At 40.2% G+C, this 115343-nt stretch carries 115 protein-coding genes, 1 tRNA gene and 1 riboswitch (1 of these 117 only partly in view); of the genes, 19 read left to right on the forward strand and 97 right to left on the reverse strand.

Features of this window, described 5'->3' with window-relative positions:
• Positions 1–209: 209 nt before the first annotated feature.
• A complete protein-coding gene (locus VIHSUH07_RS02015; RefSeq protein ID WP_005378137.1) occupies positions 210–884 on the forward strand; it encodes a response regulator transcription factor in 675 nt (224 codons plus the stop codon).
• Complete coding sequence (locus VIHSUH07_RS02020) at positions 862–2265, forward strand: sensor histidine kinase (protein WP_105083699.1); 1404 nt, start codon at positions 862–864, stop codon at positions 2263–2265. Before VIHSUH07_RS02015 ends, VIHSUH07_RS02020 begins: the two co-directional genes overlap by 23 nt.
• Positions 2266–2393: 128 nt before the next feature.
• Here VIHSUH07_RS02020 and VIHSUH07_RS02025 read toward each other — a convergent pair whose 3' ends face one another.
• The 4 genes from VIHSUH07_RS02025 to VIHSUH07_RS02040 form a co-directional block, all read right to left on the reverse strand.
• Positions 2394–3704 carry a DUF445 domain-containing protein gene (locus VIHSUH07_RS02025; protein ID WP_105083700.1) on the reverse strand — a complete coding sequence of 437 codons (1311 nt, stop codon included), beginning with the start codon at positions 3702–3704 and terminating at the stop codon, positions 2394–2396.
• Complete coding sequence (locus VIHSUH07_RS02030; RefSeq protein WP_105083701.1) at positions 3701–4936, reverse strand: DUF445 domain-containing protein; 1236 nt, start codon at positions 4934–4936, stop codon at positions 3701–3703. The genes VIHSUH07_RS02025 and VIHSUH07_RS02030 overlap by 4 nt, the downstream gene beginning before the upstream one ends.
• Positions 4937–5006: 70 nt before the next feature.
• Positions 5007–5708, reverse strand: coding sequence for an MBL fold metallo-hydrolase (locus tag VIHSUH07_RS02035; protein ID WP_105083702.1), 702 nt, complete (start codon positions 5706–5708; stop codon positions 5007–5009).
• A 258-nt stretch (positions 5709–5966) separates the two neighbouring features.
• The gene (locus tag VIHSUH07_RS02040) at positions 5967–6323 is read right to left on the reverse strand and encodes a winged helix-turn-helix transcriptional regulator (protein ID WP_105083703.1); all 357 of its coding nucleotides are present in this window, start codon (positions 6321–6323) and stop codon (positions 5967–5969) included.
• Positions 6324–6662: 339 nt separating this feature from the next.
• Between VIHSUH07_RS02040 and VIHSUH07_RS02045 the strand changes: the two genes are divergently transcribed.
• Positions 6663–7280 (forward strand): NAD(P)-dependent oxidoreductase, encoded by a 618-nt coding sequence (locus tag VIHSUH07_RS02045; protein WP_105083704.1) that lies wholly within the window; start codon positions 6663–6665, stop codon positions 7278–7280.
• A 106-nt stretch (positions 7281–7386) separates the two neighbouring features.
• Here VIHSUH07_RS02045 and VIHSUH07_RS02050 read toward each other — a convergent pair whose 3' ends face one another.
• From VIHSUH07_RS02050 to VIHSUH07_RS02065, 4 genes are all read right to left on the reverse strand, one after another.
• Positions 7387–8178, reverse strand: coding sequence for a hypothetical protein (locus VIHSUH07_RS02050; protein ID WP_105083705.1), 792 nt, complete (start codon positions 8176–8178; stop codon positions 7387–7389).
• 117 nt (positions 8179–8295) lie between these two features.
• Entirely contained in the window at positions 8296–8955 is a 660-nt protein-coding gene (locus tag VIHSUH07_RS02055; RefSeq protein WP_105083706.1) for a DUF542 domain-containing protein, read from the reverse strand.
• 240 nt (positions 8956–9195) lie between these two features.
• Positions 9196–10194: a phosphate acetyltransferase gene (pta, locus tag VIHSUH07_RS02060; RefSeq protein ID WP_105083707.1), complete on the reverse strand. Its 999-nt coding sequence runs from the start codon at positions 10192–10194 to the stop codon at positions 9196–9198.
• Between the two features lie 56 nt (positions 10195–10250).
• On the reverse strand, positions 10251–11465 hold the full coding sequence (locus tag VIHSUH07_RS02065) for an ATP-binding protein (protein WP_105083708.1): 1215 nt from the start codon (positions 11463–11465) through the stop codon (positions 10251–10253).
• 386 nt (positions 11466–11851) lie between these two features.
• Here VIHSUH07_RS02065 and VIHSUH07_RS02070 point away from each other — a divergent pair, with 386 nt between their 5' ends.
• Positions 11852–12529, forward strand: a complete 678-nt coding sequence (locus VIHSUH07_RS02070; RefSeq protein ID WP_105083709.1) for a lactate utilization protein — start codon at positions 11852–11854, stop codon at positions 12527–12529.
• Here VIHSUH07_RS02070 and VIHSUH07_RS02075 read toward each other — a convergent pair.
• Together VIHSUH07_RS02075 and VIHSUH07_RS02080 are read right to left on the reverse strand one after the other, a co-directional pair.
• Entirely contained in the window at positions 12526–12981 is a 456-nt protein-coding gene (locus VIHSUH07_RS02075) for a helix-turn-helix domain-containing protein (protein ID WP_369819922.1), read from the reverse strand. The genes VIHSUH07_RS02070 and VIHSUH07_RS02075 overlap by 4 nt on opposite strands.
• Before the next feature lie 59 nt (positions 12982–13040).
• On the reverse strand, positions 13041–14399 hold the full coding sequence (locus VIHSUH07_RS02080; RefSeq protein ID WP_105083710.1) for an NAD(P)-dependent oxidoreductase: 1359 nt from the start codon (positions 14397–14399) through the stop codon (positions 13041–13043).
• Between the two features lie 293 nt (positions 14400–14692).
• Between VIHSUH07_RS02080 and VIHSUH07_RS02085 the strand changes: the two genes are divergently transcribed.
• The gene (locus VIHSUH07_RS02085) at positions 14693–15886 is read left to right on the forward strand and encodes a MalY/PatB family protein (RefSeq protein ID WP_105083711.1); all 1194 of its coding nucleotides are present in this window, start codon (positions 14693–14695) and stop codon (positions 15884–15886) included.
• A 100-nt stretch (positions 15887–15986) separates the two neighbouring features.
• On the opposite strand, the gene VIHSUH07_RS02090 is transcribed toward VIHSUH07_RS02085, so the two are convergent.
• The 19 genes from VIHSUH07_RS02090 to VIHSUH07_RS02180 form a co-directional block, all read right to left on the reverse strand.
• Positions 15987–17543: a DUF438 domain-containing protein gene (locus VIHSUH07_RS02090; protein ID WP_105083712.1), complete on the reverse strand. Its 1557-nt coding sequence runs from the start codon at positions 17541–17543 to the stop codon at positions 15987–15989.
• A 305-nt stretch (positions 17544–17848) separates the two neighbouring features.
• The gene (locus VIHSUH07_RS02095; RefSeq protein ID WP_105083713.1) at positions 17849–18478 is read right to left on the reverse strand and encodes a superoxide dismutase; all 630 of its coding nucleotides are present in this window, start codon (positions 18476–18478) and stop codon (positions 17849–17851) included.
• A 321-nt stretch (positions 18479–18799) separates the two neighbouring features.
• Complete coding sequence (locus tag VIHSUH07_RS02100) at positions 18800–19336, reverse strand: cysteine hydrolase family protein (protein WP_105083714.1); 537 nt, start codon at positions 19334–19336, stop codon at positions 18800–18802.
• Between the two features lie 3 nt (positions 19337–19339).
• Positions 19340–19852, reverse strand: a complete 513-nt coding sequence (locus VIHSUH07_RS02105; protein ID WP_005378081.1) for a phosphatidylglycerophosphatase A family protein — start codon at positions 19850–19852, stop codon at positions 19340–19342.
• Between the two features lie 99 nt (positions 19853–19951).
• Positions 19952–20296: a zinc ribbon domain-containing protein YjdM gene (locus VIHSUH07_RS02110; protein ID WP_105083715.1), complete on the reverse strand. Its 345-nt coding sequence runs from the start codon at positions 20294–20296 to the stop codon at positions 19952–19954.
• A gap of 109 nt (positions 20297–20405) precedes the next feature.
• On the reverse strand, positions 20406–20708 hold the full coding sequence (locus VIHSUH07_RS02115) for a type VI secretion system contractile sheath small subunit (RefSeq protein WP_146104934.1): 303 nt from the start codon (positions 20706–20708) through the stop codon (positions 20406–20408).
• Between the two features lie 660 nt (positions 20709–21368).
• Complete coding sequence (locus VIHSUH07_RS02120) at positions 21369–21866, reverse strand: ECF transporter S component (protein ID WP_105083717.1); 498 nt, start codon at positions 21864–21866, stop codon at positions 21369–21371.
• 113 nt (positions 21867–21979) lie between these two features.
• The gene (locus VIHSUH07_RS02125) at positions 21980–22273 is read right to left on the reverse strand and encodes a DUF2695 domain-containing protein (RefSeq protein WP_105083718.1); all 294 of its coding nucleotides are present in this window, start codon (positions 22271–22273) and stop codon (positions 21980–21982) included.
• Between the two features lie 57 nt (positions 22274–22330).
• On the reverse strand, positions 22331–23095 hold the full coding sequence (locus VIHSUH07_RS02130; protein ID WP_105083719.1) for a hypothetical protein: 765 nt from the start codon (positions 23093–23095) through the stop codon (positions 22331–22333).
• 78 nt (positions 23096–23173) lie between these two features.
• On the reverse strand, positions 23174–23680 hold the full coding sequence (locus tag VIHSUH07_RS02135) for a YfbM family protein (protein WP_105083720.1): 507 nt from the start codon (positions 23678–23680) through the stop codon (positions 23174–23176).
• A gap of 31 nt (positions 23681–23711) precedes the next feature.
• Entirely contained in the window at positions 23712–24254 is a 543-nt protein-coding gene (locus VIHSUH07_RS02140) for a hypothetical protein (protein ID WP_105083721.1), read from the reverse strand.
• A gap of 1 nt (position 24255) precedes the next feature.
• Complete coding sequence (locus VIHSUH07_RS02145; RefSeq protein WP_105083722.1) at positions 24256–24852, reverse strand: hypothetical protein; 597 nt, start codon at positions 24850–24852, stop codon at positions 24256–24258.
• Between the two features lie 30 nt (positions 24853–24882).
• Complete coding sequence (locus tag VIHSUH07_RS02150) at positions 24883–25689, reverse strand: hypothetical protein (protein WP_105083723.1); 807 nt, start codon at positions 25687–25689, stop codon at positions 24883–24885.
• Positions 25690–25715: 26 nt separating this feature from the next.
• On the reverse strand, positions 25716–26396 hold the full coding sequence (locus VIHSUH07_RS02155; RefSeq protein WP_105083724.1) for a hypothetical protein: 681 nt from the start codon (positions 26394–26396) through the stop codon (positions 25716–25718).
• Positions 26397–26465: 69 nt separating this feature from the next.
• A complete protein-coding gene (locus tag VIHSUH07_RS02160; RefSeq protein WP_105083725.1) occupies positions 26466–26897 on the reverse strand; it encodes a hypothetical protein in 432 nt (143 codons plus the stop codon).
• Positions 26898–26935: 38 nt separating this feature from the next.
• Positions 26936–27751, reverse strand: coding sequence for a DUF2262 domain-containing protein (locus tag VIHSUH07_RS02165; RefSeq protein ID WP_105083726.1), 816 nt, complete (start codon positions 27749–27751; stop codon positions 26936–26938).
• A 51-nt stretch (positions 27752–27802) separates the two neighbouring features.
• Positions 27803–28633, reverse strand: coding sequence for a DUF6630 family protein (locus tag VIHSUH07_RS02170; RefSeq protein ID WP_105083727.1), 831 nt, complete (start codon positions 28631–28633; stop codon positions 27803–27805).
• 232 nt (positions 28634–28865) lie between these two features.
• Entirely contained in the window at positions 28866–31010 is a 2145-nt protein-coding gene (locus VIHSUH07_RS02175) for a YadA-like family protein (RefSeq protein ID WP_105083728.1), read from the reverse strand.
• 228 nt (positions 31011–31238) lie between these two features.
• A tRNA-Arg gene (locus VIHSUH07_RS02180) sits at positions 31239–31315 on the reverse strand.
• Between the two features lie 104 nt (positions 31316–31419).
• Between VIHSUH07_RS02180 and VIHSUH07_RS02185 the strand changes: the two genes are divergently transcribed.
• Positions 31420–32301 carry a hypothetical protein gene (locus tag VIHSUH07_RS02185; RefSeq protein ID WP_105083729.1) on the forward strand — a complete coding sequence of 294 codons (882 nt, stop codon included), beginning with the start codon at positions 31420–31422 and terminating at the stop codon, positions 32299–32301.
• 87 nt (positions 32302–32388) lie between these two features.
• Here the strand turns inward: VIHSUH07_RS02185 and VIHSUH07_RS02190 are convergent, their stop codons facing one another.
• The 7 genes from VIHSUH07_RS02190 to purB form a co-directional block, all read right to left on the reverse strand.
• Positions 32389–33657 (reverse strand): pectate lyase family protein, encoded by a 1269-nt coding sequence (locus VIHSUH07_RS02190; protein WP_233187793.1) that lies wholly within the window; start codon positions 33655–33657, stop codon positions 32389–32391.
• A gap of 124 nt (positions 33658–33781) precedes the next feature.
• Positions 33782–34066, reverse strand: a complete 285-nt coding sequence (locus VIHSUH07_RS02195; protein WP_105083730.1) for a hypothetical protein — start codon at positions 34064–34066, stop codon at positions 33782–33784.
• 90 nt (positions 34067–34156) lie between these two features.
• Positions 34157–35557 (reverse strand): DNA polymerase IV, encoded by a 1401-nt coding sequence (gene dinB, locus VIHSUH07_RS02200; protein ID WP_233187794.1) that lies wholly within the window; start codon positions 35555–35557, stop codon positions 34157–34159.
• 2 nt (positions 35558–35559) lie between these two features.
• On the reverse strand, positions 35560–35904 hold the full coding sequence (locus VIHSUH07_RS02205) for an ArsR/SmtB family transcription factor (protein ID WP_005377990.1): 345 nt from the start codon (positions 35902–35904) through the stop codon (positions 35560–35562).
• A 217-nt stretch (positions 35905–36121) separates the two neighbouring features.
• Positions 36122–37405, reverse strand: coding sequence for an adenylosuccinate synthase (locus tag VIHSUH07_RS02210; protein WP_009660681.1), 1284 nt, complete (start codon positions 37403–37405; stop codon positions 36122–36124).
• 207 nt (positions 37406–37612) lie between these two features.
• The gene (locus tag VIHSUH07_RS02215; RefSeq protein ID WP_105083732.1) at positions 37613–38764 is read right to left on the reverse strand and encodes an MFS transporter; all 1152 of its coding nucleotides are present in this window, start codon (positions 38762–38764) and stop codon (positions 37613–37615) included.
• 603 nt (positions 38765–39367) lie between these two features.
• Entirely contained in the window at positions 39368–40663 is a 1296-nt protein-coding gene (gene purB / locus VIHSUH07_RS02220) for an adenylosuccinate lyase (RefSeq protein ID WP_005377976.1), read from the reverse strand.
• 256 nt (positions 40664–40919) lie between these two features.
• Here purB and VIHSUH07_RS02225 point away from each other — a divergent pair, with 256 nt between their 5' ends.
• A complete protein-coding gene (locus tag VIHSUH07_RS02225; RefSeq protein ID WP_105083733.1) occupies positions 40920–41324 on the forward strand; it encodes a CAAX protease in 405 nt (134 codons plus the stop codon).
• Between the two features lie 123 nt (positions 41325–41447).
• Here the strand turns inward: VIHSUH07_RS02225 and VIHSUH07_RS02230 are convergent, their stop codons facing one another.
• From VIHSUH07_RS02230 to VIHSUH07_RS02260, 7 genes are all read right to left on the reverse strand, one after another.
• A complete protein-coding gene (locus tag VIHSUH07_RS02230; RefSeq protein WP_105083734.1) occupies positions 41448–42203 on the reverse strand; it encodes a hypothetical protein in 756 nt (251 codons plus the stop codon).
• A gap of 61 nt (positions 42204–42264) precedes the next feature.
• Entirely contained in the window at positions 42265–42669 is a 405-nt protein-coding gene (locus VIHSUH07_RS02235; protein WP_005378118.1) for an ExbD/TolR family protein, read from the reverse strand.
• Complete coding sequence (locus VIHSUH07_RS02240) at positions 42666–43271, reverse strand: MotA/TolQ/ExbB proton channel family protein (RefSeq protein ID WP_105083735.1); 606 nt, start codon at positions 43269–43271, stop codon at positions 42666–42668. Before VIHSUH07_RS02240 ends, VIHSUH07_RS02235 begins: the two co-directional genes overlap by 4 nt.
• 316 nt (positions 43272–43587) lie before the next feature.
• Complete coding sequence (locus VIHSUH07_RS02245) at positions 43588–44478, reverse strand: DUF3829 domain-containing protein (protein ID WP_105083736.1); 891 nt, start codon at positions 44476–44478, stop codon at positions 43588–43590.
• 183 nt (positions 44479–44661) lie between these two features.
• The gene (gene meaB / locus VIHSUH07_RS02250) at positions 44662–45906 is read right to left on the reverse strand and encodes a methylmalonyl Co-A mutase-associated GTPase MeaB (protein WP_105083737.1); all 1245 of its coding nucleotides are present in this window, start codon (positions 45904–45906) and stop codon (positions 44662–44664) included.
• Positions 45899–48088: a methylmalonyl-CoA mutase gene (gene scpA, locus VIHSUH07_RS02255; RefSeq protein ID WP_105083738.1), complete on the reverse strand. Its 2190-nt coding sequence runs from the start codon at positions 48086–48088 to the stop codon at positions 45899–45901. The genes meaB and scpA overlap by 8 nt, the downstream gene beginning before the upstream one ends.
• Positions 48089–48092: 4 nt before the next feature.
• Positions 48093–50255 carry a methylmalonyl-CoA mutase family protein gene (locus tag VIHSUH07_RS02260; RefSeq protein WP_105083739.1) on the reverse strand — a complete coding sequence of 721 codons (2163 nt, stop codon included), beginning with the start codon at positions 50253–50255 and terminating at the stop codon, positions 48093–48095.
• Positions 50256–50538: 283 nt separating this feature from the next.
• Positions 50539–50714, reverse strand: a riboswitch (cobalamin riboswitch).
• Between the two features lie 202 nt (positions 50715–50916).
• Here VIHSUH07_RS02260 and rarD point away from each other — a divergent pair.
• Positions 50917–51813: an EamA family transporter RarD gene (gene rarD / locus VIHSUH07_RS02265; RefSeq protein WP_105083740.1), complete on the forward strand. Its 897-nt coding sequence runs from the start codon at positions 50917–50919 to the stop codon at positions 51811–51813.
• A gap of 101 nt (positions 51814–51914) precedes the next feature.
• On the opposite strand, the gene VIHSUH07_RS02270 is transcribed toward rarD, so the two are convergent.
• Positions 51915–52814 (reverse strand): DUF3829 domain-containing protein, encoded by a 900-nt coding sequence (locus tag VIHSUH07_RS02270; RefSeq protein ID WP_105083741.1) that lies wholly within the window; start codon positions 52812–52814, stop codon positions 51915–51917.
• 249 nt (positions 52815–53063) lie between these two features.
• Between VIHSUH07_RS02270 and VIHSUH07_RS02275 the strand changes: the two genes are divergently transcribed.
• Both VIHSUH07_RS02275 and VIHSUH07_RS02280 read left to right on the forward strand, forming a co-directional pair.
• Positions 53064–53240 carry a type II toxin-antitoxin system HicA family toxin gene (locus VIHSUH07_RS02275; protein WP_105083742.1) on the forward strand — a complete coding sequence of 59 codons (177 nt, stop codon included), beginning with the start codon at positions 53064–53066 and terminating at the stop codon, positions 53238–53240.
• An 11-nt stretch (positions 53241–53251) separates the two neighbouring features.
• A complete protein-coding gene (locus VIHSUH07_RS02280; RefSeq protein ID WP_105083743.1) occupies positions 53252–53629 on the forward strand; it encodes a type II toxin-antitoxin system HicB family antitoxin in 378 nt (125 codons plus the stop codon).
• Here the strand turns inward: VIHSUH07_RS02280 and VIHSUH07_RS02285 are convergent.
• On the reverse strand, positions 53624–54250 hold the full coding sequence (locus tag VIHSUH07_RS02285; protein WP_105083744.1) for a tetratricopeptide repeat protein: 627 nt from the start codon (positions 54248–54250) through the stop codon (positions 53624–53626). The genes VIHSUH07_RS02280 and VIHSUH07_RS02285 overlap by 6 nt on opposite strands.
• A 116-nt stretch (positions 54251–54366) precedes the next feature.
• Between VIHSUH07_RS02285 and VIHSUH07_RS09620 the strand changes: the two genes are divergently transcribed.
• Positions 54367–54441: a type I toxin-antitoxin system Fst family toxin gene (locus VIHSUH07_RS09620; protein ID WP_229025288.1), complete on the forward strand. Its 75-nt coding sequence runs from the start codon at positions 54367–54369 to the stop codon at positions 54439–54441.
• 211 nt (positions 54442–54652) lie between these two features.
• Here the strand turns inward: VIHSUH07_RS09620 and VIHSUH07_RS02290 are convergent, their stop codons facing one another.
• The 7 genes from VIHSUH07_RS02290 to VIHSUH07_RS02320 all read right to left on the reverse strand — a co-directional run bounded on the left by VIHSUH07_RS02290 (position 54653) and on the right by VIHSUH07_RS02320 (position 66528).
• The gene (locus tag VIHSUH07_RS02290) at positions 54653–57475 is read right to left on the reverse strand and encodes an FAD-binding and (Fe-S)-binding domain-containing protein (protein WP_105083745.1); all 2823 of its coding nucleotides are present in this window, start codon (positions 57473–57475) and stop codon (positions 54653–54655) included.
• A gap of 670 nt (positions 57476–58145) precedes the next feature.
• Entirely contained in the window at positions 58146–58943 is a 798-nt protein-coding gene (locus VIHSUH07_RS02295) for a sulfite exporter TauE/SafE family protein (RefSeq protein ID WP_105083746.1), read from the reverse strand.
• A 60-nt stretch (positions 58944–59003) separates the two neighbouring features.
• Complete coding sequence (gene larA / locus VIHSUH07_RS02300; protein ID WP_105083747.1) at positions 59004–60278, reverse strand: nickel-dependent lactate racemase; 1275 nt, start codon at positions 60276–60278, stop codon at positions 59004–59006.
• 307 nt (positions 60279–60585) lie between these two features.
• The gene (locus VIHSUH07_RS02305; protein WP_105083748.1) at positions 60586–62130 is read right to left on the reverse strand and encodes a ClC family H(+)/Cl(-) exchange transporter; all 1545 of its coding nucleotides are present in this window, start codon (positions 62128–62130) and stop codon (positions 60586–60588) included.
• Positions 62131–62187: 57 nt separating this feature from the next.
• Positions 62188–63930 carry an RNA-binding domain-containing protein gene (locus VIHSUH07_RS02310; protein ID WP_105083749.1) on the reverse strand — a complete coding sequence of 581 codons (1743 nt, stop codon included), beginning with the start codon at positions 63928–63930 and terminating at the stop codon, positions 62188–62190.
• A 156-nt stretch (positions 63931–64086) separates the two neighbouring features.
• Positions 64087–65238 carry a lactaldehyde reductase gene (fucO, locus tag VIHSUH07_RS02315; RefSeq protein ID WP_105083750.1) on the reverse strand — a complete coding sequence of 384 codons (1152 nt, stop codon included), beginning with the start codon at positions 65236–65238 and terminating at the stop codon, positions 64087–64089.
• Between the two features lie 141 nt (positions 65239–65379).
• Positions 65380–66528: a glycoside hydrolase family 3 N-terminal domain-containing protein gene (locus VIHSUH07_RS02320; protein ID WP_105083751.1), complete on the reverse strand. Its 1149-nt coding sequence runs from the start codon at positions 66526–66528 to the stop codon at positions 65380–65382.
• 159 nt (positions 66529–66687) lie between these two features.
• Here VIHSUH07_RS02320 and VIHSUH07_RS02325 point away from each other — a divergent pair, with 159 nt between their 5' ends.
• A complete protein-coding gene (locus tag VIHSUH07_RS02325; RefSeq protein WP_005378014.1) occupies positions 66688–66921 on the forward strand; it encodes a (2Fe-2S)-binding protein in 234 nt (77 codons plus the stop codon).
• 300 nt (positions 66922–67221) lie between these two features.
• Here VIHSUH07_RS02325 and VIHSUH07_RS02330 read toward each other — a convergent pair whose 3' ends face one another.
• From VIHSUH07_RS02330 to VIHSUH07_RS02395, 14 genes are all read right to left on the reverse strand, one after another.
• Complete coding sequence (locus tag VIHSUH07_RS02330) at positions 67222–67854, reverse strand: site-2 protease family protein (RefSeq protein ID WP_005378174.1); 633 nt, start codon at positions 67852–67854, stop codon at positions 67222–67224.
• 59 nt (positions 67855–67913) lie between these two features.
• Positions 67914–68684, reverse strand: a complete 771-nt coding sequence (locus VIHSUH07_RS02335; protein WP_105083752.1) for a carboxymuconolactone decarboxylase family protein — start codon at positions 68682–68684, stop codon at positions 67914–67916.
• 206 nt (positions 68685–68890) lie between these two features.
• Positions 68891–69322 (reverse strand): hypothetical protein, encoded by a 432-nt coding sequence (locus VIHSUH07_RS02340; protein ID WP_005378140.1) that lies wholly within the window; start codon positions 69320–69322, stop codon positions 68891–68893.
• Positions 69323–69407: 85 nt separating this feature from the next.
• Complete coding sequence (locus VIHSUH07_RS02345) at positions 69408–69929, reverse strand: MarR family winged helix-turn-helix transcriptional regulator (RefSeq protein WP_005378161.1); 522 nt, start codon at positions 69927–69929, stop codon at positions 69408–69410.
• Positions 69930–70249: 320 nt separating this feature from the next.
• Positions 70250–70465, reverse strand: a complete 216-nt coding sequence (locus VIHSUH07_RS02350; RefSeq protein WP_009660714.1) for a hypothetical protein — start codon at positions 70463–70465, stop codon at positions 70250–70252.
• 177 nt (positions 70466–70642) lie between these two features.
• Positions 70643–71233, reverse strand: coding sequence for a nitroreductase (locus VIHSUH07_RS02355; RefSeq protein ID WP_105083753.1), 591 nt, complete (start codon positions 71231–71233; stop codon positions 70643–70645).
• Between the two features lie 68 nt (positions 71234–71301).
• Positions 71302–71529 carry a hypothetical protein gene (locus tag VIHSUH07_RS02360; protein WP_016476298.1) on the reverse strand — a complete coding sequence of 76 codons (228 nt, stop codon included), beginning with the start codon at positions 71527–71529 and terminating at the stop codon, positions 71302–71304.
• Between the two features lie 521 nt (positions 71530–72050).
• On the reverse strand, positions 72051–72476 hold the full coding sequence (locus tag VIHSUH07_RS02365) for a hypothetical protein (protein WP_105083754.1): 426 nt from the start codon (positions 72474–72476) through the stop codon (positions 72051–72053).
• A 159-nt stretch (positions 72477–72635) separates the two neighbouring features.
• Positions 72636–73619, reverse strand: coding sequence for an inverse autotransporter beta domain-containing protein (locus VIHSUH07_RS02370; protein ID WP_105083755.1), 984 nt, complete (start codon positions 73617–73619; stop codon positions 72636–72638).
• A 183-nt stretch (positions 73620–73802) separates the two neighbouring features.
• Entirely contained in the window at positions 73803–74156 is a 354-nt protein-coding gene (locus VIHSUH07_RS02375) for a Spx/MgsR family RNA polymerase-binding regulatory protein (RefSeq protein WP_016476295.1), read from the reverse strand.
• 80 nt (positions 74157–74236) lie between these two features.
• Positions 74237–74560, reverse strand: coding sequence for a HigA family addiction module antitoxin (locus VIHSUH07_RS02380; RefSeq protein ID WP_105083756.1), 324 nt, complete (start codon positions 74558–74560; stop codon positions 74237–74239).
• Positions 74561–74789: 229 nt separating this feature from the next.
• A complete protein-coding gene (locus VIHSUH07_RS02385; protein ID WP_105083757.1) occupies positions 74790–75368 on the reverse strand; it encodes a TonB-dependent receptor in 579 nt (192 codons plus the stop codon).
• A 41-nt stretch (positions 75369–75409) separates the two neighbouring features.
• Positions 75410–76663: a hypothetical protein gene (locus VIHSUH07_RS02390; RefSeq protein ID WP_105083758.1), complete on the reverse strand. Its 1254-nt coding sequence runs from the start codon at positions 76661–76663 to the stop codon at positions 75410–75412.
• Between the two features lie 123 nt (positions 76664–76786).
• The gene (locus VIHSUH07_RS02395) at positions 76787–77911 is read right to left on the reverse strand and encodes a hypothetical protein (RefSeq protein ID WP_105083759.1); all 1125 of its coding nucleotides are present in this window, start codon (positions 77909–77911) and stop codon (positions 76787–76789) included.
• 215 nt (positions 77912–78126) lie between these two features.
• Between VIHSUH07_RS02395 and VIHSUH07_RS02400 the strand changes: the two genes are divergently transcribed.
• Positions 78127–79458, forward strand: a complete 1332-nt coding sequence (locus tag VIHSUH07_RS02400) for a hypothetical protein (protein WP_105083760.1) — start codon at positions 78127–78129, stop codon at positions 79456–79458.
• Positions 79459–79596: 138 nt separating this feature from the next.
• Here the strand turns inward: VIHSUH07_RS02400 and VIHSUH07_RS02405 are convergent, their stop codons facing one another.
• The 12 genes from VIHSUH07_RS02405 to VIHSUH07_RS02460 all read right to left on the reverse strand — a co-directional run bounded on the left by VIHSUH07_RS02405 (position 79597) and on the right by VIHSUH07_RS02460 (position 87909).
• Positions 79597–80217, reverse strand: coding sequence for a hypothetical protein (locus VIHSUH07_RS02405; RefSeq protein WP_105083761.1), 621 nt, complete (start codon positions 80215–80217; stop codon positions 79597–79599).
• A gap of 134 nt (positions 80218–80351) precedes the next feature.
• The gene (locus VIHSUH07_RS02410; protein WP_105083762.1) at positions 80352–80918 is read right to left on the reverse strand and encodes a hypothetical protein; all 567 of its coding nucleotides are present in this window, start codon (positions 80916–80918) and stop codon (positions 80352–80354) included.
• Between the two features lie 8 nt (positions 80919–80926).
• Positions 80927–81103 carry a hypothetical protein gene (locus tag VIHSUH07_RS02415; protein WP_199176825.1) on the reverse strand — a complete coding sequence of 59 codons (177 nt, stop codon included), beginning with the start codon at positions 81101–81103 and terminating at the stop codon, positions 80927–80929.
• A complete protein-coding gene (locus VIHSUH07_RS02420; RefSeq protein ID WP_233187796.1) occupies positions 81096–81239 on the reverse strand; it encodes a hypothetical protein in 144 nt (47 codons plus the stop codon). Before VIHSUH07_RS02420 ends, VIHSUH07_RS02415 begins: the two co-directional genes overlap by 8 nt.
• A 42-nt stretch (positions 81240–81281) precedes the next feature.
• Positions 81282–82502, reverse strand: coding sequence for a hypothetical protein (locus tag VIHSUH07_RS02425; protein ID WP_105083763.1), 1221 nt, complete (start codon positions 82500–82502; stop codon positions 81282–81284).
• Between the two features lie 124 nt (positions 82503–82626).
• Positions 82627–83742: a class-II fumarase/aspartase family protein gene (locus VIHSUH07_RS02430; RefSeq protein WP_233187797.1), complete on the reverse strand. Its 1116-nt coding sequence runs from the start codon at positions 83740–83742 to the stop codon at positions 82627–82629.
• A gap of 76 nt (positions 83743–83818) precedes the next feature.
• Positions 83819–84376: a hypothetical protein gene (locus VIHSUH07_RS02435; RefSeq protein WP_233187798.1), complete on the reverse strand. Its 558-nt coding sequence runs from the start codon at positions 84374–84376 to the stop codon at positions 83819–83821.
• A gap of 5 nt (positions 84377–84381) precedes the next feature.
• On the reverse strand, positions 84382–84948 hold the full coding sequence (locus VIHSUH07_RS02440; RefSeq protein ID WP_105083765.1) for a hypothetical protein: 567 nt from the start codon (positions 84946–84948) through the stop codon (positions 84382–84384).
• A gap of 24 nt (positions 84949–84972) precedes the next feature.
• Complete coding sequence (locus VIHSUH07_RS02445; RefSeq protein ID WP_233187799.1) at positions 84973–85536, reverse strand: hypothetical protein; 564 nt, start codon at positions 85534–85536, stop codon at positions 84973–84975.
• Between the two features lie 67 nt (positions 85537–85603).
• Positions 85604–86266 (reverse strand): hypothetical protein, encoded by a 663-nt coding sequence (locus VIHSUH07_RS02450; protein ID WP_233187800.1) that lies wholly within the window; start codon positions 86264–86266, stop codon positions 85604–85606.
• A gap of 100 nt (positions 86267–86366) precedes the next feature.
• Entirely contained in the window at positions 86367–87074 is a 708-nt protein-coding gene (locus VIHSUH07_RS02455; protein WP_105083768.1) for a nicotinamide mononucleotide transporter family protein, read from the reverse strand.
• A 157-nt stretch (positions 87075–87231) separates the two neighbouring features.
• Complete coding sequence (locus VIHSUH07_RS02460; protein WP_233187801.1) at positions 87232–87909, reverse strand: hypothetical protein; 678 nt, start codon at positions 87907–87909, stop codon at positions 87232–87234.
• An 899-nt stretch (positions 87910–88808) separates the two neighbouring features.
• On the opposite strand from VIHSUH07_RS02460, the gene VIHSUH07_RS02465 reads away from it, so the two are divergent.
• A complete protein-coding gene (locus VIHSUH07_RS02465; RefSeq protein WP_105083769.1) occupies positions 88809–90677 on the forward strand; it encodes a hypothetical protein in 1869 nt (622 codons plus the stop codon).
• Positions 90678–90757: 80 nt separating this feature from the next.
• Positions 90758–91996, forward strand: coding sequence for a zinc-ribbon domain-containing protein (locus tag VIHSUH07_RS02470; protein ID WP_105083770.1), 1239 nt, complete (start codon positions 90758–90760; stop codon positions 91994–91996).
• A 108-nt stretch (positions 91997–92104) separates the two neighbouring features.
• Here the strand turns inward: VIHSUH07_RS02470 and VIHSUH07_RS02475 are convergent, their stop codons facing one another.
• From VIHSUH07_RS02475 to VIHSUH07_RS02525, 11 genes are all read right to left on the reverse strand, one after another.
• Positions 92105–92308, reverse strand: coding sequence for a hypothetical protein (locus VIHSUH07_RS02475; RefSeq protein ID WP_105083771.1), 204 nt, complete (start codon positions 92306–92308; stop codon positions 92105–92107).
• 10 nt (positions 92309–92318) lie between these two features.
• On the reverse strand, positions 92319–93797 hold the full coding sequence (locus VIHSUH07_RS02480) for a PD-(D/E)XK nuclease family protein (protein ID WP_105083772.1): 1479 nt from the start codon (positions 93795–93797) through the stop codon (positions 92319–92321).
• Positions 93798–94325: 528 nt separating this feature from the next.
• Positions 94326–95756, reverse strand: coding sequence for a [FeFe] hydrogenase, group A (locus VIHSUH07_RS02485; RefSeq protein WP_105083773.1), 1431 nt, complete (start codon positions 95754–95756; stop codon positions 94326–94328).
• A 326-nt stretch (positions 95757–96082) separates the two neighbouring features.
• A complete protein-coding gene (locus VIHSUH07_RS02490; protein ID WP_005375898.1) occupies positions 96083–96475 on the reverse strand; it encodes a hypothetical protein in 393 nt (130 codons plus the stop codon).
• A 46-nt stretch (positions 96476–96521) separates the two neighbouring features.
• Positions 96522–97598 carry a Fic family protein gene (locus tag VIHSUH07_RS02495; protein WP_105083774.1) on the reverse strand — a complete coding sequence of 359 codons (1077 nt, stop codon included), beginning with the start codon at positions 97596–97598 and terminating at the stop codon, positions 96522–96524.
• A gap of 323 nt (positions 97599–97921) precedes the next feature.
• A complete protein-coding gene (locus VIHSUH07_RS02500; RefSeq protein WP_038125125.1) occupies positions 97922–98293 on the reverse strand; it encodes a hypothetical protein in 372 nt (123 codons plus the stop codon).
• Between the two features lie 222 nt (positions 98294–98515).
• Positions 98516–100981 carry a DNA gyrase subunit A gene (gyrA, locus tag VIHSUH07_RS02505; protein ID WP_105083775.1) on the reverse strand — a complete coding sequence of 822 codons (2466 nt, stop codon included), beginning with the start codon at positions 100979–100981 and terminating at the stop codon, positions 98516–98518.
• Between the two features lie 106 nt (positions 100982–101087).
• A complete protein-coding gene (locus VIHSUH07_RS02510; protein WP_105083776.1) occupies positions 101088–102290 on the reverse strand; it encodes an ATP-binding protein in 1203 nt (400 codons plus the stop codon).
• Positions 102291–102637: 347 nt separating this feature from the next.
• On the reverse strand, positions 102638–103879 hold the full coding sequence (gene sfsA / locus VIHSUH07_RS02515; protein ID WP_105083777.1) for a DNA/RNA nuclease SfsA: 1242 nt from the start codon (positions 103877–103879) through the stop codon (positions 102638–102640).
• 247 nt (positions 103880–104126) lie between these two features.
• On the reverse strand, positions 104127–104348 hold the full coding sequence (locus VIHSUH07_RS02520; protein ID WP_016476269.1) for a DUF2922 domain-containing protein: 222 nt from the start codon (positions 104346–104348) through the stop codon (positions 104127–104129).
• Positions 104349–104472: 124 nt separating this feature from the next.
• Positions 104473–104679, reverse strand: coding sequence for a DUF1659 domain-containing protein (locus VIHSUH07_RS02525; RefSeq protein ID WP_005375915.1), 207 nt, complete (start codon positions 104677–104679; stop codon positions 104473–104475).
• 407 nt (positions 104680–105086) lie between these two features.
• Between VIHSUH07_RS02525 and VIHSUH07_RS02530 the strand changes: the two genes are divergently transcribed.
• The 4 genes from VIHSUH07_RS02530 to VIHSUH07_RS02545 all read left to right on the forward strand — a co-directional run bounded on the left by VIHSUH07_RS02530 (position 105087) and on the right by VIHSUH07_RS02545 (position 108159).
• Positions 105087–106043 carry a DUF1858 domain-containing protein gene (locus VIHSUH07_RS02530; protein ID WP_105083778.1) on the forward strand — a complete coding sequence of 319 codons (957 nt, stop codon included), beginning with the start codon at positions 105087–105089 and terminating at the stop codon, positions 106041–106043.
• A 78-nt stretch (positions 106044–106121) separates the two neighbouring features.
• Positions 106122–106787 (forward strand): hypothetical protein, encoded by a 666-nt coding sequence (locus VIHSUH07_RS02535; protein ID WP_105083779.1) that lies wholly within the window; start codon positions 106122–106124, stop codon positions 106785–106787.
• A gap of 499 nt (positions 106788–107286) precedes the next feature.
• Complete coding sequence (locus tag VIHSUH07_RS02540; RefSeq protein WP_105083780.1) at positions 107287–107574, forward strand: cupin domain-containing protein; 288 nt, start codon at positions 107287–107289, stop codon at positions 107572–107574.
• Positions 107575–107802: 228 nt separating this feature from the next.
• Positions 107803–108159, forward strand: coding sequence for an MmcQ/YjbR family DNA-binding protein (locus VIHSUH07_RS02545; protein WP_105083781.1), 357 nt, complete (start codon positions 107803–107805; stop codon positions 108157–108159).
• 119 nt (positions 108160–108278) lie between these two features.
• Here the strand turns inward: VIHSUH07_RS02545 and VIHSUH07_RS02550 are convergent, their stop codons facing one another.
• From VIHSUH07_RS02550 to hydF, 8 genes are all read right to left on the reverse strand, one after another.
• Positions 108279–108872 carry a hypothetical protein gene (locus VIHSUH07_RS02550; RefSeq protein WP_105083782.1) on the reverse strand — a complete coding sequence of 198 codons (594 nt, stop codon included), beginning with the start codon at positions 108870–108872 and terminating at the stop codon, positions 108279–108281.
• A gap of 403 nt (positions 108873–109275) precedes the next feature.
• Positions 109276–109734, reverse strand: a complete 459-nt coding sequence (locus tag VIHSUH07_RS02555; RefSeq protein WP_005375856.1) for an OmpH family outer membrane protein — start codon at positions 109732–109734, stop codon at positions 109276–109278.
• Between the two features lie 205 nt (positions 109735–109939).
• Complete coding sequence (locus VIHSUH07_RS02560) at positions 109940–110317, reverse strand: GerW family sporulation protein (RefSeq protein ID WP_038123670.1); 378 nt, start codon at positions 110315–110317, stop codon at positions 109940–109942.
• Between the two features lie 23 nt (positions 110318–110340).
• Positions 110341–111471 (reverse strand): hypothetical protein, encoded by a 1131-nt coding sequence (locus VIHSUH07_RS02565; RefSeq protein ID WP_105083836.1) that lies wholly within the window; start codon positions 111469–111471, stop codon positions 110341–110343.
• Between the two features lie 42 nt (positions 111472–111513).
• Entirely contained in the window at positions 111514–112092 is a 579-nt protein-coding gene (locus VIHSUH07_RS02570) for a cob(I)yrinic acid a,c-diamide adenosyltransferase (RefSeq protein WP_105083783.1), read from the reverse strand.
• 792 nt (positions 112093–112884) lie between these two features.
• Complete coding sequence (locus tag VIHSUH07_RS02575; protein ID WP_105083784.1) at positions 112885–113862, reverse strand: M23 family metallopeptidase; 978 nt, start codon at positions 113860–113862, stop codon at positions 112885–112887.
• Positions 113863–113915: 53 nt separating this feature from the next.
• On the reverse strand, positions 113916–114437 hold the full coding sequence (locus tag VIHSUH07_RS02580; RefSeq protein ID WP_016476263.1) for a DUF4446 family protein: 522 nt from the start codon (positions 114435–114437) through the stop codon (positions 113916–113918).
• A protein-coding gene (gene hydF, locus VIHSUH07_RS02585) for a [FeFe] hydrogenase H-cluster maturation GTPase HydF (RefSeq protein WP_105083785.1) crosses the window boundary here: on the reverse strand, positions 114431–115343 show its 3' portion. The gene runs 374 nt beyond the window's last position; 913 of the gene's 1287 nt are visible here — the last part of the coding sequence; its start codon lies off the right edge, out of view — the gene reads right to left on this strand; it ends in the stop codon at positions 114431–114433. Before hydF ends, VIHSUH07_RS02580 begins: the two co-directional genes overlap by 7 nt.

The raw sequence follows: 115343 nt of genomic DNA on the forward strand, positions 1-115343 counted from the left end.
TTTTTATCATTTATTACGTTCATTTTTCACTCATTCCATTTGTATAAGGTATGATAATAGATAAATTAGTTATATAATATAACTTAAATATGTTAATATTAATTTAATTACTAATGTGTTGCAGCTTTCACAAAATGAGATCTGATTAGTAGTTAAATTGTATTAAGAGAGAGTTATATAATTTAATCATACATAAGGAGAACAAACATATGAAGATTTTACTTGTAGAAGACGAAGAAATGCTGAATGGTATTACGGCCAAATATTTACGTGCTGAAAATATGACTGTCGATACATGTTTCAACGGTCAACAAGCTATCGATTATGTGAACACATCTAGCTATGACGTAATTGTTATGGATATCATGATGCCTGTATTGGATGGCATTAGCGCATTGGCCCAAATGCGTAACGAAGGTAATACAACACCTGTTTTATTATTAACGGCAAAGGATTCCTTACAAGATAAGGTTACTGGTCTCAATACAGGAGCGGATGATTACCTTGTAAAACCATTCGATCTTGAAGAATTGACAGCTCGTATCTATGCGTTAGCACGCCGTAACGCACGTCATGCACAAAACGACATCAAGGTTGGCCCATTGACAATCAACGTTCCTCAACGTACGGTCAAACGCGACGGCGAAGCGATTACATTGACGGCTAAAGAATTTGATTTATTGTATTATTTAGCAAGCAACGAAAACATCGTTTTATCCCGTCAACAAATTTTAGATCATGTTTGGGAATACGATTATGAAAGCTACTCTAATCTAATTGATGTATATATTAAGGATTTACGTAAAAAGATTGACACGGATGAAAATGTGAAATTAATTCAAACCGTTCGTGGAGTAGGATATGTCCTCAAAACAGAAAACTAAGGAACAAGGTCACGACCTTAATTCTATGTCGGGTGCATTTAAGCACCTGTGGAATCGCATTCCACTAACCTTTAAAATCATGTTGTGGTACACCTTATTCTTGGCTACCCTTCTGATTTCTATGTCCATTTTCTACTATAACTACATTGGAACGGCGCACAGCGCAGAGGTCCGGGACCGATTGCAGCAACAAACACTCATGATGTCTACGGATATTCGCAAGTTCAAGCCTTATGAAGATGGCACATTCTATTTAGTCTACACACAAGATGGTCTCATCACAAAGGGATATTTACCAGATGGATTCCCAAATCAGTCCAGTCTATCACTGGGTCAAATCGGTGAAGTAGAGGCTAATGGTACAACATTCTATTATTACGATGTACCAATTAATGCACCTAACTACCGCGGATTCTTACGGGCTATTACGAGTCAAAAGATTACCGATAGAAATAGCAATACCATTTATGCACTGTTGCTTGTTACTATCGTAGCCTTACTCGTTTCATCCATCGGCGGCTATCTATTCATAAAACAAGGCCTAAAGCCATTGCGTAAACTTACCCACACTGCAAAGGTTATCGGTAAAAACAACGACTTGAGTCGCCGTATTGAATTGCCGGAAATCGCGAAGGATGAGGTCTATGAGTTGACGACCACATTCAACCGCATGTTATCCGGCCTCGAAGATTCATCCAATCGAGAAAAGCAATTCAGTTCTGATGTATCTCATGAATTGCGTACGCCGATTGCCGTTATCCAAGCTGAAAGTGAGTATGCCATCAAATATGCGCGAACACCTGAAGAAATGCAAGAAGGCTTAACCCACATCTTAGAGCAAGCTAAATTTATGTCTTCCCTTGTATCACAATTATTAGACGTAGCACGATTAGAAAACAACTACGAAATGAATGTGGCACCAGTCGACGTAAGCACGATGTTAAAGAATATGGTTCATGATTACACTCGATTATGTACTGAAAAAGACATTATAATCAACGCAGATATTGATAACGATTTAGTTATTACAGGTCATGAAGTATCTTTACGTCGTGCTGTCACTAATCTTATTGATAACGCCATTAAATTTACAAAATCAACAATTAATATTACAGCGAAACGCAACAATTTATACTTAATTATTGAAGTCACAGACAACGGAATTGGTATTGAGCCAGATAATCTTTCACAGATTTTTAACCGTATGTATCAAACAGAGCAATCAAGAAACAAAAAATCTAATCACGGTATTGGCTTAGGCCTTTATTTTGTAGATAAGGTTGTTCATTTGCATCACGGCACAATTACGGCAAAAAGCGAGTTAGGAGTATTTACCACCTTCGCCATTACCCTTCCTCTATCAGAGGCATTAATAGAATAATGTAACACGATGTACATAAAAAACACCCTTCTACATGACAGGTCTCAACTATGAGAACCACTCGTCATGTAGAAGGGTGTTTTCGTATATATAAATACTGTAATTTACTTGTAACCTATACAAGGCATTTAACCGAGTAAAGCTAATAATGGTACATAGACGTACTCAAGGAAGCTCCATACCACAAGGCCTGCTACGGCGCCTACAATGGCACCATTGATACGAATCCAGCTGAGGTCATCCTCTACCTTGGACTCAATAAAGTAGATAAATTTATCTGTGCTAAGGCCTCCCAATACTTGGCGTATAATGGTTTCAATGAGATCATACCCTTGTTCTAGCACATACCGTGCAATATCGTGGAGAGTTGTTTCAATGCGATTTCGAAGATCTTCGGATTGACCATATACATGCCATAATTCAAGGGCGATATTCACAAGCACTTGGGCTGGTGTTTCACCATTTTCATCACCTTCAACAAGTAACTCTTCAACGTATGGGCATAGATGATTCTCGATGATAGATTCCCAATCTTGTTCTCGTATCCAACGCTCCCATGCCTCATCTAGAGCATCACAGACCACATGGTTTTCCTCAATGTGTCGAATCGGATCTACCCACTGACGGAGCCATGCTGTCCGCTCAGGGCTATTCGGACGTTTCCAGTTTTCCAACATGGCATACGCCTCTGTCACAATAGCCTCTGCCATTTCGCGATAATTGACAACATCGGTAGCCTCGGATAAGGAAATCAAGAAATCTGAAAGGAAGCCCTTTCGTTTTTTCTTATGTGCTTCCTCTGCAACAACAGCCGTTAGCCACGTAACCATAGCCGGATGGTTAATACGTTCTTGAATGACATTCAAAACCTGTACCACCATACCTTCATAGCGATTATGTTCACATAAATCGAGTAAGACATGCTTTAACACCGGTACTAGGGAATGTTTTTCTAGCAACGTACGAATGCGTTTAGCACCCCATCGTGACCATTCTTCGGTTGTTTGAGATTTCCATAACAAATGTAATCCCTGATGAATGACAAGGCGTGCGGCCCGTTGCCCCTCTGGAGATAGTAGGAATTTTTCAAATAAAGGTACGAATTGCACCTTTCCTAATAGCACTTGGCAACGATCTCGCGTTAGCATCTTCGTTTCTACAAGCTTAATTACACCATTGATGAGGCGTTCCTTATTGCGAGGAATCAAGGCCGTATGATACGGAAACCCTAAAGGCTTACGGAATAATGCAGTCACGGCAAACCAGTCTGCCACACTGCCGATAAGAGCCGATTGCACCGCCCAATAAAGCGGCTGGTACCAGCTTTCATCATCATAGAAAAACTGTCCGACAAAGACAAAACCATAGAGCACGACCATTAAGCCGAAGATACCATTGGCCCGCTGTTTCAAGGTAAGAGATTTAATATATCGTATCATCCAATCACCCCCTTAATGAGGAGGGTAACGCCATAAAATAGCCCGCCGAGGACAGCCCCTACGAGCGAGCCATTGATACGAACCATTTGTAAATCATAATACATTTTACCGCGTATAATGTGCGTAATCTCATCCGGTGAATAACGAGATAGTTCTTCGCCTACCACACGATCGATAAGGGGATTCAATTTTTGAAGCCACGGAATGCTGCGCAACAAGAAGAATCGTTCAAACGGCGCTTGTTTCTCAGGATTTAAAAGTACTTCACTGCCGAGCACATTAAATCGTTCGAGCACAATATCCATGAGGCGCACCCAATCGAGCGTATCCCCATCGATGAGCTTGCCTTCCCATTCTTCGAGGACCATTTTAACCCATTGGTCCTTATGTTCTTCGATGAAAGCCTGCCATTCCTCATTTGTTTCCAAATTGTTGAAAAATCTGATGGCCTGGCCCCATATATAGCGGCCCAACGGCGAGTCGATATCTTCGTTATCTTGCAAGAATTGAACTGCTTTTTTCTGTACCGTATCAACTAATCGTTCAGGTGAAAGCCCATCGCCGCCAAAGGCGATGGCTAATTCACGCATAAATGAATCCTTAGTATAGGTTTTCATAATATCTAGCATGACGCGATACAAATATGGATACACCTGATTTGACGCGATAACACGCTGACAAGTTCGATTAAAATAAAGCCAAAATACGCTAGCTGTATGGCGTTCTAACATGCAACGACCGAATAAAATAACGAGAGGTGTGGCCTTCCAATTAGATACACCTTTATAAACAGCCTTATTAATCTCCTTACGCATCGGCTCAATATCCATATGGGATAGTACCTGATTGCCAACGCCATATAAGAGTTCTTGTATCTGTTTTTGCCCTACGTCACTCATGCCATATTCGATAATACGCACCATAACGCGTTCCCGTTTGATGGCATAATACATTTGTGGCACCCGAAGCAATTCTTCGCTGAGCATGGTCCTGCCAATCTGTATTAACCGTTCTTTACTACGTGGCAAGATAGCCGTTTTGAACGGAATACCTAAGGGCTTTGTAAAAAGCGCTGTTACTGCATACCAATCCGCCAGGCCACCAATCATAGCGGCCCCCGAAACGTGCATGATAAACGCCCAAAGTGCATCGTGCCTATGTGGGTATGAAATTAAAAATATGATAGCCATGACAATCAACAGTGTGGTTGCCACTGGTTTAGTTTTCATCATCACTTGATCCTAACTTACTCAATTACGTATATAGACTCTCCCCATATAACGTAGTGACCGCGTGGGTCACTTAAAATATGCATTCATCGCCTTCTTTTTGAGGCTCCCACACAGGAACATCGCCAAAGAGAGCTTTAAAATACACAGATGGCGTCCATAGTGGACCATTTAGATGCATAGGAATAAATGCCTTTTTCACCTGTACGCGGCGTAAGAATTCAATAGCACCCCATTCCATGGCATCTTCTAAGCGATTATCTACAGGGAACATCGCCACATCTGCGGACAGGCCTTCTAATTCCTTAAATTCACGCCAAGCCATGCGCTTTGCGTCTGCATTATTCTCCGGCGTATCGCCAAGCCAATGCCACCAATTAAGGTCACCCGCATGGAAAATGGAATCAGAATCGATATTTGCAGTATCTGTCTTTACATAGAAGGAACCGCCTTCATCGGTGCTGCCATACATATGAATCCCTACATCGTCAAGGTTCGCATCTTGTCCAGGTCTCATGGTAATACACTTTCTTACCTTACCCTCTAAGGGTACATCTTGATGGCAAATATAACGCGTTTGAGGACCATCAAATTCCGTAATAGACGGATTAAAATGATCTGCATGACTGTGACTAATAAAAAACCACAATTCACGACCACGCTTTGCCAACTGCCAAACAATATTGTTTGGATCCTTATAATAATCAAACACATAGCAGCGCTTGCCATCATCTACGAGGAAGCCACTGTGTGCGAGAAATGTTACATCTAACATCGTTATCAATACCTCTACACTACTGAGAATTTATATCATTCGTATTCTTTATTATACCATATTTCGGCTTAGTCCGTTTAAGATGACGAACCTACTCCCTAAAAATCTCCACCGGCCGGGTCTGTCCCTCTGGGACAGGGCCAAAGTCGATTTTTAGGAAGTAGGTTCGTCTACATAAAGCTCTATCCGAATTTAGGTATAATAAAGAATCCGAATCAATTTTGGTGAAACAGGGATAAGAAATGCCGCTGGCATTTCTTAGATGCGACCAGCGGCTTTCATGTAGTCAATGTATTGGTTCCCCCATTGTTCGAGGGATGCTAAAACGGTTTTAAATCCTGCACCTACTTCGGTAAGGCTATATTCTACCTTAGGCGGAATAGTACCGTATACCTCACGATGAACTAAACCGTCATCCTCCATTTGGCGAAGCGCTCTAGTAAGAGTGGCTTGCGTAATTGGATATAAACGGCGTTCTAATTCACGGAAGCGCACCGGCCCTTCAGATAATTCGTGCATGATTAATAAAGACCATTTGCCGGCTAATAACTTTTGGCTCGTTGCATACGGACAGCGGCCCACTAAATCATGAACATTTACAAGTTGCTCTGCCATGGTGATTCTCCTTTTCGTTCTAATATAATTCAAATATTATCACATATTTTTACCATTTCAAGTATTTTATAGTATCTTTTTTTAGGGTACAAAACTTTTTGAAAATTTTTAGCCCAGTAAATATCACAATTCTATCACTTTTGATAGTACCTATCCTGAATCATTCTACTGTTCAAAATAATGGCACCTCTATATAATGATGTCATCAGATGAACATATATTCACCAATCATATGTTAGAGTAGACGCAAATGATTAGTTCTAAACAACTTTGCCTAGGCCATAGGCCACCAAGCTTAGAATTAATTGTTTGGCACTTTACATAAAAAGGAGAAACAACATGAACATTTTAGTAATCGGTGCAAATGGCAAGGCCGGTCGTCGCATTGTAGAAAAATCCCTCAAAGCAGGTCATCAGGTAACAGGCGTTGTGCGCCGTGAAGGTGCGATTGAAGGAATTCCAACCATCGTAAAAGACGCATTGCAATTAACAAAACAAGAACTAAGTCAATTTGATGTAGTAGTAAACGCTACAAGTGCTTTCACACCAGATATGTATCATTTACCAGCAGATTTGACATTATTACTTGTAAAAGCATTGTCTAACACAAACACACGCCTCATCGCTATAGGTGGTGCAGGTAGCCTCTATGTAGACGAAGATCACACAGTTCAACTAAATGATACACCAGAGTTCCTAGTTCGTTCCAAAACTCATGGTAAATCTGACGATATCTTGCGTAAATTCAGCAATATAGACTGGACAATGTTTACCCCACCACCAATCTTAGATGCAGAAGGTCCTGAATCTAATGACTATATATTAGGTAATGAAAATATTATCGTAAACAAAGAAGGCAAGCCTTATATCTCTTATGATACATTCGCACAAATTCTAGTAGACGAAATCAGCAACCACAAATTTGGTCGTCAACGCTTTACAGCGGTACAAAACTAACGTAACTCTCTCTACAGTAGATTTAAAGCTATAAAATAGCCTCTATGGACATGCCTTCACCAGCAAGGAATCCATAGAGGCTATTGTTTATATATTAAGTTTATGCCTAAATGAGTTGATTTACATCGTAATTAAATTTAGCTGTTGTTTCAGCCGCAGTTTTTTGCCATTCTGTAGGTACTGTACCGTCTTTTTCAAGGAAGAACCCAGAGTCAAGGTAGCGAATAATAATATAGTTGGAATCTTTTTGATCAAAGCCGTTACCACGGGAGAAGTCGATACCATGACCTGTATTGCGTGTTACGATGGCTTCTAATAATGGCAATGTAATAGCGTTCAAGGTGATTTTCATATCACAAGAATCGAAAATCTTTTTGAAGAAGGAGCTAGGTTTTTCTTCTTTATATACTAACAGTTTACTAATCGTACCATTGGATGCACATACTACGCGGCGAATTTCATTAATAGGAATATCAACCTTACCATTTGAGATAACACCATTTTTAATGGTGATTTCTCGTTTACCCATGTAGGAGTAGTCAAGTGGCAATTGAAGGGTGTCTAAATTTGCAGGGAAGTCCGCAGTCAATTTATGGCGAGCAAATGCTGCAATAATCGCTTTTGTTTCGCGGATATTGTGACCAGCACTAGATTCCTTACGGTCTGTATCTAAATCTTGACCTTCTATATTTTTCCAATTATGGTCTCTGAACGTAATCGTATAATTACTGTTTGAATTCAAATATCTTGTAAGATATAGCTCATTTACGTCTTCAAAATCAATATCAGTCGTAACAGTACCATTTGCATCTTTACAGAGCACACCATTATAACTAATCGTTAATGTACGATCTTTGTCTTCAAATGTAACTGGGTTTGTGTCGAATACAGAAATCATGGTTCTCTCCTTTTTATGGTCTCGAATATAACTACATTTGTATGTTGATTAAATCAAATGTTCTTAATGTAATGATACACCTTTCCTATCTATTTATACAAATTCCATATTTACATCTTACGGCATTTCAAACAAAACCGAGTTTTCTAAAAAGATATGTTCATGAAGTCCCTCTTCTAAAGTTTTCATTGTTTTAAACACATACACATAGGTAGCACAACCATCTGCTGGTGCAGTGTAATGATTAGTCAATTCACTTAAGGATTCTAAGAGCACACCTGCGGCTTCGTGTTCAGCACGAAGTTCATCAAAATCTACAGGTTTACCTGCTATAAATTCTGGAAAGTCTACATGTTCTTCATGACGAAAATGAGGCACGAGGGCCGATTTCAATTGAAGGAAGGTTTGATAGATTTCTGTCAACTCTGCCCCATGATGGTCATAGTGTACATTGAGGAGCTTTTCCAAGCCTTGATCAATTTCATCAATCATATCCAATTGTTCTCGATGATAGTTGTGAACGATGTAATCAATTAATTGCTCTTTGGAATAGCTAAGTACCTCTGCGCGAGAGGACTTTTGTGCTCGTTGAACAGTATTCAACATAGCGATGTATTCATCTACATCTTTACCTTTAGCCTCGATGGCCTCTACTAATGGATATCCACCACCACAGCAAAAGTCGATACCATCCTTCGCCAACACGTCCATCAATTCTGGATTTACCTTAACTGCATCAGCGACCGTCATAGATTTATTGATAGTATTTACACTCATAAGATACACCTCCAATGATGTAACTACAATACGTTCAAATTATATCTATACTATAAGCCAAATTGTAAATCCTGTCTGTCGCAGTAGCTACAAATTTGAGAATACCCATCAACTAATATAAAGACTACGGGATAAAGACTATACAAACCTATTAATACACAAAAAAGCTGGCTCATAGAGCCAGCTTTCAGCATATCAAAACATATACGACATATGTTTATATATGAAATTATGCAACTATTAGATGCTTTCAACAGCAGCGATAGCAGCAACGTCTACAACGTCTTGAGCGGAGCAGCCACGGGAAAGATCATGAACTGGTTTAGCCAAACCTTGAATCAATGGGCCAAGAGCGTCAGCGCCGGAGAAGCGTTGTACCAATTTGTAACCAATGTTAGCAGCTTGAAGATCAGGGAAGATCAAGATGTTAGCTTTACCAGCTACGTTGGAGCCAGGAGCTTTCTTTTCTGCTACGGAAGGAACGATGGAAGCGTCCAATTGTAATTCGCCGTCGAATTTGAAGTCAACGTTGCGTTCTTTCAAGATATTAACAGCTTCAACCACTTTGTCTACTTCTGGAGTGGAAGCGGAACCTTTTGTGGAGAAGGATAACATGGATACGCGAGGGTCAGCCATGCCAACAACTTTGCGAGCTTTTTCTACAGTGGATTCTGCGATATCAGCCAATTGTTCGCTAGTTGGGTTAGGCAATACGCCGCAGTCGGAGAATACGAGCATACCGTCATCGCCATATTCTTTTTTGCTTGTGAACATGAACATGGAAGAAGATACAGTTTTAAGGCCTGGTTTTGTACCAACAACTTGTAATGCAGCGCGCAATACGTTTGCAGTTGGGCAACCGGAACCAGCAACCATACCATCTACTGCGCCAAGACGAACGAGCATAGCGCCGAAGAATAAGCAGTCACCTTTCATAGTTGCGTCAGCTTTTTCAGGAGTCATACCTTTTTTAGCGCGCAATTCTACGAATGTATCAACCATTTCTTGGTAACGATCGTAGTTAGCTGGATCGATGATTTCAGCACCTTCTACGGATACGCCAGCAGCTTTAGCAGCTTCTGCGATTTCAGCTGGGTTACCAACGAGTACAGGTGTTACGAAACCTTCTTTCAAAATGATTTCAGTTGCTTTCAATACGCGTTCATCTTTGTATTCTGGCAACACGATTTTTTTACCTAATGGTTTTACTTGGTCTTTTAATTTTTGAATTAAATCCACGATTTTTGCCTCCTTAACATTGGCTTATGCCATATCAATACTATTATTATAGCAATTTAATAGCTCTCTAACAACCATTCTAAAACATTTCGTTGTTGAATTCCGTCATAATTTGCATTTTTATTTAATTCATCTAAGGTGAGCAAAAACTTTGGATATTGGTCTTGTATAGCCTTAAGCGGTGCGAGCTCACGATGTAGTGTATTAGGATCTAACACAGTTTCGCTGACTTGATAATATTCCGTAACACCTGCTTTTTGTGCAACAAAATCGATTTCGCCCTTAGCTAATTGTCCTACATATACTGTGTAACCACGACGAATAAGTTCAAGAAAAACGATATTCTCTAAAATATGTCCTGTGTCACGACTCGCGTTGCCAACTAATAGATTACGTAATGTTACATCCACACTGTAGTACTTTGCATTAATACGCAATAATTCTTTGCCACGCACATCATAACGATTTACCTTATATAGCAATAGGCTATCTTGCAATCCTTGTAAATATCGTTCTACCGTTTTATTATCAATTTTTCGACCGGCACTAACGAGAGAATTGGCAATTTTATTTGGTGAAAGCAAGCTACCTATATTTGACATGATATATCGTACAATGTCTTGTAAGATGGTAACATCATTAATCTTTAAGCGAGCCACTACATCATGTAATAACAAGGTATTGTATAGGCCTCGTAGATATTCCTGTATATCAAAATCTTCGCCCCCCAATTGTTGAGTATAAGGGAATGAGCTTTCACGAAGATAGAACTCATAGGCAGGAATTAAAGAATACTGATTCCCATCGTATTTACTATGGTAGAACTCACTAAAGGACAACGGTAACATCTGAATTTCCACATATCGACCAGTCAAAAGTGTAGCAATATCAGAGGACATAAAGTATGCGTTGGATCCCGTAATATATAAATCTGTATGCTCTTTTACAAACAAACTATCTACAACGCGATGAAACTGATCAACATGTTGAATTTCATCAAGAAAAATATAGTTCATTTGATCAGGCTGCATGCGTTCTAAAATATATTGATACAGCGCATGGTAATCGCGTAAATGCTCATATTCTAATTCTTCAAAATTAATAGATATAATCTGTTCAGGCTTAACACCTGTCGATAACAGCTCATCTTTAAATAGCCTAAACAATGTAGACTTACCACACCGACGTATACCAGAGACAACCTTAACAATAGGCCGATTTCGATTACGCCTTAAAAAATCTAAATATCCTTGACGCTGAATTAATTTCATAAGAGCCTCCTCATCTATGTACGTTCTCATAGATGGAACCCTCTTATTAGTATTGTCAGATATCATATCGACTACCCAATAACTTTGGATTCCATTCCAACTTTATGTTAATTTTATCACAAAGTTGGATTTCATTCCAAAGTTTTATTATTTAGTACTTAAATATGGATTCTATTCCAATATTTTACATAAAAAACGATCTATACTACAGTATCATTCTTTTACCTAAAAACATGATTTCCTTATGTTGAATAACAACCACATAAAACAGTACAATACTAGTAATAGAAATACCGTATTACTTAGAAAATACTCTTTACCTTACAGCACTTCGAAAACACTATTTAGTTTACCTCACTAGTTTATATGTACTATTAGGAGGACTCATGGCCAATACAGAAACAACAATCAATGCAGTTATCAATCCTCAAATCAATGATGCTCCCATCGATATAGAGAAAACCATCAAAGCCTTAGAGCGTAATAAATTTGTAGTCCATTATTTTGAAACAGGCTCTGAGGCTGTTGATTATTTACAGTCTCGTATCCAACATAAACAAGTAGCCATCGGCGATTCTCGCACCTTATTAGAGCTCAAGGTTCATGATGCCTTATCCGAGTTCAACGATGACATAACAGATATTCAGCGTCCTCTTCCTGGTGAAAGCTTCCGCGATACCGCATTACGCACCATGGGCCGCGATGTATTTTTAACCTCTGTTAACGCCTTGGCGCAAACAGGTGAAATGGTCAATATCGATGGCACTGGCAACCGTGTAGCGGCGTCCCTATTCGGATCGCAAGAGGTATTCTTTGTACTAGGTCGCAATAAAATTACACCAGACTTAGCCTCGGCCATCTATCGAGCACGCAATGTAGCAGCCCCACTAAATAGCAAAAAGAATAAGAAAAGCTCTCTCAACCCTTGTGCCAAATTAGAAGAAAAATGTTACGACTGTGGTTCTCCGGACAGAATTTGCAATGCCTTAACCATTTACTACAAGAAAATGCGCAACATGCAAACTATGGAGATCATTATCATCAACGAGGATTTAGGGTTTTAATGAAATTCTATATGTCGATGTTCTATGCCATGCAAGTCGATAAAGCCTAAGTCAGGGCCTCCAAAAAATGTATCTAAAGGCATATTATCAAAGCCATTGACTATCCTACACAGTGTAGATATACGGGGGTCTATATTCCCCTTTTCCAGTCCACTAATATAGGACTGTAACAATCCGGTCCGTTTGGCTAACTCTTGTTGAGTTATGTGATAGTGGCGGCGCCATAAGAGAATGAGAACGCCTAAGTGTTGGATAGCCTTTTCTGACTGTGTTTCACTACATACGATATCATACGTCATAGAAACCTCACTTTCTATACTATCCCTTAATAGCAACTCTTTGCCTCCACAATACGACAACCAACTAAGAGGGGCCATACTAACTTGATTTATGATGACATATAATAGAAAATCCCTTGCGGTATATTCATATCGCAAGGGATTTTTATTCATATTATGTTATAAAATTATGCTTAAATACACATACATGTATATTCTTGTACATAAAATTCTTATTTATGCTCTTCTGCAATGGCCATAGCACGTTTGATTTCCATGTATTTAACCATGCCATCAACAGCTTTTTTAGCTTCGCGCATAGCGAGTACTACAGTAGCTGGTTTATGCACTACGTCACCGCCGGCGAATACGCCTTCACGGCTTGTCATGCCGTATGGTTCTTCGGATGTAAGAATATAACCTTTTTCATCAACACGGAGGTTATTGCCTTCACCAACGAGGCGTGCATTAGGTTTATGACCAGCAGCGATGATGATTTTATCTACAGGCATAACTTGGTATTTACCTGTACCATGGATACCAGCACCATCGTCGTTAAGGGCCATCACTTCGTATTTGAAGCCTTCTACCTTGTCTGTACCTTCTACGCCAACTGGAGAAGCGAACCATTGGAATTGAACTCCTTCAGCACGGGCTTCTTCGTATTCGGATAATAATGCAGGCATTTGCTCTTGGCTACGGCGATAGGCTACGGTAACGGATTCACAGCCTAAACGTACACATGTACGAGCCGCATCCATCGCTACGTTACCACCGCCGATGATAACAACGCGGTCTCCTTTTTTCACAGGAATCGCTTTTTCTTCAAGCTCACCATTCTCTACAAGTTGTACATTAGTTAAGAGGTACATCGCTTGGAATACGCCTGTAATTTGATCGTTTTCCATGCGCACTTCTTGAGGAATATGCGTACCAGTACCGATGAAGATAGTATCAAATCCTTCGGCGAATAAATCATCTAGGGATTTGTCTTGACCGATAAATGTATTACATACGAATTTAACACCTAAACCTTCAAGGCGAGCGATTTCACGGCGTACAACGGATTTGGACAAACGGAATTCTGGGATACCGAATAATAATACGCCACCTGGTTCGGATTGACCTTCAAATACAGTTACATCATAACCTAGTTTCGCTACGTCACCTGCAACGGATAAGCCCGCAGGGCCAGAACCAACAACGGCTACTTTGCCAAGATCTTGTTTAATTTTCTTAGGTTTGCGCAATTCATTGATGCTTTCAAAATCGGCAGCAAAACGTTCCAATTTGCCGATGTTGATAGGCGGTTTCTTAGCCTTATTCATGATGCAGTTACCTTCGCATTGATTTTCACGAGGGCACACGCGACCACAGATAGCTGGCAAGTTTGTACGTTCCGCCAAGATATCGTTGGCTAAACCAAAGTTACCGTGCGCGATAGCTTGGATAAAACGAGGAATTTCGTTTTCAATAGGACAACCCATACGGCACAAAGGTTTCGGACAGTTTAGACAGCGTTTCGCCTCAGCGAGCGCCTCCTCCATCGTGTAATCCGCATCAAAATGAAGGGGTTTCAATTCATTACTCATGGCACATGCCTCCTTAACAGGATCCAGTACTATACTTATATTAGCCTTCCCATATAGCGGCACAGTTCGATGAAGCAAACTCACATATGAACATCGCCCACTATATACGGCCAAGAATTTATCATTTGTAACCATTCGATACGAGTGTGGTCACTGGTGAGACACACACTATTCTATAGTACATTTTAAATTGTGAAAGCGAACTCCGTCAAGAAGCTGAGCTACAATATGCTTATTTTATATACGTTTATTGCTATAATACATACATACAATACAACAAATGAGGTATTACCATGAACACAAGAGAATTTACCGAAACCTATTATATCCATCGCCGCGGTTCTCATTCCCGCAAATGGGACGGTGAACATTTAAAATTCAGCCGCACCGATCTATTACCACTATGGGTGGCCGATATGGACTTTATGACACCTCAGTGCATTCAAGAGGCTATTTGTAACTATGTGAAAGCTAACCCTTTAGGCTATACCATGACAAATCCCAAGTATCTTGAAGCAGTCATAGATTGGTATAAGCGGCGCCACAACTGTATACTTTCTAAAGACTGGCTCACCAGCGCTCCCAATGTTATTACTGGTATTATGTGGTGTATTGGGGCTTTCACCAAAGCAAACGATGCCATTGCAGTCCTTACGCCCGTGTACGGAGCCTTCGATGCCCGCGCCAATGATGCATACAGACGCATCGTTGCAGTGCCACTACATCGCACTTTGAGCAATAAATATACTATCGATTATGATGCATTCGAGTCCGCCATTAGTCAAAACGGTGTGAAGGTGTTCATCCACTGCAATCCGCATAACCCCGTGGGCCACGTATGGACCGAAGAAGAAATGGACCGATTATTTAGTATCTGTAAGCAACACAATGTGCTCATCATAAGTGATGAAATTCATCAAGACCTTATTACCGGTTCCACACCGTTTACGTCCGCACTATCCGTATCCAACGGTCATTATGCAGACCATATGATAACCATGTCATCTGTGTCAAAATCATTTAACATGGCCAGTCTACACCAAGCCGAAGTGATAATTCCAAATGAGGCTTTACAAAATCAATACACCGCCTACAAAGCGCAAGTGTACCACACGGATGCAGATGTTATCGCAGAAACGGCTATCACTGCGGCATATACCCACCCAGAGGCGGAAGCATGGCTAACAGATGTACTAGCTGTCATTCGTGAAAACTATGAATACCTATGCCGAGAGCTTGGTACGGCATTACCACAAATTCGCATCAGCCCTATGAATGGCACCTATTTAGCATGGATTGACTTTAGCGCTTATGTAAAAGCCGAAGATATGCATGACCTATTCGAAAACCAATGCCGCATCGCACCTAGCTTTGGCGAATGGTTTGGAGGCGAAAACTACGCCACCTTTGTGCGCCTAAACTTAGCAACAAGTTTAACCAATATTAAGGTAGCTACACATAGCATTATTGAGCATATACAACCTTAGCCCTATGCAATCTATAAAAAATCTACTCCCCATATAAAAAGCAGCTCTAGTATCAGTTCTAGAGCAGCTTTTTTGTATATGGTCAGATTATATAATTTTCTTATTTAGATCTAGCGAAATGATCCTTTGCAAATTGCATGTCTTGTACGAGTTCTAATGTACCAATATAGTTATTATTTTGGTCGCGTACAGCCATGTAGTTTACATAGAATGGACGGCCTTGTTTTTCAAGCCATACTGCCACATTATCGCGGTCACCTTTGCGGAAAGAATCAATGATACCGCGTACAATTGGTTCTACCTTTGGCGGATGACAGGAATACACGTCCCGGCCAATTGCTGTAGTAGGACGTTTGAATACCTTTTCACCATCGTTGAAGTAACGGTTAATATCTTCATGGTCAACGAAGGTTACCTCCATTGGCATTGTATTGAGCATAGCATCTAGTTGGTCTACAGTTAAAGTACCACCAATTAAACCGATAGCATTATTATCATCACTTGGTTTTGTAGTTTGCGCAGCTAATGCGGCATCAGCTTCTGGCCAAGCAATGCGTGTTACCCCAAAGATGTCTTCATACTGCGCTGTATCTTTGTAAATTTGATACCAATCTTCTTTGCTGAAGTTTTCTGCACAGATTGGGAACAAGATATTTTGTTCTTTGTAGATCATTTCTTGAGCACGTGTAAGAAGCTCATCAAAACGTCTATACCAATCATCTACACTTTGGCTAGATTTTGCTAAATCACCTAATTGGTCGCGAATATCGCCATCAACAGTCCACATAACCATGGACGGACCACCAATCGCATAATCCACCTTTAATTTTGGATATAATAAATCGCCTTTTTTAGCATAGTGAACAGATAGTTGACGCACTCTATTTACATCATCAATGGTTGCCGTTTTATCGGCTACCTTAGGACGAAGTTCTTCAATTAAATCGTTAAGCGCTTTATTTTCTTCTGTTAATTGGTTTAATGGATGACCTACAGTCTCTACCAAAGCCACAACGCTCTTGCTCTTTTCTTGTGCTTCTAGAACCGCTTCTACCTTAGCATGTTCTGCATCCATTTGTTCATGAATGGTGGAACCATGGAACAACGCAGAGTGAAGGTCACATAATTGTTGTACCTCTTCTAGAGGTGTACCTTCACGCATAAGACCTTGTTCAGCTTTCATGATTTCACTAGCCTCAACATGTTTGAATTGGCTCGCAAAGTCTTCACGAACAGCACCAAGTGATTCACCTGTTCCTAAACGTTTTAAGAATCCCTTTAATTGCTCTACCCGTTCACTATCTGGTACAGTATCCTCTACGGTAGCTTCTGCATTTTGGGTGGTATTAGATGCCTCTACTTGAGTCGTAGCAGCTTCTACAGGAGCATTCTCAGCAGATGTTGCTTCATCACCATGTAGGTTTGGCATTTCACCTTCTAAGGTAAAACCAGCTTTCATAAAAGCACCTACGATATCAATCATAGATACGCCTTTCATCTTAGCCCCTTTAGGAATGGTCATGATTTTACCAACAGAGTTTAACATCACTTTGTTAGTGATTTCACTGAACCCTAAGCTTTTCATAATCTCAGTTACTTCAGGATATTCTTTTACCAAATCATATACAGATTTGGACAAATCTAATTTCTTTTCCATTTTGATCCCCTCGTGTCAAAAATTTCTATCATATACTAATTATAACCCTATACGATGCGTATATAAGGCTGTTGTACTATTATTTAACAGGTCTATATTCATAACCTATGACACTATGATAAACGATATCGATTAGAAAATCTGTATCCATGGCTATACTTTTGAAAGTTCTTTCTAAAAATATCAAAATTTTTATATATAAATAACGGATAGATAATACATCCCCAGTCAAATATGGAGGAGAATATATCAACTATCCGTTATCTATTAACATATATCTAGTTTTGAGAGGATTTAAAGCTATCTTATTGATGATGAGGTTTCAATGCTTTTTCGTAGTTTTCAGATACTTTATCCCAGTTAATAACGCGGAAGAATTCCTTGATATAGTCTGGGCGACGGTTTTGGTAGTGCAAATAATATGCATGTTCCCACACGTCTAAGCAAAGAATAGCCGTTTTACCTTCCAAAAGAGGGTTATCTTGGTTAGCCGTAGATGTTACTTCTAGTTTGCCGTCCTTATTAACTACTAGCCAAGCCCAACCGGAACCAAAACGTGTTGCCGCCGCTTGGGAGAAACTTTCAACAAAGGCATCATAGCCACCTAAATCAGCATCGATAGCGTCCTTCAAAGGGCCTTCCAATTTAGACGTATCTGGTTTCGTCATGATATCCCAAAACATAATGTGGTTTTTATGACCGCCACCGTTGTTGATAACCGCTTGGCGGATGTCCTCTGGCACATTAGCGATGTCGCCGAGGATGCAGTCTACACAGCCATAAGCTAAATCAGGGTATTTCGCGATAGCAGCATTCAAATTATTAACATACGCTTGATGATGCTTGTCATGATGCAATTTCATTGTTTCTGCGTCGATAACAGGTTCAAGATAATCGTAAGCATACGGTAATGGTGCGAGTTCGAAAGGTTTCATAATAGTCCTCCTTAAATTTAGGGCATGGAACGATATGTATCAGTACGTATCGTTCTAGTGAAAGCGATTCGATGCACCTGCATCGGTATTATAGAATCAATTAATTACATCCAAATACATGCTCATCAACAAGCAACATATTCATGTTATGGTTTTAATTGATACGAATTATCATTCTCTATATATTGTACTATCTATATAGAGAATCGTCAATATATTCCCCGCCTATTGAATAAAACCATTTTGCTTTGTACACAAGAAAAAGGGTATCGATAGTATATGATCGACACCCTTTAATGGCAATGGAAAGGAAATTTTTTATTAATCAATAATGCACTGACACATTTTCATCGTAGCCAATGCTGCTTCATGAGACTCTGGTGTAACTCCAGCACAGCACTTTGAATCTACATGAATTGGAACCTCTGGTAATCCAGTTTTTAATAGCAACGCATTAGCTACAACGCAAATATCTGTACAAAGGCCTACTACGGTTATGGATTCAATTGGTTCTACTGTATGCATACCTTGTAGTCGCGTTACCAATTCAAAGGAACCAAAATTCGGTTTATCTATAATCATATGAGGATAGATGGTATTACGTTCTTCTGCTGCTTCAACTAAATCATCCATAATTTGCCAACCAATCGTATCTTTCACACAATGCACAACTGGCAAATGCTGACCTTCTTGGCTTTCAAGATAATTAGTATCGTGAGTATCTCGTGTAAAAATAACTGGTCCATCAAAGGATGCAATTTTTTGACGTACATTATCCACGATGGCCTGAGCCTCTGGAGAACCAAGAGAGCCATCCACAAAATCATGTTGCATATCAATTACGACTAAAACGTTCATGTTCTATCCCTCCACAACGACATGGTGTACCCGATTCGGCGTATTATGGGCAATGCGACCTGCTGCAGCGGCCGCCACGGCACCAACTAAATCATCAAGAAACGTATTGCAGTGACTATCAACTTGACTATCTAAATTTTTAACAATGCCCGGTTTTACCTTATCAATATAACCATAGTTCGTAAATCCAATAGATCCGTATAAATTCACAATGGATAAAGCGAGGATTTCATCAATACCAAACAACGCTTCATCACGAGTCATGATACTTTGTAGTGGCTCAGATAATTTCTTCTGCTCCGCCAATCTATCCAATTCTATGCCCGTAATAATGGCATTTTGTGTTTCTCGTTTTTCAAGGACTGCCTGTACACTCTCTACGCACTCGTCCATCGTCAAATCAGGAATATATGGTTGTTGAATCATCATCACAATATCTGCAATGTCCTGAACGGTAACGCCTCGTTCCTTTAATAAATTATACGTACACGCCTTTAATTCCTCCTGAGATATCATAATTGCTCCTCAAAATTATACAAATTTACGTAACACATTATACCTTGATTATACCACGAAAAAATCCCTACCGACGTTCTATCGGTAGGGATTCCATGATTAGATTTTCTTAACCATTTCAGATTTCAATGCCATCGCACCAAAACCATCGATTTTGCAATCGATATCATGGCCATCACTAGCACCAATGATGAGGCGAATGTTTTTAACACGCGTACCTTGTTTCAATACGCCAGCGCCTTTTACTTTGAGGTCTTTTACAACAACAACGGTATCGCCATCAGCTAGTTCATTGCCGTTAGCATCGCGAATGATACCTGCTTCAGCTGCAGCTTGTGCGTCAGCCGCTGTCCATTCATTGCCACACATAGGGCAGATAAACATATGACCGTCTTCGTATGTGTATTCATCGCCGCACTTAGGGCAGTTAGGTAAATTTGCCATTTAGATCTCCTTTTTTCACTACATAATGAAAGTATTATACCATATTATACGTATGACTATGAAAGCCTTATAGATGAGGCTTCGATGATTCATTTAATTATTCACAACACTATTGTAAACTGAATTCAAAAGATACCAATACAGTTGTCGCTTTCTCGACACCAATATTACCTACATTCCATACTATATTTTTAGCAACCTGAACTAATTCCAAATAAACCGTGTCATCAGATAGGTCCTGATTAGGCGTTAATTCAACAGAAATAACATTTCCTTGAGCATCTGTAGTAATAGTCAATGGAACCCTATACGGTCCACTAACACCCATCTTTTTCATTACCTCAACTGGAATGAATTTCTGTTCTTCTATTTTACCCAAAAATGAAAAAAGCTCATTGTTATCTGGTTCCATATCATCTGCAAAAACATGTAAAGGACTTAAAACAACTAACAATAAAAATAAACATATAACTCTAAGCATAAACGTTCACCAATCATAACACACAACACAATAATTTCTATTAAGATATATTCTAGAGACTGTCAATTTACATCTCTAGTTCGAATTGACTATATATGTCAACCCCTTTATAATGTAATAAAGAGATAGTCGACGAGTAGTTCCGTCAGGCTCATCCCAAAACATTATAAAACATGCAGAAATGGCCTTTCGTTTTCAGCTACCAGTTGGTAACGAAGGGCTATTTGTCGTTATTACGACAAATCAGCACTATCAATGCTCCAAAGGAAATAACAACAGTTAAAATCCCAAGGATAATCATAATGATTTCATAGGCACTCATAGGCTTCACCCCCTTCAAAGAAAAGGGCGACCCAACCTCGTTGACTATCTTAATTACATTATATATCGAACTAATGTTTTACTCAACAAAAAAATATTAATGTAAATTAAGCAAAAAAATAAACCTAACGTTTAAGACTAAGTACTGCAATACTTAGACACGTTAGGTTTATCAAATTCCTTATTCTTTGATGAGCCTAACGCCTAGAACACGTTAACTGGCTCTTTTGTACTTATAGTATAGTCTAAATTCTAAAGACTGTCAATTTACTACCCCAGGCGTTTACGCAAGATTGCATAGAGAATCATACTAATGATTACACTCATAACAGCTTGAATGGTATTAGTTAAAATACCGGCAATGGCTACGCCTGGGTCGAATACAAAGTATTCGGCGATAAAGTAGCCAGCTACGATGATAATACCGCCTACGATAGTTGCTACCAAGGCAGAGGTAGTTGTCTTATTGTTATAGACAGTACCGACAAGATAGCCTTCAATGCCTTTCACCACGAAGGTAATAGGTACAAAGATTGCGTAGCCGAGGAATAAATCAGCTAGCGCTGGTCCAATAGCACCGATATAGGCACCATATTTTCGACCTAATAATAAAGCGGATGTCATGATAACGACATCTCCAACATTGAAATAGCCGCGTATGCCAGGCACTGGAATTTTCGTATACATTGTAAGCAATGTAGCGAGGGCAATCAATACGGCTGTGAGTACTAACGCGGATGTAGTACTGCGGGTTTGAACGTGTTGCATAGCGTCCTCCTTATAAAAGAAAATAAGCATGTGAATAATTACATCACATGCCTATACTATAAACCTTTATGGTAACACTTGCAAATACAAGGAATTAACTATAGAAAATACTATTAACAGTACTCTTCAAAACGTTCCTCTACATTGTAGAGAACCTCGCAATCACAACCGCCACCTTCGTTGATAATCCAGTCTAGTACACTTTCAACATCTACCTTTTGTTTTTCTAAAAACTCTCTTGTGAAAGTCAGACTATGATCGCAACCGTCATTTGTCTCTAATTTCTCGTCTACATAATCAAATAATTGCCAAAATAACTCTTCATCCATAGGTAAACTATCTTTAAACGATTGCCTTTGCTCGTCTGCATAAGCTTTTAATAATTCCTTTTTACGCGCTTTATCCATTATGATTACTTCCTTTTATGTCTTATAAGTTATAGCTCATGACTTATATCTCAAGCCTTATTTCTCATATAATTCTGGTCGTTCTAAAACTGTGCCATATTTTAATTTTGGTAGTTTAACGAATTGAGGATACAACTGCTTAACCTCTTTACAAGATTTTAACGTAAGATGTTCTAGATTATTAAGTTCTAAAATGGGAGAGTAGTCTTTATCTATCACCTTTGCCGTTAAAAAGCTAAAAAAGCGCAACTGTTTCATATGGCGTAAAAATTCTAAGGATTCAACCTTAAGAATTTTAGGAGCGGCGAAGTCACCTTCTAAGGCAAGACTTTCAAGATGTTTTAGATTAGCTAATGGCGCATAATCATCAATTTGTTGAAAGTTTTCAATCGACAGAGCTACTAAATTTACTAATCTTGAAATAGGCTCTAAGCTCGATACACTTCTTCCGGACCCAATGTGTAGATATTCTAGTTCTTGTAAGTTCTCTAATTTTGAAATATCTGGATAAACGCCCCATTTTATATGTAATTTTTTGAGTCTCCGTTGGGCACACACCGCATCAAATAACTCCTGTGGCATTCTTGTACAAAACATGAGCTCTGTAAAAGTATCTGGATTATTTACTAGGAAATCACACCACTCCATCCAAATTCGCTTCTTAGATTTAGCAGAATAAGACTCTTCTAACTGTGTGCAGTTAATCATCAGCTTGTCTTCACCATCATATTCAGAGACCTCTACAACAGATTTAGGCCGTGCGTCATCCTTATGATAGTAGTCAAATCCATATTTAATTTGCTTTTCTGTTAACACTGCCATGTTACAATTCCTCTTCTTCGCCAGTCCCATAATCAGTTTATCTATAACTAGATCCATAGCCAACAAATTTTAACGACCTTAGCAAATCGATACAAGCACATGCCCGTTAGCTTCGAGCACTTGTTTATAGAATCGTTTCATTTGCTCGAAATCATGAAGAAGTTCATCTTTAATTTCTTCCTCTTCCTCTTCATAGTCCCAGATATTTGGATATAATTCTGCTTCTTTGCAGGCTTTCATATCAAAAGATTCGAGTGCACTTTCAATATCAAATTGATCTAGAGCTGCCACGATATTGGCTAAATGATTGTGTTCTGTATATGCTACATAGTCTGATATATCCTCAACAGCCATTACGCCTAGTACCGCTTGGCTAAGAGGATTTTTATCGTCTTTATGATCAGTACTCACACCAGTAAGCACGAAATGAAGGACATCCCACATCTTGTCGATATCAAGCAATAACTCATCGTCGTCATTCCACTCTTCAACACTTTCAAGAATTTCCTCTTCTTCTGAGCCCATGGCCTTAAGCTCTTTTAAATTTACATCGCTTAAACAGCTATAATTTGCAATAAGTCCCATAATTAAATCCTTTCACAAATCCTTCTACACACTAGAAAAATAGATGTTCTGATTCCGTAATGCTCCCATCATCTTCATGAAAATAGCAAGTATATACAGGTTCACGATACGCCACATCATAGAATTTCTGTAAAATAGGTGAAAGTTTCATGTCTATGGGCATATGCAAAGCTTTCACAATGGGTTCCCAAAGTTCCATCGGCGAATAAGAGATAATATCCAACTGCTTATTCTGACCATATTCTTCAAGTGTTGCCACATTAGAATACTTACTTGAGTCACAGTAATCATGCCAACAAATACTAAAAACGATCAAATGAAACAAATCATCCATACTTTCAGCCAAACGGCCCGCAGCACCCTCGCTACTCCAATAACCTATGGATCCATCCTCCAATAGATGATATTCACCGCCAGCACCATCTACAGCAAATGCCATACCCAGCAAAGAGAATGTGCAGCGACCTTCAGCAGTATCACGTTCCTCCAACGCATCTAGCAAACGAAAATCGAATAGCGTATCAAAATCTTCAGCTAACTTGGCATCATTTCGCAATATATCTAAATAGTCCATCTTACACGCTCCTATTAGCAGAAATTAATCCTAGCAATTTAGCCTCTCCTTCATCAGATGTATCTAATAGCGGAATAGCTAACAAAAGTATTTGCAGGGAGTAATAATAAAAGCTAAAGAATAAATCATCAGGGAATACGTCATCTTCCTCAAATCTAAGAACGTCTTCGTCTTCATCATATTCTTCAGACCAAAGGTATTCTTCGTTGAGCATATCCTCAAAGTTCGGCAATGGATCTGCATGCTCTAGCATAAGACCATCTCGAATGCACTCAGCAATCACAGTAAACAACTCAACCAATTGTTCTGCTAAATACTGCGCTACCGCATTATGAGCGCTCGCTTCTTGAGCTTTCTTAAAAATACGAAGCAAGAAAATCATCGCGAATGGTGTCGCATGCCACAACGTTGATTGATGCTCAATATTGAGTTCTAACGCCTCACCAGCCGCATCAACAGTTTCAATGCTTTCCATGTTCCACAACACATCAAGCGCCTCAGGGAAATCTGTGGCACGTCCGTAGGTGGTCGTTAACCGATGCCACGGTATATCACTAACTTGAACGGTTTCTATATATGTTTGAGTGGCTACATCCATCGCATCTACTCCCTTTTATTGACGCAACAATTATTGGTGAGCAATGTCTTTCACCAATTCATAAGTATCTATGAGACGTAATTTTCCTATTCTAGGGTTATCTGTAATCTCCTCATAGATATCTTCCAACGTACCTGTTGGTGCTAGTTTCCATAGTTTACACGGATAGAGTTCGACCGCCCCAATGATTTCTAAGTTATCTAGCAACAAGCCTAAGTCCTTATGATTGAACCAACAGTCTGTATCGATAGCAAGATTTGTATTATCTTTCCGGCATGCGATTTTGCTGTTTAGAAACTCTTCCATTGTTGGTTTTTCTTCTTGTAAAAGCCGCGTACAGGCTAAATGATATTCGATTTTCCGCGGTGACTGATCTACGTCAGAGACAAATATAGCACCATACTCGTTTTCAAACTTAACAGCTAATACATCGCCCACCTTAAAATGAGGTTCTCTCTTTGTTTTAGATTTACGAACCTTAAGCGGCTTCGGATTTTCACTTTGTAGCTGTACGGCTAACTTATCTAATACCTTTTGGCGCTGTTTAGGGGCCTTATCATCGATTTCTAGCCAAAACTCATGTGGGCTCTGAGCGATTATATCTAAGGCTTTCTGTTTAATGTCAGCTGTTAGATGCCCTATCTTCCACAACGAATAGGCCACCGCAGTCCAATAAATTTCTGTGTAAAACTCATCAGTACAAAAATTTTGTTCCTCACTTAAGATTTCACAGATAATCGTATCAATACTGACACCATCCTTATACTGCTCAACAATGGCATTATAAATATCATGGCCATCATCACTATCTATGATTTTCACACCGTCAATAGCCATATGAATCTCCTTTAGGACAACAGCTCTTATTCCATCTCGCCATGGGTTGCTACAAAGTCATCCTTAATCTGTTGTAGTTCTTTTTTAGCGACCATGTATTGTTTCAAGTCAATTTGTCCGTTCTCTTTTTGTTCAGCCAAGGTCTTTTCTTTATTTATAATCCTAATCCAGTCTAATTGTGTACTAAATTGAGTATTAACGCCTTCACTATTTTCTCGTAACGCAAGCAACGCAAAGACTTCATCCATGCCGAGATTAAACATGTCGCTTTCAAAATCGATAGGTTCAAAATAATAGCGAACCGTATCCGCCCCAAATTCATCGTCTAATTTGGCCCATTCTGCCCCTGAAAGCACGGTAAAGCCAAGCGTATCGTTTCCAAGGCTTTCAGCAAACCAACGCACCTCATAATCAGGCTTAACAAAGTCATTGAAATATTTGATGGTCACATCTCGATCTTGTGCATCGCCATAAGGAATTTGCAGCTCTTTGTTGCCATTCTTCAATACAATATCGTCACCATAAGCCTTGCCATTACTAACCGTTTTAATATCGATAGGCTCATCCATCATATCATTGAAATAGTTCACCACATCTTCGTCATACTCGCGCCAGTCAATCCAGCTGATAGCTTCGGAATCAAATAAATCATTTAGATCCATATCATTAGCAAAAAAGCTTCTTAATTCTTTATACAGATTTTCCATAGTCTCTCTCCTATGTATCACTTATTTTTAGGCAGTCTACAACACCCGTGTCACCACTTTAATACAACTCTATAAGGGTTCATAAATCACATCTTGTTGAGCCGTAAAGTTTTCATCAAAAGAAACCAAAACATATAGATGTCCTGCTGGGGATTCACCTATATCATAACCTAGTGCAAATGCGTCGTAACAACCTGATTTATCTAACATTATATCCGTTAGTGTTAGCACAACAGACTCTTCTTGCGGTATTTCCTTTTGTATGATTTCCTGTGCTAATTGGTCTAATTTATCTAATTGAACATATAATTGTTCCCACTTTGGTAGTGAAAGCACCTCAGCCTCAGTATAATCGGTGCAACTAATATTGAGGTTTTGAAAGGCTTGTCCTACATTCTCTAAACAATTAGTGCCCAATCGGCGAGATACAAAGTAAACCCCATACGGTTCTACAGTCCAGCTTTCAACATTCCATAATGTCATTAATTCAGATTTTATCATTATGAGACTCCACTAGTTCGTCACCCTCCGCTAGTTCATCATCCTGCAATATCCGCCTGAACAGGTTTCCCATCCGCATCAATATTAGCTATGATGCAGTGTCCCCAGAAAATATCATCATCGTCATAATAAACCTCTATGGAGCCATCATTGCGGAACGCCAATTCGCCCATAGTAATACGCTTGGCAAATACGTCCGCCGTAATCGGATCTTGGTCGTCGTTGTCTAGCCAATAATTAGCAAGATCTAGCAATGTTTCACTAATATATGCACTAATTCGTAGTTCAAATTCTTTGAAATTATCGATTTTATTGAAAGCAGCCAATGCTACGGTACAGCTTTCATCAGAGCCCTCGTCTACATCAAGGGTGAATGCATAATCATCAATTCTCGCTGTGTAATATTGATACTCTCGATTTAACAGAAAATCACCCCTGTCAGTATGAAGGTATTTAGGGGTTTTCAAATAAGCTGACAACGCCTCTAACTCGCTATGTTTAGCATGTTCCTCTAACACCTCGAGCACATAATAGCGATTATTCCAAGAGGGACGCATATAGCCTAAATCCTCTAAGGGCTTAGCTTTCTTAACTAATAATTTATAGACACCATGCGGCTCAAAAGAATAACCCCATCTATCATCAAGGCCCTCAATAATCCACGTCAAAATGCCTTCGCTACGGTCAAGCACGCCAGTTCGAGTATCTAGGATAGCATCGGTAGACACCAGTGGTCTATGGTACTTTTCTAAATAAGGGCTAGCGCCATTTGCATCACTACGCGGTAATGCATAAATTTCAAATACTTCCGGTTCAAACTCGGCTTCATATTCTGGTAGACGTACAATACTCATATGACTCTCTCCTACATTATAATCACGCTGCTCATCATAATTTCTGTTATATCATGAGCGTTCAGCTACATCAATTCTATGTAATAATTCTTTCGCTAGCTCTTGGGCTACTTCGAATTCCTCATTTGAAAGCACCATAAGCACAAAGGTATCTGTGCCTATGTCCATATCTACTAACTTATGCGTTTTCCATGTGGCATTAATATGTGCACACCAGTCCATAATACATTGTTCTTCATCTAATCCTGCTCTATCAATAGTCAGATTTTCGCTAGTATCTAAAGACTTGTTACGTATTAACTTCTGCACATGATAAAGAAAATCCTCTAATTCAATTTTTAAAGATAGCTCTACAGCGCGACCTTTAGACTGTAGTTTCTCATAGAGGTTCCACCAGCTATCTTCTAAGTCTTCCATGGAGTTTAACTTTGCCTTAGTCATAAAAGAGTTAGCTTGTTTAGCATTGCCTAGCAATAGCGTTGCCAGCTCTGTAAATATCGATTTCATCTGCTCTATATCTAGATACGCTACTTCTACACACAAACTACAATCAGGTACTCTGCGTTTTTTCACAAAAGCCCGCATCATCTGTACCGCATCAGGATAACTTACATCTGCCATACGATAGGTTTTATCATTAATATCTAAGAATATATCTACTGCATCCGGTGTTTTTCCTACACGTGCTTTCATGGCTGTACAGCCATCGATAGCATAAGGTGGGTATAATTCTATATACATAAAAAATCCGTCATGCATAGCCTGTAAGGTATTATCTATACCTACTATGTTAAAACCGTTCCGATTATAATCAGGGCTCTTCATATGCCACTCTTCGTAATTGTCGAATAATTTTTCTTGAATCCAATTGTAAAAGCTCATATACACTCTCCACTATATACCATCGCTTACCTGAAATATGTAACTGAATATGTATCTTAATTATATCATTATTAAGGAATACTTATAATAAAAGCACCGCACTTTTACATTTAAAAGAAATACATATTATAAAGACACTGTACTTTCATATTTAATAGAAAAAAATACCCCTACAAGATACGTCTTGTAGGGGTATTAATCACACTATTTGGATTCTTATTTAGGTTCTAATTTATTTAGATTCTAATTTAGCTGCCAATTCATTATATTTTTGTGCTAATTCATTATACTTTTCAGATAGATCTTTCATATCTTTCTTGAGTTGTGCCGCATCTTCAGTAGTTACCTCTTCGGAGCTTTTACCAAATTTGAAATTAGCACCTAAGCTGATAGTGTTACGACCATTACCAACGGTAGTAGCAGCATTAAACATTGTATTTTTATTAGGGCGGTAGAAGGCACCTAAAGCTGCTGCATTAGCATTTTTATAATTACCAAAGCCAACAGAGTAGGACCATTTATCATGTTTATCGAAATCTAATGGATGCAAGCCAGCAAGTGCTGCAGAAGCCGCCGCTACGCTAGATACTTGTTGATCCGTATACGCTTTAGCTTCATTCAAACTATTCGCTCCACCATTAATAATGCGATTATTTAACGTATTAATATCACCTTCTATAGTAGTGATACGGTTTTCATGATTATCTACTACATCTTTAATAGCATGTAATTGAGAGCCATTGACTGCATCAGTAGATGTAGCAGATACACGACCTGCTGCTACATTTGTAATGGTACGTTCTGCACCACTATCACCAATACTCAATGTACCAACAGCTGTTCCACCTGCAAAACTATATGTGCTGCCGCCGATAACACCGGAACCAGTAGATACAGCTGTGTCAGTAACAGACTTAGCACCGAGTGCAATGCTGTTATCTGTTGCAGCCTTCGCACTTGTACCAATAGCAATGGAGTTTTCATTAAGTGCTTTCGCTGTATTACCTATGGCAGTAGCGTTTTTACCAGAAGCCTCTGCAATGAAACCAATGGCATTAGATGCAAATCCTGTCGCTTTGGAAAGACCGATTGCATTAGCCGCTCTACCAGACGCTACAGAAGATACACCAAGTGCTGTGGAGTATGTATCAGATGCTTGCGCATTATCACCAATAGCAGTGGACTGAGCCCCAGTGGCTTTAGAAATAGTACCTACTGCAGTACCGCCCCAGCCAGTTGCTACAGAGTCAGTACCGATGGATACAGCTAACTCATCTGCTGCGGTATTTCTACCAATTACAATGCTACCTGCCTTAGCGATATTAGCCGCTTTACCGATAGCAATAGAATCAACGCCATCTACAGTCGCATTTGTACCGATAGCGATGCCATTTTCCTTTGTTGTAGTTGCGCTATGACCGATTGCTAAGGAGTCCTTTTCTGCTGCCTTAGCTAATGTGCCAGCAGCAAAGGCACTTTTACCAGCACTAGTAGAATAGTTACCTAATGCTACAGAATCCTCATTAGAAGCTGCAGTTTTAAAACCCAATGCTGTAGAATACGCACCGCTAGCATTTGCATAAGATCCCACTGCAGTTGTATTCATAGCAGTTGCTTCCGAATTGAAACCAAATGCGGAGGATTGATTGCCAGTACCACTCGCACTATAGCCTACTGCAGTAGCATAGTCATTTTTTGCTTTTGCATTATAGCCAATCGCTGTGCCCATAATGTTATTGGCCTTTGCATTATTACCGATAGCCACAGTATTTTGAGCAGTTGCTTCTGCTTTACGACCAATGGCGTATGCATCATCATACGTTGCTTTAGCACTATTACCAAAGGCGATGGCATTATTGCCTTGTACCTTGGCATCAGTACCACCTACCAAAGCATTATTGCCTTTAATGGTATTATTCATGCCCAAAGCCACAGAATTTTGTCCATCAATACTATTGCGTGTACCAACCAATAAAGAGCTAATCGCATTATCATTATTGGTATGGCCAAAGCCACCTACGATATTATTAGTACCACCAACATTATTACTAGTACCTACTACCAAGCTGTGAGTAGCGGAGTTTGTATTATACCAACCTGCTACGATACTGCCCGGACCAGATGCAGTATTATTGCTACCAGAAGTGATACTATCATTAGCGGAAGAGCGAACTGAATTCTTGTCACCACCGAGCAAAATATTTCTCACAGGAGATCCAATACCACTCTCAATTTTATTATCCCCACCATAAGCAATGGAATTTTGCATACTTAATGGCGCAGCAGTTGTAGAGCTAATATCTAAATTAGATGCTGCAAACGCTGTTGTAGTAATACTTGCGGTAATCATAGCCGTTAACAGTAATTCTTTTTTCATTTGGTTTCCCCCTTTTAAGACAATACAAACAATAAACCTAAAAAAGATTCACAGTCACCTAATGAAACCTGAATCTTATTGTATCCCTCTATACACTATTCATGTTTTTAACATGAATAAAATATGAATATCACTTTAACATTATAATTCTAGCTAATAAGAATTGCAAGATAATACAAAAAAAGAAGGCATACGGCTTATAAAAGCTGTATGCCTTCTTTTCTATACTGGTGCGCCTAACCGGAATCGAACCAGTGACACGCAGTTTAGGAAACTGCTGCTCTATCCTACTGAGCTATAGACGCATGTATACTTTATTATATCGTTTTTAAATCTATCTATGCAAGAACTATGCTATAATACAACTGTTGATAGTATTAGAGAGTTCTTATAAAAAGAGGTATGTGTAATGAAACTATGTAAACAATCGATTATTACCAGTTCACTATTAGCTGTCTTAGCTATATCATCCGCATACGGGGCTACACCTGCGCAGCCAAGTGAAAGCACAGATACTGCTGTGGTTGATATGGATTACGCCAATATTCCAGAGTTAAGAAAATCAATTGAAAGCGCAACACCAGCCATAGTACAATCTACGCTTGATGCTTCTGAGGGAAAACCTACTAACGGCAAACCAATCTATTCAACAGTCACTATGTCTGGTAATCGTGTTGTATCTGTAAAAACTTATAAATCTAAAGAAGAACAAGAAAAGGCCATGTTAAAGGAGCGTGAACGCTTAGACAAGGTCACTGCGGAACGGCGCGCTAAACGAAAAAACGAAACTCGCACAGATATGCTAAAAGGTTTAACACCTATACCGTTCTATCCTCCTGTTAGTGAAACACGCGAATTACAAAGCGAAATGTTCTCTAGGCCATTTGGTAGACAGCTTGATTTGCGTTTAGTAGAGGCCTACACACAAGATTATGACAAGGCCAAACCTGGCGATATTTACGTCTATGCCGATTATATAGACTACACATCTAAACAGCTATTAGGTGAAAAGGATGGTACTACTGCTATTTCAGCTATGATTCTACGTACAATCATGAGAAAAGATGAAAACAAAGCTTTCAGCATCGATGTAAATGCGTACTTCATAAATCCAACAACACATACCATTTCCATAAGCCGTTCTGACGATGTAAAAGGTATCGACATCAAGAAAAACGAAATAGCTGAAGCCGTATTTAAACTACCTTCACACCAATTACAAGCCGATGACCCACAGTATGAAATTGCTAAGCTTATGTATCAAGACCTAACAAATAAAAAATTTGATTAACAATATTTAAATACACTCTCCATGACAAAGGCCGTATCACATATCTAGATTGAAATATGATACGGCCTTTTTTATTAAACTATGTCTCTATTGATTTGTTTTAATTGGCCCCGCATTATGCAAAACCGTTTCTTTTACCTCATTCACAGGATCTATTGTCGTAAATAGTTCAGGTTTCCAATCTACCGGTATCAATGTATTGTTAAATGTATCTACAGTTTGTCCATTAAACACATTATTAACAGTAGTGAGTTGTTTTCCACCAAATACTTTCACAAACGATGTATAGTCTTTGCCTGCTATATCTACCACATTGCTTTCAGCATAGATTTGCGAGTGTTTACCAACACCTAATGAGTACTCATAACCATATTCACTATTTATAGTATCTGATGCAAAGTAATTATTATACATATGGATTTTACCAAACCGTACTCTTGGTGCGCGTTGCACTACATTATGGAAATAGTTATGATGCAACGTCACATGTAATTTGCCTTCGTCTGCTACGTTTGAATCACTGTTGCCTATCAACATGGTTTTATTGTGATTTTCAAATGTTGAATAGGATATAGTTATATAGTCCGCTTGATTGGTAATATCCAGTAATCCATCCCTATGCTCGTATTTACGTCCAAAGTAGTACTCTACCGTTTCAGGACTATCTTGGAACGAACAATGATCAATCCAAATATGCGTACCACCTTTTATGGAGATACTATCATACTGAGAATTCCAGTTGCCCTCTGGACCATCCTTTGGATCCCAAGCGGGAAAATAGTCATAAGGCGATTCAAATTGTACATTTCGTATGATGATATTATCCGCATCGAGGACCAAATCTACACCCTTTAATTTTGCATTATCCATACCAATGATACTTGTATTGGCCGGTACATGAATGGTAATAGACTGACTTTGATTCTTTTGTGACGCCTTGCGCTTTTCTTCCTGCTCATCTTTCAAACTCTTAGACGCTGTGCTATTTGGCTTATGAGTTTCTAAATATTGTTGAAAGTCATAACCATCGGCCATGTAATCTTTCATCGTCAGCGATTTGCCAGTATCATCGGTGTCAAAATCTATGGTGCCATAAACCAGCACAATCTTAGAGTCCGTATTTTTTCTATTCTTAAGAGCAGCTACAAATTCTTTTTTATTCGTCACTTTAAATACATTCTGCTCTGTAGCATTAGCGCCACCAATAGTGCCATTACCTACGGAGGCAAATCCGTCCTGTTTTGGTAACACTTCACGCATAAAGGTAGGACTTTCAGCAGATCCTCGGGAGAAGGACATTATAACGCCAATGATTAATGCAATGAATAACCCTATAGGTATCAATATCTTTTTCATATATTCAGTTCCTTAATTTTGTTATGCCATAACATATTATAAATTTATTATCTCACAACAATTATAGCAACAATAAGAGAACCCCTTCATAGCACCAACAGGCTACGAAGGGGTTTCATTTTAATTACGCTGGGCGGCTCCAATCGACTTGTACGTCGATGGCTTCCCACATGCGTGTAAGAGCTAATTTAAAGTTATCCAAAGATTCTAATGGTTTTACAGTCAACCGTTCATACGTATCAAGACCTGTAGCATGCTCGATAGCATGGTCTTCATTTAAGTATGCACGTACCTTGTCGATCCATTCTTGTTCAGGTAGATCCACCATTACGGTTTTTGTATCTGTATCGTAAGATAAAACCCCGTTGCTATTTACGCCATAATGAATGGCCACACGAAATATACTCATATTTATACCTCTCTTGCAGATATTTTCTTGCATATACACATTGCTGTATACGTACATTGTATCACGAATGATTCTATTCATGAAAGATTTTTATTCTTCATTATCTAAATCCATTTCGGCCTTTAATTCCGACCGTTTTCGCCGTTCTCCACCATCGCCGTGAGCACGACGCCAAAGGGCTCCACTCATGATGGCATCTTCACCAAATTTAGATGCCAACAAATCTAGCACGGTTGAAAGCTTCTCATCTTTCTCGTCCGTTTCAATGGAGAATAAATCGTCCTGTACAATCCCTTCTGTTGAAAGTCCACTCACCGTCACACCTAAGAGCCGAATTGGTTTGAGCGGCATATCGAGAACGGATGTATCAAATTGAGGCAACGGTGCGGCGCCCATCATCTCACGATTCTCCGTAATCGGTCTATCATTAGCGTTGTCGGTGAAAGTCTTAGCATCACGGCGATTCGATTGGCTAGTACTGCGAGGCTCCCGTTGTCTAGCATTGCTCCGTTCACGCATGAGTTTATTCCACAACAATACGGATGTATCGTAAATGATACGTTCTTGGTCCGTAGCAGAATCAAGCCGTTTTTGACGAGATACGGTTTTAAAATCATTGTACCGCACCTTAATGGACACGGTATGTCCCATCAAACCATATTTACGCAATCGTTTCGCTACGCGATTGGCAAAGTAATGAAGTTCTAAATCGATAACAGCCGGGTCCTCTACATCGCTTTCATAGGTCTCCTCATTGCCGACAGACTGGATTTGACGATCCGGTTCTACAGGCCGTTCATCAATGCCTCGTGCCAATTCCCAAATACGCCGTGCCTGATTGCCCACATAAGGCACTAACGATTTCTCATCCGACAAGGCCTGCACATCCTTTATCAAGGCAAAACCACCATCTTTAAGGCGACGTTCCGTGCTAGGGCCTACACCCCATATGCGTTTTATGGGCAAATTGGCGAGGCTTTCACATTCCTTACCATAAGGAATGACCACAAGCCCATCAGGCTTATCTAGGTCAGACGCCAGTTTAGCAAGGAATTTATTCGGAGCCAGTCCCGCCGAAATGATGAGCCCCGTTTCCTCAAACACACGATCCTTAATAGCACGGCCCAAAGCCTTGGGACCTGTGAATTTATGGGTAATACCCGTAACATCCAAGAAGGCTTCGTCCAGAGATAAGGGCTCAATGATAGGTGTAAATTCCTCCATCACCTTGTGAATGATCTGAGAAATCTCCTTGTAGCGAGCCATATTCGGATACACGTAGATGCCGTGCGGACAAAGCTTCTTCGCCCGCGAAATGGGCATGGCCGAATGGACGCCAAATTTTCGGGCCTCATAGGATGCAGTAGCCACTACGCCACGCGAAGAAAGACCACCCACAATAACGGGGTGGCCTTTGTATTCAGGATGATCCAGTTGTTCTACGGATGCAAAGAAAGCATCCATATCAACATGCATAATCCAGCGTCTCATGATTACGCGTCTTTTTCGTGTTCATCAAGACGGCAGTATTTGATTTGTGCGCAAATGCATTCGTCTTTAGTTTTGTACAATTGTGGAATAATCTCCAAAATGTCACCAAATGTATCTTCATTGATGGAATAGCGAGTCCAAAGACCATTACGTTGAGAATTTACAACGCCAGCATCAATTAAGATTTTCATGTGGTAGCTTAATGTGGATTGAGATAAATTAAAGCTTGCCAAAATATCTGCTGCACACAATTCATTACAGGACAACATATCTATAATATGTAATCTTGTTTCATCACTGAGCGCTTTAAAAATCGTCGCTAAACGTTCATAAGAAACTTCAACCATAAGAAAACTCCTCAATATACATCAAAAATTATCAATCTACTTTTATACTATTATATACTATTTTTATAACTAAATCTATTTTTTTCTTTTTATTCTCATTAAAATATTTTAATTGAATAATTAAATTAATTTATGAGATAGAAAATACGCATAAAAGCGGAGATTCTCTAATAAGAATCTCCGCTTATTATTTTTTATAATAATTTGCTACAGCAGATTAAAATACATTAACAAGATCGATTGTTTGATTACGATTAGGACCAACAGATACGATACCCAAAGGCACGCCTGTTACTTCTGCAATACGTTCTACGTATTTACGAGCATTTTCAGGCAATTCATCATAAGAACGGATGCCGGAAATGTCTGTTTCCCAACCTGGCAATGTTTCATATACAGGTTCGCATGCTTCAAGATCGTTCAAGCTAGCAGGGAAGCCTTCCACGTTTTTGCCGTTTAATTTATAACCTACACAGATTTTCAATTCTTTGAAAGAATCAAGAATATCCAAACGTGTAATAGCTAAATAATCAAGGCTGCTAAGACCTGCTGCGTATTTTACAACCATAAGGTCTAACCAACCAGTACGGCGAGGACGACCTGTTACAGTACCGAACTCATGACCAAGCGTACGAAGTTCTTCACCAATTTCATTAAGTTGTTCTGTAGGGAATGGGCCTGCACCAACACGTGTAGCGTAAGCTTTCACAACGCCGAAAATATTTTTCAAATAGTTAGGACCTACACCCGCGCCTGTGGAAGCACCACCAGCGATTGGATGAGAGGATGTTACGAATGGGTAAGTACCATGATCAAGGTCTAGCATAGTTGCTTGCGCACCTTCGAACAATACCTTTTTGTCCTCTTTAATCGCTTTCAACACAGCATTATTTGTATCAGTTACATAAGGTTTCAAAGCCTCTGCATATTTGATGTAATCTGCTAAGATTTCATCGTAATTAACAGGTTCAGCATCGTATACCTTTGTAAGCATTTTATTTTTAAACTCAACATTGTACGCCAATTTTTGTTTAAAAGTTTCCATGTCGTACAAGTCGCAAATGCGGATGCCGATACGGTTTACCTTATCAGCATAGCAAGGGCCGATACCGTTTTTAGTTGTACCGATTTTAGCATCACCTTTGGATGCTTCTTCGGCCATATCAAGAGCAATATGGTAAGGCATGATGACATGAGCACGGTCAGAAATGTGAAGGGATTTAGCAGATTTACCTTGTTTTTCAAGACCTTCAATTTCTTGTAACAACACCTTAGGATCAATAACAACGCCTGTACCAACGATATTTTGTTTATCATCGTACAAAATACCACTTGGCAATAAACGAAGTGCGAATGCCTTGTCATCTACTACAACAGTGTGACCTGCATTATTACCGCCTTGGCTGCGCACTACAACGTCTGCACGTTCCGCGATCCAGTCAACGATTTTACCTTTACCCTCGTCACCCCATTGAGTGCCGATTACCATACTTGTTGCCATATCTATGTCCTCCAATTGTGAAAGTCAAATTAATCCATAGTTATTATACAACATAATAGCAAAGCACGAAAAGACTAAATAAAGAGTTTAATTCAAACGCGCGTATATATGTGCCCTTACGAATTAGTACACGCCTGTTCTAATTTTAAAGACGTATATTATGCATCCCTAAAAATTAGCACAAGCCTATACTATATAACAATTATTTTATTTAGGTTCTTTCAACCAGAAGCTCATTAATAATCCTAACGCACCAACAGGTATCAAGGTCATTAATGCAGTTTGTACATCATAAATATCTGCTAAATGTCCAATATATGGTGCTACGAGGCCACCTAATGTAATGCCGAGGCCCAATGTAATGCCTGATGCAAAGCCTGCATTTTTAGCAAGGTATTTTTGGCCTAGAACGGTAATAGGTCCATATTGTGAGAACACGCCAAAGGCCATTGGTATCATGGCGCCAAAGAATCCCCATGCATTTGGCACGAAGATAAACACTAATACGGATGGTAAAAATATAATATTACCTAAACGCACTGTTTTTAGAAAGCCTAGCTTATCAGATAGGGCACCACCCATATAGGTGAGGACAGCCCCCATGGCAAAGTACATAGTAAGTGTCAAACTAGATACACCAGCTTCGCCATTGATAACGGTAATGTATAAAATCGGTATAAAAATCGATAATACGGAGAACAAAATTGATCGAGAGGCAATGACGAAAAATAGCTTTGTAAAACTCACCCAATCGTTTATGCCTGTATTTGTTCCCTTAATTTGGCTTTCACATTCACGCGCATCTTCGGCCTCAGTAGTATGACCTGTGAAAGCATATAGATATAGCAACACGCCGAGCGCGGCAATAGCCGTAAACACCCAGAGGAATTGGCCGCCAAAGACATAAACGCCACCAGCAATGAGCGGCCCTAAGGCAAAACCAGCACTGCCACCAACCGCAAAGCGCCCCATGGCATTGCCAATCTCGTGAGATTGTGTACGATTTACAAGAAGAGCCGCCTCAGGATGGAATAACGCTGCCCCTACACCAGCTAAAAGAGACAAAGCAAGAATCATTTCATAGTTCGTAGCCAACGCCATAGCACTAATGGACACAAGAGTCACCGTAAAGCCTACCGGAATAAACCAAGGTACGCGCCATCGATCCGCTACATACCCCAAAATGGGCTGCGCAATAGACGCTACCACGGTATTACAGAAAATAATGGAAGCCGATTGATAATAATTAAGATTAAAATTAGCAATAAAAAACGGTATCAATGCAGCGAGGGAGCCTTGACCGAAATCGTTAATGCAATGAAAGATAGGCGGTGCGTATTTTCTTATGGTGCTTTTCATGTATCCTCCTTTTATTGGGATAAATCAACAACTATAGGTTATGGATGATGAGGGTTCAAAAAACTCCACCGGCCGGGTCTGACTTCGCCCTTCGGGCTTCGCAGGGCCAAAGTCGTTTTTTAAACCCTCATCATCCATCATTCAAAACGTTTTCGCCCTTATCCCCATACCAAGCATGCTAAACAAAAACCCCATAACAAAATACACACTAGGGCGAAACACAAAGTCGTTTTTTACTTAGCCTATCCCCTTTCTAACTACTAATAATTATGAAGCACCATATGAAAATACGGCACTTGCGATAAACGAAAAAGGGCTGATGCCCTTCTCAAAACGACTTTGCCCTGTCTGCCTTTATGGCTCGTTTCGGCATAGAACTTATAGCGAAAAAGGACGGATACCTTCCTCAAAACGACTTCGGGTCCCGCTTTAGCGCGATAGCGTGTCGGCCCGTCCCCTATTCCCATAGGCTCGCTTTTGGCATATAGGTACTATGAGAAAAGGACGAACACCCTTCTCAAAACGACTTTGCCCCTGTCCCCAAAGGGGACAGACCTGGGCGGTGGAGGCTTTGAGGAGGGTGTTCGTCCTTTATCAAAGGTATTATAGGCCGAAACGAGCCATTATTGTATCTACGTGTTTCAATAGTTTATATGGATCAAAGCATGCATCGATTTCTTCGTCGGTCATGTATTTTTTGATGTTTTCATCGGATTTTAGACCTGTAGCGAAGTCTTTGCCTTCGAGCCAGCGTTCCATAGCGTGTTTTTGTACCCAACGGTATGCTTCGTCACGTACGGCACCTTTGTCTACGAGGTGTGTCAAAATTGTTTGGCTGAATACAAGGCCACCTGTAAGGTTAAGGTTTTTAAGCATTGTTTCAGGGTATACCAACAATTTATCGATGGTACGGATTGTTAGGTGAAGCATATAGTTCAACGCGATGGTTGCATCTGGTAAGATAACGCGTTCTACGGAGCTATGAGAGATATCGCGTTCATGCCACAAAGCTTGATCTTCATACGCAGATTGTGCATAACCACGCAATAAACGAGCCATACCACAAATTCTTTCACACGTAATAGGATTGCGTTTATGAGGCATCGCGGAGGAACCTTTTTGTTTAGGGCTAAAGTATTCTTCAGCTTCGCGTACTTCGGTGCGTTGCAAGTGACGGATTTCCAAAGCGATTTTATCCAATGTACCGCCTACAACAGCAATGGTGGACAATAGTTCAGCGTGACGGTCACGTTGTACGACTTGAGTGGCGATTTTAACAGGTTCAAGGCCTAGTTTTTCACATACGTATTGTTCTACGAATGGGTCGATGTTGGAGTATGTACCAACAGCACCTGACAATTTACCAACAGCAACGCTTTTACGAGCATGTTCCATGCGTTCGATATCGCGTTCTACCTCTGCCATCCAAAGGCAAAGTTTTAAACCGAATGTAGTAGGTTCGCCGTGAATACCATGAGTACGACCAATCATAGGCGTATGTTTGAATTCTGCAGCGCGACGGCGCAATACAGCATGTAATTGCTTCAAATCTTCAATCAAAATATCGCAAGATTGTTTCATCATATAGCCAAGTGCAGTATCCTTAACGTCTGTGGATGTCAAGCCAAGATGAATGTATTTAGCCGCTTCAGGGCCTACATATTCGCCCACAGCAGTCACAAAGGAAATGATGTCATGATTTGTTTCACGTTCGATTTCGTGAATTCTTTCAACATCAAAATTGCCCTTTTCCCGAATGATTTTTGCCGCTTCCTTCGGAATCACGCCAAGCTCAGCTTGCGCTTCAGATGCCAATGTTTCAACCAATAACATTGTGTCGAACTCATTACGTTCGCTCCAAATATGGCCCATTTCTTCTCGTGTATAACGTGGTATCATGATGTCTCCTTTGCATGGTGAAAGCTAGATTTTTTATATAATAATTGTACCATATGTGAAAGCTTGGTTCAATAAATCTTCCGCAATTTTCCGAATAATATATATATTAGATTTTCTTAATGTTCGGTATTTTATTGCTATCTCTACATTGTATTTATATATAGATTGATTTGTGATTTATTATTATAATAGTAATGTATAAATAAGTTATATATCGTATCAACATACTAATACTATACACATATAGGAGTACATCATGGCAAAGAAACAACATAAAAAACAGGTACAACAACCGAAGGAATCTCAAACAGCAGGCACGTTGATAAAATTATTTTTTCTCATCAGTTTTATCGTTCTAGGCTTATTCGTATTTAATGACATGCCTATCAACTGGATTTTAGGCGTATACGCAGTCGATATTCTAGTATCTCTTATCTATGTAGTCATCAATAAAGGTCGCATCGCTACATCCAATACCGTTCATACGAATGTGCGCCGCATCGTGGCTTTCTTAATTATGCTCATTACTATGTTCTTCTATGCCTTTGCATTGTGGCGCGTGGATCAATATACTACGCAAATGCAAGTGACATTATTCATCGGTGGCATCATCATTTACTATGCGGTATTCAACAGCACGAAAACGGCGTTAAAAAAGTAGGTCGTTGAACAACGGACTCATAACATAGCACGTAGTCGAACAACAGACTGCTAAACTAGCAAATCATAGGCGTAACAAAAGAGGCATATCTTACATACATTCTTGTATGTGAGGTATGCCTCTTTATTGTCCTAGTACGACGGGGATGGCTAGGGACACGACTTGTCCACGTTTATTAACAATACTACCGCTGGTCTTGATGATACGTATAGCTTCGTCTCGTACATCAGGAGGGACGGAGTCCTCTACGATACGCGGGGTATTAACGCCGACAATTACATTGCCGCTAGCGTCAAAGTTAACGCGCACAACGGCTTCGCCGCGTACAGATGATGCTTGGCCTTGTTCTTTCACTTGGCGCAAATATTCTGTAGGATTAATATCCGATTGTTCGAGCCACGCCCGTTGACCCGGCGTCAGCAAATTGAGTGCATCCGCAAAAAACGATAGATCTTTATCTGTATTATCGAGACCATTACCTTCTGCATTAGGATCCGTCGATACGTCATTGCCTACTAATTTCTTTTGTTGTTCCTGTTTTTGATGTGTCACAACACCTGTCTCACCACCAGTAGCCTCAGATTCTATGGGCTTTGGAACAGCCCATTCACGTTTTGTAGCCGATGCTGGTTGTTCTGTATCTATAGTTTTCTGTGGTTCTACGGTATTTACAGGCGATTTCGTTTCTTGTTTCTGAGCTACTGACGCAGGTGCATCTGTAGGCGGTTTTGCCTCCTCTGGTGGCGGCGTTACCGTCGGATGATCCTCGGCGTGTTCGCTTTCACCAGCATCGGCCAAATCAAAGCTAATCTCAGCTGCCTCTTGGCCTGCACCAGTGCCACTCATGCCCTTTAGTGAAAGCCCCATGCCCGTTATCATGAGAATACTGATGCACAGGGATATCAAAAACGGTCGAAAATAATGCGATTCAAACATAGAATCACTTCCGATCCGTAGCGACACTAATGTACTTAGCGCCATTTACTTTCAGCATATCGAGAAGGGCGATGACCTCGTTATAATACACGTCCTTAGACGCGCGAATAACAAAGGCCTGACGCGGTGTGGTCCGCACGATATCCTGTACCTCTTGGGATAGATTATCCGCAGAAATTTCGCGGTTATCGATATAGAGTTTATGCGATGTGGTGAGAGTAATGATAATCGGTTCAATGGATTTAGCCGTCGAAGTCGATGTGGATGGTAAATTTAACGGGATTTGTTGCTCCGTATTCATGTATAAAGTGCCGACCATGAAGAATACCAATAGAAAAAATACAATATCAATCATAGGGATGATCATGATGGTCGGTTCTTTTTTTACACCTAATGTACGACGTCTCATAGGTCATGTTCCTCGTTGTACGCATCGAGGATGCTACCACATTCATGTTCCAAGGCTACGATAAAATCATTCACCTTTGCAGCACAGTAACTATGGAAGCCAAGGGCAATAATGGCAACGGTAAGACCTGTAGCAGTTGCTACTAACGCTTCAGATACACCGCCTGTAATGATAGTAGGCGCTCCAATATCGCCACCTACAACGGCAAAGGCGCGAATCATACCAAGAACAGTGCCAAGCAAACCAAGCAAGGGAGCCATCGTAACAATCATGCTAAGCCACCCAAGGCCACGTTTTAAGCGTTCATCGGTATAGCCTACCAAGTCTTGTAAACGGTTTTCTAAACCATTGTAATTTTTTGCACTGCGCAAAGCCTTTGCAAAGAGAGTACCTAGATTTTGTGTATCTCGTTCTAGTACGGTTGGCAACATAATCCAGCCTGGATGATTATTTAGGACAGCCGTGAATTGGCGCATGTCCTTACGGAATTTACGGTATAGAAAAAATCGCTCAATACCAATCATTAGGGTAACAACTAGAAAGATAACGAGTGGGTACATAACGAAACCACCAGCTACAAATAAATGTGCAATGCTACTCATACTAACCTCCAAAACCCACACCCATTTAGGTTCTTATCTTATAATTATACCACGTTTTTATACATCAAAACATATGGGGCTCACGATAGATGAGTAAAAATATACTAGTTGCTGTATAGGAGTCAACAAAGGCAAAAACTATTATGAGAAAACACACAAAAAGGGCTACCTCAAATAATATTGCTATTTAAGGTAGCCCTTGAAGGTACATTCGTTATGTACCTTTGTATGAAATTTTTATATCTACAATTTAGTACTTCCTATGAGGCATGGACTTTCACAAGTAATGCGCACAATGTTCGTACATAGTTAGATATTATTTATCAAGTTTATTAATATCCAAACGATTCATGCTGCCAATGAAGCGATTGTAAGATTCAATCATATCATTGTAATGATCAGCTGATTGGTCACCTAAGAATGTACGAACTCTACCAATCGTTGTATTTAATTGAGACTTAGCAGTGTTATATTCTGGACTAGTAACGGTGCCAGCTACATCCATGATGCCTTGTAACTCTTGGTTAGCTGCATTTACATCGATTTGTTTACCTTCTTCAAAGCCATCTAATAGAGCTGTTAAGCGTAAATGAACTTCTTGAACTGCAGCTGCGTTTTTCTTACCAGAATCTTTAAGTTCTTTTAACTGTTCTTGTTGGTTTTCCGTGTTGTGTTTGTGAACTACTGCATCTAACTGATTATATGCTGCATAGAATTTATCATATAGTTGAACGTATTTAGGTCCTAATTGTTGTTCCTTAGCATAATTATCTGCTTGATATGAATTAGTTTGGTAGTACGTATCCAATTCACTAGCTACTGGTACAATATCCTTTAATACAGCTAATACGTTGTCTAAAGGTTCCTTCATATCATCATATGGTACGCCAGCGTCTTTAGCAGCTTGCAACTTTTGTTGTAAGGTATCAAAGTGTGGTGCCATGAAGCTTGTTAAATGTTGCCCCTCTTTTAGTTTTTGAACGGACGGATTGATAGCATATCCAAAGCGTACGGACCAACTATTAAAATCGCCAATCGCTTCGATATAGTTATTGAACACTTTAATGTCCTGTTGCGATGCCTTTTGAGCGCCTTGTTGCACCCCATTGGCAATCTTAGAAAAACTACAGCCACTCATAAATAATGGGGATGTAAGAGCAGTTACACACAATACTGCTGTTGTCAGTTTTTTTACTAATGGATTCAAAATAAATCTCTCCTTTTAAAATAACCCATAAAGTATACATCTATAACTAAATTATATACCATATATGATTTTTATGAAAGCTATATTTATGCATTTCATGAAACAAAAAAGGCATAGTACCTAGCATTTTCTATCAATTACAAACCGATAGCAGTATAGATACTATGCCTATATGTATAGAGATTATTTTAAGGACTTGTCAAAGACGCCTATAAGTTCTTCGACGGCTTGTGATTCACTCATTTCACCATCTAAAACAGCCGCTTCGACTTCGCCCATACGACCTTGAATGACTACATTATTAAAGAATAGGTTGTGCAAGTGTTCGTCAATCATATCGCGTACCCAACGAAGGGATTGTTCTTGACGACGTTTGAGGAATACGCCATTTTCTTTACCTTGTTCCGTAAATTCTTGGATCACATCCCATAATTCGTCGAGGCCGTCCTTTGTAACGGCAGAACATGTGTAGGCTTGAGTTTTCCATTTTTCCGTAGCAGGGCGGATGTAATGCAACATCCGATCGTAATCACTACGGGCAATGAGAGCTCGTTTAAGGTTATCCCCATCCGCCTTGTTGACCACAATGGCATCGGCCAATTCCATAACGCCTTTTTTAATGCCTTGCAATTCATCACCGGCACCAGTCAATACGATGAGCATAAAGAAGTCTACCATGGAACGAACGGTAACTTCACTTTGCCCAACCCCAACAGTTTCGACGAGGATAATATCGTACCCAGCAGCCTCGCAAAGCAGCATGGTTTCTCTACTTTTACGAGCTACGCCGCCTAGTGTACCACCAGCTGGCGATGGACGGATATACGCCTCAGGATGTTTCGTCAACGTTTCCATCCGCGTTTTATCGCCCAAAATACTGCCCTTGGTGACTTGGCTCGTAGGGTCTACGGCAAGTACGGCCACCTTGTAACCTGCTTCAATGAGCATGTTCCCGAAGGCTTCAATAAATGTACTTTTACCGGCCCCAGGCACACCGGTGATGCCGATGCGCAACGCCTTACCTGTACGAGGCAATATAGCTTGTAACACTTGTTGAGCTAATTTAAAGTGTTCCTTATTATTACTTTCTACTAATGTAATAGCCCGTGAAAGTATAACGCGGTCCCCCTGCTCGATACCGCGTACATAATCAGCGACAGTTAATTTCTTGCGCCGCTGTACGGGACGTACCGATGGAGCCAGATGAGCGGAGCTGGATAAAAGGCCATCGTGCATTTCTTTGACGCCTTTCATGACGTGACACGCAAAGGTATCATCCTTTTTCGCATCTTCTGGCACCCAATCGGGGCGATAGGTACTACCCTCGGCATTTGCGTTTTTTACACCTAATTCTGGAGCGCTACTTTCACCAGTAGCAGCCTGTGTATTGCGCAATTCATCCGGAGTAGGCCGTTTGTTATCAGTCATTAGACTCGTCTTGTACGTGACTAGTCAATGTTTCTAGTAATTTTTTCGCCGCTACTGGCAAAACTGTACCAGGGCCAAAGATAGCCACTGCGCCATGTTCGCGTAGGAATTCATAGTCCTGAGCAGGGATTACGCCACCGATGGCAACCAAAATATCTCCGCGACCGCGTTTCTTAAGTTCTTCTACAAGTTGAGGTAACAATGTTTTGTGACCTGCTGCAAGAGAACTGAATCCGACGATGTGAACGTCATTATCCACAGCGTCTTGTGCTGTTTCTTCTGGAGTTTGGAACAAAGGTCCGATATCCACGTCAAAGCCCATATCCGCGAAGGATGTAGCAATAACTTTGGCACCGCGGTCATGACCGTCTTGGCCCATCTTAGCAATCATGATACGAGGGCGACGACCTTCGAGTTCTTCGAAATCATCTGCCATTTGACGTACTTCTTTGATTACATCATCATCTTCATATTCGCTGGAGTATACGCCGGAAATAGAGCGGATAACCGCTTTATGACGGCCACAAACTTTTTCAACAGCAAAGGAAATTTCGCCCAAGGATGCACGAGCACGAGCTGCTTCAAGTGCAAGGGCAAGCAAGTTGCCTTCACCAGATTCTGTAGCATTGGTAATCGCTTCGAGGCAGGATTGAACCTTGTCTTCATCACGGTTAGCACGCAATTGTTCGAGACGACGGATTTGCGCTTCCCGTACAGCTGTATTATCTACATCGAGGATATCCAATGGATCTTCTTTATCTAGACGATATTTATTGATGCCGACGATGGCTTCACGACCAGAGTCGATACGAGCTTGGCGACGAGCCGCCGCCTCTTCAATACGCATCTTAGGAAGACCTGTGTCAATCGCTTTCGCCATACCGCCAAGGGATTCGATTTCTTGAATATGGCCCCAAGCACGACGAATCAATTCGTCAGTCAACGCTTCTACATAGTAGGAACCGCCCCATGGGTCGATAACCTTACATACCTTAGTTTCGTCTTGGATGTAAAGCTGAGTATTACGCGCAATACGAGCAGAGAAGTCTGTAGGCAATGCGATAGCTTCATCAAGCGCATTCGTATGTAGGGATTGCGTATGGCCCAATGCGGCGCCCATCGCTTCCATACATGTACGAGCCACGTTGTTGAATGGATCTTGTTCTGTAAGAGACCAACCAGATGTTTGGCTATGTGTACGAAGAGCCATAGATTTAGGATTTTCAGAACCGAAGCTCTTAATAATCTTAGCCCACAACATACGAGCCGCACGCATTTTAGCCACTTCCATAAAGTAGTTTTTGCCAATAGCCCAGAAGAAGGACAAACGAGGTGCGAATTGGTCAACATGAAGGCCTGCATTGACACCGGTACGGATGTATTCAAGACCATCGGCCAATGTATAACCTAATTCGATATCCGCCGTTGCACCCGCTTCTTGCATATGGTAGCCAGAAATAGAGATACTGTTGAATTTAGGCATGTTTTGAGATGTATACGCAAAGATATCACCGATGATACGCATAGACGTAGCTGGAGGGTAAATATAGGTATTACGTACCATGAACTCTTTCAAGATATCATTTTGGATTGTACCGGCCATAACCTTTTTATCAACACCTTGTTCTTCACCAGCTAGGATGTAGAATGCCATAACAGGCAATACGGCGCCGTTCATTGTCATGGATACGGACATTTGGTCAAGAGGGATACCGGAGAATAGAATTTCCATATCGAGGATAGAGTCAACTGCAACGCCCGCTTTACCAACGTCGCCCACTACGCGAGGATGGTCGGAGTCATAACCACGGTGAGTAGCAAGGTCGAAGGCGATAGACAAACCTTTTTGGCCCGCTGCCAAGTTACGACGGTAGAACGCATTGGATTCTTCGGCTGTGGAGAAACCTGCGTATTGACGTACTGTCCAAGGACGCGTTACGTACATGGTAGAGTAAGGTCCACGCAAGAATGGAGGTACACCAGCCATATAGTCTAGGTGCGTCATTCCTTCATAATCCATCTCTGTGTAGAGAGGTTTTAATTGGATTTGCTCCATTGTTGTATTATATAAGTCTTCAAAGCTTTTTCCTGTTTCTTTTTTAAGTTCAGCAAGCCATGCATCGCGCGATGTGGCAGACTGAGATCCCAAGCCAAGAGAGGAGAAGTCTGGATTTTTAAACATGAGCTCACATCCCTTTCTTATCTTGTAATGTATTTAAAATAGCGTAGCAGTTTGCGCGAACAGAGATGAAATCATCTACACCTGCTTCACGATATACAGGCTCTAGGTCCTTAGATGGTGCCCCTGCCAAAATAACCGTTACATTCGGCATAGTTTCTTTCAATTCCTTCGCAAGTGGTGGAACCAATTCAGGATACGTATCATCTGTAGAACAGATAACTACCACATCGGCGCCACTTTCACGAGCCGCTTTAGCCGCATCAGCCGTTGTTTCATGACCATCATTTTTGATGACTTCGAACGCCGCTACTTCAAAGAAGCCTGTGGAGAAGTCCGCACGAGGTTTATGTTGAGGAATAGGGCCCATATTCGCCAAGAATACCTTCACATTATCTTTTGTGCGTTGTTTATAATTTTCCGTACGCATACGAAGAGCTTCAAATTGTTCCGTCCAACGATGAGCCGTAATAGGTTCGATTGTTTCGGAGGAAATATCGCCCGCATCCAAAGCCTTACGGATTTGACGCATTGTCATTTTTTGCAATGCACCGAGCTCGATAAGGCCAATCAATGCACCTGGCTCTGTTGTGCTTGCTTCGAGTGTAGATTGGGCTTTTACAACCGCTTCTGAATCTGCAGTTGCCAAGTATTCTTCGAGATGAGCTACCCGTTTTTGACGCAATGTTTCTTGATTTTCAGGTTTTGGATCAAGCAATTCTTCCGTCATATTAGCGTACATGTTATTACCAACCGCTACATCCTTACGGAATGCAAGGTTTTTAAAGCGTTCATTAAGAATTGTTTTAACTTGCGCTTGAGGATAACCTTCCTTCAAGGCAGCGATAATGCCACCTTTAGACTCGATAGTTTGGAATTCATCCCAAATTTTTTCGCATAGTTCAGCTGCCAATGTTTCTACATACCAAGAACCACCTACAGGGTCAACTGGTTGACGCAATTCGAATTCAGTTTGTAACATAACTTGAATGTTACGGGCAATACGACGAGAGAATTCATCGGATTTGCGAATTGGTTGATCAAATGGAGAAACTTCAAGACTATTGAGACCACCTACAACACCAGAGAATGCTTGTGTTGTATTACGCAACAAGTTTACATATGGGTCGTATACGGTTTTTGTGAAAGCAGATGTTCTGCCGTGTACATGAACGGCACGGTCGCTTTCACCAGCACCGAAGGCCTCCATAATGCGAGCCCAAAGCACGCGCAACGCACGCAATTTAGCAATTTCCATAAAGAAGTTTGCACCTAGGGAGAATGTAAACATCATGCTCTTAGCAATGGTATGAATATCGATGTTGCGTTGTGCCAATTGCCGCACGTAGCAAACAGCTGTTGCCAGTGCATAGGCAACCTCTTGCACATCGTTGGCACCGCCATTAGCGTATACATCACCGGATACGAGCACTGTTTTAAGCTCAGGTGCTTGATCCTTGGCCCATACAACAGTATGTGCCATTTCATCAAAAGCAGTATCTAAAGACATATGCAATGCACCGTCTTTAGCCCACACGCCGATAGGATCTGCACCAACGAGACCTTTCAAATCGGATGTTTGCTTTTTAGAAGCTTTCACAGTAGCCGACAACATACCGAGCAAAATCGCTGCAGATGCGCCAGTTTCAATGTATAAAGGATTTTCCTTAAGATTAAATCGTTCAATTAATTGGCTGCAATCGGCCATCGTATACAAGGATGTGCCACCTACACCAACAGATGCGCCTACTTGCACATCTTGGTCATGGCGTGTTGCTTCATCAAGACGAATGTTGTGAATAGTGCCACCTTTCACAATTTCGTATAAACTTGCATGATTGGCATCCTTCGGTAAGGATTCATCAACATATTGAGATACACCCCAAGAATCTTTTATATAGCCGCTTGCTTTCGTGCCACGTAGGAACTCGCCAGCACCAGGATAAACGCCCTTTGGAATCTTTTCCTGATGCAATGCAGGTGTATAGATAGGTTGTAACGTAATACCTTCATAGGTTTTGGTGAACATTTTTTTATGGAAATCGCCACCTTTTAACGCCTTTTCAACCTCAGCCTGCCATCGTTCATACGTAGGTTTCTCAAACTCATCAAAGGATACAGGCGCCAGTAAATCGCGTTCAGCGTCCTTTGAAGTCTTTTTGTCAGACATATATGTGCCTCCTTTTCAACTTGAAACCATACAGGGGGAACAGCGCACCGTACCAGTGAGTTGCTTCGTATATGAGTTCCATAGGTGCCAAATATATGTCCATCATGATGATGAATCTCCAGTCAAACTATTAAGCCTATGCCATATATGAACGACCCTCTAGCGTGGCAAATAAAAAAACGTGCCACCCGAGAGTGACACGTTAGGTTACATATTGAATGGTACACTAAAACTATTGTAAAAAGTATACCTCAATCCCCTTCCTATCGCTCGTAGGTACATAACGGTGATTATCAAATAGGCAGTTCTCCTGGCTCGGGCTCAACACCTTGCTTTCGCCTTCCCAGATTGCTCCAGTGACATGTATGAAAGCAGGCTCGTCCTTACAGTGGCGGGACCGCATCGGCTTGTACCGATTTCTCTATTAAGTCTTGCGACACCTATTCTCTATATTCGTTGTTCTAAGTCCAATATAGTGTAAAAATATGCACAAAGTCAATGAACATAACAGTTAATCATAAGTAGCAAATTTCAAGTTATAACTAACGCATATATAGAATGATAAAAATGCATAGGTGCAATTTAGAGAAATTACCTCTATAATTCGCTACTGCTATACTACCACCATGTTATAATAATTCTACTAATGGGAGGTCGTATTATGAACGAAATAAACAAAAAAGGTCTCAGCACCACATTGTTGTGCTGTTTAATTTGGGGTTTGCTGCCCCTCTATTGGGCGCTTTTAAACCAAATATCATCCTTTTCCGTATTATCGCACCGCATCATCTGGTCCGGATTTTGGATGTTCTTCCTCGTCATCGCTACAGGGCGCCAACAACTGCGTATGGACATACAACTTTTACGCACCCATCTTACGCAATTAGGCCTACTATTACTGGCTGCTATACTTATTAGCATCAACTGGTTCACCTACATTTGGGCCGTTACAAACCAACACGTACTCGACACGAGCCTTGGCTATTATATCAATCCATTGCTCAACGTATTGTTGGGCATCCTAATCTATAAAGAAAGATTACTTTGGCCACAAAAGCTAAGTATTGCCATCGCATTCTTAGGTGTGACCATCATGACTGTTCAACTAGGTACATTACCCATAGTCTCTATCATCCTAGCCGTATCCTTTAGCCTATACGGGGCCGTAAAAAAACGTCTCACCATCCATCCATTCTCGAGCATCGCCTTCGAGGCATGGCTCGTTACACCGATAGCATTATGGTATCTAACGGCTGTGGATACCACCTCGTGGTCCTTTATCGAAAACCTAACGCCGACCGGTCTCCTCCTCATCGGTGCCGGCCTTACCACATCGATTCCGCTCATCCTCTTTTCGTACGGTGCCCGTCTATTACCACTAAACATTCTCGGATTTTTACAATACCTATCTCCTACCATGGGCTTCTTCTTGGCCATCTTCTACTTTGGTGAAAGCTTTGGTACAGCACAACTCATAGCCTTCGGCTGCATCTGGGTGGCACTCGTATTGTTTACCCTATCTAATCAAATGACGACACGTATTAAGATAAAAAAATAGAATACATTACAAAAAAGCTGTAGCAAATGAAATTCTCATTTAATACAGCTTTTTATGTGTTCGTTTTACACGAGTCTAACGTAATATAAACTCAGATCTTATTAATCTAATTCATTCATATTTGTCGTATTCATATTAGAAATATAATGGTTATAAGCCTCAATCATACGAGTATAGTCCTTATCTTGTTTTGAACCCATATAAGTCCGGATAGCACCGATTGTAGAGTTTACAGAGGTCTTAACAGTGTCATAGTTAGAGTTAGTAATGCCATTAGACAAATCACCAATAGCTTGTAACTCTTGATTCATGGCATTCACATCCGGTTGTTTTTCACTATCTAACTTTTCAAGAACAGCGGTAAGTCTCAAATGAACCTCTTGTGCTGCGGCTGCATTTTTCTTACCTGCATCGCGCAATTCTTGTAACCGTTGTTGTAATCGATCGAGGTTGATTTTATGCATCAGATTATCAAAATCTGCATAAATAGGCACAAATTGCTCATACAACTGTACATACTTTGGACCTAATTGCTGTTCCTTAGCATAGTTATCTGTGGTGTATTCTTTAGATTTATAGTATGCATCCAGTTCTTCGGCTACCGGTGTGATTTCATTCAATTTTGAAAGCAACTTATCTAGGGGCTCCTTCATTTCATCATAAGGAATACCGGCTTGCTTAGCTTCTTCTAATTCTTTTTGTAACTGTTTAAAGTTCGGTGTATTAAATACAGTTAAATGCTTACCTGCTTTTAAATCATTAATCGTCGGTGTATTCGCATAATCAAACATAACAGCCATGCGATTATATCGGCTTATGGCTTTCACATATTGATTAAATAATTGTACCTTATCCTGTTCCGACCGCTGTGCTATTTCCTTACGGCTCTGCTCAGTGCCCTGCCATAGCTCTGACATACTACAACCGCTCAAAAACAAAGGTGATGTCAGCGTTAGTGCACACAACACAGCCATTGCCATCCTTTTGCCAAGTGGTTTCATGATGAATTCTCTCCTTTCATCAATATACAGCTTAGTTTATATATTCTAATTATATACCCATTATAAATAATAAGAATAGTATATATACACAAAAGTCATTTATCATTACTTGTCAAGTGACCAATAGAGTCAGGGGTGACCAATGGGCACCCCTATTTTCCTTTATATACTGGTAGACTACAACTAAGAAAGAATAACTCCTATAAATTGTTTTATACGTATACACGTGTTATTATAAAAGGAGAAAATATGAAGGATAAAGATTTACTTAAACTGCTACTCAAAAATGGTTGGAAGGATGTACGGCAACGTGGTAGCCACCATCGTTTGAAAAAAGATAGTCAAGTTGAAGTGATTGCCGTACACGGAAAAGATGTACCTACAGGTTTATTAAATGCCATTTTGAAACGCACAGGGCTTAAATAAGGAGGACCTCTATGAAATTTATATACCCGGCTATAATCCACGATGATTCTGATGGTTTCTGGGCTGAATTTCCAGATTTAGAATATACAAGCAGCACTGGTTCAACCCTAACCGAACTCATAACAAATGCTCAAGAGGCTATGGAGCTATATATTTTAGGTGCCTTAGAGGATGGCGAAAGCTTACCTACGCCTACATCTATACGTAACTTACCTTGTACGGATACAACCTATCCTACATTAGTGCAAACGGATATTGATTTAGCTAAAAATAGTAAATCCGTAAAGAAAACCTTAACCATTCCCGCATGGCTTAACGAACGGGCCTTAGAAAAAGGCATTAATTTCTCACAATTATTACAAGAAGCATTAGTAGAAAAAACATTATAAATCAACGAGTTGTTTAAATCTCTTATTATTGTGAAAGCGTTCAAAATGATCTTGTTCAGCAGCAACAGCCTTTACAGATGGATCAATTTTAATTGCTTTTTCAAGCCAATCAAGGGCCTTAGTATCATCCCCTTGGTCTGCATAAATGGTAGCAATGCCATACACAGACCAAGTATTATTAGGGTCCTTTTCTAATACCTTTTCGAACCATTGTTTAGACTCATTTAATTGACCTTGTAGCTTATAAACCATGGCCATATTATAGTAGTTAGCCACATTATTAGGATCTAAATCATAGGCCTTCTTCGTATCAACCAAGCCTTTGGCGGTATCGCCATTAAGTGCTGTTGCAAAGCCTCGTATAGAATAGGCTTCAGCATTATTGGCATTAGCCTTAACAGCAACAGTAGACTCCTCGATAGCTTTATTATAATCGCCAACAGATAAAGCCTGCTTAGCGGCAGTTAAGTATCTATCTAGATTAGCCATTTTGCTACTATCTTGAGTGGATTCACTAGAACTCTTAGTATTGCTTTCGGTATTACTACTATTTGCATCCTGATTTAGCCCACAGCCACTAATAATTATAGTTAGGACAAGTATGGATAAAATTTTCTTCATAATATATGTTCCATTCTTAAATTATCTACGATGTACATAATATAATGATATAATAAAAATACCTCCAGAAAGGAGGTGTTATATTGGAGGAGTTGTTTCATACACTCTGGGGTACCTTGCTTGCCCCTCTTATTGTTGCCCTAGCAGTAACTACCTACAGCTATTGGCTCAACAATAAGAATAAAAAATAAGCAAGAAAAAGGACGAGCTGCCACTCGTCCTTTTTTTTGTTATATTGTAGGTAATTTCATACACTCTACTACCTACATATAGTATACCATATTTATTAGAAAAATAAACATCTAACAATAAATACAAACACGCCACCAAAACAAAGTGCTAACATCATAATAAAATGTTAGCACTTTGTTTTAATTTAGTCTATTAGATTTTCTAGTTCAATTATTTTTTAGCCTTAGAGCAACGATCCAACAAGTACGCAACGCTTACGAATGGGATGCCGCCGCTTTCACCAAGACCAATTTCACATGTAGAACTGGAGCTTACACCGAGTGTAGCACCGTATTCGGCAACTTCACTAGCAAGGTCTTTTGTAGCTGCTTTGTTAAGTTCTGGTGTGAAGAAACCTTTTTGACCGGCAAAGCCATCGCATGCAAAGGATTTGATATTAAATACATGGTCAGAGCAGAGGCGTGCCAAGTCTTCAATATATTGAGATTTGCCCAATACTTTGATTTTACATTGTTTATGAACAAGAACGCGTTCATCGCATTTTGTAATATCAAGGCGAGGTACTACGAATTTGCATAAGAATTCAGAAATATCATTAATTTCTAAATCTGGCATATGTTTAAATGCATGGTTAAAGCATGCACTATGGTCGATAACGATTGGATATTTACCATTTTGAGATGCTTTCATCAACGCATCGTGTAAATCTTTTACAGCCCGTTCATGTACGTCATCGTAGTTTTCAAAGCTCAAGCCGCAGCAGAGGTTTTCGATATGTTCAGGATAGATAATATCGATTTGAGCCTTATTGCAGAGGCTTTCAACAACTTGTTGCAAGCTGCGTTGATCATCATAACCTTGGTTTTGACGGAACGCACGGTTCGCACAAGTACTGAAGTATACAACCTTTTCAAAGTTAGTAGGTTTAATACGGTTTTTCAATTTATAGCGGTTAGCCTTAGGTGTTGTTTTAGGTACATAAGGTGTTACGCCAGTTACACCATGTAATCCTTCAGTGATTTTGGAAATTGCTTTTTGTGTAATAATAGCACCAGCAATACCTTCAAGGCTTACGCCGGCACGGCACATTTCAAGAGTGCTGGAGAAGTTGTCGTAAATTTTCTTAGCCAAACCAGGTGCTGGTGGATCGATGCGACGCATGGACAATGCGATTTGTGCAGTATCGATGCTAAGTGGGCAAAGACCTTTACACATGGAGCATGCAGCACAAGTTTCAACACCGAAATATTCGTAACCTTTTTTAAGTTCGTTTGCAACAGCGAAATTACCTTCATTTTCAAGGCGTTTAGTTTCGCGCAACAATGCGATACGTTGGCGTGGTGTCAATGTCAAATTACGGCTAGGGCAGTTCTTTTCACAGAAACCACATTCCATACAGATTGTGAAAGCATCATCGATAACGCATTGTGCTTTAAGGTTTTTCTTGTACACATCTGGATCATCAGTAATCATAACATCAGGATTCAAGATGCGAGTAGGGTCAAAGATTGCTTTGATGCGACGGTTGATTTCGTACGCTTTACGGCCCCATTCCATTTCGATGAAAGGTGCCACCATACGGCCTGTACCATGTTCGGCTTTCAAAGAACCACCAAAACCAGATACGCGTTCGGACATTTCTTTTACCAAGTCGCCGAAGTTCTTAGTATCTTTAGGGTCGCTGAAATCAGGTGTAATGTTAAAGTGAACGTTACCGGACAACGCATGACCGAAGATTACGCCACCATCAACGAAATCGTATTTGTGGAATAATTCAGTAAGCATTTCGATGCCCTTAGTGAAGTCTTCGATTTGGAAGCAAACGTCTTCTGTGATAACAGTAGTACCTTTTCTACGTTGACCACCTACGATTGGCAAGATACCTTTACGGATTGCCCACCAGGAATCATATTCTTTAGGATCTTGAGAATAAAGACTTGGAATAGCTGTTGGAATATCTTTCAATTGTTCTTTAATGAAAGCCAAGTTTTCATCAACAGTGTCTTTAGAGTAGCTTTCAGTTTGGAACAAGATAGCACTTGTACCTTCTGGAACTTCACGAACGAAATCAGGTACATTATCAAGAGTTTGAACTGCTTTAAGGGATTGATAGTCCATCATTTCAGCAGCAACAACCTTTTCACGGCCCATATTAGCCAAGGCTACAACGGCAAGAGATGCGTCGTTCAATGTGCTGAAGAACATGAGACCGCAACCTTTATGAGGTACGTCTTCAACAGTGTTGTACACGATTTCAGATACGAAGCCCAATGTACCTTCGGAACCGATGAACAAGTGATTGATAATATCGATGATATCTTCAAAATCTACAAGTGAGTTCAAGCCGTAACCTGTAGTATTTTTGATTTTGTATTTATGATGAATCAAATGAGTCAACTCTTCATCAGCCAAGATTTCTTTGCGCAATTGCAAAATATCTTCAACCATTTGAGGTTTTTCTTTTAGGAATTGATCGATGCTCTTTTTATCGGATGTATCCAAAATAGAACCATCTAATAAGACAACGCGAATAGAGCGAATTGTTTTATAAGAGTTTTGTGCAGTACCACAACACATACCGGAGGAGTTATTGTTCAAAATACCGCCTACCAATGCTGTTGCAAGCGTTGCAGGGTCTGGACCGATTTTACGATTATATGGTTTCAACAAATCATTCGCATCGGAACCGATAACACCACATTCACAACGCAATGCTTTGCCATCGTCGATAACTTCCATTTTTTTGAAGCCATCATTACAAACGATAAGCACGTCTTCACTGGAACATTGACCAGACAAAGAAGAGCCAGCCGCACGGAATGTAAATGGTGTGCCACATTGTTGACACAAACGAATAAGATGACGTACTTCGGATTCGTTTTCTGCTTTTACCACTACTTTTGGTAAATAACTGTAACAAGATGCATCTACACCATACGCATAACGGCGCAGACGGTCTGTATAAACACGATCCTTACAAATCGCTTGCGCCTCTTTGGCAAAACGATCATAATCTTTAACTAATATACTCACTTGAAAAGCCTCCAATCCTATCCTTAGGAAAATTTCTTTTATAACTAGTATACGCCGTTCTCATTTCGGTCGCTACCATTATGCATAAATTGTATATGAAATATAAATTCTATAGATACATAATATAAAATGCATCTTAGTTGAAAGTTGATTTCATTTACTAGAAAAACAAGTGCCTTTCCTAGGAACACACATCAATAAAAATATATGATAACCACTTATGAAAGCCCATATGGGTATTCCCCATCAATAAGCGTATCCATGGGAATCAACCGCTTTATAACATGAATACAGATCTACATCAATATATGAATATTTATGTGAATTTTCCTAGTATCCTGTATATTACACATTAGGAATTATCAATATAAATTAGTTATGCGTTTTAGGAATAGATACTAAAAAGCACAGACAAAAGGACTGTAGCAAAAATGAGGTAATCTCATTTCTGTTACAGCCCTTTTATATATTTTTCTTATGTTTAGACTATATAGGTACTCTTGTAAATTAGAATAAGCGTATTCTATTTGTAAAAGCATCATATTTAAGTGCTCTTATAAATTAGAACAGGTGTGTTTTAATTCTAAAAGCCTCACATATAGGCCTCCATATAAATTAGAACAGGCCTGTACTAATTTTAAAAAGCAATGTATATGAATATCTATCCTACTTAAAACAATATCCCAGACCCAATAATCAATTTAATAGCCAATGCAAATACGCCGATGCTCATAAGTGCCAAGATAGCCTTAGCTCTGAGGCGTTTTGCTATTTGAGCGCCTGCTTGGGCCCCAAATATGGCACCAATACTAGCCGGAATAGCAATGCTAAATACAATATGATTCTCTATAAGATGTGTAATAACACCAACGGCAGTCGACACAGCCAAAATAGCATGACTAGTAGCCGTTGCTAAATGTGTGGGAAATCCCATGATATAAATCAGAGCAGGCACATGTACTAGGCCGCCACCGATACCGAAAATACTAGAGATGAAACCAACGATAACACTAATGGCAATACCGATTGGTTTATTGTACGTCACCTGATCTTTAGTCAAAGATTCTTCTTTACGCTCTCCTTTTTTACCAAAGTTCTTAAAACCAATCAAGAATGAAGCACATAGCATAAAACAGCCAAAGGCAAACATAAATCCATTACCAGTGAACCATCCAGACATACGAGCACCTAAAATAGCACCTGGGAATGTAGAAATACTAAATATAAGTGCAGCGCTAACATACACCTTTTTCTGCCGTAAATATGCTAATGACCCAGAGATGGCATTACACATAACAGAAAATAGCGATGTTCCCACAATCATAGATGGAGACCATTCTGGGAACCAATACATAAATAATGGTACAAATACAAGGCCTCCACCCGCTCCAATTATCGTACCGAACATAGCGGTAAAAAAACCAACTACAATAAAAAATAAATAAAACAAAACTATATTATCAGACATAATCACACTCCTACACTACCACGTAAAGGACTTTCCATTGTAAAAATACAATAGACGTAACTATTCTACAATCACTGTAGATCCATTAGGGATTATAGTAATCGATGCATCCTCGCCCATAATGCCACGGGCAATGCACAATGCTTCATCTAATGTGGACACAGGCGTCATGTGCATATCACGAATGACTTGATGGTCGCAATCTTGAGTCACAACGATAACCTTATAGTGATTCAAAATACGCGCTAAAATTTGAATTTTCCATTGGTATGGTTTAGTTTCATTACGAGGTACGCCGTGGATATCATCTAGGATTTTTTGAGGGCTTTCCATATTTTTGAAAGCCTCATATAATGCTTGTCCCCCATGTCCTTCTTTACAGGAAGCAGCGATGATGATAACACCGCCATCCTTACAAGAGGCTTCGCCAGCAGTCATACCCTTTACGGATTGATATAGATTTTGGTCAGATGGATATCCACCATTACTTGTGATAACGATATCTGCAGGAATAGCTTTCACAGAGGACAAGGAACGAATAAACTCATATCCTTCCTTATGGGCATCTACACAATCACCCGCTACAGCCTTGATGATTTCCTTTTTGCTATCGATGATAACATTTAGGATGAACTGCAAATTCGCTTTTCGTGCGGCATACAACATATCCTTATGGATTGGGTTTTCATCGATTTTACCGGTTCGGGAATGCTCGCTTTCAATAAATTCAGCACAATGATTAGCCAACACCGTCACCTTGGAGGCAACGCCAGGCAACACGGATTTGCGGCCGCCCGAGAAGCCCGCAAAGAAATGAGGATTAATTAGCCCTTCAGAGATGAGCAATTCCGTTTCTACCGCCAAACGATTGATGACGCACTTGCCGCCAGATGGCAACGTGCCGATTTCCACCATATTCGCAGCATCCTCAGAGTCATGATTGATCAGTTTTTCGTTATTCACGATATCCTCGCCGAACCGATGTACCATCTCGTCGTGCGTCATGGCCCGGTGAAAGCCAGTAGCAATCAGAATCGTAATATCAATTGTCGGATTCACCGCGCGAATACGACGGAGCAAAATAGGCAACGTCACCTTACTTGGCATAGGGCGCGTATGGTCACTCGTAATAATAACCATATTGCGTTTTCCCTTAACCAATTCTTCAAGAGGCAGACTGTTAATCGGATGATCAAGAGCCTCCTCTACAAGCTCAGCGGGACTCTTTTCAGCTACATACGCCGCCGCATTAGACACAAGAACCCCCTGCACAAACCGCTCATCAATAGACACATCTACACTTTTATAATCATACGGAAAAGAATACATCTTCATATCGGCACCTCCTGTTATATATAGTAAGTATAACAGAAAAACTCAGGAGCAGCGAAATCGTATTTCCAATCTATAATTGAAGAAATAAAAAAGGTGAGCTGCCTCAAAAAAACGACTTCGGGTCCCTTCCTTTACTCCCTGTAATAATGCAGCAAAATCCTATTTCCAATCTATGTTAGATTTAAGACGAAAACGCGAGGTCCCTCTGAAGAAATCGACTTTGGCCCTGCGAAGGCCGCAGGCCGAAGTCAGACCCGGCCGGTGGAGATTTCTTTAGAGGGACCTCGCGTCCCAAACGTATTTAAAACTAATTAGATTGAAAATAAGATTTAGCTGCTTTTAATCGTCCTCGTTCGCACGATACTTGTAGTTCATCGCCCGGTTGTAGTTTTACATCGTTTAAAGGCACGATGTATGTTCCATTCCGACGAATGCTTACAATTAACGTCCCATCTGGCAAGTTGAGGTCTTGTAGTTGTGTATCCACATAGGATGCCACTACAGGCACCTTGGTTTGGAAAAAGGTTTGAACATTTTCTAGGTTGCTTTGGCCTGTCATAGCTTGTAATAAGGAATCGTAAATAGGTGGTTCTTTTAAGAGTTCTGCCACCAAGTAGGCCACAATAGTAACGATACCAATAGCATAGATATTGGAAAAGCTATCCGTCATTTCAAGAACGAGTAAAATCGCCAAAATTGGGGTACGCATAGCGGCCGCTAGCATGCCACCCATGGCACAAATAACGAATTGCGGTACAAAATCAGGAGATATTAACCCTGCCGATGAAAGCAGGCTTTCACAAAAGGCACCGGCTGATGCACCGATGACGAGCATTGGCAAAAAGATGCCGCCTTGAGCGCCACTGCCATAGCAAAACGTAGTAAGCAAGATTTTTCCGAGCACAATACCGCCGAGGAGCAATACGCCATGAGACTGAAAGGCCAGTTGACCTACCAAATCATTGCCACCGCCCAACAAGAGCTGGGAATCAAAGCCGATAACGGCGACGGTTACAAAGGTAAGCACAAGCTTTAGAAAGCGAGAACACTTGAGCCACTCGAAGAAACGCTTAAAGGCAAATATCATGCGACAAAACAATACACCGCAGAGCCCCATTAAAATACCTACCCCGAGCAGAACCGGAAAATAATTAAGCGGCATCCCTGAAGTTACGGAAAATCCGAGGGCCGGCGTAAGGCCAAAGATAGTTACCGTAATGTAGTTCGATATGAGCGTAGCCACGAAGGTAGGAATGACAAGGTACGGATAAAAGCTTTTGTGAACCTCTTCAAAGACGAACATAGCCCCCGACACAGGCGCACTAAAGGCAGCAGTTAAGCCTGCACCGGCACCAGCCGATGTAAGGATGCGTTGTTCACGTAGGCCTGAATTCATCCAATAGGACACGATTTTACCGGCAGAGCCGCCAATTTGCACCGCTGGCCCTTCACGGCCCACAGAAAATCCTGCAAAGCCTGTCAATACGCCACCTATCATCTTTGAAATAAGCGTGCGATATGGCTTCATGTTGAATAAACCGAGCATTTCCCCTTCAATTTGAGGGATACCGGAACCGCCAGATAATGGCGCCCACGTTAAAAGGCGATCAACAATACAGGCAAATACAACCATAGCAATGAGCCAGCCAATAGCCCATTCCAAGGAAATATCGCCCATTAGATGCCACCTGATATGCTCAGACTCGAGGATTAAATATCGATAGGCAGCGCCAAAAAATCCTGCAATGATACCTACTAAAGCCCCTTTAGCAATGAGTTCAGATAGTAGTATCCGGTTCATCGACATATCTGCTAAGGTAGAGCTGCGTTTATTTAGTTTCCATAGTTTCATGCATTCTCCTCCTCGTGGAAAATATATCGAATATCAGTCTAATCTATGTAGGATTCTCTAAATGGACGGCAATAACGATTTCTCTGTCATCCGTTCTAAACGAAGTTTCTCCGCTACATACGTATCAGTATATTTATAACTAGTATACTTTCCGTTTCCTACTTTTTCAAGAATTCCCTTATTGAATAACTTCATAATGAGCCGATACGCCTGCGGTTTAGAAATACCTAGTGCATTGGCCACGTCTGTACGCGTCACTTGATCAACAGCATTGAGCAACGAATGGAAGGCTTTAATATATGGATTTCCATAAGTCGGTGTAACATCATATACTTGCGAGGTTCCATGTAATCGATATACATAATCAGCAGTATTCAAATAATACAACTGCTTACCATCCATATCGACCGATTGGATAATATTCATCTTTAATAATTGTTGAACATTCATTTCACAGATAGCAGGAGATAACTGACAATCATGGATAATATCGTCCATACTAGATTGTTTGAGTTTACGTATACTATACAAAACCAATAACCCTCTTAAGCTAAGTTCCATATTGGACTTGACCTGATTTTGTACAATTAGGGTAACAAAATTATCATCTACGGGTGCCTTATCAAAAACAACGCGCACATAAGTACTTGTAGACTCGTCATATCGAGGTACCGGACGTCCTGCAAATAGTGATGGTTCAATAATTTTATCCACACCACGCCCCGTCTTTTCAGCCAATCCGATTCGTTTGAAAGCATCAGCTAATACGGTATTACGACTACGAGGTTCTGCAAACAATACGGAATTGGATGTAATCCCTTGCATAAAATCGCCAGGACTCGTGATTGATATTTGCTCATCATTAATTTCAACACGAATGCGCCCCATTTCTGTGTAATCCCTATGAGAATAAGCATTTACTAATGCCTCTCTAAAAGAAATAGGGTCTATATCCATCAATCGAACAGCAACCGGGCCAGGAAATAGTTCCGTCATCATATTGACTAAATCTAACGATTCAATACAGCGCTCAATGGCCTGCAGTGCAGGGATATGCTCTGATACATTCCTAATTAATTTAGTGCCTTTCATCATGGTGAAAGCAGACTCTGCAGTCGGTATTAAACCCCTGATTCGCTCGCCTTTACCTAGTAGTATCAATCCAGCCATTGTTGGGTGAACGGTACCATCTACGGTTTGTACTAATTGTAAGGCTTGCGCTAATTTCAAATTATCCAGCTCAAGTAAAGACTGATCTCCTCTATACTTAGAAATCATGGAACGCATTCTTTCAAACTCAAGCAAGGACAAATCATCAAATGTCGCATCTAACACCGGATAGGCCGACACATCTAGACCATAGGCATTTACCATATAACGCCGAATATCACGTAAAAACATCGGGTAATTTTCTGGCGTGCCATTCCCTTTTAACCGTCGTTGTAATGCCCGTCCACTCGACGTATAAATCAACTCATAACTCTTTGGAACTGCAATACTAATAATAGGTTTTGTAAAACTGTACATAATATCTGTACTAACAGAAACATTAGGTACCGTACGATTAAAAATCATAGCACTTAACCCCGCTGTAGACTGGTGGTTTTTATGCACGCCCGTAATCGTCCCATCATCCTCTACGCCAATATATAATGTACCACCCTCTGTATTTGCCAATGCTACAACGGCCTCAACTATTGTTTCTTCTGAAAGTTTCTTAACATCACTTTTAAATTCCGTTCGCAAATCTTCAATCAACCCTATATTTTCTGTATTCTTTGTATGCCCAATATGCTTCATTTTCACACCTCCTGACCTCTTTACTCACAGTATATTCTTATATTTACATAATGTAAATATCTTACTCACGAATTCGTGAGCAAAAAAGAACAGCATCTATATGAGTAATGATTTACCATATAGATGCTGTACCATATTATTATTAATTACACTTAATTAGAATATAGATTCATAAATACCAATGATTTCATCAATGGTTACATCTCGTGGATTACCTGGCGTACATGCGTCATTGAAAGCAGATTCAGCGAGGAATGAAATGTCTTCCCGTTTCACGCCAGCTTCGCTGAGGGATTTAGGAATACCTACATCGTCGGCTAGTTTTTGGATAACATCGATGGCAGCCTGACGGTAGGTGCTTTCATCCATAGCATCCACATTAGGCACGCCCATAACGCGAGCGATTTCACGGTATTTAGCACCTGTTTCAGGGGCATTAAATTTAAGAACCGCCGTTAGAAGCATAGCACACGCTTTACCATGAGGGATATCATACACAGCACTCAATGGATGAGCCATGGAGTGAACGATGCCAAGTCCTACGTTAGAGAAGCCCATGCCGGCAATATATTGACCTACGGACATCGCTTCACGACCTGCGTATTCACCAGCTACTGCACTGCACAAGGAACGGCCAATGATCTCGATAGCTTTCAAATGAAGCATATCTGTTAATTCCCAAGCACCTTTCGTAATATACCCTTCTACGGCATGAACGAGGGCATCCATCCCCGTAGAAGCACATAGGCCGGTTGGCATGGACGCGGACATATCAGGATCGATTATAGCGATAATTGGAATGTCATGAGGGTCTACGCAAACAAATTTGCGGTTCTTTTCCACGTCAGTGATAACATAGTTGATGGTAACCTCTGCTGCCGTACCGGATGTAGTAGACACAGCGATAATCGGCAAGCAAGGGTGTTTTGTAGGCGCCAAGCCTTCAAGACTACGCACATCGCTAAATTCAGGATTTGTCATAATCGTAGCAATAGCCTTACTCGTGTCGATAGCACTACCACCGCCTACAGCAACGATTACATCAGCACCAGCCGCCTTACAAGCAGCCACACCAGATGTTACATTTTCAATGGTTGGATTCGGCTTAATATTGTCATATACATCGTAAGTAATGCCTGCCGCATCAAGCAAATCCGTAACCTTCGTAGCAACCTTAAACTCAAATAAATCAGGCGTAGATGTAACGAGAACCTTTTTAAAATGGCGATTCTTAATTTCGTTTACAATCTCCTGAATCGCACCTTGACCAAAATACGACGTGCCGTTCAACATAATTCTCCGAGACATATACTTCACTCCTAACGAATAAAAAATAAACCGATAGAGAATAACTATACTTAGTAATTCTCTATCGGTATCAAAAAGTCCTGTATAAGGGGATAAATACGTTGTTATGAATACACTATATACTATGGATTAACCTAGTATTTATAAACCATGGCTCATCTTCATAAGCAATATACGTTTCACCGATTCATCAAGACGTTCCTTAGGAATAGTGCCGTCTTTAACGGCTTTCATAAGCCCATTATAGGCCTCTTGCATATGTTCATACTCATGGCATACGAGTAAAATGTCACTGCCAGCTTGGATGGATTGAACAGCCATATCGCCGAAGGTATAGTGTTTGGCAAGGGCGCCCATGTCCATATCATCGGTAACGACGACGCCGTTATAGCCCATATCTTTACGAAGCCAATCAGTGATGATTTTCTTGGATAAGCTAGACGGATGATCAGGGTCGATTTGTGGATACATCGCATGGGATACCATAATCATATACGTATTCGGTTTCGACTGTTTAATAAGGTCTACAAATACCTTTGTATCCTCAGCGAGTAACGTATCTTTAGACACAGGCACCACGCTAGTGTCTGCATGTAAATCTACATCGGTTTTACCAATGCCAGGGAAATGCTTGTACGAATACCATAGGCCAGATTCGTCATAAGCTTTGCCTACCGCACCTGCAAACTTCACGACTTGATCGGGATTCGTACTATATGAGCGACCATAGGTTAATCCCAAGTCCGCATCAGGCGCAAAATTAATATTAAATCCAAGGTCCTTAAGTTCAGTCCCTACTTGTTTGGCTAGATTTGCTGCATGGTCAACAGAACCTTGACCCAGCTCTTCTGCAGGGGGCACCTTAATCAACTTGTCCTCCATACGCGCCACGGCGCCGCCCTCTTGGTCGATACCGATGAACAATGGCGTAAGACCCGCACTTTTACCGGCCTTATTAATATCGGTAATGAGCGTTTTCACCTGCTCCTTACTCTCCATGTTGCGGTCGAACAGGATAATGCCACCCACTCGATATTCATTGAGCATAAATTTCGCATCATCATTCAAGGTTGTGCCATGAATACCAATCATCAACAGCTGGCCTACCTTGTCTGCATCGGACATATTAGCCACAAGCTTATCTACCTTTTCTTCTGGTGAAAGCTCACTCTGCACCACCGCTTCATAGGTTACAGGCTCTGCCTTCTTGGCAAAGGGATTATGAAATGCGCAACCTGATGTGAGTACCAAAGCACCAATCATAGTCGCTGCTACAATACGTCGTAACATATTAACCTCCAAGTATAATTTATAATGCTTATAGTATATCATCTTCGACCATGTTATATGTACTTAACAAAACAACCTTTTCTATGCTATACTAAACTATATCGTAAAGTTTCGATGTAATTTAGTATATAATGACTCGTGTGAGTCAAAGAGGAATATATGGAATTTGAAAATAACCAAGTACCAGAGGCAATTCTGGACAAATTAACAAAGGTGTGTACATGTCGCAGCATTACACGCAAAACGATTAAAGAGGCCATTTTTAATGGGGCTCATACATTTCCAGCTGTCAAAGAAGCGACTAGAGCAGGCACTGGTGCCTGTGGTGGCAAAGGCTGTGGTCCGCGCATCGTAAAATTACTAGCGGAACTAAAAGAACAAGGTCGCATTTAATATTATCCCTTGTTTTAAAATAGAACAGGCCTGTTCTATTTTTTAGGACCTCATACAGAGCTCTTTAGAATTAGTACAGGCCTGTTCTATTTTGCAGGACCTCATACAGGGCTCTTTAGAATTAGTACAGGCCTGTTCTATTTTACAGGACCACATATAGGGCTCTTTAGAATTAGTACAGGCCTGTTCTATTTTGCAGGACCTCATATAGGGCCCTTTCACCTAAAACACAAAAGCTATTAGTTGATTATATACAATCAACTAATAGCTTTTTTTAGTTTAAAGGGCTGTTTTATCGGATTATAGCACCAAGTTAACGATGCTTTCAAAACCACCAAGAATCGATTTTTGCAAGGGCACAAAGATGTGCGAAGCAATCGGTGAATTTAATATAACGATCAAGATGAGCAAGGAAACCATGCTAAATCGTGCTACATGAATTTGCCATTTAAGAGGCAAGAAGTTCATCAAAATATGGCTGCCATCAAGTGGTGGTACAGGCATCAAATTTAAGATGGCAAAGTTAATGTTGTACACGACAATGAGAAACAAGACGAGGTACAAGGAATCATTGCCCAACAAGTTCGCCGCTTCGAGGCATCGCATAACAACGTAGCCTATAAAGGCCATGACGAGATTAGCCATAGGCCCTGCGATAGACACTATCATATCATCGGTCCGCGGGTCCTTAAAATTGGTGGGATTCACGACAACTGGTTTGGCCCAGCCGAATCCACCTATGATTAACGCCAAGGATCCAATGAGGTCAAGGTGTACAAACGGGTTCATCGTAAGGCGCCCCATCATACGCGGTGTAGGGTCCCCCAGTAAATCTGCCGCCTTAGCGTGGGCATACTCATGCCCAGCAGCAGCAATGATCAGCGCCGGAATGGACGCGATAATCATAATTAAACTTAATCCAGAAAGAATCATATTACTCCTTGTTATCTAATAGCACTTAGCTACTACATCATGTATTGATTGTTTTCCATTTATTGATTTGCTTCCCATTCGGCAAAGCCTGCATTAATGCAAGACAATGCATTCAAAACACGGGGATAACCAATATACGGTACACATTGAGATGCAATGCTAATCAAAAATTTCTTATCATTTCCTACATTCAAATTACCAATGACATGCGCCTTAAGTTGCGCTTCACAGCCTCCTTGGGCCATGAGGAAACAGAACGTAATAAGCTCACGTTGTTTGGTACTAAGGCCCTTACGCGTATAGTAATCACCAAACATGTTGGATAACCATTTATTAATGTGACGCATATCTTCAGGTCCTGATTGGTAAAAGTTCCGCATCCCTTCACCCCAGATTTCCACTTGCTTTTCAATGCCCTTTTCAAGGCGATTTTCGCTAGTGATCGTGCTACGATGAGGGTTTTGAATTTCTTCATCCCGATAATCAAGGATCTTATTGGTAATCTTAAAGAACGGACGCACCTTGCCAATACCAAGATACGGCACTGCTTGATAAATAAGTTCTACGATTTCATCAGGAATGACGCCAAAATTTAAGGCAGCTGGCATCATCAATGAATATTCCTCTGTAGCGCCTCCGCCAACTAAGGTTGCTAAAATGGCCAGAAAACGACTATGGGCTGCTACATTACAGCCATCCTCTATAATAACCTCGTGAAAGGCAAAGTTTTCAAATAGATCTTCGAACTCAGGGTCTATATATCCTGCTGGCGATGCAATATCGGGGAACATGCGTTCCGTATAGGCTTGCGCAAATTCAGATTTTGCCATCCTTACCTCCTAAAATAATTATTTAGCTTTTACCTAACATATAATTAATAGGTTTTCACCTAACATACCGTTTATAGGCTTTCACCTAACATACAATTTATCATCATAATTATATGATACCTATCCATTCGTATATATACAACAATGGTGAAAGCCCCTTATAAAGAACTTTCACCATTATACGTATCATTATAAGTATTTAATTATTATGCATGAACGTTTACAGTTGCAGGAACAGCATTTACATCAGGGAATGCAAACTCTGTGCCATATACTTCTTTCCAAGCAGCTTTGAACATGTTGAATTCGTTTGTGCCAGGATTGATTTGGTACAATTGACCATCTGGAGCAAAGCGATATACAGTGTGCAAGCTAGGATGCACAATATATTTGAACAATGTAGCTTCGCCGTATTGGTTGTTATGCATATTTACTACATTAATACCAAATACATAGTTGCGGCTACCATCGATCAAATTAAATTGAGATGCTTTGTCGAAGTAATAAGTTTCTGTACCATTTGCACTGTTTGGTACTTCTGGGTAATTTGCCAAACCATTCCAGTTAGCAGCACTCGCTACGGAACCAACCAATAATGTTGCTGCAAGAGTAAATGTGGTAACTAATTTCTTATTCATAATGTTCGCCTCCACCCTAAACGGGTAACACTAGGTCTACTCTCTATGACCCAATAATACAATATCTGATTAAATTATATCACATTTACCGTTTAATATCTTCAGGATTGATAACACCATGAGCTGCATCAATAGTATCTAATAATTTATTAAGTAGTTTTCTCAATTCTGCAGCTTCATGAACGGTAAAAACTTCTTGCGTGCTAGCGACTAGTTTTTTAGGTACTTCAATAGCGTCCTTGCGAAGTGCATGTCCTTCTTCTGAAAGGGTAACCATAACCACCCGTTCATCATTACGACTGCGTTTACGTTTTAAGAATCCTTTTAATTCTAATTTCTTAAGCAATGGTGTCAATGTACCGGAATCAAGGCGCAATACTTGCCCTAATTCCTTAACGGATAATTCACCGTATTGCCACAACGCCATCATGACGATGTATTGAGTATATGTCAAATTCAAAGGTTCCAAATGCGGACGATAGGCATTGACGATTTCCTTCGCTACTACATACAAAGGGAATCCCAATTGATTTTCCAACATTAAATAATCATCTTCTGGAACTTCTGAAACGCGATTATAACCTGCCAATGTACCTATTTTTGCCATTAACTAGCCCTCCATTACACACACATTAATATTTCTAAAATAATTGTACACAATTTTCCATTAAGCGGTCAATACATCTTTGTAAATTCTTCAGCAACTTACGGTTTCATAGATGAGGGGGCAAAGTCGGCTTCAAAACACCCACACATCCGCCATGAACGCTAATCTATATTTAGCTAATCACAATATAGCATTTTATATTAGAATCCATTAGGAATTTATAAAGATTATAAGGAAAAGGGTGCATGGGATTGCACATCAAAAACTTATTTTCGATATACAATCCCATGCACCCTTTGATATTAAAAATATATTTATCCTTAATTATGGTATGTATTGGTATGAGTTATTTTATCGTCTACAGCAGCCATATCAACGAGCATAGTCCAGGTTAAAGCTTCTTGCGATACGCTATTCCAATGGATGGGCATAACAGGCATAGATACTACGTCTGCAGAATCTAATGTGTTCATTACCATTCGTATTGGTTTCGTATGATTGACAAACCAGTCTTTTATTGTGCTTCGCGTTGCCATAGTTGCCTCCAACTAAACTGTATCATTAGCAATAGTATTACTAATTTATATCTATACCCCCATAGGTATTTACTATTATATATACTATATACCCATATAGGTATATTTGCAAGTGTATTTTTATTTTTATTCTAAAAACAAAAAGGGCCGCTTACGCGACCCGTTCATATATAATTTTTAGTCAATATAGGTTACCGGATTTCCTTTGATGTCAAGTTCTCTGCGGTTTAGTCCATTTGGCAAGTCTGGATAGCCGATGGCAAGGCTTGCATATACTTTTTCATCATCGCCCATGCCAAGTTCGCGAAGGCGTTTGGTTATGCGTTCGTTGTCTTGTAGGTGACGTAATTGGTTCACCCAGCAGGATCCCAAGTCTAGTTCGTTGCAGGCAAGCATCATGTTTTCCATAGCACAAGCTGTATCAGAGAAATTATTGGCTAGCACAGGTTTATGAGCCAATACGATGAGCACCGGTGCATTGTAGTGGAATACAAATTTGCCCTCTTTGGACATTTTAATGATGTTCACCATGTATGGTGGCGTTTGTTCCGTTACTTCCGTCTTGCCATACTCTTCTTGGACAAGGGTTACTAGTTCTTTCAACACATCCGGATTGGTAATGACCATAAAATGTGTAGGTTGTAAATTGCCACCTGTTGGCGCGTGACGACCTGCATCGATAACGGTGTCGAGCAATTCTTGTGCAATCGGTTCAGGTTTGAATTTACGTGTACTATGACGTGTTTTTATGCATTCTAATGTATTCATGATAAACCTCCTTTTGAGAGTATTCTACTATGAATTATTGATTGCTTACAAGTTTTACTACATATAGATTATTGATTACTTACAAGTTTGCCTACATATGGATTTCTGTCTTCGTCAGAATTAGTTTTATATTTCCAAGACAATAATAATGCCGAGTTAAGTACTACGAGCAAGCTTCCCCCATTGTGTACGAGGGCGCCCCATACTGGTGAAAGCGTACCAATCATGGCTAAGATAATGGCAATACCATTCAGAATAAGGGCAAAGCTCAGGTTAATTTTAATAGTGCGCATCATGTGTTTGGATAAAGCTAGATAATTACTGATTTTATTAACTGTATTCTAATTTTGCATGTGTTTATTACACAAATACATGAGCGGTTATTCATATATCCGATCCATCGTATTCTTAATTCTCACACTTAGAGATAAGAGCCAATAGACATATATATGTGTCCTACAAAATAGAACAGGCCTGTACTAATTCCAATGAGCCCTATATATGGTTCTGCAAATTAGAACAGGCCTGTAGTAATTCCAATGAGTCCTATATATGGTTCTGCAAATTAGAACAGGCCTGTAGTAATTCTAACGAGCACTATATGTGGTTCTGCAAAATAGAACAGGCCTGTTCTATTTCTAATGAGCCATATATATGGTTCCGCAAATTAAAACAGGCCTGTTCTATTTCTAAGAAGGACCTAATAGTGTTTAATAAATAAAAAATCGCGACTAGTTGATTAGAAACTAATTAACTAGTCGCGACTTTTCTATTTTTATAGTTTTGCAAGGAATACCATATTCCATATATGAGTCGATTATACCTGCATGGTTGCCCAGGTGAGTACATCATAAATAAGAGCTACAACAACGGCCATAGCTAATTGTCCACCAATATAGACAGGGACAAGGTATATAAAAAATGCCCATAAGGCACCGATAATTTTCATCCATACGGCCCCAAGTTGTTTACTTTCAACCCAAGCCACAAAACGATCTAGAGGATTGACGATTTTTATAATCCATCGTGGAACGTTCTTATCTGGATTGCACGCAGGCAGGTATAGCAGTAATAACGGCAATACAATGGCATCAATGGCGAGCAATGTGGTTAGTGTCAAAGAAAACCAATCGGGTTCCCCTTCCCAAGTCACAGGATGCGAATAAAAACGAAGCCCCCACAAATAGGCTTTGTATACGATATACGGTTCTAACAGCCATAGTAGAGGCTTTGTAATATGCATAATAAACACTCTCTCTAAATTATAAATAGTATATTAATTATAGCATATTTTTAACGTTTTAAATTGTGTACTTCTATGCACTTATATCTTTTTTAATAACATTCACGGATATTTTCCGATGAGTCTAAAAATGAGGCTGTTAATTACAGCCCCATTCTATTATTCCACAACGATCGTATTATCTCTTCTCACTGTTTCAAGCATTTTAGATCGCACTGTAGATTCTGTATCGAGTTTGTGTTTTCCACCGTACCACGCCATATCGGTACCAGCAAGGCGGAACATGATTTTACCATAAGCGTTACCGGAAGAGTGTTCTGGTTTATTGAACCCCATATCAATGGACACGCGCGGTGTCAGTTGCAGTTCAGTGCCAAGTCGCAATCCGTTTTTATCAGCGCTACGGTCCAGAGTCCAATGATAGGCTTCTCCATAGATGCGAGCCCAGCGCGCATTTTTAAAGGTTTTTCCATAGGACACGGTATAGCCATCGGTAATACGTTCCAATGCACCATTGACCATATGTTCATCACTCATACCACGATAATAGTTGAAACGGAACTCGCTTTCACCAGAAAGATATTCAAGACCAGCACTCATGCGTCTATGTTGGCCCTTGAAACGGTGGTCATAAAACAAGTTCGCGCCGTGCAAATGATGGTCATCCCTACTGATGCGGCGATAGCCAAAACCGCTGTTAAGGGTCGTACCAATGTCCACAGCGCGCGCCACGGAACCTTGGGTAAACCAAACTTGGCGGGATTTGTCGTCATAATGGCCTATAGGCTGCACCGTTTCTGCGCTGTAGAGGGGCTTCCAATCCTTCTGAAAGCTAAGCGCCACGGTGGTTCGTTTCATCCATGCTTTACCATTGGTATGCATATCATTGTTGATATTGGACACAGCCACTGCATTGATAGCGGAATTCACCGCATCAACATTAGAATACCGCGTCGTTTTACGCTCTGTTGTATCCATTACCAACGGTCCACTTTCACCAATCTGATGATCCGGCAAATAGGCCGGCGAGATGTGGAATTCCTCAGTATTCACTTGTCCATTTTTCGTAGATGGCGCCGTATCACTGGCCCACACAGTAGGAGCCAGTAATACCCCACACAACACATACACTAAAAATCGCATATACACTCTCTCATATCTTACGTTCACGATTCATTAATGAAAAACTAATGAAATATCTATTAGTATACCGAAAAACTGTATATGCTGTCAAAAAACGACTGTAACAACATGCATTTACTGCGCATGCTATTACAGCCGTTTATAATAGTAATCAGAATATGGGGTGCGATGTCACTCAGCTAATTACAAATTTAGTGCTTCCATCCATTCTTTTTCTTTAAAGCCAACTAATACCTTATTTTCTAATACCAAAATTGGACGCTTTACGAGCATACCGTTGGATGCCAACAAAGCTAATTTTTCCTCTTCGCTAAGACCTGGCAACTTATCCTTTAATTGTTGCTCACGATAAATCAAGCCAGACGTATTAAAGAACGCTTTCAAATCCTTACCAGATTGAGGATACCATGCAGCGATTTCCTCAGCTGTAGGATTTTCAGATTTAATATCACGGTCTGTGTACTCAATATGATGATCATCTAAAAACTTCTTTGCTTTTTTGCACGTTGTACATTTTGGATATTCTACAAATAACATAGGAACTCCTTTATCTACATATAACATTAGGAATCATTATTCATATGTATAGTGTAGCAGATACATCGATTAATTTCAATTTATTGTTTTATATCGTCTACAGGAATAGCTGTACACCGTTGTATCGACTGTAACGCTTCGAGTAAACGACTATTTGTTTGAGCTTCACGCAAATCAAGATCCATTTGAACTCTCAAGAAAAAGCCATTAGACATACCAAAATATTTACAAAGCCGTAAATCAGTATCAGCAGTAATTCTCCGTTTATCATGTAAAATTTCTTGAATTCTAGACACAGGTACTTTAATGTCTTTTGCTAGTCGATACGCCGTCAAGCCAAGTGGTTCCATAAATTCTTCTTTTAACATCTCACTAATTGTTGGAGTAGGAATATAATTTTTCATAAGTGTAACTCCGCTAATGATATAGTGTCCTTATCCTTAAAACTAATAATCATAGAATATTTCTCCTTTATTATACCTGTTACGCAGGTATAATTCAATATCACTGCATATTTTACAGGTAAAAATATAAAACTAAACTACGATGATTTATTCTATAAAGATTTTCTACACGGATAATTTCAACACCTGCCTATGACACTAATAGTCACCACCTCTTATAAAAAATCACTCAATTATCGCTTATGATAATCTTCGTCACCTTGCTACCATTATGTTCAAAGAATATACCGCGAATGTTATCGCTATTATATCTAAGATATCCATAGAACCACCGGTTATTAAAGTCGATAAAATCAGGGCGTCCATAGACGTCCATAACCTTTTTCAAGGTGTCGCCAACGGCAATGCCTCGAGCAGTTACAGCATCGCGATTGCTTACGGTTATATACCATACGATAGGTCTGCTATCTTGCATCAAGGAATGTCCAAACTTAATGCCTCCATAGGTAAGCTCATCACGTTTTTCACTAGTCGGCTGACCAAGACTGGCCTTTACCGCATCAAAAGATGTGCCCAAAGACACTCCGGCAATTTTCATATCTTCAGCTGGCAAATAGGACCCTATAACCTGACCGGGTCTATAATGACGATATTGCTCTGCCTTTGGCCAACTTGGTGAAAGCTTAGCATTACTTGTTTCTAAACGATCCATGGCTTTACTCAACCAACTGGCATCAGCAACAAAACTCATATTGCCTGCCAGTAATATAGCAAGACCTAAACTAAGTGCTAAAAATTTTATTCTCATTATTCTCTCCTAGTCTCTCAAAACTATAAATTAATATAATCTTACTGATTATAAAGTGCTATTTTCTTCATATACCAAGGAATATAGACCGGATTTGCTTCTAACTGCTTCTTATAGTTTCTATGTACTCTCCATTGAGGTTCCTTTTGAAGTGTGCTTGTATTATCAAAGCCTACATATTCTATTATATCTCTCAGTTGTTTATGATTATATGAGGATATACTTTCATCATAAAGAATTCGATAACTATAAGCATATACTGAATCTTTTGTATAGTGTCTCAAGTATGAGTTACCTTTGTTTATTTGACGATCAATTAAGAATCCTGGCAAGCCGTTGTTCCATACGGTAGCATATTGGGTAGGTAAATCAAGGTCGCCATATTTATCCAAAAACCACAGTATTTGAGGTGTGGCGCTAGAACGATCTATATGATCTTTCTTAAATATATGACGTATAACACGAATCGTGATTCCCTTATCTTCATAGGTTCGCACCTCATACCGACCTTCTTCTACAGTTTGACTGATCAATTTAGCAGTTTTAGGAATACGATACGTAAAATTACCCCATCTTTCAGTCTTAGAATAAGAATCTAATCCCGCAATCGATTCAATTGATGGAATAATATAATTGCTCATGACTACTTCAGCAGGTTGATTTTGGAATGGATCATTCTTCGTCACAGAACGGCCACATGTAATGCCATACGTATGGTTGGAATTAAACGGAGTAAATTCAGTATACATCACATGTTCTTTAGGATCCGACACAAGTTTCCAAGAAGCCTGTTTTAAATTGTCATATGTATACTTTCCATGCTCATAACCCTTTATTTGCTTACTATGAGGAGGACCTACAAGCAAAAATCCAGTAAGGCTCCGAACAGCATATAATGGTCCTTTTTCTGTATTCGACGTAATTACATCACCTCGAATACTAACATCAGGCACAGAGAAACGAATCGCATTGGCTTTGTCATGCACCAAAACAACAGTAGATTGTGAAAACTCTGCTAATCTAACAGCTTTATCATATCCAGGTTTCTCTTGATTAATTTTTGCTATCAATGAATCTGAGGTTCTCGGATGAGACTTAACATACGCCACATATGCGTCTACCTCCTTAACAGCCGGCTCATTGATATGTGAATAATTTTCATAGGCATTTGCAGAAATTTTCCTGTCTGCACCAGGTACAGGAGGTTGTCCTACCGGTACCGCTATCTCTACGGCATTAACATTCGTAGTGAAAGCTACTGCCATCGCCATCATAAATAAACTACGTCGCATCATACTTTATCCTCTTCTCTCAACATAAAATAAGCACAATACTTCTTAGTATAAGTATACTATGCTAAGAAGCACTGTGCCTATTGTTTTATGGTTTATTCGTATTTGACGATATATATGCTCTTTTTATGCCCATACGCACGGTGTTTTCAGCAAGTTCTGAATCATATTGTGCCCTGCTATGACGGTCAAAACTGATGGAGGACAATAGGTAAATTCTGGGTCTGGCACAATCGTTTTGATGTAACAATCTTGTGTTTCCATAAATGATTTGTATGTGTCGAGTGAAAAGAGCCCATAGTTACCGCACAGTTCCCATTTATCTTTAGCGAGAAGGGCCAAAAATTCATCGGCGTGTGGGTCATATGCAATGTTAGGCACGGTGCTTGTTGTTAGCCCCGTATCACTATTTGTATATGGAGAAATATGATACATATACCCTCTAGGTGTGATACAAAGCATCCAAGGAATGGCTCTAATCATAAGGGCCCGTTTAAAAGCGCCAAATACTTCTTGTAACCTTGATTTCCGCACATACAGAACATAAAAGGTTTCCTTATATTCCGTTGGATCATCAGGCGTATCGAGATAGGTTTGTTCCACTATATCAAAGGGTACATTACATATATTGGCTAGGTCTTCAATCGAATGACGCCACATTCCCCTACGTACTAAACTAATACGCCTTTTGGGGAATAGTAAAATATATTCACTGCCAATATAATCAGATAAAGCACCAAAATAAGTGCCATCTTGACGATTAAACTCAGGGAATTGCACACGCCGATAATCAGCATCAATGCCCGTACAAGCGTAGCTTTCACCTAAAACAGTGCTACCATAGGCCTCAATCTGATGAGGGTCCCAGTCCCCTAAGTCATCGCCATACCGCATCTTGCCATGATCATAACGAAGCATTTTAGTGTGCCCCGTAGGCGACACACATAGCACGCAAGGATACCCATACTGTTGCGTATACCAACCACCCACGCTGTGCCAATCCGCAATCCGATTCTCAGGCCATGCAAACAAGGTCATTTCCACCAGCTGCTGTCCATGTACACCATTCACGGACGCCGTACCATGAATCGTATGCTTATACCAATTTCGACCAATCATATACTGCCACGCCAACGGCGGCGTCGGACCACGTTGACCAACAGGATCACTAATCACGATGAGCAGACCCATCCGCGCTTCGCGATAGGGTCTAACGATATCATTAATTTGGCGCACTAAACCTTGATTCATAGGACATCCCCCTTTTATCTTACCAATCTTGATGAAAGCTAACGCTATTTACACCTTTAGTATAAACGGGAATATGCGTAAAATTTTGTGCATTATGACATAAGAACTCATTACTGCTTAAACTATGAGAAAGTTATATAATTATACTTAATAAAGAGAATCTATGTATTGTTATAGCTCCTATAAAAGAGATGATATAACCAGGAGAGGTTACTATGCAAAAATTACCACTATTAATAGGTGCTTTCATCATGAGCACTGTACTGTCACCAGCAGAGGCCATCGACGTCAATATTCCTGGTGCAGATTCGAAAATTCCAAAGGATGCATATATAAATTATCAGGCCACAAACCCAGCCATTGAACAAGATGTGGAAAATTATGTAAAAACATTAAAGAACACCGATAAAGCCAACGGCATTAGCAGAAACGAACTAGCCTATGCAAAAGAAGCCTCTATATATCGTGGCGAGCATTACCACAATACGGTGATTTCCGTTCACAATCACTACAGCCAGATTCGGCTTTCATTCCCCGTAGCAGGCATAAAGAGTGAATATAATATTGGTCGGTATAAAAATCCTGATCGCACCATAGAGGATTATCGCGTTATAACCGATAATGGCAATCTTAATCTAGAAATCGACTATGCAGATTACAAAGATCAGGATTGGCGCAACACTAAAATTGCCTATGAAAAACTAACAGACAAGGACGTTCGTAAGTTCTTACAAGATAAAGCAAAGAAGAATCTAGAAAAGCATATTTCTGATATAAAGGCGACTGTATTTTCATACCCTGCCGTTACCTACGGTACCTGGGACAGCATGAAAATGCCTTACCTCAAAAATGGTCAAAAAACGACGATGACCGTGGATACCATCAACTTTAAACATATGGGCTTTGCCATACGGTATCCTCTATATCATGCAGGTATCGCCTATTTCGATAATAAACCGGTGTTGAATAAGGTGCCTACTGACAATCTACTCGCCAATTACGTGCTTCCATCGGTGAAAAATCTCAATGAGTTGAATCAATATTCACGCATAGAAAATCTAAACGGCATACAGTATCGCGTACCTAAGGATGCCATATTCGATGGTGAAAGCAAGGGTGCCTATCAAGATATTAGATATTACAAAAAGGGCGCCATAACCTTTTTCATTTCTACTATCAATCCCGCTAAGAATCCGTATGCTGGCAATCCTATTATTAATGGTCATTACAATTTTAATAGAGAGTTACGTTCATTCTGGGATATGTACCGGTACCACCCAACACCAGATTATATAAATTACTCGGTTGTATGGAATAACAATATTCCTGGACTATCCATACACAGCTATGAACCGTATAGGGATAATCACATCCTAAACTTTGAATCCTATGATGGCACCTATCATTTTATCTATACCATCTTTTATCCAAATTTTTTAAATGCTGAAGAAGTCCAAAAATTACGGAATATGATTGAGTTCTTTGATTCTACGAATAATCCTAAATTTAAACTACAGCAACATGTTGTGTTTCCAGAGAATCGCTAACTAGAAAACTAAATACAACTAATCTAGTATCTTAAGATACACAAACAAAACAGCCAGTACCGCAATCACAGTACTGGCTGTTTGTATTCTATTTAGTTTTATGTAGCTATTTCAAGTTACCTAATATAACGCGTATTCTTATTTTGCCTTACCTTGTTTTTCATGTTGTTCTACAAGGGCAAGGAATTCTTTAAAGTTGTTGATTTTAACGGCTTGCCATGTGCCATCGTCAAGTTTCTTCATAGCAAGGTTAAACGTTACGTCTTGGTTAAGTTCTTTAGAGTTAAATGTAATAGGCACAACGGCGCTATTACCATCAACAGTGGCAGAGCCAATGCTTTTGAACTCAAGGTCTTTAATACCTGTTTTTTCTTTCAAGTCATCAGCTGCTTGTTTTTCGCGAGCATTTTGGTCTGAACTTTCAGGTTGCTTTGCGATAGCACTGTAAATTTCATTACTCAAAATAGGTACAATCTTAGGTTTCAAACCTTGGAACATCACCTCAGCAAGGCCTTTAAGTGGATTGTCCTTAATTTCAGGATCTTCCAGTTGCATAGCCACAACATCATCATAGCCTGAACCGATGATAGAATCTACATCGACATGTTTTTTGAAAGCATTCACATCGTGCTTTTCTACGGCTTCACGAGCAAGGTTCAAGGAATAGACAGGTGTTTTTGTAAAGTACAAGAAATACCAACCTAGAGCAATGGCCACAATGGCTACAAGTACGGCAATGATAATCTTCTTTTTAGACATAAGGGTCTCCTCTCATGCGGACACAATAGTATGTAACTTACTTTCAATTTTACACTAAACCCCTACTATTTAGGAAATTAAATTCTATTTTATTCAAAAAAATGTATGATACTGAATTATATTTCTAACTATTCTTATGGTTCATCATCATAAGCTAATCCATATACCTTCTGGTAAATCAAATTAGGTAATGTATATCGTTCTATACCAAATATGGCAGGTAACATCATGGCCTCTATATTTGCTTGCTGAAGTGAGGCGCGAACGCTACCATCATTGGTAAAAGCACCTGCGGCTTTCACCATACCAGTAATCCCAGAATTCTCATCCTTAGCACGCCAAATCGAAATATATGGTACATGAGTGCCTTGTTTAACCTCTTTTTCATGCATATTAATCAGATGGCGCAACGATTGATTAAGTTGGTAATCGTATTCGATTTGAATACCTTGAATGAGATTGGATACAGGCATCAATACATACAGAGTAGCCTCAATGCGACGGTGCCCGTTAGAATCTGCGATAGTTCTAGTAGACTCAAGATCCAGGTATTTTCCATCGCCTCGGCCAGAATCAACAGACGAGTCGATATGTTGGAATCGATTGGAATTCAATAACTCAGCTTGTGATACAGCATGTCCTTTCAAAGGTAGCATAAGGCAAGTGAGTAAGCATAGAAAAAGAAAATATATGCGTTTCATCATCCACCTCACTGTACCACAATATCATCAAAATGCTGTTGATACACAGACATAAACATAGCATCTGCAAAATCATACATAACAATGTTTTTTCTATAAATCTTCTGATTTATAGTCTCATTAGGGAATAGATTCCGCTTAGGAGCACCATTTAGTGTATATATAGCAACGGTGGTATCAGCCATAAATAACCCTGTATTGCTGCATTTGTTCAAGGCAATCCCAAGTTTTGCTCAACCAACTTGCATCCGCTTCATAACTATAGCCACTTACCAATTTCAGGCCTATAACAAGCCCTGTAATTACACTTTTACGTAACATAAAACCCTCTTAAAATTTACAAACTATATACACACAACTGTATTACATCTTTTCTCGACTTTGCATGCGGATTACTTTATTCCTCAATGTTTCAATATTTGCAAAGTCAGAATATTCTACTGTATTACGCAGCTGAATATGAGAATATGGCACAGCCCCGTCGGTATAAACTAAACTCATAATATATATATTCTTGTCATCGCGTAAGAATCGATACATTAAAGATTTTTTACCTGGTTGATAGTTATCTACCAAAAGACTAGGCACACCATTATTCCAAACAGATGCTGACTGAATAGGTGCATCACCTATAATTTGACTCTCTGGCTCTACCTCCGAAATTTCATTAATAAAAGAGTAAATATATTTATCATCTACTTTTACAGGTTTTTTGGCCACAACAAGTTGCATCCCCAATCCACGATAGTCCCTTATTTCAGCAGAGTCCTTTAATGACTTCTGTGCTGTTAGTTTAAGCCCTTTAGGAATGCGATACATGAGATTATCCCAGCTGATGCTTTCACTATAATGATCCATGTCATCTAAAGAACGAATCGATGGAATTACATAATTACTCATAACGCGCTCGAGCTTATTGGTAACGGGCTGATTTTTGTAGCTAAGGCCTATCATATATTCTTGATTTGGTTGATTATCTAAACCAACTACAGCAACCATAACAGGCGTATTCTCACCAAAAGATTCTGTATCAATAGCCCATTTACCATGTGAAATGCCAGGATATATGAACTCCCCTTTTCGCTCTGATTTTAGTTTACCTAATGCATCATCATAATTTGATTTCGTACCGATCGCAAAAAATATGGAATTCTCTCTTACAATAGATAAACGTTCACCATCACTGCGTTTTGGGTAATATTTACTTGCTAATAGTAGTCCAGGGACAGATGCTCGGATGTTATTACGATCATCATGCAACAACACAACTGCAGTCTCATTAACAATTAAGTCCATCAGCTTTTCAGAATCGCTTGCTATCTGATTGACTTCATCTCGTGTTAGTCCCCAGTCAGTTACATACATTTCCATACGCTTCTCAGATTCAGAATGTAACTTTATAACCTCACTAGCCCCTACATTACTCAAGCTACCGGCTCGATAATTCTCATACGCATTAGCAGGAATACTCGAGTCTGCTCCAGGCATAGGCGGCTGCCCGGCTGGCACTTCAATCTGTACAGCACTAACATTTATGGTGAAAGCAGTTGCTAGTGCCATCATAATTATACTTTTACGTAACATAAAACCCTCTCTTTTCTCTCACATTACAATAAAATAAGCACAACCTTATTAGCATAAGTATACTATGCAAATAAAATTGTGCCTATTATTTGTTATTCATTCATATTTGACGATATATATGATTCTATTTATATTTTTCTAATACGCGATCAGCAAATTGTGTTGCCACGCCAATATAGTTATGAGGATCTAGCATATAGTCGATTTCGTCTTCTGTGAAAGCTTCTGTAACTTCTGGCTCAGCCATCAAAGCATCTTTCATTTGGGCTTCTTCTTCATAGGCTCTCATGCATGTACGGTACACGATGGAATGCGCAGTCATACGGCCCAAACGAGGTGCCAGATGCATCATGATACATTCGCTCATCATGAGGCCACGTAGTTTGTATAGATTTTGTTCCATATGTTTTGGATAGACAATAAGATGTTCTAGTACGTCTTTAGATTTTTCCAAAGCAGCAGCCAATAGTTCACACGCTCTTGGGATGGATTCCCATTCTGTTAATAAGCAACCCCAGTCACGTTCGTTTTCACAAATCATCGCTTCTGCAATGCCAGGGGCAATAGTCCGTACACTGCGACAAACAGCGATGATATTTTCTAATACTTGAGGGTTACGTTTGTGAGGCATCGTAGAGGAACCAACTTTCCCCATGAAGAACGGTTCTTCTAACTCAAGGATTTCTGTACGTTGTAAGCTTAAAATTTCATGGGCAATACGACCTAATGTACCGGCACATAACGCTAATGTACTGGCAAATTCTGCTTGGCTATCACGAGCAACATGCCAAGAAATTGTCGGTTGTTCTAATCCAAGAATTTCCATCATCCGCTTTTGTGTTTCTAACCCCTTTTCAGGCTGCGATGCCAATGTACCTACAGCACCAGACATTTGGCCGACAAATACGCGTTTTGCCATTTCTTCTAACCGTTGAATATCGCGACCTAGTTCATCGGCCCATACAGCGACTTTATAGCCCAATGTGATTGGCAACGCATGGATAACATGAGTACGACCACACATAATAGTATCTTTATACGTTTCTACGAGCTTTAATACACGCTGTTGGCATACCTTCATATCTCGCAAGATAATGTGATACGCTTCTTTTTCCTGCAAAATAAGACCAGTATCAACGATATCTTGGCTGGTAGCGCCCCAGTGAACATATTCACCCGCATTGTCTGGCAAGATTTCTTTGAAAGCTTTCAACAATGGAACAATGGTAATGGAGGACACGTCTCATTTCATCAGTGCTAAACAAAGCACCAAACACCTTGCTATCGATAACTGTACTTGCCATGCTAAACGCCTCCTACTTTCCAGCTACATCGTCAAATTGTACGCCATATACACGTTCATACAGGCGGTTTGCCAAGAGGTATCCTGCGAAACCAAAATCTACAGGGGCCGTTGCCATTCGTCTGTCTTGCGCTTCACGTTGTGTATCATACCGATTCCCATCTACATGATACTCTTTAAAATCAATAATAGTAGATGAAATCCCTGAATTCTTTTGTTTAGACAACCATAGATCTTTATATGATTCTAACTGATTGGTCCCGAGCTTCTTTATGAGATTCACAAAAGAATACTTTGTATCAAAGGTGTATAGAACCTGCTTTTCCTGAATTATATCTCCAGCAGGCATGAGCACATACTGTGTGAGGGCAATTTGCTTGGTTCCATTCGGCCCATTAGAGGCCTTGATGGAGTCCTTATCTATAAATGTGCCATCACCATTGCCGCTTTCACCAAAGCCGTGAAGCATTTCAAAGCGACTAGTATTTTGTAATTCTTGCATGGACATGCTATGCGCGGTCACCACACAAGACAGCGCCAATGCCATTGCTATATATAGAACTTTCATCATGGACCTCATTTCACCACCACATCCTCAAAATGCATACGATACGCTTCATAGAATAATGTATCTGCTATATCATAGCGTGTTGTATTAGGCGCCGTGCGTACAATAGCACGAGTCGAGGCTTTTACCTGAACCGGTAGCGACTGTCCATCAAAGGAGAATTTACCCAATGGTTCCTCAGTGCCCGTCATGCCTGTTTTTGTCTGCGCCGCATCAATAACCGTCGTCAACGAAGCACCCGCTTGTTTCGCGCGATATACCTGACTTGCCAGCGACAAACGAGTATCATAGGATACAATCCAAGAATCACTATAAATAACGTTTTTACGCGGCGATTGGTATGCATTATATACCGTGGCTTTAATTTTATACATAGGTGGTGCATACTCTAATACCTCTATGGATTTCGTATCTAAATACCATATAGTATGCTCATCTGCATTAGGACCATCAGGCGTTACCTCATAAATCACCTTAAACTGCGGTGATGACTTGAGTTCCTGTATCGATATCGCTTGGCTAGGTATCGTGAAAGCTAACGCTACTGCTAACATTATAAAAATACGTTTTAACATAAAAAGCTCCTAAAACTTCATACACTATAACAAATAAGGTAATAAATTATATTCTTTTACATCGCTTAACACATTACTATTACCATGTCGATCACGTTGGTACCGAATCAATACGACTTGATTTGTATACTTATTGAACACAAAAGATAGACCTTCATTGTGATAACCTACGTATTCGCCCACATAGTACCCTGTATATGTATCATAACCATGGTAGATATCGCCATATGGTTCTGCCGGACGGCCCCATTCAGTATCCTCGAGAAGCGGGCCATAAAGGGATTCTACTTCGCTGCGCGTCATACCTACCATGGCCCCTTTATTAGTTGCATATCCTGATTTTGTAATATATATCATGCTCGGTGGTGTACTATAATCCCATAATGAAATAATAACAGATTGGTCCGCAGAGATGTACATATCGTGACCAGAATAACGATAATCTGCTAGCCATAAGGAATAATGGTAATGGTTCAAATAAGAGTACATATCCGAATTAGATTCTAAACCGGCTAAGACGCCTACATCATCGGTTTTGGCAAACGCAGTTTGCCCTATACAACCAATGATAAGAATAGAACTTAACATGAGTTTTATCAGCATATATTTCAATAGACTTACCTCTTAAACATATAGATTATAGTTATATCATCAGTTAGTGCCCTGCATCTAAATTTCCATGGTTAAATCCATTTTCTAATTGTTGTACTACATCTTGATATTGATCTTTCTTTGATTGTAAATACTTAATATGCAATTTATTTTCAGAACCAGCACCAACAAAACCTTTCACATAATAAATAAATGTACCATCAGTATACGTTACGACATACCAATCATCACTGACGGTATGAAATCCAGGTATACCTCGTTGCTTGGCTACATTAAGAGTCCGATAATAAGCTGCTTGTGTTGTTTCATTAAGTGTATTATTCGAACCAGATACGGTGACTTCAATAGTTCCATCTTGAGGAGATATAATACACCCATCACCATTAGTTGATTCCTGCCCCCTTACCCATGTACTAGGATAACGAACGGAAAAGCCAAATCGTGCATTGCGATACATCGAAACATCTATCGAGTTATTAGTTGCTTGATTTGTCGGTGTTGATGTTTCCTGTTTTGATGCCTCAACTAACTTTACTTGTGCACTTGTTATCTCTGTTTGGCTCATATTCTTTGATTCGTGATTGACCAACATAACAGTACCAACACCTATAGCAACACCAATTGCTAAACATGTAATAGCCACAATAATATGCTTTTTAGTAATTTCAATAACCATCAATGCTAATCCCCAATCTATGCACCTCATCAAGCTTTTATTTTATAAACATTATAGCCTGTCTATACATAAAATAGCCAGTACCTCATTGTCGAGATACTGGCTATAAATCTAAATACAAGCACAATGTTTATTTCGCTTCTTTATCATTCCAAACTAGCAATGCACCAATGGCATTAAGAATATAAAATACATATTTACCAACATTGGCAAAGTTTCCTTGAGTGAATGCTTTTAGAAGCTGAACGATATTATAGACCATCCAAAATGGCCATTGTGTATTTAATTTTAGAGCGTTAAATAGATTAGCGATGAGAGATAAGGCAAATACAATCGTTGTAAGAATCGATAAGAAATTAATATGACCGCTAAACCCTATAAAGTTAGCTATGATAGAAAAAATAAAAGCCATCACAGTAATCATAGATCCTACCCATCGTTTTTGTGATGGACTCATCGTATTAGGAATCCCATCATGCGATGCTTTCCATTTTTTTATAGCAAATGTATAAATAATAAAGGTAACAGGATATGTAATAATCGCGGCTTTATTACCAAGAATGAAATCAATTACACCTGATAACACAGTATTAACAATGCCAAGATAGTTACCCCATTTGTTCAATTGGCCAGTAAATCGTGTAGACAACATGGAAATACCAACATTGATAACAGAAATAAGACCAAATGGAACTAACGCAGTCCATGGTCCCCAATCTACAAATTTCTCAAGTCGAGAATTAAGATATCCTGCAGAGATTGCAATGCCAACTACGAGTACCACGCCGATTAAATCAAACCATCTTGATGTAGCAAATTGTTTTAAATACTGTTTCATATATATATCGCCTTTCTACATAACATGTTTTAAACTGTTTTAACACAACACAAATTTCAATGCAATAGCCAATTTATATAATCCATAGATATAGCCAGTACCTCTCTTCAAAGATACTGGCTATTTTCATGCATATATACTATTCAAACAATATTATTTAATGGGATACATAACTCATCCAAGATACCAATGCCTTCTTGTACTCGTCAATGGTAGAGAATTTCGGTGTATAGTTTGTTAACCATTCGGTTAATGTAGGTTGTGTCTCCTCTGGGTCTACGGCGATTGGTAAATCCCAGATGTTACCATGTTTGCCTTCAAAGTAGCGCCATTTGTCTTGGGAAAAGCTCACCAAGGCATAAGCCTTATCGTATTGCTCCTTCGCAAGGTCTAATTTGCCAAGGCTTTCATTAATCTGAGCCATAATACTATAATCTGACGCATTCCATGGATAGCCTAATGCGGTACCGGCCCAGCCAAATCGATACTCCTTATCGATGAGGGTTTGTAAGTTCCGCTTGTACAGCTCGGCCCGATGGATGTCGCCAAAATGAACGGCCAATTTCACCATGTATTTGACGCATTCAAGGTACGCGTAATGATCCTGCGTATGGCGCGCATAATTTGGATTGTCATAGGTCGCATCCCACAAGGTACCGAGTTCGTCCCAGCACGCTTGGTCCATGTGATCTAGGTGAAAGTGCCATACGGCCTTAACGAACGCTCGAATCCTCTGCCGCTCTAGCTCAATATAAGGACCATTGGCAACTACATCGTCTTGCTCCTCATCATAAAATGGGATGATCCCGCCTGTATTAAAATCTAATCCAAGCAAAACGTCGTCGCTCCCTTTCCCTCTATCGGCGGGAACAAGGACGGCCGAATGGCATTAAATATGCCGGTTGTGCAAATCGTAATGTAACGCATAATACTTCCTATAAACAAAACTCTATCTACCATCTATGTTTGACGATGAACATAACCATCGTTATAATATAAGAAGATAGTCAGACGAGTGGACACGTCAGGCTCATCTCGAAATTACATATACATGTAGAAATGGCCTTTCTGTTATCAAATTATCAAAGATAACGAAGGGCTATTTGTCTTTTCCTAGACAAATAAGTACTATTCATATCCCAAAATAACGACTGTGATCATCTACATTTGACGATGAACTAAACCATCGTTATAATATAAGAAGATAGTCAGACGAGTGGATACGTCAGGCTCATCTCGAAATCTATAAAATATTAGGAAATGGCCTTTCTGTTATCGAATTATCAAAGATAACGAAGGGCTATTTGTCTTTTCCTAGACAAATAAGCGCTATTAATGCTCCAAAGGCGATAACCACAGTCATCACCTGTAATAGGAGCATAATGATTTCATAATCACTCATAGGCTTACCCCTCCCTTCAATAACGAAGAGAGGCCCAACCTCGTCTAACTATCTTATGTTAATTATATATCAAACAAATATACGATACAATAAGCATCGTATTATAGAGATTTATAGATGAAAACTCTACCTTAGGAGATCTAGGGTAGAGTTTTTTGTGCTTATAGTATATCTACATTACGACGCATATCAACTCTATCTTTTTAATTATATACAATAAATAGTAAGTAATATCAAAGCTTCAACATAAACAATTTCCCGAAGGGTTGTTGTATGATACTATATAAAATATGAAGGTTTTATGAATATATGTGTAAGGGAAGGGTTACGTTATGGCTACTAATAAATTTACTTATAAAATATATCAAGCACCTACACTGTTTGATGGTTTACAAAATGCCTCTAAAGAGGAGTTATCCTATTTAATTGCGCTGCTTCGTCAGCAAACGATGAAAAATGTTTTCTCAGATAAGTTCAATAACACTGTAACCACGGGGAAAAAAGCTTTCAACTCGGTTATGAGTTTCTTTGGGAAATCTACGAAAACAAATGATGAGATTGAACGTGAAAGTAAGGAAAATCATCAAGATATCAACAATAAAATTAAAGAAGAGATTCACGCATTACAAAGCTATTCTCAAGAGCAACTCTATACATTATTTATTGAAGAGGTTCGCGAGGAGTTAGATGTGCCAGATAGCAGTCTAGCCCTATTATCTAACAAAATTATTGTAAGTGCCGCTAAAACAGATTCTTCCATTAATGGAGAGTTAGATGTTGAGCAAAAGGCGGATATTATTTACCAAAAGACACTGCAATCCATCATTTCTAGCCTAGAAAAACAAAGTGATGCAGAGCGGGATGAAATGATTCGCCAACTCGACATGGAACTGGATAACTTATCGTCTGACCGCAAAGAATTAATCAAACAGTCCTTGCAAACAGACCATTTAAGTGGTGAAGTATTGCGTAACAGCTTTCTAAAATCTGGCGTAGGCCTTGGTTCGCTTATCACCATCGGCAGTTCCTTTGGGGCTTACATCGCTATCAATACAATTATCCATGCCATATTTACGAGTTTCTTAGGCATCACCCTTCCATTTGCTGTCTATACCGGTGTGGCTAAAGGCGTTTCTATCATCGCAGGACCGATTGGCTGGTGTGCATTGGGTGGCTATTCTATTTACTCCCTCATCAAAACCTCCGGAAAATTAACCTCTGCCATGATGTCTGTTGTTGTATTCATTGCTATGACGATTTATGGTAAAAGCTTCTCCGTCGACGAAAATGGAGCACCTTTATGGATTACCAGTGACTCCATCGAATATCAAGAATATAAAAATAACCAATACCGAATCATCCAATTAAATGATAAAGTAAAAATTCTCTCCAAAGATTTAATACTTTCACAGGAAAAAGCACAAAAAATAGAAGCCGCTAAACAAAAGCTAGAAAAGGTATTACAAAAACAACAAGCAAATCCAAGTCATACAGACCAACATGTTCTGGATGATTTAAAAGAGCAGATTAAAGTAATGTCACAACAGCTAAGCACGGCACAAGAAAATCGAAAACAGATAGAAAAGCAATATCAAGCACAAATTAAAGAGTCAGATGCACTAAAAGCACGTAATAAAGAATTAAAGTCACAAAATAAAACATTACAAGAGGAATCTACTTATTACCAAGAATGTAGCGAGGAATTCGAAGAGGAAAATAAATTACTCCAACAACGGATGACAGACCAAGAAAATCAATCGGCACAAAAAATTCATGAGCTAGAAACGCAGCTACAATTGATGGCAGAAGATGAAAAAGCATATGAGAACGATGCAAAGCGTCTAAATGATGCTAAGGATTTACAACAAATTTACGAAAAATTTGAACTAGAGAAACAATTCTTAGCGGATTATACAAGTACTAATCAAACAGTGCGCATTCATATCCAAAAAATGCTCACTCGCCTATATGCAGCCGATGATCCAACACAAATCGATGCCACTCATAACAGCAAAATCAATTCATTGGGATTCCCTGTTTATCATATGGAAACCGCTGATGGACATCGATTATATTATGCGTATTCAAAAACAAGTGCTAAACCAATTCACATTCTTTGTCACTGCATAAAATCAAAAGAAACAGTCTATTTCAATAAGATGAAAAATTCAGAAACATTTAAGAAAAAATTCAGGAATTAAATCACTTGAAGCTGTATGATTTGTAGGGTTAAAATTAAAATATATTCCTATCATATACAAAACAAGACAAGGAGAAAATCATGATTTGTCAACATTGCGGCAACCCTGTACCAGAGGGCGCTAAATTTTGTAGTATTTGCGGTCAACAGCAAGCACAATTAACATGTAACAATTGTGGTAACCCATTAGAACCCAATACCTCATTTTGTAGCAATTGCGGAACACCAGTTACTAACACAATAACTACACCAGAAACAGTAAGAACTCCACCAACACAAAAGAACAATCCTGTTTATGACTGGGATCCTTTTGAACTCAATGAACTAGACACACTTACATTTGTGCTCACCAAGAAATATGCTGAATTTCAAGGTCGTGCCAGTCGTAGCGAATTTTTCAGATATAATTTGATGATTTCTCTTTGTCTAACAATCATCCCTATCATAATGGGTATCATTAAATTAGTATCTAATAATATCATGACTGTTATCGTCTTATATGTCCTACTAGGTATTATCGAATTAGCATTAATACTTCCAGGCTTAGCTATTGCAGTCCGCCGTCTACATGACACCAATAAATCTGGTTGGTTCTTCCTTATCAACTTTATTCCTATCGTAGGACCCATTTGGTTCTTAATCTTAATGCTAACCAAAGGTGATACATATACTAATAACTATGGTGAAAGAACCTCCTACATCCAAATCACCCCAGAAATCCAACGACAATATGGGCTCCGGCCTTCGCCAACCTCCACATCTACCGCATTGTATATCATTGCCTATGTCGTACTCATAAGCATAAGCATTGGTTTGAGCGCTGCTACTATCGCTACTAGTTTTAATCCTATAAACAATACAACACCTACCCACTATTCTACAAATACTACCAGTAATAATTCATCTGTGAAAGCTACACCTGCCCCACAACCAGCATCAACAAATACACAATCAGTGGCACAAAATAATGCGGTTGAAGAAAGTACAAAAGCGTTGCAGAACTACTATCGCTACCTAACCAATAAAGACTTTGCTAATGCCTACACATACCTATCTGATGAACAACGTGCTAGCCTCGGTACCTACGACTACTGGCGCAATGGATATAAATCAACCCTATCCACCACATTACTTTCAGCAAAAGCTGTATCCGTCTCACCAGACACTGTCGTATATAATTATCGCATTGAAAGTAAAGACCTCATTAACGGCCGCATCAAACACCAAACATTCACCGGCAATGTAACCATGGTAAAAAACAACAATAACTGGATCATCCAAGACCAAGATGGTCAATTAGCTGATTCCTATTACGAATAAAATACATAAACATAAAAGACTCGTATCATTTGCTGTGATACGAGTCTTTTATAATCTATGCTATTATTATCCCTAAAATTATAAGCCTTGAATACTATTACTAATACATCATGAAACCTCTACTATTTCACTGATTTCACTAGCATACAATTCGTAACTACCAACATATATCGATGCTTCATCAGGTTCATTATTAACGCCAGAAACAAAAGAATCTAACTTACCTATTAATGACTCTCCATCAATAAATCTAACCTCTACATATGTTGATTGTATTTCATGATAACGATTATATAACTCTTCCTCTGTCATAAGGTCACCTCTACTTTAGCACCCCTTTACGCACAAGATCCCATTTCACGTCTTCTATCTCCTGCGTTAATTCTGCATTTAAATCACGCATTAAGGATATAAATTGTGCACGCTTATCCGCATCATTCCAATCAATTAGTATCTTATGCAATTTAAATTGTAATAGAGTGTTTTCATATTGCTTATATAAATTACCTTCAGAGCATATATCTCCCTTATCAGCTGTACAACAATATAGCTTATTAATAGCCTCCAATTTGGCAGAAATCTTCTCTAATGATAATATATACTCTTTAATATAGTTATACACACAGGTTTTATATGAGCAGGTATTGCTTTCACCATTATCACCGGCGCCCTTTTCCCACCACGTATAGTAACGTAAACTCAAAACTGGACCTTCTTTAATTTTATCAACGCGCCAAAACATATAGGGCTTAACAGTTAAATTATCCTCACTTGTATTTTGAAAGCCCCAATAATCGGCATCAACAGTTCGGTCTAGAGAACGTGGCCAAAAATGCATCAAAGACCAAGGGGTACCAAAGCTGCTACCATGCTGAATCGTATGAGTATGAGACGCATCATCTATACGACCATATACATACGAATCGTCAATATTCTCAACGTGTTGTTTCAAGTCGGTCATAAATGGTGCTTCGTGATTTGGCTGATTAAATACAGTCTGCAAAAATCTCCGTTGGGCAATTGCAGTATCTTGGATATAAAAACGAATATGCCCATCAATATCCTTATAGTATTCCCAAAAACAGCTATGCTCTATAGTAGCCCTAATTTTAGAGCTCAAATAATCCACAAAGCTCATTAAAATTGGATTATTCCACTCACGACAAGACAGTAACAAGGATAAGAACTCTGGCCCATCCACATAGGTATTAACCTTTGGATCCTTCTCCAGTTCCCAAACCGTATTCCAGTCATCATCATTGAACCAATCCGTCTTCAAATACGCAGTATGAATCGTATACTTTGACAAATCCAATTCTCCCGGTTCATCTCGTAATGCCCATCGAATACTATTCACCGCGCCCCAGCAAGTAGTCTCATCACGTTTTTGCTGTTGTTCCTTTTTATCATCTGAAAGATGTTGATATATATCCAATCCATTGTATTGATTTGATTCAAATGTTTTTGAAAGCAAATATTTATACCGATTGATCTGATTACCATGCTCCTGTGATGATGTTTTATCTTCAATAATTAAAGCTACTTGTAGTTCTGGAACCAATACAAGCACATCAATATTAAGTAACTGCCTAAAAATATATATCTGGTTAACACCAGATACATCATAAGCCTCATTCAACAAACGAGATAAAAACCGAGCCCCAAACTGACGCCCACTTGCATTATCATCACGAACAGGCATATTAATCCAATTCAAACACCAACAAATAAATGCATCCTGCGACAACTCATTCGTCGCAAAACTAAAAATATTATTCTCCACAACCCGTTCGTCAATCATAGCTCTTAATCCCCTTACTAACCTCTACACTGACCAAACCTTGTATATACAACTCGGTCCATTCAAAATAACAATACCATCCTTAAGACAAGTATACAATCACATACGTGTAAATTACTTACCATAAATGAAAAACAATGCCCTCACAGTACCTCTATGCAAACGCACACAGAGAAAGCCCCCATCTGTTCCAAAACCGACTTTGGCCCTGCGGAGGCCGTAGGCCGGAGTCAGACCCGGCCGGTGTATTCTCTCTAAAAAACAATGCCCTAACATCACCTAAACCACAAACGTATATAGAGAAAGACCCTATCGGCCCCTCAAAACGACTTCGGGCTCCGCGTAGCGCAGTAGCGTGTCGGCTTTCTCCCTTCTCCAGAAACAATGCCCTGACATCACCTTTATACAAAAGTATATAGAGAAAGCCCCCATCTGTTCCAAAACCGACTTTGGCCCTGCGGAGGCCGTAGGCCAGAGTCAGACCCGGCCGGTGGAGGATTTTGGAACAGATGGGGGCTTCTACCCTAATTACCCTTTGTATTTAGGTGATGTAGGGCATGTTTCAGGCACCACATCTTTGCGGTCCCCTAGTTGTGCACTACGGTCTGTGAAGTGTGTATGTAATAGTTCGTGAGCTTTGTGTCCTAGTGGTTCGCCCAAGAAGTTTTTGTATAGTTCTTGGATTTCAGGGCTTTCATAGGATGCCACGTATTTGTATTCTTCATCAGCTTTGTAAAGTCCGCCGATGCGGGCTTCTTTTGTTTTTACGGCTTGTGGTAATTTGGTGCGTGGTTGACCACCACCACCGATACAACCGCCAGGGCAAGCCATAACTTCGATAAAGTCATAGTGTTTGCCGTTTTCTTTCAAAGCGTTGAGGAAGTCACGGGTATTCTTGCCGCCGTGTACAACAGCAACGGACAATGTTACGTCATCACCGAGTTGTACGGTCGCTTCTTTAACGCCGTTCATACCGCGAACGTCTTCGAGGTGAGTTAATGCATATGGAGGTGGCTCTTTATCAGTAATGAGCTTGTACGCTGTACGCATAGCCGCTTCCATAACGCCGCCCGTATTACCAAAGATGATGGACGCACCAGTTTCCATGCCGATTAAATCATCAAACTGAGAATCTTCTAGGCTTTCAAAATCAACACCTTCGTCGTTGAGCCAACGAATGAATTCGCGTGTAGTAATAGAAATATCCGTATCCATGCCGAGGCTTTCATCATCGTAATAACGAGCCGCCGCATTTTCCTCAACACGCTTAGTTTCGGCCTTCTTCGCCGTACAAGGGTTAACACTGACGGACACGATGTTCGCCGGATTGATGCCCTTTTTCTCAGCAAAGTACGTCTTGATCATGGCCGCTTCCATAGCGATGCAAGAACGGGTGCTGGATAAGTTCGGAATGAGTTCAGGGAAATAGATTTCCGCAAAGCGCACCCACGCAGGGCAGCAGGACGTGAATTGAGGGATGGTACCGCCATTGTTCAAGCGATCCACGAGCTCGGATGCTTCTTCCATGATGGTCAAGTCCGCGCCAAAGTTCGTATCAACTACGTAATCAGCACCAAGTTTGCGAAGGGCGCTCACCATTTTGCCTTCTAAGAATGTGCCTGGTTCAAAACCGAATCCTTCACCGATGGACACGCGCACAGCCGGTGCCGTTTGAATGACAACAATCTTGTCTGGGTCGGCAATGGCCGCTTTCACCTTATCAAGCTCGGATTTCGCATGCATGGAATCGAATGGACATGCAGCCGCACATTGACCGCAGTGGATGCACACCGGCACATCGCCAGTCGCCTCGAGGTCGTAGTAATCGAGCACGCTCATCACATCAGCGCAAGCGCGACGGCACAAGGTGCAATTCTTACACTTCGAAATGTCGTGGTAAATGGACGGGTTGTCGAGCGCAATCGGCACGCGTTTGTCGATAAATTCAAATTGGGACATGAGGACCTCCTCGTTCTGTATAATCATACCTATTGTGAAAGTTTTAATTTCTCCTATATTACTAGCATAACAAATAAGAAGGCTGTTCATCAACGAACTAGGATGGTAGGAATTGGCGTTTAGTATAACACGATATAGTATATTACGATATACTATATTACGTTATACTAAATTATCAAAGAAGATACAGCCTTCATCAAATCAGATATTATCTAGTGTTACAAGGGTTTTTACCCACATGTTTTGTCCTATAACTCAAACTCACTTCTTCTCTAAAAGCACAAAAAAGCAGCTCATTCGAGCTGCTTTGTCTTATAAGGTGTATATTATTTTTTACCTTGTTTTGCTTGTTGTGGCCATAAGAAGTTGTAAACTGCTTCGGATGGGGAACCAGCAACAACTGGACGGTCTTTGCCATCAACTTTATCTTCGCGTTCTGCGTAACCTTGTGGGTTATACAATACAACTTTTTGGTCTTTTACAGTTTTCTTTTTGTGGTTGAATTCTTCAGTAGCGATGAAGTGATAACCTTCAGAATCTTGGGCTTTGATCATAACAGTTGCAGTTTTATCGCTTTTTTGAACGCTATCTTGATCGATGGACCAAGTAATACCAGCACTATCTTGACCAAATACTTGCCAGTTAACAGCACTAGCAGAACCGAAACCGCATGCGCAAATTGCAGCAGCCGCTAAACATGTACCTAATAATTTTTTCATATATTTCACCTCGTATAAAATCAAATTTAATTTATTATACCATATATTAAATGTATTTTGCGTGAAAGCTAATTTTTTGCGATACTTTTACGTAAAATGTACTTCGTCCCACACCATGCCGTTCTATAAAGCCCTCTTCTACAAGTTCTTTCAACGCCTTTTCTACGGTAGACACAGCTAAATCTGGTTGTTTCTCAAGAATTCCCGCCTTCGTAACCTTACCAATAGTGGCACCAATTATGATTTTTATACGATCTTTCGCAGATAACGACGTATGCAGCAATTCTATGCGGCTTTCAAAATCACGATACGCCGCCAAAATAACGCGGAGCATATACTTAACAAAAGGGACCACATCCTCATCCCCTGTGTGCCACCCTGCACCAGATTGGGCCAGCGCCGTATAATAACTGTCCTTCGTGCGCTCAATTTTTTGCTCTAAACTAATGAACTTGCCTATCATGTACCCATTTTGGTACAAGAGCAACGTCGTCAACAACCGACTCATACGCCCATTGCCGTCATTGAAAGGATGAATACACAAAAAATCGTGTATAAATACAGGAATCACAAGCAAAGGATCCACCGATTTATCTTGAAGAACCGCATTAATACTATGACAGATTTCATTTATAGCATTCGGCGTTTCATAGGGTGCCAAAGGCTTAAAGCGCTCCACCTCAGAACCATCTGCAAGCCGCTCAATAATTGAATTCTGCACATTTTTATACTGCCCGCCAATATTCTTATGCGAATAAGCGTATAAATCACGATGCAACTGCAACACGATATTACTCGTCAGCATAATATGCTCATAATGTTCGTGCACCGTATTCAACACATCACGATACCCCATAATCTCTTCCTCATCCCGATTACGAGGCGTCGTCTTATTCGCCACCAACGACCGAATACGAGCCTTCGTCGTCACAATACCTTCAATACGATTCGATGACTCTACACTCTGCACCTTCGCAATATCCACAAGCCGCGCCACACTACTAGGCCGCTGCAATACAAACAAATCCTGCCGCCCCTTATACTCGTGAATCTGTGAAACCAATGACACAACCTCGCCATCCCACAGACAATCCCCGAGCCGCCGATAATCAAAACTACGCATACCACACCACCTTTCCCCTATACGAATATTTCTCCCCTAATTTTAATACAATTTAGGCGATAAATAAATAAAAATATATCTTCCTTCTCCGGTCCTTTGTGGAAAATAATTTTGTAGATAAAAAGAACTCAATTCTCTGAATTTGTATAAATGATAGATGCAAAATGGGATTGATGGGGCCGAAAAAACGACTTTGGCCCTGCGGAGGCCGTAGGCCGAAGTCAGACCCGGCCGGTGGAGGCTTTTTCGGCCCCATCAACCCCTAAGCATACGTATCACGGATACTGTTCAGAGAATTGAGTTCCAAATATCTATATTAAATTTTATTTTCCCCAAAGGGCCTGCATTACTTCTGATCCTATTGTATCTTTCTCAATTTTTACAGGTTTTTGTTTTTCATTGCTACTCAACAACGGTACGCCAGATTGGCTATACACAGTGGCGTTAACTTCTGTCCAAGTGCTATCTGGGCGGTTGATTTCAACGGTATAGATATAAGTATAACCTTCTACATTGTTGGCTTTCACCAAAATACGAGCCATAGAATCTGTTTTAAACACAGATGAGTTATCGATAAACCATGCGGAATCGTCTGTGTCCGCATCAACGTAGTACCAATCAGCGGCATTAGCTACGCCAAAGCCACCGAAAAATATACATCCTGCTGCCATGATGGCAGCTAACCATTTTTTCATCATTCTCTCCTATTCAATCCTTTATTCATTCAACTATATATGGGCATGATTGTGGTTTGGCCCCTACACAACGTCAGGGCCTAATAGATAAAGCGACTGCTCGTCCTGTATAACACGAGTGGCGACCACATAGGTGATCGCCAATTGTGCATATCTATGTTAGATATAGTATATTTTCGTTACTTTGCATATAGAATACAAATCTATATGACATATACGATATTAATCTTCGCTTTCGATTTCAGATGCAGGAATAACAGCAATGCTAGCTACCTTATCACCTTCGTCGAGGTTTTGTGTTTTCACACCAGAAATGGCCTTGCCTTTTTTCACAGCAATGTCATTCATGTTAAAGCGAATAATTTTACCTTGTTCGGAAATGAGCATCACTTCGTCATCATTATGAACGACTTCAACGGCTACTACATCGCCGGTTTTGTCGTTAATGCGGAAGTTCTTTGTACCAATGCCGCCGCGTTTTTGTACATTGTACGCATCCGCTTCGTTGCGTTTACCATACCCTTCTTCGGAAATGGTGAACACTTGTGCTTCGCTTTCATCAGAGTCAAGAACACCAGCGCCTACAACAACGTCGCCTGTTTTCAACTTGATGCCGCGCACGCCATGAGCCGCGCGTTTCATGAGACGAACGTCCTCTTCGTTGCAACGGATGGCCATGCCAAGTTTCGTACCAATCAAGATATCTTGGTTGCCTGTGGTTACGATAACGCAAATCAAGCGGTCCCCTTCGTCGAGGTTGATCGCATTGAGGCCGGAACGACGGATATTGCGGTATTCTTCGATAGCCGTACGTTTCACAACGCCGAACTCAGTAACCATGAATAAGTTTACATTTTCATGGATGCGTTCAAGGTCGATCATAGTCGTAACAGATTCGCCCACAGCGAGTGGCAATACGTTAACCATAGCAGTACCGCGAGAATTACGGGAACCTGCTTCAGGTACTTCGTATGCTTTGAGGCGATATGTACGGCCAGTGGACGTGAAGAACAACAATGTATTATGCGTACGAACATGCATAATTTGCGTTACATAATCATCTTCCTTCGTCTTCATGCCGATAACGCCAGCGCCACCTTTATGTTGGTTGCGATATACGTTCGCGTTCATGCGTTTGATATAACCTTGTTTAGTCAAGGTAATAACCATCTCTTCGTCAGCGATGAGGTCTTCTACATCAAGGTCGGACGTATCGATAGTGATTTCAGAACGACGAGGGTCGCCGTATTTCTTCTTCATATCTTCTAGTTCTTCTTTGATGATTTGACGTTGACGCGCTTCGCTAGCCAAGATAGCTTTCAAATCTTCGATCAATGCCAACAATTCCTTGTATTCCTCTTCGATTTTTTCGCGTTCCAAGCCTGTTAAACGGCGTAGACGCATGTCGAGGATGGCTACTGCTTGTTTTTCTGAAAGCCCGAATTTTTGCATCAATGCGTTACGTGCGATTTCATCAGTTTGAGAACTGCGGATGGTAGCGATAACTTCATCGATGTGGTCGAGGGCGATCAACAAGCCTTCCAAGATGTGAGCACGCGCTTCGGCTTTGTTAAGCTCGAATTGAGTGCGGCGTACGATTACATCGAGGCGATGATCTAAGTAGTAACCCAATACTTCTTTCAAATTCAATACGCGAGGATGACCATCCACGAGGGCTAACATAATCACGCCGAAAGATTCTTGTAATTGAGTATGTTTATACAATTTATTGAGCACGATATCTGGTTGCACGTCAGCGCGCAATTCGATAACGATGCGCATACCTTGACGGTCAGATTCGTCGCGAAGTGCTGTGATACCATCGATGACCTTGTCGCGGCTCAAGTTCGCAATCGTTTCGATAACGCGAGCCTTGTTAACTTGGTATGGAATCTCAGTCACTACGATTTTATGCTTGCCCTTCGCCATTTCTTCAATGGTTGCACGAGCGCGCATTTTTACGCTGCCACGACCTGTGGAGTACGCTTTTTTAATGCCATCGCGGCCCAAAATAAGCGCCCCAGTTGGGAAGTCAGGGCCTTTAATTTGTGTCATCAATTCGTCCACAGTTACAGCTGGATTATCGATGAGCATTTCAAGGCCATTACAAACCTCATTAAGGTTGTGCGGCGGAATATTGGTCGCCATCCCTACGGCGATACCGCTGGAACCATTGATGAGAAGATTTGGAATCTTCGCTGGCAATACAGTCGGTTCTTGCAAGCTTTCATCATAGTTCGGCATGAAATCAACAGTTTCCTTGTCGATATCAGCAAGCATTTCTTGGGTAATCTTTGCCATACGCACTTCGGTATAACGCATCGCAGCGGCACTATCGCCGTCGATGGAACCAAAGTTACCATGGCCATCTACCAAGAGGTAGCGCGTATTGAAATCTTGCGCCAAACGTACAGTCGCATCGTAAACGGAGCTATCACCATGTGGATGATATTTACCGAGAACGTCACCGACGATACGCGCGGATTTCTTGTACGGTTTATTAGGCGTCATGCCTGTTTCGTGCATCGCGTACAAAATACGACGATGAACTGGTTTCAAGCCATCACGCACATCAGGAAGAGCACGCATTACGATTACGGACATCGCATAATCGATATAAGCGTTCTTCATTTCTTTATCAATCTGAACGGGATGAATATTCCCATGGGACCATTGTTGGTCTGCCACAATCTCACCTCATTTTACTAACACTGATTACAATTCATCATATTATTATAGCATTTTTAAGGGTTTAGCGCTATTGTTATAAGGATTTTTGTGAAAGCTGCCTCGCCTATTCTAATAGCCAATCCAGAACATTCTTTTGCTCTATACCATTATGGTTATCTGTTTTATGTAATACATCCATTGTAAGTAAATATTTAGGGTAGTTATCATCAAGTTGCTCTAACGGTGATAATTCACGTCGTAATGTAATATCTTCCATTACGGTATAACTGACTTGGTAATATTCTAAACGATGTGGTTTTTTAGCAACAAAATCTATTTCTCCATTTTGTTGATGTCCCACATACACATGATATCCACGTCTAACCAATTCCAAATATACTATATTCTCTAATATATGACCTCGATCTGAATCTGTGCGACTTAATAAAAACTTACGGAATGCACTATCTACAACATAATATTTAGCATTTCGCTGTAATAATGCCTTCCCCTTTACATCAAATCGATCAACTTCATAGATTAAAAGACCATCTTTAAGGCCTTGTAAATATTTCTCAACCGTTTTATTATCCGTTTTACGGCCATAACTAGTGAGCGTATTCGCAATTTTCGTAGGATTAATCAGACTCCCTATATTAGCCAATAAATATCTAATAATATCCAGTAATAAAGGAACATCTGTAATTTTTAATCTCGTTACAATATCTTTCAAAACAACTGTATTAAGAATGCTTTCCAAATATTCATCAATACTTTCCTCATCTTCAACATGTACAAGCCTTGGGAAAGAACTATGTTCAATATACAAATTGTATATATCCATATCTGATAAGTTTTGCTGACTGTATGCACTATGAAATTCTTTAAAAGAAAGCGGCAGCATCTCAACTTGCACATATCTGCCAGTTAATAATGTAGCAATATCAGAAGACATAAAATACGCATTTGAACCAGTAATATAAATATCCACATTGGGTTTGATAAATAAACTCCCTACGACCTTTTCAAATTGTGGTACATGCTGTACTTCATCTAAAAATACATACACAGGAGTGTCTGGAATCAATCGTTCTACTATATACTCATGAAGAGCGTGATATTCCTGTAATGCTTCATACTCTAAATCCTCAAAATTAATAGAGATAATTTGATTTGGTTTAACACCGCTGTCTAATAATTCTTTTTTAAATAATTCAAATAATGTAGATTTACCACACCGGCGCACACCAGAGACGACTTTTATTACATCTTGATCTTTATGGCGTCTCAAAAAATCTAAGTATTGCTCACGTTGAATTAAAGACATCATAACCTCCTTTTTCTAGCACTATATCACTGTTAATACATAATCAGTATATGTGTTTTAGGATAGCAATCCTAATCCAACTCTATTTTTAAAAATATAAGGATTGTAATCCCTATACTCTTCAATTATAACATATTTAGGGATTGCAATCCTTAAACTTTCCATTTAAACCTGTTCCATTTTGGAACAAGTTCAAAACCTTTCTAATTTACCTTCATCATAAAAATTCCAATACCTATAAAAGACGTGCAAATCAAATTGATTTACACGTCCTTTTATCAGCATATCATCAGTAGTTATTTCCATTTTGGAAATAACTACTAACACATCTCAAATATGCTACTTTATTAATTCTCAACAATTATGGAATCCAGTTGATTCATCCTAAATTCTTCCACCACGTCCATAAAGTCTTTATTATGTATTGGATTTTCGGTCATACCAAACAAATGACTTGTACAATCACAGTCGGAACAGCCAAATTTAGGTACATCCCATTCAGCAATAGCACGCACCGCATCAGCCAAAGCACATTCAACGCTCACGTCTACATCGGGGTCTGGCGTGCTCGGCATGGATGGGTATGGTTCATGGGTGAGGCTCCAGCTTTCAAGGGGCAGACCACTTGTACGAATGGGCACGGCCGCTATCATTTCGCAGTGACCGCGGAAGTAGTCGAGGTGCCAATGCATTTTCTTGCGTTTTCTCTTATGGCGCTCAATGCGTTTCGTAAGGTTTGCCTTGGCGGATCCAACGTACATGTAATAACCTGCATTAAAATGCATCATGCCCTTGGAACCGATTTCGAGGTCTAGTTCATGGTCAAGGTGCATCACCATGATGTACACGCCACTGTCGTGCGCTTCGCTATCGAGAACATAGCTCGGATAGGTACAGGTGCGCGTCACGGTAGGCATGGTGAAAGTCTCATCCCACGCCACAGCAACGGCTTTCCAATCGAGGTATGGGGCTACCTCTTTAAAGGTCATGGCAAATTCTAAATCCGTATGATAATCTGGCAAGAACCATTGGGCTTGGTCCCATTGTACAAGGAATAACACACCCGTATGGTAGCCTTCGTTTTGCAGTTCCCTTAGATGCAATAAATGCTTGCGGCCCCGTTCTGTAATAGCATCAGGGAACATGGCACCAGTCTTGGAGAACAAGGTACAGGATTTAACCTCTAACAAGAATTCTTCACCTTCGTCATTAGTAAGGAGTAGATCAAAGCGTGATGTCGCTCCATGTAGTTTTACCGTATATTCACGACGTACGACGCGCCATTGTTCCCAGCCAGGGATGAGTTTATGTTCAATCAAATGCTGCGCCACATCATTACTATAATTTGTATCGAGCATGATAACCACGCCATCGCGCTCAATACCTACAACGCGATACTTCGTCTTCGCATCAGGCTTATCATGAGGCACGATGTACATCGTGACACCGGTAAATAACAGTTCCCACATACGACCTGGATTTGGTAAATGGGCAAGTACGCTTTCACCATTAAGATCCAAGGTCACCACAAACCGATTGGGACGGCCTGTATAAGTTGCTTTCAAAATTGTATCGTATAGAACCTTCATCGTTCCTCCTACATCAAGATAATTCTAGGTTCATTATACAACAAAACGGGCCACTCCGAAGAGCGGCCCGCTGGGAGGCGTCATATGACAGGTTCCGAGGCTATCATATGACTAGGGATAAGATATTCATCGCATAACAGCGATAGTTGTATTTGGCATAATCGCCATATTTATACTAGGCATCGCGGCCTTAGTTATGCTAGGCATAGATGCGATAGATTCATCTGTACATTAGCGATATGTTGTTTTATTGCAAATCTTTACTTTGCGTAGATACTTCACTGGCAGAGGTAAAGCTTGCCAATGGAGCGTCGCCAGAGCCTAAGATTACCTTGTTCGCTACTAGCGCATTAGCTGCCGTTTTAGCTTGTTCCAAAGTAAGGCCAGTGCGAGGTCCACTAATTGTGATCGATGCGCTTTTACCATCGACTGTAGCAAATTTAAGATATACCACACGTTTATCAGCCATGTTGGGCACTCCTTTCTAATTCATATACATAAGGATGGGAATGATCGCGATAGGTCCACAGGGTTTGGATTACTACGAACCTTCACGCAGCCATTATGTGCTAACTATTACAAGTGAAAGCACATTAATGACCAAGGGATACTTCGTTGACGCGTATTACGTCAGCAATGGTGTTCTCATAGAGACCAGCCAATGCAGTGCCAACGATTTTGACCGCATCATCAGTAGCTTCTTCAGCGACGCGTGTGAAAGTGACGTCTTTGTATTTCGGTTTTTCTTCTGTACCGATATTAAAACGTAACACTAACTTTGTGCGTTTTAGTTCAGCCATCTGATCACCTCCTTTCACCTATATACATTCCAAAAGGAGGCTCGTGACAAGCAAATTCGTTCAAAAAAGAGGAATAATATTTTTACCCCTGAAAAAACGGCCCCAAATCAAGGTTTAGGGCCGTACTTTTGTATTTAGTTTCACGTGAAACAGTGCCAAAAATTTTTACTTTTTTGTAGCTTGGGACACATTATTTTATTGTAAAATGAATTATACTAGTATATGTAACTTGAAATGATGATAACAATCATTTCATAACAATCTCTTACTAGCTCTCTAGAACATGTATCGTTTGGACGTACATCACCGTCGAAACGCATCATCTCTAGCATGTGCTAATAGAGACTTTCACAGTGAAAATATATGATAGAATATAAGTAGTTCATTACAATTTAGAGGGGATTACAATGGCTCAAATTGCAGGAAATTTACAACGAATTAAAAACGGCCAACGCCGTTATGCTATTACACCGCGCATTCCAGCGGGTTTTATTCAACCAGATCAATTGCAAAAATATATTGATGTGGCAAACAAATTTGGCGCTGTTCTTAAACTAACCGGCAGCCAACGCATTATGATTACGAATTTGAAAGCTGAGGACGTAGACGCAGCGTGGGAAATGCTCGGCATGGAGCCGGCGTACATGGTGTCCAACCGCGTGCGCAGCGTCAAGATTTGCCCAGGCACAACGTTCTGTAAACGGGCTAAACAAGACAGCGTGCATCTTGGCATGCAGTTGGAACGCAAATATTTGTCCCAAGAAATGCCTAGCAAGATGAAAATCGGCGTGTCCGGCTGCATTAATTCTTGTACTGAAAGCCGCATGAAGGACGTTGGCGTTATCGGTTCTGTTGAGGGCTGGAGCGTCTACGCTGGCGGTAGCGGCGGTGCGCATCCACGCATTGGCGATCTCATTGCAGAGGTAACAACAGAAAAAGAAGCCCTTGCACTTGTGGACCGCATCATCGAATATTACAAAGCAAATGCACAAATCGAACGAATGGGTGAATTCATCGATCGCATCGGCTTAGATGCTTTCAAAGAAGCTGTACTAGGCGACCTTGAAGGGGCTCCTACAGAAGTGAAAGCAGCGGAACCTGTTGTTAACTTGCCAGGTCACGGCAATGATCCAGAGGTTGAAACGCCACGCCTTGAACCAGGTCAACCAATTACACCGGATACAATCATCCGTGATATCGTGGACATCTATCCAAATACAGTACCTGTACTACAAAGCATCGGCATGGGTTGCCTCGGTTGCCCATCCTCTACGATGGAACCACTATGGCAAGCCGCTGAAATCCACGGCGTCAACGTGTACGATTTACTTAACAAACTAGAAACTGCCCGCAAAGGTGCATAATTAGAAATATATAAGGACCTATGTAAATACATAGGTCCCTTCCCCATTATCATAAAAATTTATACAAAGGAGTTCCACATGTCCGCATTTTTAGGTCATATTCACTACTGGTTATACCGTAAAATTCAATTGCTCGTAGAGCGCGAAAACTTAATTCTTGAAAAAACGACAAAGGTCGTAGATGACCTTGCTGAGGAATTACATTCCATCTCCGTAGATACATACGGTGAACCAATTAACCCTAGCATTCCATTGGAAAACATTATCGACCACAACAACATTCACGGTTGGCTCTCCAACCAAATCAACATAGCATCCGTCCGCGAAGCGGCTTTCATCAAAGACATGCTCGATACAAATGCTGATGAAAATGCTATTCACGTAGTAACCGCTATTCTCGATGCCTTCGCTGTACAAGGCCAAGCATGCGGCGTTGTGGCCCAAGATAGCCTCGAAGAACATACGGCGCCGGCCATCTACAATGCCCTTCAAAACTTCTATGTAAACGGCATGCCTTGCGACGGCGGCGACCAAATCGTTGAGGACAGCGCGGACCGTTTCACATGGGTCGGCGACCACCGCTTACAAGCTGGCTACTGGCGCACTGCAGGCGTAGACCCTAAATTCATGATGCTCGCTTACCAAACATGGTTCGAAGCCTTTGTGAAAGCTATCGATCCTACATTCGAACTCATCACCACAGAAGAAAACGGCACACGCTTGTACACAATCGCTAAAAAATAAATACCATTTCGTTCGCTAAAACGGACGAAAAACGAACGAAAACGCGAACGTAAAATTTTACGCTCGCGTTTTTATTTCTAATGATCCAATATATGTGCCTAAAAAATTAGAACAGGCGTATTCTAATTCTGGGAATCTAGTGTATATGTCTAAAAAAATAAAACAGGCGTGTTCTATTTTTAGGGACCTAGTATATGTATCTAAAAAATAGAACAGGCGTGTTCTAATTCCGGAGATTTAGTATATGTGTCTAAAAAAAATAGAACAGGCGTGTTCTAATTCAGGGGATCTAGTATATGTGTCTAAAAAAATAGTACAGGCGTGTTCTATTTCTAAGGACCTAGTATATGTGTCTTAAAAATAGTACAGGCCTGTTCTAATTTAAAATTCCTTATAAAAGTGTAGCTACAGACACAGAATTGATAAGAAATATCAGTTATAATAGAACTATAAGATAAATCATTACTCATATACTTTCAAATATAGGAGGTGCAGCATCATGGCAGGCACAGTAAAAAAAGATCTAGGTTTATTATTCCAAGGCCCTAACTACGTAATCGTAAAAAAAGATGGCAAAGCAGGTGAAAAGGTAGAAAAACATAATCATCCTGAAGCCAATGTTATCTTTACTGTTGTTAAGGGCACAGTTCAAGTATTCCTTAACGAAACAGAAGAACATGTACTCGTACCGGGTGAAGTTCTCGAATTTAATGGTGATAACTACATTCAAGCAACGCTTGTTGAAGATAGCGAATTCATCGTAAACCTCGTTCATAAACCTGAATAAGATTATATAGATATGACCTCCTCCTTTCCTTAGTGTCTATATATAAAAAACACCTATAAGTGGTAAGTTACATAAAACAGTAACTATTACCATATATAGGTGTTTTTTACATTCTTAGTCCTAATATCTTAATTTCATAACTGTATTTCTATAGAATATAGTGTTTTTACTTGCAGTTGCTTTCATAAGAGAATATACTAATTATGTAAGAGAGAAAGAAGGATTTACATGACACGCGAAGATTTAGAAACCTATATTCACAATCAATTTGAGGATACTACCACCAATACGCCTTGGACGCAGTTCCCGCATTACAAGGTGTACCGCCATCAAAGTAATCATAAATGGTTCGCCCTAGTCATGAATATTACTACCGATAAATTAGGATGGCCAAACATTCGGCCTATCGATGTGTTAAACATAAAATGCGAGCCTACCATGATTGGTGCCTTTCGTAAGGAACCAGGCATATATGCAGCCTATCATATGAACAAGGCCAATTGGCTAACCGTTTCTTTGGATGGCTCTGTGCCTACTGAAAGAATAAAAATGCTCCTCGACATGAGCTATCGATTGACTAAATAAAATACTAAATTCTTTATCTGCCCATTTAGCACATAAAATAAAACGAGCCTGGATTCATTCTAAGCTCGTTTTTTTGCTTTCACGTATTGTATTGTTAATATTTATGAAATAACTTTCACCTATACTCGTAACATCATAGATGCACTTGTTAAAAGTACAGTATATACAATAGCAATGATAATAATATGCATTGATGTAGTCTTTAACATCTGACGGTAGAGTCCAAGGGAGCAAAGCATATAATATATAGCTAATACAAATGCGATTAGGCCCAAAATAGATTGAACTCCGAACGCAATCATACCCGCTCCGGCAAGGCTCAATACAATAACGAGTACAGCACCGAGTAAGGATAAGATGGTTATAGGTAAATCAAAGGCCATCGCATACGAAACGGCCATGAACGTATCCTTAAACATAAGATCACGATTACTAGTGGCTTTCACATAAAAATGGGCCAATATCAACCAAAGCCCTTTTAGGAAAAACCAGGCAAAAACAAAGCCTAAAATCGATACAATCGTATCTAACACAGTTACAGGCGTGATAAAAAATATGATACCATTTTCCACCACCGACAAACCAAGCATAAAGCCAAACAAACGCAACATAAAAACTAGCGCTTGATCAAACGTACCATTCTCCATAATATACGGAATCCCCTTAGATCGCGGATACCGCATCAAATTCCAACAAACCTGCATAAAAGACATCTACAAAACCTCCTTCGCCGCCCTCAATTACAACTAAATCATACCATAACAAACCAACCAGCACAAAACACCCTGCGTCCCCCTGGTCCTTAGTCTAAAAAAATAATATTTTATTCAAAGAGATTAACGAAAAAAGGGATACCCCTCTGAAAACGACTTTGGCCCTTCCCCCTACTGTCTGAAAAATTAATATCTATCTTAGATAAAGGAAAACAGCCCCCTCTCAAAAAACGACTTTGTCCTTCTACCTACTGTCTAAAAAAATAATATTTTATGTGTAATTTAGAGAAAAAAAGACACCCTCCTAAAAACGACTTTGGCCCTGTTCCAAAGGAACAGACCCGGCCGGTGGAGTTTTTAGGAGGGTGTCTTTTTTATTTATCGCCAGAGCGACATTAAAATATTATTTTTTTAGACGTTTAATTACTTCATCTGTAATATTTTCAACGTTACTGTTTGCATCAGCTGCGCGGATTGTGTATGGGTCGTCTAATACAACGTCCATTTTCTTTTCAACGCGAACGGATTCGATAGCGTTATGAATGTTTTGCATCATTGGTTGTGCAATTTTATTCACTTCGTCATTTTCTTTTTGTAACAATGGAGCTACGGATTTATTGAATTCTGCTTCTGCTTGAGCTTGATCTTTAATTTTGTCAATTTCTTGCATTTTCTTTTCAATTTGTGGGCGGTATTGTGCATCTACTTGTTGCATTTTCATATCGAGTGCACCGTAACCAGGATAGCTATTTACAACTTGACTCATTTGCACCAAACCAATGTTAGCAGCGCTTGCCACAGCAGTGGTAGCGGAGATAGCACCAACGATAGCCAATGTTGTCAATTTTTTAGTTAATTTCATTTGAGATCCTCCTGAACAGTAAAGTTTCATTACACAAACATGTAATGCACTATTTTTACTATATCAAATCTAACTTGCTTTCACAAGTAAAAACCCTCAAAAATCATAGATAAGATATAGCATCTAATAATTAGATTGTATACTATTAAATAATAATAAGGGCCCATGAATTCATCATGAACCCTTATTAAAAATTTACTATCTATTATTGTTCGTCATTAAGATAGATATATTTATCGGATTTCAATTTGGACACTAAATCAGGCACCAAACCGATAAGGCGATCAAAGCTGCTGCTGTAAGGATTGCCTTTAATGTTGAATAACTCGATGCGTTCGCCCTTGATCACGAGCACAGCGCTTGGTTCCATGCGAGCGCCGCCGCCACCGCCGCCACATTCATGGTTCTTGCCAGATGTGTTATGGTTTGTGCCAGTGCCGAAACCAAATGTTACGTCCACAAATGGAACCAATGTAGTATCGCCGATTTGCACCGCTTCCCCTACAACCGTTTCCACCTTAATCATATTTTTGAACTTTTCAAAAAGGACTTCTAAATTTTCTTTTACGTTACTGTTCTCCATCGTAGTACCTCCACTGATGTCAACTATGCGTTAGCGGCTTGTTCCGCTTTCAATCGCTCTAATTCTTTCTTTTCTTTGCGCTTAACCCAAACGACCTTAACCGTTTCAGCTATGAGTGCCCGTATTGGTTGTGAAAACACGAATCGCGTGCCGTGCCATGCCAACGCGCCTAGGATAATGCGCCCTTTAATATGGCCGCTGCCTTCTAAATGCCAATGCAAATAATCAATCTCGATATGTTCAGCCTGTTCAGGCCAAATACTGTACAACATCGAAGCAAGCATGCCACCCTTAAAAGGATCACCGATGCCGATACGCCCTTCTACGGCGATATCTCGTGGTTTTGAATGGTCATAACACCGCTTAGAAACAAGCAATAATTGACGCCACAATTCAGTATTCGTCACATGTTTCATAAACCAGAAAGTTGGAATTTTCGACTTAAAACTGGCCACCGGATCGTTAGGATCTGGTTTCTGAAAGCGCGATTTTACGCTATCTTTCAAGCCGTCTATTTTCGTAAATACCTTCTCTTTTACGGTGCCATCACTATTGAAAGTGACTTTTTCCACCACTTCGTCATCGGATTTCATCGTCGGGTTATCGCGGATTGAATCATATTGTGCAGCCCGCGCTTCAGCGCCTTTATTGTCATCCTTAGATGCATCCACACGCTCAACGCGAACTTGTTTACCTGGCTCATCCGAAGATGCCCCTGCACTGCGCGTAGCATCTAGGCTTTCACCAGAAACACCAGCAGTCGTCGGTTCAGTCGGTTCAGTGCCGCCCTGACCACCGCCTTGCATGGCTTTCATCATCGCTTCCGCTTGCGCAGACATCGGATCATTTTCAAATTCGTCAACGGCCTTCTGATATTCGTCATCAACCCGTTGTTGAATCCATTCGTCATATTCTTTCACAGGGCCTATTTTCTGCATACCTAATAGATAAAGTTCTTTAAAAAATGGTTTGCCCTGGAAATATGCGAGATGCAGCGACAACACGCGCCACAGCCATTTGACCGACAATTCTACGCGGTACGGCGTCCTGCCGTTCCATTCGATGCTATATGTGATTGGCGTTAGTAGGATAATCATGATCAGCGCTACGATGAGAAGCACTACGACGAGTGCTACAATAGCGACTATACTCAACCACATCACCTCCTTAGGTTATGGGATTTGTGAAAGTATGCTCTAATTTTCGATGCCCTTGCGAGCCATTACACCTTGCATGTAATAATGCTTAACTTCCTTCATTTCCGTCACAAGATCGGCTGCGTCAAGAAGTTCTTGCGGTGCCCCGCGCCCCGTAAACACAAGTTCTGTTTCCGGATTGCGAGCCTCCAATAGAGCCTCCGTCTTTTTCCAATCAATGAGTTCAAAGAACAAAGCCATGTTATATTCGTCGAGAATCACCAAATCATAGTCGCCGCTAGAAACAGCCTCTAACGCGCGTTCATAACCCTTTTCAATAAGCGCTACATAATCCTTAGGCGGATTCCCCGATTCAAATACAACTACCTCATCACCCCATTTGGCGAGCTCATCCTTGCTCTTCATGCCTTCCTTGATGATAAAAAACGGTTTACCTACAGTTTCTAATGTAATATTTTTGAGGGTCGGTAAAATATTATGTTCACTATACACTTTAGACTTCATGAACTGTAAAAATAAAACCTTTTTGCCAGCGCCTATAGCTCGTATAGCGAGGCCGATCGCAGCCGTCGTTTTACCCTTGCCTTCGCCGGTATAAACTTGTACATAGGCCTTCATAGATATACCTCCGTTCATATACCTTAATTGTACAATATTTATAGATGAAAAGGAATAGATATCACATGAAAGCCAATCCTAATTATGCATAAGATAATAATATCTATTAAAATGATTGAGATGCCCATTATATTATCTACTCATTGGTGCCGAACAAGGTAGTGATGGGGCCCTAAATCCTCCACCGGCCGGGTCTGACTACGGCCTTCGGCCTTCGCAGGGCCAAAGTCGGATTTAGAACCCCATCACCACCTTACTATTTAACACTTCAATCACGTATGCTTATAAAACAACAGGCACCAATACAACAACCAATAGATATTATTATCAGCAAAAAAAGGATTATGCCACATGTGATATCTATATCATCAACATATAAAATGTAGCAATTATAGTATATGAACCTCCTGCCAAACCAGCCGTTTAGGAGGAGATGTGATGAATACTTGTTACATAACTTCGGCGTATCCATATAGGGGATCTTTTAAATTAGTACAGGCCTGTTCTATTTTTTTAGACTCATATACTAGGTCCCTAGAATTAGTACACGTCTGTTCTATTTTTTAGGACACATATATTAGATACTCAGAATTAGTACACGCCAAAAGGGATACTCCCTGTTCGAAAACGACTTCGGGCTCTCCCTTATGCTAAGTTGTGCAATGGTATTTTAGCCAATTAGTCAGCTAAATTTAGATAGAAAAAGATAGACCCCTCCTGAAAATGATTTCGGGCTCCGCGTAGCGCAGTAGCGTATCATTTTCAGGAGGGGTCTATCGACTCTATGTAGTTTTAATTACTAATTGGCAAAAATACCATTGGATCAACCGCGGACCCATTAATCCGTACTTCGTAGTGTACGTGTGCGCCAGTACTTTTACCAGTACTACCCATAAGGGCGATGACTTGGCCTTGTTTTACGGTCATGCCCGGTGTAACGAGAACGGCGCTATTGTGGCCATAGCGGGTCACAAATCCGTTGCCATGGTCAATTTCTACGAGGTTACCATAACCGCCTTCGGTGTAGCCTGCGAATGTTACGGTACCCGCTGCGGTAGCAACGATAGGTGTGCCGTAATCATCGGCGATATCGACACCTTCGTGGAATGCGCTAGCAGCGCCAGTCACAGGATCGACACGGCTACCATAAGGTGATGTAATAACGCCCTTGCTTGGCCAGATGCTTGGTGTTGTACTATTCGTATAGCCACCAGAACCTGTGGTGTAGTTCAATTGTTGCAATGCAGCAATGTCTTGAGCCCCACCGTCACGCAAGATGTTGCGCATCGTGTAGAAGCTAACTAATAATTTTTGTGCATCCTTATCTAATTTAGATAGTCTTGCTGAAAGTTGCGCCGCACTTAGCGTGGGACTAGTCTCATCGCTAGCGGCTTCCTGCTTTGGGTCAGAACCATCACTACCACCTTGAGATGGTGTGCCGGACTCAGCACCCTTCAACATTTGTTTGTTTTCTTCACTAATTTGATTTAAGTTTTGGATTTTCTTATCCAACACTTCTGTTTTTTGTTGTAACAGTTTTAATTGTTCTGTTTGCAATTGTGTTTGTTGACGCAATTGAACGATTTCTGCTTGTCGTGCAATGCCCCAAATGGATAAAACAAGTGCTGCTACAAATAAGACAATAGCTACTACAGCTACGATCTTCGCTTGTTTATGACTCAATGTAATAGTGCAATTTTCACCATTCTGAGACACTACAGAACTCAAAATACTTGGTACTTTCAAAATGCCTTCCTTACTTTTAATCATTCCTCAATCCATCATGCATGTGCATCCTATGCGAACACATCAAAGCGATTTGCCTATTGAGAATGGATAACGCTCGCTAACGCTTCCTCATTCGTACGTTCCCCAAGCGCTTCGTTTAAACTTTCCAATTCCTCTTGTGAAAGATTAACGAGACTTTTACCTTTCACAATCGGTTTACTGAAAATACGAGAGTCATTCCGGCCATATATACTGGAAATGCAAACCCCATTATTATTGCCGTCAAGCAATGTAAGGGCAAAGGACAAATCGTTGCCGATGTTATCAAATGCATTATACTTCTTAAAGCCGATCTTTTGCAATGTATTGCCTTGAATATTGCGAATTTGAGTTTGTTCCTCGATCATATCCTGCAATCCCTTTGCGGCCTCACGAATTTCAGTGATTTCTACTGAAAGTTTACGTTCTAGGCTAGCCCCATTTTCACCTTGCATGAAGAAATTGAACTTCTTCGTTAAGCTCCCCAATCTAATGTGAAGGATGATACAATATACCAATAAAATAACGGCTAATGCGCATCCTAATACACCGATATAGGGTTGTATAGATTCTAACATTCAAAACCCTTTCTATCTAATTCGTCCATAAACGGACTAATAGCACGTTCTAGTATACCATGTAATGACGCAATAAGTACACCATAATTCACAATAGGCGTACCTTGCACAACGGCACAATCGATGCGACGTAACACCTCGCGCCGCGTCAACATACACGCTCCGCAATGGATGATGAGGTCATAACTGCTCACATCCTTAGGGAACGCGCCACCGCTGGTAAATTCAAGCTGTAGATCCGTATGCCCCTTCTTTTTAAGCCACATCGGGATTTTAACGGTTCCAATATCATCGCATTGGCGACGATGTGTACAGCCCTCACTGATGAGTACACGCGCACCAGGTTTCAAGTTGTTGAGGACTTTCACCCCCGTTACTAAATCCTGCAATTTTCCCTTGAACCGAGCCATTAAGATGGAAAATGATGTTAATGGAATATCCGCAGGCGTCAACGCATTCACCGCTTCAAAGGCTTGCGAATCGGTGATGACGAGTTTTGGTTTTTGTGAAAGCTTACTGAGCATGGTCGGTAGCTCTTCTGTTTGGCACACCAAGGCAAGGCCTTTATGGTCCAAAATCTCACGAATTGTCTGAACCTGAGGCAAGATTAGACGACCCTTTGGAGCCGCCGAATCAATAGGACATACCAAAATGATAGTATCCCCTGGATCAACTAACCCTTGTAATAGAGATTGCTCGCCTTCTACATCGAGCGGTGTTAACCCGCCTAGTAAATCGAGCAATGTAAGACGGTCTCGATTCGATGTAAAATCCGTAGAGCCTACGACAGTGGCAATAGCTGACAAATTGGGATACGCATCTACATAATTTAGGTTAGTATCATTACTTTCATTACCATTGCTATCGTTGTCATGAGCGCTTTCACTATCAAAAGCGTTTATTTCA

The sequence above is a fragment of the Veillonella sp. T34266-5 genome (assembly GCF_002959815.1).
GTDB lineage: Bacteria > Bacillota > Negativicutes > Veillonellales > Veillonellaceae > Veillonella > Veillonella atypica.

What these genes read in the sequence shown, in the direction of transcription:
- VIHSUH07_RS02015 (WP_005378137.1), top strand. Translation starts at nt 210, where the DNA reads ATGAAGATTTTACTTGTAGAAGACGAAGAAATGCTGAATGGTATTACG.
- VIHSUH07_RS02020 (WP_105083699.1), top strand. Translation starts at nt 862, where the DNA reads ATGTCCTCAAAACAGAAAACTAAGGAACAAGGTCACGACCTTAATTCT.
- VIHSUH07_RS02025 (WP_105083700.1), bottom strand. Translation starts at nt 3,704, where the DNA reads ATGATACGATATATTAAATCTCTTACCTTGAAACAGCGGGCCAATGGT.
- VIHSUH07_RS02030 (WP_105083701.1), bottom strand. Translation starts at nt 4,936, where the DNA reads ATGATGAAAACTAAACCAGTGGCAACCACACTGTTGATTGTCATGGCT.
- VIHSUH07_RS02035 (WP_105083702.1), bottom strand. Translation starts at nt 5,708, where the DNA reads ATGTTAGATGTAACATTTCTCGCACACAGTGGCTTCCTCGTAGATGAT.
- VIHSUH07_RS02040 (WP_105083703.1), bottom strand. Translation starts at nt 6,323, where the DNA reads ATGGCAGAGCAACTTGTAAATGTTCATGATTTAGTGGGCCGCTGTCCG.
- VIHSUH07_RS02045 (WP_105083704.1), top strand. Translation starts at nt 6,663, where the DNA reads ATGAACATTTTAGTAATCGGTGCAAATGGCAAGGCCGGTCGTCGCATT.
- VIHSUH07_RS02050 (WP_105083705.1), bottom strand. Translation starts at nt 8,178, where the DNA reads ATGATTTCTGTATTCGACACAAACCCAGTTACATTTGAAGACAAAGAT.
- VIHSUH07_RS02055 (WP_105083706.1), bottom strand. Translation starts at nt 8,955, where the DNA reads ATGAGTGTAAATACTATCAATAAATCTATGACGGTCGCTGATGCAGTT.
- VIHSUH07_RS02065 (WP_105083708.1), bottom strand. Translation starts at nt 11,465, where the DNA reads ATGAAATTAATTCAGCGTCAAGGATATTTAGATTTTTTAAGGCGTAAT.
- VIHSUH07_RS02070 (WP_105083709.1), top strand. Translation starts at nt 11,852, where the DNA reads ATGGCCAATACAGAAACAACAATCAATGCAGTTATCAATCCTCAAATC.
- VIHSUH07_RS02075 (WP_369819922.1), bottom strand. Translation starts at nt 12,981, where the DNA reads ATGAATAAAAATCCCTTGCGATATGAATATACCGCAAGGGATTTTCTA.
- VIHSUH07_RS02080 (WP_105083710.1), bottom strand. Translation starts at nt 14,399, where the DNA reads ATGAGTAATGAATTGAAACCCCTTCATTTTGATGCGGATTACACGATG.
- VIHSUH07_RS02085 (WP_105083711.1), top strand. Translation starts at nt 14,693, where the DNA reads ATGAACACAAGAGAATTTACCGAAACCTATTATATCCATCGCCGCGGT.
- VIHSUH07_RS02090 (WP_105083712.1), bottom strand. Translation starts at nt 17,543, where the DNA reads ATGGAAAAGAAATTAGATTTGTCCAAATCTGTATATGATTTGGTAAAA.
- VIHSUH07_RS02095 (WP_105083713.1), bottom strand. Translation starts at nt 18,478, where the DNA reads ATGAAACCTTTCGAACTCGCACCATTACCGTATGCTTACGATTATCTT.
- VIHSUH07_RS02100 (WP_105083714.1), bottom strand. Translation starts at nt 19,336, where the DNA reads ATGAACGTTTTAGTCGTAATTGATATGCAACATGATTTTGTGGATGGC.
- VIHSUH07_RS02105 (WP_005378081.1), bottom strand. Translation starts at nt 19,852, where the DNA reads ATGATATCTCAGGAGGAATTAAAGGCGTGTACGTATAATTTATTAAAG.
- VIHSUH07_RS02110 (WP_105083715.1), bottom strand. Translation starts at nt 20,296, where the DNA reads ATGGCAAATTTACCTAACTGCCCTAAGTGCGGCGATGAATACACATAC.
- VIHSUH07_RS02115 (WP_146104934.1), bottom strand. Translation starts at nt 20,708, where the DNA reads ATGGAACCAGATAACAATGAGCTTTTTTCATTTTTGGGTAAAATAGAA.
- VIHSUH07_RS02120 (WP_105083717.1), bottom strand. Translation starts at nt 21,866, where the DNA reads ATGCAACACGTTCAAACCCGCAGTACTACATCCGCGTTAGTACTCACA.
- VIHSUH07_RS02125 (WP_105083718.1), bottom strand. Translation starts at nt 22,273, where the DNA reads ATGGATAAAGCGCGTAAAAAGGAATTATTAAAAGCTTATGCAGACGAG.
- VIHSUH07_RS02130 (WP_105083719.1), bottom strand. Translation starts at nt 23,095, where the DNA reads ATGGCAGTGTTAACAGAAAAGCAAATTAAATATGGATTTGACTACTAT.
- VIHSUH07_RS02135 (WP_105083720.1), bottom strand. Translation starts at nt 23,680, where the DNA reads ATGGGACTTATTGCAAATTATAGCTGTTTAAGCGATGTAAATTTAAAA.
- VIHSUH07_RS02140 (WP_105083721.1), bottom strand. Translation starts at nt 24,254, where the DNA reads ATGGACTATTTAGATATATTGCGAAATGATGCCAAGTTAGCTGAAGAT.
- VIHSUH07_RS02145 (WP_105083722.1), bottom strand. Translation starts at nt 24,852, where the DNA reads ATGGATGTAGCCACTCAAACATATATAGAAACCGTTCAAGTTAGTGAT.
- VIHSUH07_RS02150 (WP_105083723.1), bottom strand. Translation starts at nt 25,689, where the DNA reads ATGGCTATTGACGGTGTGAAAATCATAGATAGTGATGATGGCCATGAT.
- VIHSUH07_RS02155 (WP_105083724.1), bottom strand. Translation starts at nt 26,396, where the DNA reads ATGGAAAATCTGTATAAAGAATTAAGAAGCTTTTTTGCTAATGATATG.
- VIHSUH07_RS02160 (WP_105083725.1), bottom strand. Translation starts at nt 26,897, where the DNA reads ATGATAAAATCTGAATTAATGACATTATGGAATGTTGAAAGCTGGACT.
- VIHSUH07_RS02165 (WP_105083726.1), bottom strand. Translation starts at nt 27,751, where the DNA reads ATGAGTATTGTACGTCTACCAGAATATGAAGCCGAGTTTGAACCGGAA.
- VIHSUH07_RS02170 (WP_105083727.1), bottom strand. Translation starts at nt 28,633, where the DNA reads ATGAGCTTTTACAATTGGATTCAAGAAAAATTATTCGACAATTACGAA.
- VIHSUH07_RS02175 (WP_105083728.1), bottom strand. Translation starts at nt 31,010, where the DNA reads ATGAAAAAAGAATTACTGTTAACGGCTATGATTACCGCAAGTATTACT.
- VIHSUH07_RS02185 (WP_105083729.1), top strand. Translation starts at nt 31,420, where the DNA reads ATGAAACTATGTAAACAATCGATTATTACCAGTTCACTATTAGCTGTC.
- VIHSUH07_RS02190 (WP_233187793.1), bottom strand. Translation starts at nt 33,657, where the DNA reads ATGAAAAAGATATTGATACCTATAGGGTTATTCATTGCATTAATCATT.
- VIHSUH07_RS02195 (WP_105083730.1), bottom strand. Translation starts at nt 34,066, where the DNA reads ATGAGTATATTTCGTGTGGCCATTCATTATGGCGTAAATAGCAACGGG.
- dinB (WP_233187794.1), bottom strand. Translation starts at nt 35,557, where the DNA reads ATGAGACGCTGGATTATGCATGTTGATATGGATGCTTTCTTTGCATCC.
- VIHSUH07_RS02205 (WP_005377990.1), bottom strand. Translation starts at nt 35,904, where the DNA reads ATGGTTGAAGTTTCTTATGAACGTTTAGCGACGATTTTTAAAGCGCTC.
- VIHSUH07_RS02210 (WP_009660681.1), bottom strand. Translation starts at nt 37,405, where the DNA reads ATGGCAACAAGTATGGTAATCGGCACTCAATGGGGTGACGAGGGTAAA.
- VIHSUH07_RS02215 (WP_105083732.1), bottom strand. Translation starts at nt 38,764, where the DNA reads ATGAAAAGCACCATAAGAAAATACGCACCGCCTATCTTTCATTGCATT.
- purB (WP_005377976.1), bottom strand. Translation starts at nt 40,663, where the DNA reads ATGATACCACGTTATACACGAGAAGAAATGGGCCATATTTGGAGCGAA.
- VIHSUH07_RS02225 (WP_105083733.1), top strand. Translation starts at nt 40,920, where the DNA reads ATGGCAAAGAAACAACATAAAAAACAGGTACAACAACCGAAGGAATCT.
- VIHSUH07_RS02230 (WP_105083734.1), bottom strand. Translation starts at nt 42,203, where the DNA reads ATGATAACGGGCATGGGGCTTTCACTAAAGGGCATGAGTGGCACTGGT.
- VIHSUH07_RS02235 (WP_005378118.1), bottom strand. Translation starts at nt 42,669, where the DNA reads ATGAGACGTCGTACATTAGGTGTAAAAAAAGAACCGACCATCATGATC.
- VIHSUH07_RS02240 (WP_105083735.1), bottom strand. Translation starts at nt 43,271, where the DNA reads ATGAGTAGCATTGCACATTTATTTGTAGCTGGTGGTTTCGTTATGTAC.
- meaB (WP_105083737.1), bottom strand. Translation starts at nt 45,906, where the DNA reads ATGACTGATAACAAACGGCCTACTCCGGATGAATTGCGCAATACACAG.
- scpA (WP_105083738.1), bottom strand. Translation starts at nt 48,088, where the DNA reads ATGTTTAAAAATCCAGACTTCTCCTCTCTTGGCTTGGGATCTCAGTCT.
- VIHSUH07_RS02260 (WP_105083739.1), bottom strand. Translation starts at nt 50,255, where the DNA reads ATGTCTGACAAAAAGACTTCAAAGGACGCTGAACGCGATTTACTGGCG.
- rarD (WP_105083740.1), top strand. Translation starts at nt 50,917, where the DNA reads ATGAACGAAATAAACAAAAAAGGTCTCAGCACCACATTGTTGTGCTGT.
- VIHSUH07_RS02270 (WP_105083741.1), bottom strand. Translation starts at nt 52,814, where the DNA reads ATGAAACCACTTGGCAAAAGGATGGCAATGGCTGTGTTGTGTGCACTA.
- VIHSUH07_RS02275 (WP_105083742.1), top strand. Translation starts at nt 53,064, where the DNA reads ATGAAGGATAAAGATTTACTTAAACTGCTACTCAAAAATGGTTGGAAG.
- VIHSUH07_RS02280 (WP_105083743.1), top strand. Translation starts at nt 53,252, where the DNA reads ATGAAATTTATATACCCGGCTATAATCCACGATGATTCTGATGGTTTC.
- VIHSUH07_RS02285 (WP_105083744.1), bottom strand. Translation starts at nt 54,250, where the DNA reads ATGAAGAAAATTTTATCCATACTTGTCCTAACTATAATTATTAGTGGC.
- VIHSUH07_RS02295 (WP_105083746.1), bottom strand. Translation starts at nt 58,943, where the DNA reads ATGTCTGATAATATAGTTTTGTTTTATTTATTTTTTATTGTAGTTGGT.
- larA (WP_105083747.1), bottom strand. Translation starts at nt 60,278, where the DNA reads ATGAAGATGTATTCTTTTCCGTATGATTATAAAAGTGTAGATGTGTCT.
- VIHSUH07_RS02305 (WP_105083748.1), bottom strand. Translation starts at nt 62,130, where the DNA reads ATGAAACTATGGAAACTAAATAAACGCAGCTCTACCTTAGCAGATATG.
- VIHSUH07_RS02310 (WP_105083749.1), bottom strand. Translation starts at nt 63,930, where the DNA reads ATGAAGCATATTGGGCATACAAAGAATACAGAAAATATAGGGTTGATT.
- fucO (WP_105083750.1), bottom strand. Translation starts at nt 65,238, where the DNA reads ATGTCTCGGAGAATTATGTTGAACGGCACGTCGTATTTTGGTCAAGGT.
- VIHSUH07_RS02320 (WP_105083751.1), bottom strand. Translation starts at nt 66,528, where the DNA reads ATGTTACGACGTATTGTAGCAGCGACTATGATTGGTGCTTTGGTACTC.
- VIHSUH07_RS02325 (WP_005378014.1), top strand. Translation starts at nt 66,688, where the DNA reads ATGGAATTTGAAAATAACCAAGTACCAGAGGCAATTCTGGACAAATTA.
- VIHSUH07_RS02330 (WP_005378174.1), bottom strand. Translation starts at nt 67,854, where the DNA reads ATGATTCTTTCTGGATTAAGTTTAATTATGATTATCGCGTCCATTCCG.
- VIHSUH07_RS02335 (WP_105083752.1), bottom strand. Translation starts at nt 68,684, where the DNA reads ATGGCAAAATCTGAATTTGCGCAAGCCTATACGGAACGCATGTTCCCC.
- VIHSUH07_RS02340 (WP_005378140.1), bottom strand. Translation starts at nt 69,322, where the DNA reads ATGAATAAGAAATTAGTTACCACATTTACTCTTGCAGCAACATTATTG.
- VIHSUH07_RS02345 (WP_005378161.1), bottom strand. Translation starts at nt 69,929, where the DNA reads ATGGCAAAAATAGGTACATTGGCAGGTTATAATCGCGTTTCAGAAGTT.
- VIHSUH07_RS02350 (WP_009660714.1), bottom strand. Translation starts at nt 70,465, where the DNA reads ATGGCAACGCGAAGCACAATAAAAGACTGGTTTGTCAATCATACGAAA.
- VIHSUH07_RS02355 (WP_105083753.1), bottom strand. Translation starts at nt 71,233, where the DNA reads ATGAATACATTAGAATGCATAAAAACACGTCATAGTACACGTAAATTC.
- VIHSUH07_RS02360 (WP_016476298.1), bottom strand. Translation starts at nt 71,529, where the DNA reads ATGATGCGCACTATTAAAATTAACCTGAGCTTTGCCCTTATTCTGAAT.
- VIHSUH07_RS02365 (WP_105083754.1), bottom strand. Translation starts at nt 72,476, where the DNA reads ATGCATATTACAAAGCCTCTACTATGGCTGTTAGAACCGTATATCGTA.
- VIHSUH07_RS02370 (WP_105083755.1), bottom strand. Translation starts at nt 73,619, where the DNA reads ATGCGATTTTTAGTGTATGTGTTGTGTGGGGTATTACTGGCTCCTACT.
- VIHSUH07_RS02375 (WP_016476295.1), bottom strand. Translation starts at nt 74,156, where the DNA reads ATGTTATTTGTAGAATATCCAAAATGTACAACGTGCAAAAAAGCAAAG.
- VIHSUH07_RS02380 (WP_105083756.1), bottom strand. Translation starts at nt 74,560, where the DNA reads ATGAAAAATTATATTCCTACTCCAACAATTAGTGAGATGTTAAAAGAA.
- VIHSUH07_RS02385 (WP_105083757.1), bottom strand. Translation starts at nt 75,368, where the DNA reads ATGAGAATAAAATTTTTAGCACTTAGTTTAGGTCTTGCTATATTACTG.
- VIHSUH07_RS02390 (WP_105083758.1), bottom strand. Translation starts at nt 76,663, where the DNA reads ATGATGCGACGTAGTTTATTTATGATGGCGATGGCAGTAGCTTTCACT.
- VIHSUH07_RS02395 (WP_105083759.1), bottom strand. Translation starts at nt 77,911, where the DNA reads ATGAATCAAGGTTTAGTGCGCCAAATTAATGATATCGTTAGACCCTAT.
- VIHSUH07_RS02400 (WP_105083760.1), top strand. Translation starts at nt 78,127, where the DNA reads ATGCAAAAATTACCACTATTAATAGGTGCTTTCATCATGAGCACTGTA.
- VIHSUH07_RS02405 (WP_105083761.1), bottom strand. Translation starts at nt 80,217, where the DNA reads ATGTCTAAAAAGAAGATTATCATTGCCGTACTTGTAGCCATTGTGGCC.
- VIHSUH07_RS02410 (WP_105083762.1), bottom strand. Translation starts at nt 80,918, where the DNA reads ATGAAACGCATATATTTTCTTTTTCTATGCTTACTCACTTGCCTTATG.
- VIHSUH07_RS02415 (WP_199176825.1), bottom strand. Translation starts at nt 81,103, where the DNA reads ATGGCTGATACCACCGTTGCTATATATACACTAAATGGTGCTCCTAAG.
- VIHSUH07_RS02420 (WP_233187796.1), bottom strand. Translation starts at nt 81,239, where the DNA reads ATGTTACGTAAAAGTGTAATTACAGGGCTTGTTATAGGCCTGAAATTG.
- VIHSUH07_RS02425 (WP_105083763.1), bottom strand. Translation starts at nt 82,502, where the DNA reads ATGTTACGTAAAAGTATAATTATGATGGCACTAGCAACTGCTTTCACC.
- VIHSUH07_RS02435 (WP_233187798.1), bottom strand. Translation starts at nt 84,376, where the DNA reads ATGATGAAAGTTCTATATATAGCAATGGCATTGGCGCTGTCTTGTGTG.
- VIHSUH07_RS02440 (WP_105083765.1), bottom strand. Translation starts at nt 84,948, where the DNA reads ATGTTAAAACGTATTTTTATAATGTTAGCAGTAGCGTTAGCTTTCACG.
- VIHSUH07_RS02445 (WP_233187799.1), bottom strand. Translation starts at nt 85,536, where the DNA reads ATGTTAAGTTCTATTCTTATCATTGGTTGTATAGGGCAAACTGCGTTT.
- VIHSUH07_RS02450 (WP_233187800.1), bottom strand. Translation starts at nt 86,266, where the DNA reads ATGAGGTGCATAGATTGGGGATTAGCATTGATGGTTATTGAAATTACT.
- VIHSUH07_RS02455 (WP_105083768.1), bottom strand. Translation starts at nt 87,074, where the DNA reads ATGAAACAGTATTTAAAACAATTTGCTACATCAAGATGGTTTGATTTA.
- VIHSUH07_RS02465 (WP_105083769.1), top strand. Translation starts at nt 88,809, where the DNA reads ATGGCTACTAATAAATTTACTTATAAAATATATCAAGCACCTACACTG.
- VIHSUH07_RS02470 (WP_105083770.1), top strand. Translation starts at nt 90,758, where the DNA reads ATGATTTGTCAACATTGCGGCAACCCTGTACCAGAGGGCGCTAAATTT.
- VIHSUH07_RS02475 (WP_105083771.1), bottom strand. Translation starts at nt 92,308, where the DNA reads ATGACAGAGGAAGAGTTATATAATCGTTATCATGAAATACAATCAACA.
- VIHSUH07_RS02480 (WP_105083772.1), bottom strand. Translation starts at nt 93,797, where the DNA reads ATGATTGACGAACGGGTTGTGGAGAATAATATTTTTAGTTTTGCGACG.
- VIHSUH07_RS02485 (WP_105083773.1), bottom strand. Translation starts at nt 95,756, where the DNA reads ATGTCCCAATTTGAATTTATCGACAAACGCGTGCCGATTGCGCTCGAC.
- VIHSUH07_RS02490 (WP_005375898.1), bottom strand. Translation starts at nt 96,475, where the DNA reads ATGAAAAAATTATTAGGTACATGTTTAGCGGCTGCTGCAATTTGCGCA.
- VIHSUH07_RS02495 (WP_105083774.1), bottom strand. Translation starts at nt 97,598, where the DNA reads ATGCGTAGTTTTGATTATCGGCGGCTCGGGGATTGTCTGTGGGATGGC.
- VIHSUH07_RS02500 (WP_038125125.1), bottom strand. Translation starts at nt 98,293, where the DNA reads ATGAAAAAATGGTTAGCTGCCATCATGGCAGCAGGATGTATATTTTTC.
- VIHSUH07_RS02510 (WP_105083776.1), bottom strand. Translation starts at nt 102,290, where the DNA reads ATGTCTTTAATTCAACGTGAGCAATACTTAGATTTTTTGAGACGCCAT.
- sfsA (WP_105083777.1), bottom strand. Translation starts at nt 103,879, where the DNA reads ATGAAGGTTCTATACGATACAATTTTGAAAGCAACTTATACAGGCCGT.
- VIHSUH07_RS02520 (WP_016476269.1), bottom strand. Translation starts at nt 104,348, where the DNA reads ATGGCTGATAAACGTGTGGTATATCTTAAATTTGCTACAGTCGATGGT.
- VIHSUH07_RS02525 (WP_005375915.1), bottom strand. Translation starts at nt 104,679, where the DNA reads ATGGCTGAACTAAAACGCACAAAGTTAGTGTTACGTTTTAATATCGGT.
- VIHSUH07_RS02530 (WP_105083778.1), top strand. Translation starts at nt 105,087, where the DNA reads ATGGCTCAAATTGCAGGAAATTTACAACGAATTAAAAACGGCCAACGC.
- VIHSUH07_RS02535 (WP_105083779.1), top strand. Translation starts at nt 106,122, where the DNA reads ATGTCCGCATTTTTAGGTCATATTCACTACTGGTTATACCGTAAAATT.
- VIHSUH07_RS02540 (WP_105083780.1), top strand. Translation starts at nt 107,287, where the DNA reads ATGGCAGGCACAGTAAAAAAAGATCTAGGTTTATTATTCCAAGGCCCT.
- VIHSUH07_RS02545 (WP_105083781.1), top strand. Translation starts at nt 107,803, where the DNA reads ATGACACGCGAAGATTTAGAAACCTATATTCACAATCAATTTGAGGAT.
- VIHSUH07_RS02550 (WP_105083782.1), bottom strand. Translation starts at nt 108,872, where the DNA reads ATGTCTTTTATGCAGGTTTGTTGGAATTTGATGCGGTATCCGCGATCT.
- VIHSUH07_RS02555 (WP_005375856.1), bottom strand. Translation starts at nt 109,734, where the DNA reads ATGAAATTAACTAAAAAATTGACAACATTGGCTATCGTTGGTGCTATC.
- VIHSUH07_RS02560 (WP_038123670.1), bottom strand. Translation starts at nt 110,317, where the DNA reads ATGGAGAACAGTAACGTAAAAGAAAATTTAGAAGTCCTTTTTGAAAAG.
- VIHSUH07_RS02570 (WP_105083783.1), bottom strand. Translation starts at nt 112,092, where the DNA reads ATGAAGGCCTATGTACAAGTTTATACCGGCGAAGGCAAGGGTAAAACG.
- VIHSUH07_RS02575 (WP_105083784.1), bottom strand. Translation starts at nt 113,862, where the DNA reads ATGATTAAAAGTAAGGAAGGCATTTTGAAAGTACCAAGTATTTTGAGT.
- VIHSUH07_RS02580 (WP_016476263.1), bottom strand. Translation starts at nt 114,437, where the DNA reads ATGTTAGAATCTATACAACCCTATATCGGTGTATTAGGATGCGCATTA.